At 63.8% G+C, this 113,700-nt stretch carries 104 protein-coding genes and 1 pseudogene (2 of these 105 running past the window's edge); 51 read left to right on the forward strand and 54 right to left on the reverse strand.

What is annotated here, in order from left to right:
• Positions 1-1,646, forward strand: partial view of a flotillin family protein gene (locus tag MUY37_RS01170; protein WP_499195097.1) — the 3' portion only. Its footprint begins 85 nt before the window's first position; only the last 1,646 of its 1,731 coding nucleotides appear in the window; its start codon lies beyond the left edge, outside the window; the stop codon is at positions 1,644-1,646.
• A gap of 50 nt (positions 1,647-1,696) precedes the next feature.
• On the opposite strand, the gene galU is transcribed toward MUY37_RS01170, so the two are convergent.
• Entirely contained in the window at positions 1,697-2,587 is an 891-nt protein-coding gene (galU, locus tag MUY37_RS01175) for a UTP--glucose-1-phosphate uridylyltransferase GalU (RefSeq protein WP_499193656.1), read from the reverse strand.
• Between the two features lie 126 nt (positions 2,588-2,713).
• Here galU and murA point away from each other — a divergent pair, with 126 nt between their 5' ends.
• Both murA and MUY37_RS01185 read left to right on the forward strand, forming a co-directional pair.
• Entirely contained in the window at positions 2,714-3,997 is a 1,284-nt protein-coding gene (murA, locus tag MUY37_RS01180; RefSeq protein ID WP_499193657.1) for a UDP-N-acetylglucosamine 1-carboxyvinyltransferase, read from the forward strand.
• A gap of 63 nt (positions 3,998-4,060) precedes the next feature.
• Positions 4,061-4,285, forward strand: coding sequence for a hypothetical protein (locus MUY37_RS01185; protein WP_417322054.1), 225 nt, complete (start codon positions 4,061-4,063; stop codon positions 4,283-4,285).
• Positions 4,286-4,305: 20 nt separating this feature from the next.
• Here MUY37_RS01185 and MUY37_RS01190 read toward each other — a convergent pair whose 3' ends face one another.
• The 3 genes from MUY37_RS01190 to MUY37_RS01200 form a co-directional block, all read right to left on the reverse strand.
• Positions 4,306-4,575, reverse strand: coding sequence for a ribbon-helix-helix domain-containing protein (locus MUY37_RS01190; protein ID WP_499193658.1), 270 nt, complete (start codon positions 4,573-4,575; stop codon positions 4,306-4,308).
• Positions 4,576-4,640: 65 nt separating this feature from the next.
• Positions 4,641-5,366, reverse strand: coding sequence for an acetoacetyl-CoA reductase (phbB, locus tag MUY37_RS01195; RefSeq protein ID WP_499193659.1), 726 nt, complete (start codon positions 5,364-5,366; stop codon positions 4,641-4,643).
• A 115-nt stretch (positions 5,367-5,481) separates the two neighbouring features.
• Positions 5,482-6,198, reverse strand: coding sequence for a hypothetical protein (locus MUY37_RS01200; RefSeq protein ID WP_499193660.1), 717 nt, complete (start codon positions 6,196-6,198; stop codon positions 5,482-5,484).
• 384 nt (positions 6,199-6,582) lie between these two features.
• Here MUY37_RS01200 and MUY37_RS01205 point away from each other — a divergent pair, with 384 nt between their 5' ends.
• From MUY37_RS01205 to holA, 4 genes are all read left to right on the forward strand, one after another.
• Entirely contained in the window at positions 6,583-7,029 is a 447-nt protein-coding gene (locus tag MUY37_RS01205) for a DUF3576 domain-containing protein (RefSeq protein ID WP_499193661.1), read from the forward strand.
• A gap of 62 nt (positions 7,030-7,091) precedes the next feature.
• Positions 7,092-9,608, forward strand: coding sequence for a leucine--tRNA ligase (leuS, locus tag MUY37_RS01210; RefSeq protein ID WP_499193662.1), 2,517 nt, complete (start codon positions 7,092-7,094; stop codon positions 9,606-9,608).
• Entirely contained in the window at positions 9,608-10,096 is a 489-nt protein-coding gene (gene lptE / locus MUY37_RS01215; RefSeq protein WP_499193663.1) for an LPS assembly lipoprotein LptE, read from the forward strand. The genes leuS and lptE overlap by 1 nt, the downstream gene beginning before the upstream one ends.
• On the forward strand, positions 10,093-11,139 hold the full coding sequence (gene holA, locus MUY37_RS01220; RefSeq protein WP_499193664.1) for a DNA polymerase III subunit delta: 1,047 nt from the start codon (positions 10,093-10,095) through the stop codon (positions 11,137-11,139). Before lptE ends, holA begins: the two co-directional genes overlap by 4 nt.
• Before the next feature lie 7 nt (positions 11,140-11,146).
• On the opposite strand, the gene MUY37_RS01225 is transcribed toward holA, so the two are convergent.
• The 3 genes from MUY37_RS01225 to MUY37_RS01235 are packed head-to-tail and all read right to left on the reverse strand — an operon-like array spanning position 11,147 to position 13,005.
• Positions 11,147-11,695, reverse strand: a complete 549-nt coding sequence (locus MUY37_RS01225) for an LptA/OstA family protein (protein WP_499193665.1) — start codon at positions 11,693-11,695, stop codon at positions 11,147-11,149.
• Positions 11,695-12,363, reverse strand: a complete 669-nt coding sequence (gene lptC, locus MUY37_RS01230; protein ID WP_499193666.1) for an LPS export ABC transporter periplasmic protein LptC — start codon at positions 12,361-12,363, stop codon at positions 11,695-11,697. Before lptC ends, MUY37_RS01225 begins: the two co-directional genes overlap by 1 nt.
• A gap of 24 nt (positions 12,364-12,387) precedes the next feature.
• Positions 12,388-13,005 (reverse strand): ribonuclease D, encoded by a 618-nt coding sequence (locus tag MUY37_RS01235; RefSeq protein WP_499193667.1) that lies wholly within the window; start codon positions 13,003-13,005, stop codon positions 12,388-12,390.
• A gap of 78 nt (positions 13,006-13,083) precedes the next feature.
• Here MUY37_RS01235 and ung point away from each other — a divergent pair, with 78 nt between their 5' ends.
• Both ung and MUY37_RS01245 read left to right on the forward strand, forming a co-directional pair.
• Positions 13,084-13,764 (forward strand): uracil-DNA glycosylase, encoded by a 681-nt coding sequence (ung, locus tag MUY37_RS01240; RefSeq protein ID WP_499193668.1) that lies wholly within the window; start codon positions 13,084-13,086, stop codon positions 13,762-13,764.
• Positions 13,765-13,892: 128 nt separating this feature from the next.
• Positions 13,893-15,374 carry a serine hydrolase domain-containing protein gene (locus MUY37_RS01245; protein WP_499193669.1) on the forward strand — a complete coding sequence of 494 codons (1,482 nt, stop codon included), beginning with the start codon at positions 13,893-13,895 and terminating at the stop codon, positions 15,372-15,374.
• A 37-nt stretch (positions 15,375-15,411) separates the two neighbouring features.
• Here the strand turns inward: MUY37_RS01245 and MUY37_RS01250 are convergent, their stop codons facing one another.
• The 5 genes from MUY37_RS01250 to MUY37_RS01270 form a co-directional block, all read right to left on the reverse strand.
• Complete coding sequence (locus tag MUY37_RS01250; protein WP_499193670.1) at positions 15,412-15,921, reverse strand: AAA family ATPase; 510 nt, start codon at positions 15,919-15,921, stop codon at positions 15,412-15,414.
• A 7-nt stretch (positions 15,922-15,928) separates the two neighbouring features.
• Positions 15,929-17,365: a glutamate synthase subunit beta gene (locus MUY37_RS01255; RefSeq protein WP_499193671.1), complete on the reverse strand. Its 1,437-nt coding sequence runs from the start codon at positions 17,363-17,365 to the stop codon at positions 15,929-15,931.
• Between the two features lie 126 nt (positions 17,366-17,491).
• Positions 17,492-22,147 (reverse strand): glutamate synthase large subunit, encoded by a 4,656-nt coding sequence (gltB, locus tag MUY37_RS01260; RefSeq protein ID WP_499193672.1) that lies wholly within the window; start codon positions 22,145-22,147, stop codon positions 17,492-17,494.
• A gap of 232 nt (positions 22,148-22,379) precedes the next feature.
• On the reverse strand, positions 22,380-23,366 hold the full coding sequence (locus MUY37_RS01265; RefSeq protein ID WP_499193673.1) for a hypothetical protein: 987 nt from the start codon (positions 23,364-23,366) through the stop codon (positions 22,380-22,382).
• 11 nt (positions 23,367-23,377) lie between these two features.
• Positions 23,378-24,613 carry a TIGR04063 family PEP-CTERM/XrtA system glycosyltransferase gene (locus tag MUY37_RS01270; RefSeq protein WP_499193674.1) on the reverse strand — a complete coding sequence of 412 codons (1,236 nt, stop codon included), beginning with the start codon at positions 24,611-24,613 and terminating at the stop codon, positions 23,378-23,380.
• Positions 24,614-24,694: 81 nt separating this feature from the next.
• On the opposite strand from MUY37_RS01270, the gene MUY37_RS01275 reads away from it, so the two are divergent.
• Together MUY37_RS01275 and MUY37_RS01280 are read left to right on the forward strand one after the other, a co-directional pair.
• Complete coding sequence (locus MUY37_RS01275; protein ID WP_115415398.1) at positions 24,695-24,877, forward strand: hypothetical protein; 183 nt, start codon at positions 24,695-24,697, stop codon at positions 24,875-24,877.
• Positions 24,870-26,276, forward strand: a complete 1,407-nt coding sequence (locus MUY37_RS01280; protein WP_499193675.1) for a DUF5935 domain-containing protein — start codon at positions 24,870-24,872, stop codon at positions 26,274-26,276. The genes MUY37_RS01275 and MUY37_RS01280 overlap by 8 nt, the downstream gene beginning before the upstream one ends.
• A gap of 284 nt (positions 26,277-26,560) precedes the next feature.
• Here the strand turns inward: MUY37_RS01280 and MUY37_RS01285 are convergent.
• A pseudogene (locus tag MUY37_RS01285) lies at positions 26,561-28,144 on the reverse strand (sulfatase-like hydrolase/transferase); the annotation flags it as partial.
• Positions 28,145-28,369: 225 nt separating this feature from the next.
• Here MUY37_RS01285 and MUY37_RS01290 point away from each other — a divergent pair.
• The 3 genes from MUY37_RS01290 (at position 28,370) to MUY37_RS01300 (ending at position 31,046) form a co-directional block, all read left to right on the forward strand.
• On the forward strand, positions 28,370-28,819 hold the full coding sequence (locus tag MUY37_RS01290) for a MaoC family dehydratase (protein WP_499193676.1): 450 nt from the start codon (positions 28,370-28,372) through the stop codon (positions 28,817-28,819).
• A 71-nt stretch (positions 28,820-28,890) separates the two neighbouring features.
• Positions 28,891-30,069, forward strand: a complete 1,179-nt coding sequence (locus MUY37_RS01295; protein ID WP_499193677.1) for an acetyl-CoA C-acyltransferase — start codon at positions 28,891-28,893, stop codon at positions 30,067-30,069.
• 17 nt (positions 30,070-30,086) lie between these two features.
• The gene (locus tag MUY37_RS01300; protein ID WP_499193678.1) at positions 30,087-31,046 is read left to right on the forward strand and encodes a DUF5996 family protein; all 960 of its coding nucleotides are present in this window, start codon (positions 30,087-30,089) and stop codon (positions 31,044-31,046) included.
• A gap of 228 nt (positions 31,047-31,274) precedes the next feature.
• Here the strand turns inward: MUY37_RS01300 and MUY37_RS01305 are convergent, their stop codons facing one another.
• On the reverse strand, positions 31,275-32,513 hold the full coding sequence (locus tag MUY37_RS01305; protein WP_499193679.1) for a polyhydroxyalkanoate depolymerase: 1,239 nt from the start codon (positions 32,511-32,513) through the stop codon (positions 31,275-31,277).
• Positions 32,514-32,779: 266 nt separating this feature from the next.
• On the opposite strand from MUY37_RS01305, the gene MUY37_RS01310 reads away from it, so the two are divergent.
• From MUY37_RS01310 to MUY37_RS01325, 4 genes are all read left to right on the forward strand, one after another.
• Positions 32,780-34,507, forward strand: a complete 1,728-nt coding sequence (locus tag MUY37_RS01310) for an ABC transporter transmembrane domain-containing protein (RefSeq protein ID WP_499195098.1) — start codon at positions 32,780-32,782, stop codon at positions 34,505-34,507.
• Between the two features lie 42 nt (positions 34,508-34,549).
• Positions 34,550-35,365: an undecaprenyl-diphosphate phosphatase gene (locus MUY37_RS01315; RefSeq protein ID WP_499193680.1), complete on the forward strand. Its 816-nt coding sequence runs from the start codon at positions 34,550-34,552 to the stop codon at positions 35,363-35,365.
• Positions 35,366-35,472: 107 nt separating this feature from the next.
• The gene (locus MUY37_RS01320; RefSeq protein ID WP_115415391.1) at positions 35,473-35,727 is read left to right on the forward strand and encodes a GlsB/YeaQ/YmgE family stress response membrane protein; all 255 of its coding nucleotides are present in this window, start codon (positions 35,473-35,475) and stop codon (positions 35,725-35,727) included.
• Between the two features lie 79 nt (positions 35,728-35,806).
• The gene (locus MUY37_RS01325; RefSeq protein ID WP_499193681.1) at positions 35,807-36,064 is read left to right on the forward strand and encodes a hypothetical protein; all 258 of its coding nucleotides are present in this window, start codon (positions 35,807-35,809) and stop codon (positions 36,062-36,064) included.
• A gap of 57 nt (positions 36,065-36,121) precedes the next feature.
• On the opposite strand, the gene phhA is transcribed toward MUY37_RS01325, so the two are convergent.
• Positions 36,122-37,063, reverse strand: a complete 942-nt coding sequence (gene phhA / locus MUY37_RS01330; protein ID WP_499193682.1) for a phenylalanine 4-monooxygenase — start codon at positions 37,061-37,063, stop codon at positions 36,122-36,124.
• A gap of 54 nt (positions 37,064-37,117) precedes the next feature.
• Between phhA and ppk2 the strand changes: the two genes are divergently transcribed.
• Entirely contained in the window at positions 37,118-37,891 is a 774-nt protein-coding gene (gene ppk2 / locus MUY37_RS01335) for a polyphosphate kinase 2 (protein WP_499193683.1), read from the forward strand.
• Here ppk2 and MUY37_RS01340 read toward each other — a convergent pair.
• The 6 genes from MUY37_RS01340 to MUY37_RS01365 all read right to left on the reverse strand — a co-directional run bounded on the left by MUY37_RS01340 (position 37,888) and on the right by MUY37_RS01365 (position 43,202).
• On the reverse strand, positions 37,888-38,742 hold the full coding sequence (locus MUY37_RS01340; protein ID WP_499193684.1) for an HTD2 family dehydratase: 855 nt from the start codon (positions 38,740-38,742) through the stop codon (positions 37,888-37,890). The two genes, ppk2 and MUY37_RS01340, sit on opposite strands and share 4 nt — an antisense overlap.
• Positions 38,742-39,974 (reverse strand): acetyl-CoA C-acetyltransferase, encoded by a 1,233-nt coding sequence (locus MUY37_RS01345; protein WP_499193685.1) that lies wholly within the window; start codon positions 39,972-39,974, stop codon positions 38,742-38,744. Before MUY37_RS01345 ends, MUY37_RS01340 begins: the two co-directional genes overlap by 1 nt.
• Before the next feature lie 3 nt (positions 39,975-39,977).
• A complete protein-coding gene (locus MUY37_RS01350) occupies positions 39,978-41,216 on the reverse strand; it encodes a CoA transferase (RefSeq protein WP_499193686.1) in 1,239 nt (412 codons plus the stop codon).
• A 148-nt stretch (positions 41,217-41,364) separates the two neighbouring features.
• A complete protein-coding gene (locus tag MUY37_RS01355) occupies positions 41,365-42,549 on the reverse strand; it encodes an acyl-CoA dehydrogenase family protein (RefSeq protein ID WP_499193687.1) in 1,185 nt (394 codons plus the stop codon).
• The gene (locus MUY37_RS01360; protein WP_499193688.1) at positions 42,546-42,815 is read right to left on the reverse strand and encodes a hypothetical protein; all 270 of its coding nucleotides are present in this window, start codon (positions 42,813-42,815) and stop codon (positions 42,546-42,548) included. Before MUY37_RS01360 ends, MUY37_RS01355 begins: the two co-directional genes overlap by 4 nt.
• Positions 42,816-42,905: 90 nt before the next feature.
• Positions 42,906-43,202: a hypothetical protein gene (locus MUY37_RS01365; protein WP_499193689.1), complete on the reverse strand. Its 297-nt coding sequence runs from the start codon at positions 43,200-43,202 to the stop codon at positions 42,906-42,908.
• Positions 43,203-43,321: 119 nt separating this feature from the next.
• Between MUY37_RS01365 and recQ the strand changes: the two genes are divergently transcribed.
• The 8 genes from recQ to asd all read left to right on the forward strand — a co-directional run bounded on the left by recQ (position 43,322) and on the right by asd (position 49,744).
• Positions 43,322-45,091, forward strand: a complete 1,770-nt coding sequence (gene recQ / locus MUY37_RS01370; RefSeq protein WP_499193690.1) for a DNA helicase RecQ — start codon at positions 43,322-43,324, stop codon at positions 45,089-45,091.
• An 80-nt stretch (positions 45,092-45,171) separates the two neighbouring features.
• Entirely contained in the window at positions 45,172-46,062 is an 891-nt protein-coding gene (locus MUY37_RS01375; RefSeq protein ID WP_499193691.1) for an SPFH domain-containing protein, read from the forward strand.
• Between the two features lie 30 nt (positions 46,063-46,092).
• On the forward strand, positions 46,093-46,287 hold the full coding sequence (locus MUY37_RS01380; RefSeq protein ID WP_499193692.1) for a type II toxin-antitoxin system antitoxin: 195 nt from the start codon (positions 46,093-46,095) through the stop codon (positions 46,285-46,287).
• 1 nt (position 46,288) lies between these two features.
• Positions 46,289-47,260 carry an alpha/beta hydrolase gene (locus tag MUY37_RS01385; protein WP_499193693.1) on the forward strand — a complete coding sequence of 324 codons (972 nt, stop codon included), beginning with the start codon at positions 46,289-46,291 and terminating at the stop codon, positions 47,258-47,260.
• The gene (locus MUY37_RS01390; RefSeq protein WP_499193694.1) at positions 47,257-47,520 is read left to right on the forward strand and encodes a hypothetical protein; all 264 of its coding nucleotides are present in this window, start codon (positions 47,257-47,259) and stop codon (positions 47,518-47,520) included. Before MUY37_RS01385 ends, MUY37_RS01390 begins: the two co-directional genes overlap by 4 nt.
• 61 nt (positions 47,521-47,581) lie before the next feature.
• Positions 47,582-48,568 carry a right-handed parallel beta-helix repeat-containing protein gene (locus tag MUY37_RS01395; protein ID WP_499193695.1) on the forward strand — a complete coding sequence of 329 codons (987 nt, stop codon included), beginning with the start codon at positions 47,582-47,584 and terminating at the stop codon, positions 48,566-48,568.
• 46 nt (positions 48,569-48,614) lie between these two features.
• Positions 48,615-48,878 carry a DksA/TraR family C4-type zinc finger protein gene (locus tag MUY37_RS01400; protein ID WP_115415378.1) on the forward strand — a complete coding sequence of 88 codons (264 nt, stop codon included), beginning with the start codon at positions 48,615-48,617 and terminating at the stop codon, positions 48,876-48,878.
• A gap of 26 nt (positions 48,879-48,904) precedes the next feature.
• A complete protein-coding gene (asd, locus tag MUY37_RS01405) occupies positions 48,905-49,744 on the forward strand; it encodes an archaetidylserine decarboxylase (RefSeq protein ID WP_499193696.1) in 840 nt (279 codons plus the stop codon).
• An 8-nt stretch (positions 49,745-49,752) separates the two neighbouring features.
• Here asd and MUY37_RS01410 read toward each other — a convergent pair whose 3' ends face one another.
• From MUY37_RS01410 to xth, 3 genes are read right to left on the reverse strand one after another with little or no spacing between them, the layout of a single operon-like run.
• Positions 49,753-50,253, reverse strand: coding sequence for a GNAT family N-acetyltransferase (locus MUY37_RS01410; protein WP_499193697.1), 501 nt, complete (start codon positions 50,251-50,253; stop codon positions 49,753-49,755).
• A complete protein-coding gene (gene ribA, locus MUY37_RS01415; protein WP_499195099.1) occupies positions 50,250-51,368 on the reverse strand; it encodes a GTP cyclohydrolase II in 1,119 nt (372 codons plus the stop codon). Before ribA ends, MUY37_RS01410 begins: the two co-directional genes overlap by 4 nt.
• On the reverse strand, positions 51,317-52,108 hold the full coding sequence (xth, locus tag MUY37_RS01420; RefSeq protein ID WP_499193698.1) for an exodeoxyribonuclease III: 792 nt from the start codon (positions 52,106-52,108) through the stop codon (positions 51,317-51,319). Before xth ends, ribA begins: the two co-directional genes overlap by 52 nt.
• Positions 52,109-52,398: 290 nt before the next feature.
• Here xth and MUY37_RS01425 point away from each other — a divergent pair, with 290 nt between their 5' ends.
• Positions 52,399-53,793 (forward strand): alkaline phosphatase, encoded by a 1,395-nt coding sequence (locus tag MUY37_RS01425; RefSeq protein WP_499193699.1) that lies wholly within the window; start codon positions 52,399-52,401, stop codon positions 53,791-53,793.
• A 384-nt stretch (positions 53,794-54,177) separates the two neighbouring features.
• Here MUY37_RS01425 and MUY37_RS01430 read toward each other — a convergent pair whose 3' ends face one another.
• The 5 genes from MUY37_RS01430 to pabB all read right to left on the reverse strand — a co-directional run bounded on the left by MUY37_RS01430 (position 54,178) and on the right by pabB (position 58,290).
• Positions 54,178-54,840 (reverse strand): LolA family protein, encoded by a 663-nt coding sequence (locus MUY37_RS01430; RefSeq protein ID WP_499193700.1) that lies wholly within the window; start codon positions 54,838-54,840, stop codon positions 54,178-54,180.
• A 75-nt stretch (positions 54,841-54,915) separates the two neighbouring features.
• Complete coding sequence (rpmG, locus tag MUY37_RS01435; protein WP_067692617.1) at positions 54,916-55,083, reverse strand: 50S ribosomal protein L33; 168 nt, start codon at positions 55,081-55,083, stop codon at positions 54,916-54,918.
• A gap of 345 nt (positions 55,084-55,428) precedes the next feature.
• Positions 55,429-55,833, reverse strand: a complete 405-nt coding sequence (gene arfB / locus MUY37_RS01440) for an alternative ribosome rescue aminoacyl-tRNA hydrolase ArfB (RefSeq protein ID WP_499193701.1) — start codon at positions 55,831-55,833, stop codon at positions 55,429-55,431.
• Positions 55,826-56,482: an RluA family pseudouridine synthase gene (locus MUY37_RS01445; RefSeq protein WP_499193702.1), complete on the reverse strand. Its 657-nt coding sequence runs from the start codon at positions 56,480-56,482 to the stop codon at positions 55,826-55,828. The genes arfB and MUY37_RS01445 overlap by 8 nt, the downstream gene beginning before the upstream one ends.
• Positions 56,479-58,290, reverse strand: a complete 1,812-nt coding sequence (gene pabB / locus MUY37_RS01450) for an aminodeoxychorismate synthase component I (RefSeq protein WP_499193703.1) — start codon at positions 58,288-58,290, stop codon at positions 56,479-56,481. The genes MUY37_RS01445 and pabB overlap by 4 nt, the downstream gene beginning before the upstream one ends.
• A 109-nt stretch (positions 58,291-58,399) precedes the next feature.
• Here pabB and MUY37_RS01455 point away from each other — a divergent pair, with 109 nt between their 5' ends.
• Positions 58,400-59,926: a helicase HerA-like domain-containing protein gene (locus MUY37_RS01455; RefSeq protein WP_499193704.1), complete on the forward strand. Its 1,527-nt coding sequence runs from the start codon at positions 58,400-58,402 to the stop codon at positions 59,924-59,926.
• Here MUY37_RS01455 and MUY37_RS01460 read toward each other — a convergent pair.
• The 5 genes from MUY37_RS01460 to MUY37_RS01480 form a co-directional block, all read right to left on the reverse strand.
• Positions 59,923-61,332, reverse strand: a complete 1,410-nt coding sequence (locus MUY37_RS01460) for an ATP-binding protein (RefSeq protein WP_499193705.1) — start codon at positions 61,330-61,332, stop codon at positions 59,923-59,925. The two genes, MUY37_RS01455 and MUY37_RS01460, sit on opposite strands and share 4 nt — an antisense overlap.
• Entirely contained in the window at positions 61,332-62,069 is a 738-nt protein-coding gene (locus tag MUY37_RS01465) for a response regulator (RefSeq protein ID WP_499193706.1), read from the reverse strand. Before MUY37_RS01465 ends, MUY37_RS01460 begins: the two co-directional genes overlap by 1 nt.
• Before the next feature lie 49 nt (positions 62,070-62,118).
• Positions 62,119-62,805, reverse strand: coding sequence for an EF-hand domain-containing protein (locus MUY37_RS01470; protein ID WP_499193707.1), 687 nt, complete (start codon positions 62,803-62,805; stop codon positions 62,119-62,121).
• Between the two features lie 208 nt (positions 62,806-63,013).
• Positions 63,014-63,406: a VOC family protein gene (locus MUY37_RS01475; protein ID WP_499193708.1), complete on the reverse strand. Its 393-nt coding sequence runs from the start codon at positions 63,404-63,406 to the stop codon at positions 63,014-63,016.
• 74 nt (positions 63,407-63,480) lie between these two features.
• Positions 63,481-65,283: an aminopeptidase P family protein gene (locus MUY37_RS01480; RefSeq protein WP_499193709.1), complete on the reverse strand. Its 1,803-nt coding sequence runs from the start codon at positions 65,281-65,283 to the stop codon at positions 63,481-63,483.
• 141 nt (positions 65,284-65,424) lie between these two features.
• Here MUY37_RS01480 and MUY37_RS01485 point away from each other — a divergent pair, with 141 nt between their 5' ends.
• Both MUY37_RS01485 and MUY37_RS01490 read left to right on the forward strand, forming a co-directional pair.
• Positions 65,425-67,575: a S9 family peptidase gene (locus MUY37_RS01485; RefSeq protein WP_499193710.1), complete on the forward strand. Its 2,151-nt coding sequence runs from the start codon at positions 65,425-65,427 to the stop codon at positions 67,573-67,575.
• Positions 67,572-67,970 (forward strand): acyl-CoA thioesterase, encoded by a 399-nt coding sequence (locus MUY37_RS01490; RefSeq protein WP_499193711.1) that lies wholly within the window; start codon positions 67,572-67,574, stop codon positions 67,968-67,970. Before MUY37_RS01485 ends, MUY37_RS01490 begins: the two co-directional genes overlap by 4 nt.
• 35 nt (positions 67,971-68,005) lie before the next feature.
• Here the strand turns inward: MUY37_RS01490 and MUY37_RS01495 are convergent, their stop codons facing one another.
• The 5 genes from MUY37_RS01495 to MUY37_RS01515 form a co-directional block, all read right to left on the reverse strand.
• Complete coding sequence (locus MUY37_RS01495; protein WP_499193712.1) at positions 68,006-69,763, reverse strand: sensor domain-containing diguanylate cyclase; 1,758 nt, start codon at positions 69,761-69,763, stop codon at positions 68,006-68,008.
• A gap of 55 nt (positions 69,764-69,818) precedes the next feature.
• Positions 69,819-70,934 (reverse strand): alanine dehydrogenase, encoded by a 1,116-nt coding sequence (gene ald / locus MUY37_RS01500; protein ID WP_499193713.1) that lies wholly within the window; start codon positions 70,932-70,934, stop codon positions 69,819-69,821.
• A gap of 77 nt (positions 70,935-71,011) precedes the next feature.
• Complete coding sequence (locus MUY37_RS01505) at positions 71,012-72,589, reverse strand: DUF389 domain-containing protein (protein WP_499193714.1); 1,578 nt, start codon at positions 72,587-72,589, stop codon at positions 71,012-71,014.
• An 82-nt stretch (positions 72,590-72,671) separates the two neighbouring features.
• Entirely contained in the window at positions 72,672-75,008 is a 2,337-nt protein-coding gene (locus MUY37_RS01510; RefSeq protein WP_499193715.1) for a DNA translocase FtsK, read from the reverse strand.
• 114 nt (positions 75,009-75,122) lie between these two features.
• Positions 75,123-75,689, reverse strand: a complete 567-nt coding sequence (locus MUY37_RS01515) for a thiamine phosphate synthase (RefSeq protein ID WP_499193716.1) — start codon at positions 75,687-75,689, stop codon at positions 75,123-75,125.
• Between the two features lie 22 nt (positions 75,690-75,711).
• On the opposite strand from MUY37_RS01515, the gene MUY37_RS01520 reads away from it, so the two are divergent.
• Positions 75,712-76,383: a YggS family pyridoxal phosphate-dependent enzyme gene (locus MUY37_RS01520; RefSeq protein ID WP_499193717.1), complete on the forward strand. Its 672-nt coding sequence runs from the start codon at positions 75,712-75,714 to the stop codon at positions 76,381-76,383.
• Between the two features lie 75 nt (positions 76,384-76,458).
• Here the strand turns inward: MUY37_RS01520 and MUY37_RS01525 are convergent, their stop codons facing one another.
• Both MUY37_RS01525 and MUY37_RS01530 read right to left on the reverse strand, forming a co-directional pair.
• Positions 76,459-79,218, reverse strand: a complete 2,760-nt coding sequence (locus MUY37_RS01525) for a [protein-PII] uridylyltransferase (protein WP_499193718.1) — start codon at positions 79,216-79,218, stop codon at positions 76,459-76,461.
• The gene (locus MUY37_RS01530; protein ID WP_499193719.1) at positions 79,215-80,909 is read right to left on the reverse strand and encodes a class I adenylate-forming enzyme family protein; all 1,695 of its coding nucleotides are present in this window, start codon (positions 80,907-80,909) and stop codon (positions 79,215-79,217) included. Before MUY37_RS01530 ends, MUY37_RS01525 begins: the two co-directional genes overlap by 4 nt.
• 165 nt (positions 80,910-81,074) lie before the next feature.
• On the opposite strand from MUY37_RS01530, the gene lgt reads away from it, so the two are divergent.
• On the forward strand, positions 81,075-81,950 hold the full coding sequence (gene lgt, locus MUY37_RS01535) for a prolipoprotein diacylglyceryl transferase (RefSeq protein WP_499193720.1): 876 nt from the start codon (positions 81,075-81,077) through the stop codon (positions 81,948-81,950).
• The gene (locus MUY37_RS01540) at positions 81,947-83,041 is read left to right on the forward strand and encodes a class I SAM-dependent methyltransferase (RefSeq protein ID WP_499193721.1); all 1,095 of its coding nucleotides are present in this window, start codon (positions 81,947-81,949) and stop codon (positions 83,039-83,041) included. Before lgt ends, MUY37_RS01540 begins: the two co-directional genes overlap by 4 nt.
• A 152-nt stretch (positions 83,042-83,193) precedes the next feature.
• On the opposite strand, the gene MUY37_RS01545 is transcribed toward MUY37_RS01540, so the two are convergent.
• From MUY37_RS01545 to MUY37_RS01560, 4 genes are all read right to left on the reverse strand, one after another.
• Entirely contained in the window at positions 83,194-84,729 is a 1,536-nt protein-coding gene (locus MUY37_RS01545; protein WP_499193722.1) for an ABC transporter permease/substrate-binding protein, read from the reverse strand.
• Positions 84,726-85,493 (reverse strand): ATP-binding cassette domain-containing protein, encoded by a 768-nt coding sequence (locus MUY37_RS01550; RefSeq protein ID WP_499193723.1) that lies wholly within the window; start codon positions 85,491-85,493, stop codon positions 84,726-84,728. The genes MUY37_RS01545 and MUY37_RS01550 overlap by 4 nt, the downstream gene beginning before the upstream one ends.
• A complete protein-coding gene (locus MUY37_RS01555; protein ID WP_499193724.1) occupies positions 85,490-85,906 on the reverse strand; it encodes a hypothetical protein in 417 nt (138 codons plus the stop codon). The genes MUY37_RS01550 and MUY37_RS01555 overlap by 4 nt, the downstream gene beginning before the upstream one ends.
• Before the next feature lie 100 nt (positions 85,907-86,006).
• Positions 86,007-87,533 (reverse strand): GAF domain-containing protein, encoded by a 1,527-nt coding sequence (locus MUY37_RS01560; RefSeq protein ID WP_499193725.1) that lies wholly within the window; start codon positions 87,531-87,533, stop codon positions 86,007-86,009.
• A 154-nt stretch (positions 87,534-87,687) separates the two neighbouring features.
• Here MUY37_RS01560 and MUY37_RS01565 point away from each other — a divergent pair, with 154 nt between their 5' ends.
• The 6 genes from MUY37_RS01565 to MUY37_RS01590 all read left to right on the forward strand — a co-directional run bounded on the left by MUY37_RS01565 (position 87,688) and on the right by MUY37_RS01590 (position 92,979).
• Positions 87,688-88,857: an isovaleryl-CoA dehydrogenase gene (locus MUY37_RS01565; protein ID WP_499193726.1), complete on the forward strand. Its 1,170-nt coding sequence runs from the start codon at positions 87,688-87,690 to the stop codon at positions 88,855-88,857.
• Positions 88,854-89,159 carry an alkylphosphonate utilization protein gene (locus MUY37_RS01570; protein ID WP_499193727.1) on the forward strand — a complete coding sequence of 102 codons (306 nt, stop codon included), beginning with the start codon at positions 88,854-88,856 and terminating at the stop codon, positions 89,157-89,159. Before MUY37_RS01565 ends, MUY37_RS01570 begins: the two co-directional genes overlap by 4 nt.
• Positions 89,160-89,168: 9 nt before the next feature.
• A complete protein-coding gene (locus tag MUY37_RS01575) occupies positions 89,169-90,779 on the forward strand; it encodes a carboxyl transferase domain-containing protein (protein ID WP_499193728.1) in 1,611 nt (536 codons plus the stop codon).
• Between the two features lie 73 nt (positions 90,780-90,852).
• Positions 90,853-91,479: a 1-acyl-sn-glycerol-3-phosphate acyltransferase gene (locus MUY37_RS01580; RefSeq protein ID WP_499193729.1), complete on the forward strand. Its 627-nt coding sequence runs from the start codon at positions 90,853-90,855 to the stop codon at positions 91,477-91,479.
• Positions 91,476-92,279, forward strand: a complete 804-nt coding sequence (locus MUY37_RS01585; RefSeq protein WP_499193730.1) for a DUF1295 domain-containing protein — start codon at positions 91,476-91,478, stop codon at positions 92,277-92,279. Before MUY37_RS01580 ends, MUY37_RS01585 begins: the two co-directional genes overlap by 4 nt.
• 73 nt (positions 92,280-92,352) lie before the next feature.
• The gene (locus MUY37_RS01590) at positions 92,353-92,979 is read left to right on the forward strand and encodes a hypothetical protein (protein ID WP_499193731.1); all 627 of its coding nucleotides are present in this window, start codon (positions 92,353-92,355) and stop codon (positions 92,977-92,979) included.
• Here the strand turns inward: MUY37_RS01590 and MUY37_RS01595 are convergent, their stop codons facing one another.
• The gene (locus MUY37_RS01595) at positions 92,980-94,071 is read right to left on the reverse strand and encodes an AI-2E family transporter (protein ID WP_499193732.1); all 1,092 of its coding nucleotides are present in this window, start codon (positions 94,069-94,071) and stop codon (positions 92,980-92,982) included.
• Positions 94,072-94,075: 4 nt separating this feature from the next.
• On the reverse strand, positions 94,076-96,598 hold the full coding sequence (gene gyrB / locus MUY37_RS01600) for a DNA topoisomerase (ATP-hydrolyzing) subunit B (protein ID WP_499193733.1): 2,523 nt from the start codon (positions 96,596-96,598) through the stop codon (positions 94,076-94,078).
• A 128-nt stretch (positions 96,599-96,726) separates the two neighbouring features.
• Between gyrB and MUY37_RS01605 the strand changes: the two genes are divergently transcribed.
• The 4 genes from MUY37_RS01605 to MUY37_RS01620 all read left to right on the forward strand — a co-directional run bounded on the left by MUY37_RS01605 (position 96,727) and on the right by MUY37_RS01620 (position 101,374).
• Complete coding sequence (locus MUY37_RS01605; RefSeq protein WP_499193734.1) at positions 96,727-98,109, forward strand: L-serine ammonia-lyase; 1,383 nt, start codon at positions 96,727-96,729, stop codon at positions 98,107-98,109.
• Positions 98,103-98,810: a ZIP family metal transporter gene (locus MUY37_RS01610; protein WP_499193735.1), complete on the forward strand. Its 708-nt coding sequence runs from the start codon at positions 98,103-98,105 to the stop codon at positions 98,808-98,810. The genes MUY37_RS01605 and MUY37_RS01610 overlap by 7 nt, the downstream gene beginning before the upstream one ends.
• 40 nt (positions 98,811-98,850) lie before the next feature.
• The gene (locus tag MUY37_RS01615; protein ID WP_499193736.1) at positions 98,851-100,404 is read left to right on the forward strand and encodes a class I adenylate-forming enzyme family protein; all 1,554 of its coding nucleotides are present in this window, start codon (positions 98,851-98,853) and stop codon (positions 100,402-100,404) included.
• 100 nt (positions 100,405-100,504) lie between these two features.
• Complete coding sequence (locus MUY37_RS01620) at positions 100,505-101,374, forward strand: hypothetical protein (protein ID WP_499193737.1); 870 nt, start codon at positions 100,505-100,507, stop codon at positions 101,372-101,374.
• 84 nt (positions 101,375-101,458) lie between these two features.
• On the opposite strand, the gene MUY37_RS01625 is transcribed toward MUY37_RS01620, so the two are convergent.
• Positions 101,459-101,743 carry a UrcA family protein gene (locus MUY37_RS01625; protein ID WP_499193738.1) on the reverse strand — a complete coding sequence of 95 codons (285 nt, stop codon included), beginning with the start codon at positions 101,741-101,743 and terminating at the stop codon, positions 101,459-101,461.
• Between the two features lie 676 nt (positions 101,744-102,419).
• Here MUY37_RS01625 and guaA point away from each other — a divergent pair.
• The 5 genes from guaA (at position 102,420) to MUY37_RS01650 (ending at position 107,088) form a co-directional block, all read left to right on the forward strand.
• Positions 102,420-103,994: a glutamine-hydrolyzing GMP synthase gene (gene guaA, locus MUY37_RS01630; protein ID WP_499193739.1), complete on the forward strand. Its 1,575-nt coding sequence runs from the start codon at positions 102,420-102,422 to the stop codon at positions 103,992-103,994.
• 144 nt (positions 103,995-104,138) lie between these two features.
• The gene (locus tag MUY37_RS01635) at positions 104,139-104,339 is read left to right on the forward strand and encodes a hypothetical protein (RefSeq protein ID WP_115415342.1); all 201 of its coding nucleotides are present in this window, start codon (positions 104,139-104,141) and stop codon (positions 104,337-104,339) included.
• A 19-nt stretch (positions 104,340-104,358) separates the two neighbouring features.
• Complete coding sequence (locus MUY37_RS01640) at positions 104,359-105,099, forward strand: endonuclease III domain-containing protein (RefSeq protein WP_499193740.1); 741 nt, start codon at positions 104,359-104,361, stop codon at positions 105,097-105,099.
• A 37-nt stretch (positions 105,100-105,136) separates the two neighbouring features.
• Positions 105,137-106,429 carry an NRAMP family divalent metal transporter gene (locus MUY37_RS01645; protein ID WP_499193741.1) on the forward strand — a complete coding sequence of 431 codons (1,293 nt, stop codon included), beginning with the start codon at positions 105,137-105,139 and terminating at the stop codon, positions 106,427-106,429.
• A complete protein-coding gene (locus tag MUY37_RS01650) occupies positions 106,426-107,088 on the forward strand; it encodes an endonuclease III domain-containing protein (protein ID WP_499193742.1) in 663 nt (220 codons plus the stop codon). Before MUY37_RS01645 ends, MUY37_RS01650 begins: the two co-directional genes overlap by 4 nt.
• Before the next feature lie 63 nt (positions 107,089-107,151).
• Here the strand turns inward: MUY37_RS01650 and MUY37_RS01655 are convergent, their stop codons facing one another.
• The 3 genes from MUY37_RS01655 to MUY37_RS01665 are packed head-to-tail and all read right to left on the reverse strand — an operon-like array spanning position 107,152 to position 109,355.
• On the reverse strand, positions 107,152-107,562 hold the full coding sequence (locus MUY37_RS01655; protein WP_499193743.1) for a hypothetical protein: 411 nt from the start codon (positions 107,560-107,562) through the stop codon (positions 107,152-107,154).
• A gap of 58 nt (positions 107,563-107,620) precedes the next feature.
• Positions 107,621-109,042 (reverse strand): metalloprotease TldD, encoded by a 1,422-nt coding sequence (gene tldD / locus MUY37_RS01660; protein ID WP_499193744.1) that lies wholly within the window; start codon positions 109,040-109,042, stop codon positions 107,621-107,623.
• 52 nt (positions 109,043-109,094) lie between these two features.
• Complete coding sequence (locus tag MUY37_RS01665; RefSeq protein WP_499193745.1) at positions 109,095-109,355, reverse strand: zinc-finger domain-containing protein; 261 nt, start codon at positions 109,353-109,355, stop codon at positions 109,095-109,097.
• 54 nt (positions 109,356-109,409) lie between these two features.
• Here MUY37_RS01665 and MUY37_RS01670 point away from each other — a divergent pair, with 54 nt between their 5' ends.
• Positions 109,410-110,348, forward strand: coding sequence for an ABC transporter ATP-binding protein (locus MUY37_RS01670; protein ID WP_499193746.1), 939 nt, complete (start codon positions 109,410-109,412; stop codon positions 110,346-110,348).
• A 4-nt stretch (positions 110,349-110,352) separates the two neighbouring features.
• Here MUY37_RS01670 and MUY37_RS01675 read toward each other — a convergent pair whose 3' ends face one another.
• Positions 110,353-110,871 carry a hypothetical protein gene (locus MUY37_RS01675; RefSeq protein WP_499193747.1) on the reverse strand — a complete coding sequence of 173 codons (519 nt, stop codon included), beginning with the start codon at positions 110,869-110,871 and terminating at the stop codon, positions 110,353-110,355.
• 382 nt (positions 110,872-111,253) lie between these two features.
• Between MUY37_RS01675 and nadB the strand changes: the two genes are divergently transcribed.
• Complete coding sequence (gene nadB, locus MUY37_RS01680; RefSeq protein WP_499193748.1) at positions 111,254-112,852, forward strand: L-aspartate oxidase; 1,599 nt, start codon at positions 111,254-111,256, stop codon at positions 112,850-112,852.
• A 43-nt stretch (positions 112,853-112,895) separates the two neighbouring features.
• On the opposite strand, the gene MUY37_RS01685 is transcribed toward nadB, so the two are convergent.
• Both MUY37_RS01685 and MUY37_RS01690 read right to left on the reverse strand, forming a co-directional pair.
• Positions 112,896-113,258, reverse strand: coding sequence for a PilZ domain-containing protein (locus MUY37_RS01685; protein ID WP_499193749.1), 363 nt, complete (start codon positions 113,256-113,258; stop codon positions 112,896-112,898).
• 121 nt (positions 113,259-113,379) lie between these two features.
• Positions 113,380-113,700 carry the 3' portion of a PilZ domain-containing protein gene (locus tag MUY37_RS01690; RefSeq protein ID WP_499193750.1) on the reverse strand. It continues 15 nt past the right edge of the window, so only the last 321 of its 336 coding nucleotides appear in the window; the start codon falls outside the window, past its right edge; its stop codon occupies positions 113,380-113,382.

Below are 113,700 nucleotides of genomic sequence, written 5' to 3' on the forward strand. Positions count from 1 at the left end.
TCGTGCGGACCGGCGTGGGCGGCGAGAAGGTGGTGATGAACGGTGGCGCGCTGGTGCTGCCGGTCTTCCACGAAACCATGCCGGTCAATATGAACACGCTGGTGCTCTCGGTCGTCCGCCGCGATGGCGAGGCGCTGATCACGCTCGACCGCCTGCGGATCGACGTGAAGGCCGAATTCTATGTCCGCGTGAAACCCGATAGCGAAGCCATCGCCATGGCTGCGCAGACGCTGGGTCAACGCACGATGCAGCCGGAAATGCTGAAAGACCTCGTCGAGGGCAAATTCGTCGACGCGCTGCGCAGCGTGGCTGCGGGCATGACGATGAATGAGCTGCACGAACAGCGTGCGGACTTCGTCCAGAAAGTGCAGCAGGTCTCCTCCAACGACCTCGCCATGAACGGCCTGGAACTGGAATCGGTCTCGCTGACCGGTCTCGACCAGACCAGCATCGAGCACTTCAACGCCAACAACGCCTTCGACGCCGAGGGTCTGACCAAGCTGACCGAGCAGATCGAGGCGCGTAAGAAACTGCGCAACGACATCGAGCAGGACACGCGCGTGCAGATGGAGACGAAGAACCTCGAGGCCGATGCCCGCAGCTTCGAAATCTCGCGCGACAAGGAATACGCCCGCCTCCAGCAGGAGCGCGAGGTCGAAATCCGCCGCGCCGCTCAGGCTTCGGAAATCGCCCGCGAACAGGCCGAACGCAGCCGTGAGGCCGATGCTGCCCGGATCGAAGCGAAGAAGCAGGTCGATGCGCAGCAGATCGAAGCCGACCGGCTCGTCGAAGAGGCGCGGATCGACCAGCAGCGTGCGCTCGAGATCGCCCGGCAGGAGCAGCAGATCGCGGTCCAGAACAAGAGCCGCGAGGAAAGCCAGGCCAAGGCCGAAGCCGACGCGGCCCGCGCCAAGGCGGTGGCCGCCGAAGAGCAGGTCTCGACCAGCCGCGAAACCGAGGTCGCCGAGCGCCAGAAGCGCATCGAACTGATCGAGGCGTCGAAGCAGGCGGAACGCGACGCGATCAAGATCCGCGTCGATGCCGAAGCCGAGAAGGATGCGGCGTCGAACCGCGCCGAAGCGGCACGGCTCGAGGCGCAGGGTGAGGCCGAGGCCGAAAAGCTGCGTGCGGAAGCCGCGCGCGTGCGCTTCGAAGTCGAGGCAGCCGGTCAGAAGGCGATCAACGAGGCGGCCAATATCCTGTCCTCGGACCAGATCAGCCTGCAGACCAAGATGGCGTTGCTCAAGGTTCTGCCCGAAGTCATCCGCGAGAGCGCCAAACCGATGGAAGCGATCGACAGCATCAAGATCGTCCAGGTCGACGGTCTCACCAATGGCGGCGGCAAGGCTGCCGCGAATGGCAACGCGGCTGCCGGTGGCGGCTCAGGCAACCTCGCCACCGATGCGGTCAGCGCGGCCCTGGCCTATCGCGCGCAGGCGCCGGTGCTGGACGGGCTGATGAAAGAGCTGGGCCTCGACGGCTCCTCGCTTGACAGCCTGGTCAAGGGACCGGCCGCAGCCGAAGCCGCTCCGCGCCTCGCCGAAGTCCTCGACGACATTGCCGAGCAGGTCGAGCAAGTGGAGGCGAAAGGTAGCGCCAAGCGTGCGGACACGACCGCCGAGCCGGAAGGTGCCGATGCGGAGTAACCCGCCACAGTCGTAAGAACGGACAAGGGGGCGCTTCGGCGTCCCCTTTTTTATTCGGCCAACAACCGCTCCGCCATCGCGCGCACTTCGGTGCCCATATCCTCGCGCTCCAGCGCCAGGGCCAGCGTGGCTTCGACGAAGCCGGTCTTGCTGCCGCAGTCGAAGCGGCGCCCGGAGAAGGTGACCGCGTGGAAGGCCTGGTTGCCGATCATCTTGGCCATGGCGTCGGTTAGCTGAATTTCGCCGCCCGCGCCCTTTTCCTGATCTTCCAGCACGCGCATGACTTCGGGCTGGAGGATGTAGCGGCCCGAGATGATCTTGTTCGACGGGGCCTGGGCCACGGGCGGTTTTTCGACCAGGCCGGTCACTTCGGTCAGCGTGTCGCTCTTCACTTCGCCCGGGGCGATAACGCCATAGCTCGACACGGCTTCCTGCGGCACTTCGAGCACCGAGATGAGATTGCCGCCCACTTCCTCATAGGCCTCGACCATCTGTTTCATGCAGCCGGTGCCGCCGCCTTTGGCCGCCACCATCAGTTCGTCGGGCAGCAGGATCGCGAAAGGCTCGTCGCCCACGATCGCGCGGGCGCACCAGATCGCGTGACCCAGGCCCAGCGGCACCTGCTGGCGCACGGTGATGACGTCACCCGGCGTCGCGCGCGTGGGTTCGAGCACGCTCAGATCCTTGCCCCGTTCGCTCATCGTATGTTCGAGCTCGTAGGCGACATCGAAATGTTCGACGATCGCCGTCTTGCCGCGCCCGGTGACGAAGATGATCTGCTCGATGCCCGCCTCGCGCGCTTCGTCCACCGCATACTGGATCAGCGGTCGATCGACGATCGGCAGCAATTCCTTGGGAATCGCTTTGGTGGCAGGCAGGAAGCGGGTGCCCAGCCCGGCTACGGGAAACACGGCCTTCTTGATGGGTTTGTGATGGCTCATGGCCTCTCGCCTATGCGTGCGCCTGGAACAGGTCAATCGCCCGGGCATTGAGGGAGCGCATGGAGGGGCAATGCGACAGGCGTGCGACGCTTGCCAGCAGCCTGGCTCACGGTAAAGGACGGGCGCATGGACAAACTCATCATTCGCGGTGGCAACCGCCTTTCGGGCACGATCCCCATTTCGGGCGCGAAGAATGCCGCGCTCACGCTTATTCCCTGCGCGCTGCTGACCGAAGAACCGCTGACGCTGCGCAATCTGCCGCGCCTGGCCGACATTGACGGGTTCCAGCACCTGATGGGCCAGTTCGGCGTCGCGCATACGATCCAGGGCCAACGCCCCGAGGATTTTGGCCGCGTGGTGACGCTGGAGGCGACCCGGCTGACCAATACGGTCGCGCCTTACGACCTCGTGCGCAAGATGCGCGCCTCGATCCTCGTCCTCGGCCCGATGCTCGCGCGGATGGGCGAGGCGACCGTGTCGCTGCCCGGCGGCTGCGCGATCGGCAACCGCCCGATCGACCTGCATTTGAAGGCGCTGGAGGCCTTCGGCGCGCATATCGAGCTGGCGCAGGGCTATGTGAAGGCGAGCGCGCCCGATGGCGGCCTTCCCGGCGGCGACTACGATTTCCCGGTGGTCTCGGTCGGTGCAACCGAGAATGCCCTGATGGCAGCCGTGTTGTGCACGGGCACCAGCACGCTGATCAACGCCGCGCGCGAGCCGGAGATCGTCGATCTGTGCAATCTGCTGGTCGCGATGGGGGCGGAAATCGAGGGTATCGGCACCTCCGAACTGACGATCCACGGGGTCAGGAAACTCCACGGCGCGACCTATCGTGTGATGCCCGACCGCATCGAGGCGGGCTCCTATGCCTGCGCGGCTGCCATCACCGGCGGCGAGGTGCGGCTCGAAGGGGCCGAAGCAGGCGACATGGGCTCCACCATCCATGCTCTGCGTAATATCGGCGTCGAGATCGACAGCGACAAGAAGGGGATCACGGTGTCCGCCAAGGGTCCGCTGAAGGCGCATAACCTCACCACAGCGCCCTTCCCCGGCCTCGCGACCGACATGCAGGCGCAATTGATGAGCCTGCTGACCCGCGCCGAGGGCACCAGCGTGCTCAAGGAAACCATTTTCGAGAATCGCTTCATGCATGTGCCCGAGCTGGCGCGCATGGGGGCCGACATCGAAACCGAAGGGCGCACCGCCATCGTGCGCGGCCCGGTCGAACTGACCGGAGCCGAGGTCATGGCGACCGATCTGCGTGCTTCGATGAGCCTGGTGATCGCCGGATTGGCGGCCCGCGGCGAGACAACCGTGCGCCGTCTCTATCATCTGGATCGCGGTTACGAACGGCTGGAGGAGAAGCTCCAACTGGTCGGCGCCGATATCGAACGGGTCGGAGACGATTGAAGCCGCGAGACGGCACTTTTCCCACCCCTATGCGTTGGTCGGGAAAAGAAGGAGTTCACTGACATGCTTTTGAAGCTCTTGGCGCTCGGCGGCCTCGGATATGCCGGATATCGCTATTATGAAAAGAACCGCGTGGATCGCAACGGCGTAGCCTTCGCCGATGGCGAGCCGGAAGGTCCGTTCCGCAATGCGGGCTCGGAAGCGACCACGTCGCACGAACCGATGAGCGCGACCGACGAGGCGCTCGACGAGACCTATCCGGCGAGCGATGCCACCGCGAAATACTGAATTCGCGGATCTGGCTCAGATCAGATCGGACGCGGGGCGGCTGGAGTGATCCAGCCGCTCTTTTCGTGTGTGACCAGCCAGATACGGATCGCCCCGGCCAGGCCCGGCGGGGTTTCCGACCGGATGCGTTCGGCATCGATCTGGGCAACCAGCGCGTTGATCGATTGTCCTCTGGTGGCGGCCGCCGAGCACAACTTCTCCCAGAACACGGGCTCCAGGCTGATCGAGGTACGGTGCCCGTCTATGCGGACGGAGTATTTTTTCGGCGGATGATAGGGAGGCATTTCCATTTCGCGCGCTCCTAAACAGGCGCGCGTCGCTCGGGAAGCCCCCTAATCCTACCACACCCCGGTTCCTAGTACATGTGCTGGCCACCATTGATGCTCATAGTTGAGCCGGTGACGAATTCGGCATGTTCGGAGCACAAGAAGCTGACGCCCCGGGCGATCTCGCTCGCCTTGCCGAGCCGGCCGACCGGAATCTTGGCGACGATTTTTTCCAGCACGGGTTCGGGCACGGCCGCGACCATGTCGGTATCTATGTAACCGGGTGCGATCGCATTGACGGTGATCCCGAAACGCGCACCCTCCTGCGCCAGCGCTTTTGTGAACCCGTGAATACCGGATTTTGCGGCGGCGTAATTCACTTGGCCGTACTGCCCGGCCTGGCCGTTGATCGATCCGATATTGACGATCCGGCCCCAGCCGCGCTCTTTCATTCCCGCGAAGGTTGCCTTGGCCATGTTGAAGCATCCGCCAAGATTGGTGCGCATCACGGCGTCCCAATCCTCATAGCTCATTTTCAGCAGCGTACCATCGCGTGTGATACCGGCATTGTTGACGACCACATCGACCGATCCGTGTTCCGCCGCGACCTTCTGGCAGGCGTCCTGTACAGCGTCGTAATCGCCGACGTCGAATTTGATCGTGGGAATGCCGGTTTCCTCGGTGAATTTCTTCGCCGCATCGTCATTGCCCGCATAATTGGCGACGACTGTGAAGCCGCGTTCGTCGCGCAGCCTTTCGCAAATCGCGCGGCCAATTCCGCGGGTGCCCCCGGTTACGATGGCAACTCGTGACATAATCTCTTCTCCCAGCTTTCCGTAGCGTCTCCACGGATTTAAGCGAGGGATGCAGCGCGCGCCAAGTCAATTCGCCGGGATAGGCGTCTATGCGTGCGAATTCTCGACCAATGTCTTAGAAGCTGACGCGCGTGCCGACGTAAACGGCCTGATCGTCCTCGACCCCATCGGTAAGAGGGGCCAGGCGATTGTTGTCCTTCGACAGGCGGACGCCCGCGGTCAGATTGAGGTTGCCGACCACCCGATAGGAGGTGCTGATATCGACGCTCTGATTGCCTGCACCTTCGAAAGTGCGCGGCGAGCGCCCGGCATTGTCCTGCTTCTCCAGCGCGAGGCGTGAATTGAAGCGGCTGGGCTTTTCGACCTTCTCGCCCTTGTCCGGTGCATAGGTCGAAAGATCGGGCATGCCCATGTCGCGCAGGCCGACCGAGACGGTGGTCGGCTTGGCGGGCTGGGCGAAGCTCTGATAGCCGCGCGCCACGCCCAGATTGAAACTGGTCTGGCTGATCGCGAGAACGCGTTGATCGCGTTCGCCATCGCCAACCGAATCGATTGCGCTGCGAACCGAAATCGCACGTGCCGTTGCATCGTCCACGCGCACGGCCACGGTCACCGTGCGATCCTGTGCCAGCAGCGGCTTGCTTGCGGGAGTGAAGCGGAGCCCGTCTTCGCCCATCACTGCGGCGACGCGCGCGGCAAGCTGCGGGTCGACCCTAGCCGGCGTGAACGGCAGGTAAGAAACTGTTTCGGGAAGAGCGGCCTTCGCATCGCCTTGCACCACGGCGAGGCCGGTCGCGGGAATCATGAGCGCCAGACCGGCAACAGCCAGCATCGCAGGTGCGCGTCGCGCTCTGCCCTGACTTTTTACCGATTCCGCCATTTTCAATACGCTTCCCTCTTCTACCGGACTATCAAGCCAGAAATCTCTTGAATGGTTCCTGACTCCGGCACCGTTGATGCCGATTCCTTTTGTGTTCCGAAGCGAGACTAGCATTCCTTTGTGCCATGGCCAGCTTTTCCACAGACCATCTCGGCAATTGGGAAAAAGTGTTGCCGAGTTTCCACAAGCACTTGTCGTCGGCTCGCCCGAGCGAAACGGGATTAAGGCCGCATTCACGCGTATGGGGGTGAGTGTCGCTGCGAACAGCCCTATGCCTTGCTCCGATGCGAGCAGGCTTTATAGAGCCTTGAAACCCGCAGGATACCAAGGACCGACATGAGCGCTTTCGCAACCTTCCGCCGCCCCGCTACCATCGCGATCGCGGTCGCGGCCACAATCGGTCTCGCGGCCTGCGGCGGGCGCGAACGGCCCCAGGCGGATCTTGCCGCGGCGCAGGTCACCACGATCGGCGTCAATTCCTATCTCTGGCGCGCCGCCCTGGACGCGGTCAGTTTTGCCCCGCTGCTCCAGGCGGACAGCAATGGCGGCGTGATCGTGACCGACTGGTATGCCAATCCGAGCAATCCGGGCGAGCGGATCAAGATGACGATCACCATCCTCGATTCGGATTTGCGCGCGGACGCTCTTCGCGTTGCCGCCAGTCGCCAGATCAATCAGGGTGGAAGCTGGGTCGATGCACCGATCCAGGCGGCCACCGTCCAGAAGCTGGAAGACATCATTCTCACCAAGGCGCGCGAACTGCGCCGCCAGGCCGTCAGCTAATTGCGCGAAGGCGCCGCGAAAGCGCCTTCCCATAGCTTGCAAAATCCGTAAACGCGGCTCGCATGAGCAGCGATACCCGTTTCGATCCGGCCAGCGCCGACGCGCGCTGGCAAAATGCGTGGGACAAGGCGCAGACCTTCCGCGCCGACAGCAAGTCCGAGAAGCCCAAGAGCTACGTGCTCGAGATGTTTCCCTATCCTTCGGGACGGATTCATATCGGGCATGTCCGCAACTATACGATGGGCGATGTGCTGGCGCGCTACAAGAAGGCGACCGGGCACGAAGTGCTGCACCCGATGGGCTGGGACGCTTTCGGCATGCCGGCGGAAAACGCGGCGATGGAAAAGGGCGTGCATCCCGGCGGCTGGACCCGCGACAACATTGAGCACATGAAGGCGCAGTTGAAGCGCCTCGGCTTCGCGCTCGACTGGAGCCGCGAGCTCGCGACCTGCGAGCCCGACTATTACGGTCACGAGCAGGCGCTGTTCATCGATCTGTACGAAGCGGGCCTCGTCTATCGCAAGGAATCAGAGGTCAATTGGGACCCGGTCGACATGACCGTGCTCGCCAACGAGCAGGTGATCGACGGCAAGGGCTGGCGTTCGGGCGCGGAAGTCGAGAAGCGTAAGCTCAACCAGTGGTTCCTCAAGATCACCGATTTCGCCGAGGAATTGCTCGAAGGATTGGGCAGCCTCGACAATTGGCCCGACAAGGTTCGGCTGATGCAGGAAAACTGGATCGGCAAGTCGAAGGGGCTGGAATTCAGCTTCGATCTCTCGAGTGGCGAGAGGCTGCCGGTCTATACCACGCGCCCCGACACGATTTTCGGCGCTAGCTTCGTCGCAGTTGCCGCCGACCATCCGGTGGCGCAGTCGCTCGACAGCGAAGAAGCCAAGGCCTTCATTGCGGAATGCAAGAAGGGCGGCACGACCGCTGCCGAGCTGGAGACGGCGGAGAAGCTCGGCTTCGATACCGGTATCACCGCGAAGCATCCGTTCACCGGCGCGGACCTGCCCGTCTTCATCGCCAATTTCGTGCTGATGGATTACGGGACCGGCGCGATCATGGCCGTGCCGGGCCACGACCAGCGCGACTTCGAATTCGCGACCAAATACGGCCTGCCGATCCCGCGTGTAGTTGCGCCCAGCGTGGATGACGCGGACAAGCCTTTCGACGGCGAAGCCGAGGCGGGGGAAGGCGTGATCGTCAACTCCGATTTCCTCGATGGAATGGACGTCGAGGACGCCAAGCGCGAGATCATTCGCCGGATCGAGGATCAGGGACGCGGCACGGGCAAGACCGTGTGGCGCCTGCGCGACTGGGGCGTGTCGCGCCAGCGCTATTGGGGGACGCCGATCCCCTTCATCCATTGCGAGACCTGCGGCGTGGTGCCTGCGCCCAAGGAGAGCCTGCCGATCACCCTGCCCGAGGATGTCGATTTCCAGACACCGGGCAATCCGCTGCTGCGCCATCCGAGCTGGAAGCATGTCGATTGCCCCCAATGCGGCGGCAAGGCAGAGCGCGAGACCGACACGCTCGACACCTTCATCAACTCTTCGTGGTATTTCCTGCGCTTCGCCAGCCAGCCTGCGGACAAGCCCTTCGATGCGGAGGAAGTCGCCAAGTGGATGCCCGTCGAACAGTATATCGGCGGCATCGAGCATGCGATCCTGCACCTGCTCTACGCCCGCTTCTGGACCCGCGCCTTGGCGCATATGGGCCAGATCGAGGTGAAGGAACCCTTCGCTTCGCTGTTCACGCAAGGGATGGTCACGCACGAGACCTACAGCCGCAAGGAAGGCGGCAAGACGGTCTATTACGCCCCCGACGAGATCAGCCGCGAGGCCGAGCAGGCGCTGCTGACGGCAGATGGCGGCGAAGTCGAGATCGGCCGCGTCATCAAGATGTCGAAGTCGAAGAAGAACGTCGTCGATCCCGACACGATTATCGACACCTACGGCGCGGATGCGGTGCGCTGGTTCATGTTGTCCGACAGCCCGCCCGAACGCGATCTACCATGGTCCGAAGCGGGGATCGAAGGCTGCTCGCGCTTCGTGCACCGCCTGTGGCGCTTGTTCGCTGCTTACGACGCAGGAGCCGAAGGCGAGGACAAGGCGCTCGCCAGCAAGGCCCACCAGACCATTGCCGCCGTTGCCGAGGACATCGAAGCGCTGGGCTTCAACAAGGCGGTCGCGCGCATTTACGAGCTGACCGGCGCGGTCGAGAAGGCAAAGCCCTCTTCCAGCCGCAGCCATGCCATCCGTAGCCTCGTCCAGCTCGTCGCGCCGATGATGCCGCATCTGGCCGAAGAGGCATGGGCAACGCTCGGCGAGAGCGGCATGGTTGCCGATGCCGTCTGGCCGCAAGTCGATCCCGCGCTGCTGGTCGAGGACGAGGTGACCATCGCCGTCCAGCACAAGGGCAAGCTGCGCGATACGCTCACCGCGCCCAAGGGAGCCTCGAAGGAGGTTCTCGAAGCCATGGCGCTCGCCAGTGAGAAGGTGCAGCGTTCCATCGACGGGGCTGAGATACGCAAGATCATTGTCGTTCCCGACAGATTGGTGAATATCGTCACCTGATGCGTATCCTCCTCGCCAGCTTCGCTTCTGTTCTGCTTGCCGCCTGCAGCCTGTCGCCCATGTATGGCGGGGGCGGTAGCGGTGTGGTCGCGCAGTCGCTGGCGGCGATCGATGTGGCGCCGATCGAAGGGCGTGCGGGCTGGCTGGTACGCAGCGCCCTGGAAGAGCGGTTCGGTGCCGCTGGGCAGGCGAGCCCGCGATACCGGCTCGAAGTGCGGCTCGACGATCAACTCGAAGGCCTGGCCGTGCTGCGCGACGATACGATCAGCCGCGAACGGCGCATTTTGCGCGCGCGGTACCAATTGGTGGATCTCGCGACCGGCGATATCGTGCTCGATGCCACCGACGGATCGGATGCGGGGATCGACGTGGTGTCTTCCGAATATGCGACGATTGCAGCGGAACGCTCCGCGCTCGAAAACCTTTCACGGGACCTCGCCCAGCGGATCGTCACCCGCGTTGCGCTGGTGCTGCGCGACGACCGGTGAAACTCACCAACCGCGATTTCGCGGCCAAGGGGCGCGCGGCGGCGCAGAGCTGCTCGATCTTTTTCTTCTGCGGGCAGGACGAAGCGGGCGCCAATGCGGCTGCGAACGATCTTGTCTCCTGGCTGCCCGATCCGGGCGAGCGAGTGGAGCTGTCCGGCGCCGAGCTGCGCGGCGATCCCGCGAAACTGGGCGACGAGGCGCGTAGCTCATCGCTGTTCGGCGATCGGCGGCACATCTGGGTCCGCGCTAGCGGCGAGGAAGCTCTCGAAGCGCTCAAAGTGCTGATCGAGACCGGCGAGGCGGGTGCCGGCGAAGCTTGCCCGGTGATTGTCATTGCCACCTCCGCCACCGACAAGTCGCGCAGCGCCAAACTGCTAGACAAACGCAAGGATGCGCTGGTGGCGATGTTCTATCCGCCCGACCTGCAATCCGTCACACGCGCTGTGCGTGCACTGGCGGACGGGGCGGGCGTGCGGCTCGGCGGAGACCTGGCCGAACGCATCGCGCGGGCGGCCAATCTCGACGTCCGGCTGGCGCGGAGCGAGGTCGAGAAGCTCGCTCTCTATCTCGATGCCAGCGCGCAGAGCCCGCAGACCGCGACGCCTGAAGACCTCGATGCGATCGGCGCTGCGAGCGAGGACGATGGTTTCGCGCCGCTGGTCAATGCGGTGATGGGCGGGCAGGCGGCCAAGGTGGGGGTCGAGCTGGCGCGTATGAAGCAGCTTGGCCTCAACCCGGTCGGCGTACTGCTTGCCTTCGAACGGCGCGCGGCGCAGCTTGCACGGATTGCGGCGGCGCTCGGCTCGCGTCCCTTCGGCGATCTCAATCGGGCCGAAGAAGCGCGGCTTGGCATCTTCTTCAAAGAGAAGCGCGAGATCGGCCAGCAATTCGCGCTGTGGCGGCACGGCGACAAGCTCGACCGGCTGACGCAGCGCCTCGTCGGCCTGCACCGCGATCTGCTCACGAACAGCCAGGCGGCCGAATTGCTGCTGGCGCAAGGTCTTGCCGATATTGCGAGAGTCGCGGGCGCCCGGGCTCGCTAGGCGCCGCTCAGTTCTCGGGAACCGAGAATGTCCCTGTCACGCGACCTCCCGATTCGCCCTGGCCTGTAACCGAGGAGGAACCGCTGGCGCGCCCATCGACGCTCGATACGCCGCTCGCCAGATCGATCACCAGCCGTCCGCCGTTGAGTGTATCGCCGCCGCGGTTGAGGCGGACATTGCCCGCCATGGTGATGATCCGGCGATTGAAGTCATAAACTGCCGTGTCACCGCGCGCGCGCTCGTTGCCGCGTGACACGGTCACCCCGCCGGTCGCCATGATCCGCTGGATGGAAAGACTGCCCGCATCGGAATAGTTCACGATCGTGCGCGCAGCGCTGAGATTGAGCCCCGCCTGCGTGATCTGGACATTGCCCGAAAGCACCACGCGGTTCTGCCGGTCCTGCAGTTCGATCCGGTCGGCGGCATAGGAGACCGGCGCGTTCGAATTGTGCCCGGCGATCGCCTGGGCGGAAAGCTGGATGCCCGCGAATGCGGTCGCCGTGACGGCGAACGCGCCGAGGCCCCAGCGGGCGATGGTGGGGAGCAGGTGCTTCATCAGGGCATCCTCAGCTTGCCGGGCTCCATGCGCAGCCGCGCATTGCCCGTCAGGGTTATGGTGCGTGCCGAAAGATCGGCGGTCAGGCGATCGGCGCGAAAGGTCCCGGCAGGAATAGCTCCATCGACACCGCCCGCGCCGACGAGCTGCTTGTTGGCCAGATCGACCGAAACGTCGCGCGCCACCATGCGATAGCCATCGGCGGCCTGCATGCGCATCGGACCGATGATCGAGACGACCTCCTCGTCGATATCGTATTGCCCGGCCCGGGCGCTGACCCGCGCGGGTCCGTCGTCGAGCAACAGCCGCGCGACGAGATCGTTCATCCGTACGATACCCTCGGCGCTCGATCGCTGGACTGCCTCGCCCGCAGTCAGGGAAAAGGGCCGTCCCTTATCGTCCGCGCCGCGATACAGCGCATTGTCGACCCGCAGGCGCTCATCGATGATCGCCACCTTGTTGCGATCTAGCAGGAAGCTCACTTCGCCGCGCGGGCTCAGCGGCGTTATCACCATCAGCGCGGCGATCACCCCGACGCCCATCGGCAGCGCGCGAGCAAGAAAGCTGACCAAGCGGTCGTGCGTCCCGCCTGGCTCGGCCCAGTGCTGGCGTTCATGCCGCCGCTCCTTCGCCTGAGCTGTTTCGATCCTGCGATGCCGGATTGCCATGGTGTCGCCCTGCGCGTTCGATCCTTACATGTGGCTGAAGATATCGTGATCGGCCCAGCCGGCCACGTCGAGCCGCGCGCGGGTGGGCAGGAAGTCGAAGCACGCCTGCGCCAACCCGGTGCGGCCTTCGCGTTCGAGGCGCTTGTCGAGTTCGTCCTTCATGCGGTGAAGGAAGCGCACATCGCTCGCGGCATAGTCGCGCTGGGCCTCGTTCAGATCCGGCCCGCCCCAGTCGCTCGACTGCTGCGCTTTCGAAATGCTTTCGCCGAGCAGCTCTTCCACCAGCATCTTGAGGCCGTGACGGTCGGTATAGGTGCGGGTCAGCTTGCTGGCGATCTTGGTGCAATAGCAGGGCGTGGCCATTACGCCGAGGTAATGCTCGATCGCGGCGAGGTCGAAACGCGCGAAATGGAACAGTTTCAGCCGCTCGGGATCGGCCAGAACCGCCTTGAGATTGGGCGCGTCATAGCTGCTGTCGGGGCCGAAGCGCACGAGATGCTCGTCGCCCTTGCCATCGCTGATCTGCACGACGCACAGCCGGTCGCGGATCGTGACGAGACCCATGGTTTCGGTATCAACGGCCACCGGGCCATCGGCGAGGACGCCTTCGGGAAGGTCTTCTTCGTGGAAATGCACTGCCATGGGCCAGCGCCTTAGGCCGATTGGGGATTGTAGGGAAGGGGTGCTGGTCCGCCGCGCCACCCCGGCTACAATCGCGCCATGACCGACACCATCCCCGATAGCTGGCAGCCCGTGCTCGATCCGGTCCTGGCAACCCCGCAGGCGCGGCAGCTGGGCGGCTTTCTGGTGGTCGAAGAACAGGCGGGCAAGGCGATCTACCCGCCGCGCGGTCGCCGATTGAAGGCCCTCGAACTGACTCCGCTCGACGCGGTGAAGGTGGTGATCCTCGGGCAGGACCCCTATCACGGGCCGGGGCAGGCGATGGGGCTGTGCTTCGCGGTGCCCGAGGGCGTGAGGGTCCCGCCGAGTCTGGTCAATATCTACAAGGAACTCGAGGCCGATCTCGGGGTGCCACGGCCCGATCATGGCGACCTGAGCAAATGGGCGAGGCAGGGTGTGCTCCTGCTCAACAACACGCTGACGGTCGAGGCGGGGCAGGCTGGCAGCCATGCGGGGCGCGGTTGGGATGCGATCACCGACGCTTGCGTGGCGGCGGTGGCGGCGAGGCCGGAGCCCAGCGTCTTTATCCTGTGGGGCAGCCATGCGCAGGCCAAGGCAAAACGGATCGAGGGCCTTCGCAGCGGGCGGCACTGTGTGATCGAAAGCCCGCATCCCAGCCCGCTTTCGGCGCATCGCGGTTTCTTTGGATCGAAGCCGTTCAGCCGGGCCAACGCCTTTCTTGCCGAAAACGGACGCGGCGCGATCGACTGGCAGCTATGACATCCATGCTCGGCGCGTAAGCGTTGCCACAAAACGCTTCCTGCCTCGGGTGTGCGGCCGGTGGCGAAGCGGCTTTTCAGCCTTGCTCCCATGTGCCAGTCTCGCGGGGGAGAGAGGGAGGGTTTCCTATGAAGGCGATTTTCAGGGCGGGCGCGGCGTTGGCGGTGATGGGCATGATGGTTCCGGCCCATGCCGGTAACGAAAGCGCACATTCAGAGCAGCGTACCGAGGGGGAGGAGGCGAAACAGGCCGCATTGGCCGAGGCGATGCGGGCGGCCGATCTCTGGATCGAGGGGCAGCGGCAGTATCGTAAGATCCCGGCGGTCTCGGCAGCGGTGGCGCGCGGGGACGAAACCGTCTGGGCGCAGGGCTTCGGGACGACCGACCGCACACAGACCATGCCTGCCACGCCCGATACGATCTATTCGATCTGCTCGATATCCAAGCTTTTCACGGCGGTTGCGCTGATGCAGCAATGGGAAGCGGGCCGGGTCGCGCTCGACACCCCCGTGGCGGACTATCTCCCTTGGGCGCAGCTTGCCGACGATCCGCGCGAGAGCGTGCCGGTGACGCTGCGCGGGCTGTTGACCCACTCGGCGGGTCTCCCGCGTGAATCGGACTTTTCCTATTGGACCGGACCCGATTTCCCCTTTCCTACGCGGGATCAGATCCGGGCGAAGGTGCCCAAACAATCGCCGCTCTATCCGGCTGCAACCACCTGGCAATATTCGAATCTCGGCCTTACCCTTGTGGGCAAAACGGTCGAAGCGGTGAGCGGGGAACCCTTCGCCGACTATGTGACCACCCATATTCTCGATCCCCTCGGTCTGGAAAACACAAGGCCCGGCATCCCCGCCGAACTCCATGGCCAGCAGCTCGCAGTGGGCTGGGGGGCGCTCGAGGCGGACGGAACGCGCCCGGATGTCAAACTGTTCGATCCGGCCGGGATCACTCCGGCGGCAGGGTTCAGCGCCAGCGTGGCCGATCTGGCGAAATTCGCCCGCTGGACCATGCGGCTGGCGAAAAGCGGCGAGCGCGAGGTGCTGCGCGCCTCGACCCTGCGCGAAATGCAGCGGGTGCATTACATTTCGCCCGATTGGGAAACGAGTTGGGGACTGGGTTTTTCGGTCAGGCAGGAAAACGGCACGACGGTGGTCGGCCATGGCGGAAGCTGTCCGGGCTATCGCAGCGCGCTGATGATAGCGCCCAAGGAAGAAATGGGCGTTGCGGTCGCTATGAATGCGATGGACGATCCCGGCTTGCTGGCGCGTGGCATTGCGGCGCTGGTCAAGGCGCGTGGCGAAGCCAAGCCGTTCGATCCGGTCGCTGGCGTGGAGCTTGGCGATTATGCGGGCGTCTATAGCGGGCAGCCGTGGGATTCGGATTACATGCTGATCCCCTGGGCGGGCGGGCTGACTTGGCTCGATCCCGATTCCGGCGAGCCGACCAGGCGCATGTGGCGGCTCAAACCGCTGGGCGGCGACCGTTTTCGCGTGGTGACCGACAAGGGCGAGGAACGCGATGAGGTGCTGTTCGAGCGCGATCGCGCTGGCAAGGTCCGCGCAGTCCGGCAACATTCGAACACCAGCCGTCGCCTGCGCGGGCTATAGGGTCCGGCAAGGGCTCGATGCCGCAGGCTGCCGAATATCAGATGCCGAGGGCGTTCAGCACGAAAGCGGCGCGCTCGGCCACCGATGTTCGGGGAAGTTCGACCGGCCGGTAGCCCAATGCGGGCAGCAGCTTTGCCAAGTGGCGATATTCCTCGACCGCCTCGTCGAATGTATGGCGCCTATCGGTGTCGCTCGCGTAGATTTCGGGCCAGGGCGGGGCAATGAAGACGAGGCTTTCATAGGGCCGCCCACCGCCCAACATATCCGGAACGCTTCCCGCACCCAGCCGCTCGAGACCCGCCAGTGCATCGATCAGCCCGCGATCGTAGAACACCGGTTCGCGTGTCGAGCGATGGATCTCCAAGTCCGCCCGGGCCGTGTCCGCCGCCGCCAGGAGGAAGCCGTGCAGATCGCTCCACGGTGCGATGCCGCGCGCGATCAGGCGGCGGCCCGGTTCCGCCACGGTGCGTAATCCGCGATCCGCCAGTTCGGCTATCAGCGTCGATTTTCCGCCACCCGAACAGCCAGTGATCAGGTAATCCGCCAAGCGAGCCTCAGCGTGGCAGGGCGCTTTCGCCCATCAGTGCCTTGTCGACGGCATGAGCGCATTGGCGCCCCTCGCGGATCGCCCAGACTACCAGGCTCTGCCCGCGCCGCATGTCGCCGCAGGAAAACACGTTCGCCTCGCTCGTGAGATACCAGTCGGTATCCGCCGCGACATTGCCGCGCGTGTCGAGGTCGACGCCCGCGCGGTCGAGCAGGCCGCGCCGCTTGGGGCCGGTGAAGCCCATCGCCAGGAGGATGAGGTCGGCCTTGAGCGTGAACTCGCTGCCTTCGATCTCCTGCATGCGGCCATCTTTCCATTCGACCCGCACGCATTCGAGACCCGCGACATCGCCGTTTTCCTCGACCACGCGCTTGGTCAGAACGGCCCAGTCGCGCTCGACGCCCTCCTCGTGGCTGGACGATGTGCGCAGTTTCAGCGGCCAGTCGGGCCAGGTCAGCGCCTTGTCTTCCTTTTCGGGCGGCTTGGGCATGATTTCGAGCTGGGTGACGCTGGCAGCGCCCTGGCGGTTGGACGTGCCGACACAGTCGCTACCGGTATCGCCGCCGCCGATCACGATCACATGCTTGCCCGTAGCCGTCAGGCTGCCGCGCGGCGCGGCGCGGACTTCGTCATCGCCCGCATTGCGCTTGTTCTGCTGGGTGAGGAATTCCATCGCCAGCCGCACACCATCGAGCTCCGAACCAGGAATGTCGAGCATGCGCGCTTCTTCCGCGCCGCCGGCCAGGACCACGGCATCGAAATTCTCCTGCAGGGCCTGAAAGCTGACCTCGACGCCGACTTCGCTCGATGTGCGGAACTGGACGCCTTCGGCCTCCATCTGCACCGCGCGGCGGTTGATCAGGTGCTTTTCCATCTTGAAGTCGGGAATGCCGTAGCGAAGCAGCCCGCCGATCCGGTCGGCCTTCTCGAACACGGTCACGGCATGGCCCGCCCGCGCAAGTTGCTGGGCGCAGGCGAGGCCCGCCGGGCCGCTGCCTATCACCGCGACCGATTTGCCGGTGTGCTTTTCGGGAAGCTGCGGCTTGACCCAGCCTTCCTTGAAGCCACGGTCGATGATCGCGCACTCGATCGACTTGATCGTCACCGGGCTGTCGATCAGGTTCAGCGTGCAGGCCGCCTCGCACGGGGCGGGGCACACGCGGCCGGTGAACTCGGGGAAATTGTTGGTCGAATGCAGCACTTTGAGCGCATTCTTCCAGTCGTCTTCATAGACGAGATGATTCCAGTCCGGGATGATATTGTTCACCGGGCAACCGGTGTGACAATATGGAATGCCGCAATTCATGCACCGGGACGCCTGCGTCCGCAGTTGGTCGTCCGACAAGGGAACCACGAACTCATTATAATGCGTCAGCCGCTCTTCGGGATCGCGATAGGTGCGATCTTTGCGCTCATATTCGAGAAAGCCGGTTTCCTTGCCCACGGGGTCAAATCTCCGATTTGGCCGAAGCCCCCGCGCAGGCGGGAGTCCCGCCAGGCTTTGCGGGAAAGTTGAAAATAGATACGGGATTCCCGCCTTCGCGGGAAGAACGGGGTAGGTTGATGTTGCTCATTCCGCCGCTTCCATCGCCGCCTGTTCGCGTTCGTCTTCGAGTGCCTTCAGTGCGCGGGCGTAGTCGCGCGGCATCACCTTGCGGAAGTTCTTGAGCTCGTTCGTCCAGTCGTCCAGCAGCGCCTTGGCCTGGGCCGATCCGGTATGGAGCAGGTGCCGTTCGACAAGAACCCTGAGCCGTTCGGCATCGTGGTACAGCGGATCGCCCATGCCGTTATTCTCGACCGAGACGGGCCGCTGCTGCGGTGTGCCCCAGCTCTTTTCGGCGCCCTCGCCATCGCCCGGTTGAACATCGATCACATCGACTTGCGCATGGTTGCACAGCTTTTCAAAGCGCCGCTCGGGGTCGTAGACATAGGCGACCCCGCCGCTCATCCCGGCAGCGAAGTTGCGGCCCGTCGCGCCGAGCACGCAGACCACACCGCCGGTCATATATTCGCAGCCATGGTCGCCCGTTCCTTCGACCACGGCGACGGCGCCCGAATTGCGCACGGCGAAGCGTTCGCCCGCAACGCCGTGGAAATAGGCCTCGCCCGCGATCGCACCATACAGCACGGTGTTGCCGACGATGATATTGTCGCCCGGCGCGCGCGGAGCCGCGTCCGGCTGGCGCACGATGATCCGGCCGCCCGACAGGCCCTTGCCGACATAATCGTTGGCATCGCCGGTCAGGCTGATTGTCACCCCGTGCGCGAGCCACGCGCCGAAGCTTTGTCCGGCAACCCCGGTGAAATCGATCCGGATGGTGTCGGGGGCGAGCCCGCTATGCCCGTGCGCCTCGGCGATCCGGCCCGACAACATGGTGCCGACGGTGCGGTTCACGTTGCGGATAGTCCGGGTGAGCTGGACCGCCTGGCCGCTTTCGATCGCGGGCTTGCAGGCTTCGATCAGCTCGACATCCAGCGCCGCCGCCAGTCCGTGGTCTTGCGTATCGGTGTGGAACAGCGCCTTGCCTTCCTCGATCGGAACGGCATGGAGGATGCGCTTCAGATCGACGCCATGCGCCTTCCAGTGGCGTTCCACGCGGCGCATGTCGATCCGGTCGACCCGGCCGACCATTTCCTCGACCGTGCGGAAGCCCATTTCGGCCATGATCTGGCGCAGCTCTTCGGCGACGAAGAAGAAGTAGTTGATCACATGCTCGGGCGCCCCGGTGAAACGCTTGCGCAGCACCGGGTCCTGCGTCGCTACACCTACCGGGCAGGTGTTGAGATGGCACTTGCGCATCATGATGCAGCCTGCCGCGATCAGCGGAGCGGTGGCGAAGCCGAATTCGTCCGCGCCCAGCAGCGCGCCGATGGCGACGTCGCGCCCGGTGCGCAGGCCGCCATCGACCTGGACCGCGATGCGGCTGCGCAGATCGTTGAGCAGTAGCGTCTGCTGCGTTTCGGCGAGGCCGATTTCCCACGGGGAGCCGGCATGGGTGAGGCTGGTCAGCGGGCTCGCGCCCGTACCGCCTTCATAGCCGGAGATCGTTACGTGGTCGGCCTTGCACTTGGATACGCCCGCAGCGACCGTGCCAACGCCGACCTCGGACACCAGCTTTACCGAAATGCGCGCCTCGGGCTGCACGTTCTTCAGGTCGTGAATGAGCTGGGCGAGATCTTCGATCGAATAGATATCGTGGTGCGGCGGCGGGCTGATGAGGCCCACACCCGGGGTCGAATGCCGCACCTTGCCGATACGCTTGTCGACCTTGTGGCCGGGAAGTTGGCCGCCTTCTCCGGGCTTCGCGCCCTGCGCCATCTTGATCTGGATATCGTCCGAATTGACCAGATATTCGGTGGTCACGCCGAACCGGCCGCTGGCGACCTGTTTGATCCGGCTACGCATCGAATCGCCATTGTCGAGCGGCCGGAAGCGTTCGGGCTCTTCCCCGCCTTCGCCCGTGTTCGAGCGGCCGCCCAGGCGGTTCATCGCGATGGCCAGCGTCGAATGCGCCTCGTGACTGATCGAGCCGAAGCTCATGGCGCCGGTGCTGAAGCGTTTGACGATCTCGACCGCCGGTTCGACCTCGTCGAGGCTCAGCGGCTGATCGGCCGGTTGCAGTTCCATCAACCCGCGAATCGTCAACAGGCGCTCCGACTGCTCGTTCACGCTAGCCGCGAATTCGGCGTAGTTCTTCGCATCGTTGCCGCGCACCGCATGTTGCAATTGCGCGACCGATTGCGGGGTCCAGGCATGGGCTTCGCCGCGCAGGCGGTACTGGTAAATCCCGCCCGCATCCAGCATGCCTTCGTATAGCGGATTGTCGCCATAGGCCTGCGCGTGACGCAGCACCGCTTCCTGCGCCACTTCCTTGAGGCCAATGCCCTCGATCGTGGTCGCCGTGCCGGCGAAATAGGCGTCGATGAATTCGGAATTGAGGCCGACCGCATCGAAGATCTGCGCGCCGCAATAAGATTGGTAGGTCGAAATACCCATCTTGGACATCACCTTGAGGATGCCCTTGCCCACCGCCTTGACGTAATTGTGTGCGACGTCGCCGGGAGCGAGATCGGGAAAGCGGTCGGCGCGCAGATGCTCGAGCGTTTCGAACGCAACATAGGGGTTGATGCCTTCCGCCCCGTATCCGGCCAGCGCGCAGAAATGGTGCACCTCGCGTGCTTCGCCGGTTTCGATGACGAGGCCGGTCTGCATGCGCAGGCCCTGGCGTACCAGCTGGTGGTGGACGGCGCTGGTGGCCAGCAGTGCGGGCATGGGGATGCGGTCGGGGCCTTGGCCCCGGTCGGACAGGATCAGGATGTTGGCATCACCCAGCACCGCCTCGGTCGCGGCCCAGCACATCTCCTTCAGAGCCATGGCGAGACCGTCAGCCCCGGTGCTTGCATCCCAGGTGATGTCGATGGTGGCGGTGCGGAAGGCGCCATCCAGCGCGACTTCGACCGAACGGATCTTGGCCAGATCCTCGTTGGTGAGAATTGGCTGCGAAACTTCGAGGCGCTTGTGCGTGCCGCCATCGCGGCCGAGCAGATTCGGACGCGGTCCGATCATCGACAGCAGGCTCATCACCAGCTCTTCGCGGATCGGGTCGATCGGCGGGTTGGTCACTTGCGCGAAATTCTGCTTGAAATAATCGTAGAGCAGGCGGCTGCGGTCCGACAGCACGGCGATCGGCGTATCGGTGCCCATCGATCCGATCGGGTCCTCGCCGCCGCGCGCCATCGGTTCGAGAAAGCGCGCAATGTCTTCCTGCGTGTAGCCGAAGGCCTGCTGGCGTTCGAGCAGCGAGGTGTCGGCAACCGGAATGGCCGACAGCTCGGGTTCGATGTGATCGAGGTCCTCAAGCTTGTATTGCGCCTTCGCCAGCCACGCCTCGTAAGGCTCGGCGGCGGCGAGATCGGCCTTGAGCTCCTCGTCCTCGACGATGCGCCCCTGTTCGAGGTCGATCAGCAGCATGCGGCCCGGCTGGAGCCGCCATTTGCGCGTGATGTCGGAATCGTCGAACGGCAAGACACCGCTTTCCGAGGCGAGCACGACGAGATCGTCCTTGGTGGTGCACCAGCGGGCAGGGCGCAATCCGTTACGGTCGAGGCAGGCGCCGATCTGGCGGCCATCGGTGAAGCATACCGCCGCCGGGCCGTCCCACGGCTCCATCAGCGCGGCATGATATTCGTAGAAGGCGCGGCGCTCCGGGCTCATCAGCGGGTTTTTCGCCCATGCCTCGGGCATCAGCATCATCATCGCATGCGCGAGGCTGTAGCCGCCGGTGAGCAGCAGTTCGAGCGCATTGTCGAGGCAGGCGGTGTCCGACTGCCCATGCGGGATCAGCGGCCACATCTTGTCGAGGTCCGAGCCGAGCAGCTCGCTTTCCATCGTCCGGCGGCGCGCTTCCATCCAGTTTACATTGCCGCGCACCGTGTTGATTTCGCCATTATGCGCCATGAAGCGATAGGGGTGGGCGAGGCGCCAACTGGGGAAGGTGTTGGTACTGAAACGCTGATGGACGAGGCCGAGCGCCGAAACGCAATCGGGATCGCGCAGATCGTCGTAGAAACTGCCGACCTGGTTGGCGAGCAGCAGGCCCTTATAGACTACCGTGCGGCTGGAAAAGCTCGGGATATAGGCCTGGCTGAGCCCTTCGATGCCATGCTTGGCCTCGAGTGCTTTCAGCGGGTTGAGAGTCTGCTTGCGGATGACGACTAGCTTGCGCTCGAAGGCATCGTTGTCGAGGCAGTTCGTCCCGCGGGCGATGACGCATTGGCGAATGACCGGCATCGAATCGACCACCGCCTTGCCCAGCCCGTCCAGCGTGGTCGGGACATCGCGCCAGCCGATGACGCGCTGGCCTTCCTTCTCGGCGAACCGTTCGAGCTGCCGTTCGACAAATTCGCGGGCTTCCTCCTGCTGCGGGAGAAAACACATCGCCACGGCATAATCGCCCGACTGCGGCAAATCGTGGCCGCAACCGTCTGCCCATTTTCGGATGAGCGGATCGGGAATCTGCAAAAGGATTCCCGCCCCGTCGCCCAGCAGCGGATCGGCGCCGACCGCGCCGCGGTGGTCCAGATTGGCGAGAATTTCGAGCGCCTGGGTGACGATGGCATGGTTTTTCGCACCCTTGATATGCGCGACCATGCCGACACCGCAGGCATCGTGTTCGTTCTGCGGATCGTAGAGACCCGTGATAGTGTGGGGCGGCGTGCGTCCCATGGGCGAAGCGTCCTCCTTCGTGCCCACCAACCGGCCTCGCTTTATGCGGGGCGGCCGGGAGCAGGGTCGATCGGCGCCGAACACGGCGCCTGCAAAATTGCGCGAAGGCCCGTCATGCCGACAGGAAAGGTTTTTTGCAACTGCGAGAAGCGTAGCAAAATTTCACGGACATCAAGATTTACGCTTTTCGGTACGATTCCGTAGCGGAAATCCGACCCCTTCGGCGCGAGCCTTATTCGGGCTTGCCCACCCGGCTGAGTTTGTCGAGCGCGCTGCGCAGTTCAGCCTGCGGATCGCTCGGGCTTTGGGCTGGAACCGGACCGGGCGCCTCGCGCTCGGCTTCGCGGTGCAGGGAAGCGCTAACGGGATCGCCCTCGTTCGTGGCGGCCTGGGCAGGCGGCCCCGCCTTCAGCGCGGCGAGCGCGGCGCCGAGCCGTTCGGTCAGCGCATCGAGAGGAAGATCGCCAATTGCGGCGGGCATCACAGTGTCGTTTCCCGGCGTATCCGAATCTTCGGGGTGCTCTTCGGAACCGACCGCGTCTGCGATCGCTGCGGTGTCCCGAGCTTCGGGCAACGGAGCGTCCGAAGGCGCCTCTGCCGCCATGCCGGGCGATTCCCGTGATTCGTCCCAGGCAGGCGCGATACCCGTTTCGGGGAGCAGCTCTTCCCAGTCCTCGGAAATAAACCGGTCCTCGGCCCTGCCATCGATCTGGTCGATTCCAGGCGCGTGCCCGCTTTCGGTGGGGGCTGCCTGCTCCGCAGGGCTTTCGTCCTCGATCTGCTTGTCGGCCATGCCAATCCCTTCCTCGGCGATGTCCTCGCGCGGATTGAAGGGGCGGCGCGGGGCACCTGCCTCAAGCGGGGCAGGCCCGGTCTCGATGCCCTGTTCGTCTTCGCGATCCTGCAACCAGATCCCGGCGCTGTCCGTTTCGGCGTCGTCGTCATCCGCCCGCGAAGCCTCGTTGATCGCCGCCACGCGGATTGCAAGCACAAGACCGATGAACAGGCCGAGCGCCGCAGCGATCAGCGACAATGCCGCGCGGATCGCGGTGCTATCGCTCAGAATACCGGCGATGCCGATGCGTTCGGCCAGCACTGCGTGGATGGCCGGCGGCATGACGAAGAGGCCAAGGCCGAGCAGTAAGGCGAACCACGCGGCCACGCCCCATTTGAAAGCGGGGTGGCTGCTGATCGGCGCAGTGCGTTTGGCGGCAGTCATCGCTTACCCAATCACCCGTTCAATGCGGCTCCTGCGGCCGCGGCAGATTCGTTTCCTAGCAGAGCTTGGTAAACGGCCCGATAACGATCGATGTTCCGCGCCCAGTCATGGTTTTCGGCGACATGGAGCCGTCCGGCCTCTCGCATGCCCGGCCAGCGATACTTCTCGTCGATGAAGCGCGCCAGCGCTGTGGCAATCCCGGGCGGATCGTCGGGCGGAAACAGCAGTCCGGTCACGCCGTCTTCGATCAGCTCGCGATGTCCGCCGACATCGCTCGCCGCGACGATCCGCTGCTGCGCCATCGCCTCCAGCGGTTTCAGCGGAGTCACCAGATCGGTCAGACGCGATTTTTTGCGCGGATAGGCAAGCACGTCGACGAGCGAATAATACCGCTCGACTTCGGAATGCGGGACGCGCCCGGTGAACACGATTGCCTCCCCGGCTGAAGACGCGGCAGCCTGCGCCCGCAGCGCTTCGTCCATCGGTCCGCCACCCACTAACAACAATTGGGCAGCCGGGTGGTGCTCGCGCAGCAGCGGCATGGCAGCGATCAGATCGTCGAGCCCCTCATAGTCGTAGAAGCTGCCGATGAAGCCGATCACCGGTCCCCCGCCAATACCGATTGCTTCGGCCAGTGCGCCATCGCGCGGCGGGGCATCGCCGAACAGAGTGAGATCGACGCCATTGGGCGAAAGGCCGATCTTGGCGCCATCATGGCCGCGCGCTACCAGGTCGTCGCGCAGGCCTGCGCAAATGGTGAAGACTGCATCGGCCCCGGCCACCACCCGGTTCTCGAGTGACCGGGTGAGGCGGTATTTGAGCGATCCTTCGCGTCCCGTCCCGTTGCCGACAGCGGCATCTTCCCAGAACGCACGGATTTCGTAAACGAAGGGCAAATCCAGTTGGCGCGCGGCCCGCAGTCCCGCCATGCCGCACAGTGCGGGCGAATGGGCGTGCAGAATGTCGGGGCGCCAATCGGCGGCCACTCTCTCGATACCTTTTCGCAGCGATTCGATTTCGCGCCATTCGCGCAGACCCGGAGGGCCGGAGGGAATATCGCCAACCCGGTGGAAGGTAAGCCCCTCGACCTGTTCGATCGCCGGACCGCCTCCCGAATGGCGCGCGCCGGTAATCCCGCGAACCTCCATGCCCGCTGCGCGCAGGCTTTTCAGGATAGCGCGCGTACGAAAGGTGTAGCCACTGTGCAGCGGCAGCGAATGGTCGAGGACATGCAGAATGCGGGTCATGGGATCGCCGATGTGACACAGTACACTTAACGCCGCGTCAACCCCGGTGCATTAGGGGTTCATGCGAGAAAGCACCCCATAGTGATCGATTACCTCGCCCTCGGACTGACTCACGCGCTGATCCTCATCGGGATATTGCGCGTGATTGCGCGCGATGAACTCGATCGCGAGGATCCGCCCGGTGCCGAAATTGCAGAGGGCAAGCCCAAAGAACGCGCGGCTCGCCGTGCACGCCGCGAGCGGGGCCAAGCCTCCGATGCTTGACCTGGCACTGTTCCTGTTTGTGATGGCGCTCTTCGCGCTCGGCCTCAGACGCCCGTTTGTCTGGGTCCTGGCTTATCTCTACATCGACATCCTCGCCCCGCAGAAGATCGGCTGGACGCTGACCCCGCTGCTCCCGATTTCCCTCATCGCCTTCGTCCTGGCCTTTGTCGGCTGGGCCGTGACCGACACGAAATCGCAGATCCGTTTTACACTGCGTCAGGGTATCATGGTCGCGTTTCTCGGCTGGTGTTTCCTGACGCTGCAATGGGCCGATTTCCCCGTGGAGGCAGCCACCAAATGGGAATGGGTCTGGCGTGCGCTGGTCTTCGCGATCTTCCTGCCTTTCACCCTGGTCACCCGGCTCAGGATCGAACTTGCGACGCTGGTGGTGACGCTGACCGCGGGGGCGATCATCATTTCCGCCAGCCTCAAGACCGTGCTGGGCGGCGGAGGGTACGGCAATCTCTATTTCTTCGTGAACGACAATTCGAACATTTATGAAAGTTCGACGCTGTCCACCGTCGCGGTCGGGCTCATCCCGATCATCTGGTGGTTCATGCACCATGGGAAAGTGTTTCCGCCAGACTGGCGGGTGAAGCTGTTCGGCTGGGCCTTCATCTTCGCCTGCCTGCTGATCCCGGTCGGCACCGAGGCCCGTACCGGCCTCGTCTGTATCGGCGTACTTGCGCTGTTGCTGCTGCGCGACGTCAAGCGGCGGCTGACCTTCGTCGCTGCCGGTGCGGCGATGGTCCTGATGGCCGCGCCGTTCCTGCCCCAAAGCTATTACGAGCGTATGGGGCTTATTGCCGGCCACGAAGAGGACCAGTCCGCCTCGACCCGCCTCGCAGTGTGGCAGTGGACCTACGATTACGCGCTCGAGAACCCGATGGGTGGAGGCTTCGATTCCTATCGCGGAAACCGGTTCGAATACCGCCTGCCGCAGGTCGAGGAGAACGCGAACACGACCATGGTCGAGTATCGGGATGTGGTCGACGAGGCGCGCGCTTTCCATTCGTCGATCTTCGAAGTGCTCGGCGAACAGGGCTGGGTGGGCCTGTTCCTGTGGCTGTGGCTGCATGCCAGCGGGCTGTGGCAGATGGAAAGGATCCGCCGACGCTGGCGGGGGCGCGAAGGCGCGAGCTGGCAGGCGCCGCTCGCCAGCGCCCTGCAGATGGCGCAGATCATCTACTTGGTCGGATCGCTCTTCCAGGGGATCGCCTATCAGCCGGTGATCCTGATCCTGATTGGCCTGCAATGCGGGCTGTGGGCCTATCTCAAGCGCTGCGACGAGGCCGCTACGGGCCGTACCTCCCGCCGCCGCGCGGCCCAGCGCTCGGACCCCCAGCGCGCAACCAGCCGATCGAATGCTTCGCGCTCGGCCCCCTCGAGCGAGGCGTAATTCCGGCATCGGCCTTGCGAAGTCACGCAGGCCGCGCCGCTGTCGAGCCTCAGCGAGATGACGCCTAATTGCCGGTCGGCCATGCCGATGGCGGTCGGCGATTCAAGCGGGCCGATATGCAGGAAGGGCTCGAAAATCGGTCCCTCCGGCACCTCGGCCCCGAGCATCCGCAGAATGATCCGCCGGTAATCGCTCAGGGAAATGGGCGCGGAAACGCCAGCCAGCGGTCGATTGCTGGCGAAAAAGGTCGCGTTCTGGCGATCGTTGATGATGTGGCCATGCCCCAGGAACCCTTCTTCGAACAGCGCCTCTCCATGGTCGCCGGTGACCACCAGGACCGTATCGTCCCATACGCCCATAGACTGGAGGCGATCGATGAGGCGCCCGAGTGCGGCATCGCTGTAGGCCACCGCGTTCCAATAGGTTCTCTGGAGCGCGTCCCGGTTCTCCGCGCTGATCTGGCCGCGTTCCAGCGGCGGGCGCGCGAAGCGTTCGGGCACCCCCTTATGGTGATAGGGGAAATGCGGGGTCTGGAAGTTGAGGTAGACGAATTGCGGCGTCGCCCAGATGGCGGGATCGCCCAGCAGGTCATCGAACCGGTCCAGCACGATGTTCTCGTCGATCAGCAATGAGCCTTGCGCGGCGAAGCTGAAAGCACGCTGCTCCTTGAGCAGTTCTGCATCGACGAAATGATCGGCCGCCTCGCGCATTCCGACCGCTTCCGAAATACCGCCGAAATCTTCCGGCTGGCCCGAGAACACGCCGATTTCGTAGCCGCTCCGGTCGAGTTCGCGGAACAGGCTCGGCGAGCCCGGAGGAACGACCAGACTACCGGCGAATAGCGATTTGAGCGAGGCAGTGGTGAAGCCGACATGGCTGTAGGCGGGGGCGATGGCGCCGCCCTGCGCGGCCACCCGGGCAAGATTCGGGGCGACCATTTGCCCGTCGATCTGTTTTCCCAGCACGTCCGCCCGGGTGCTTTCGAGCACTACGATGACGAGATGCGGTTTTTCGCCGCTCAACGGCGTTTCGGGAAGAATGCCGGGAACGGGGACGAGCGCGAGGTCGCCGCCATACCCATCCTCGTCGATGCCATTGCCGGGCACGTCCAGCGCAAGCGGATGGCGCGCTTCGTCGAAGGGGTGCGGGTCGATCACGCGCCCCGCCAGCCCATAGCCGTCGCCATCGAAATCGCTCGCCAGCGAGAGCAGGTCGCCCAGCGCCTGCCAGGCCATGATGCGCTCCAGCCCGCGTGCCCCATCCCCGCCGATCCGCGGAATGACGAGCAGCCCCCCTATAAGCAAAAGCCATATGGCAGCGACCTTATGCCATCCGGGCCTGGTGGCCTCGAACGCGGGCTGCGGCCCGGTCAGCCGATGCAGCAACCGGGCCGCGACCCACCATGCGAAGAGGAAGGCGGCGAGGGCTACCAGCCCCAGCATGATTTCGTTTTTGGCGAAGAGCAGCGCGTCGGTGGCACTTCCCCCTCCCAACTGCTTGAGCAGGGCGAAGCTGACCGCATCGCTGAAATAGGAGTGCAATTGGTACTGGAGGCTCAGGATCAGCAGACTGATCCCGCCATAAAGAAAGGCGAAATGCAGAACCGCCGCCTGTGCGCCCGAGGATCTCGCGAGCCTCGCCGCGATTTTCCATGCCAGCAGTGCGATGGCGAGCTGGGCGAGCACGAAGCCCAGAGCGAAGAGGGCGATCTCGCCAGGGGTGTCGACTGCACTCGACTGCCCGAAGCCGCCGGTGAAGACACCGAACTTGCGGTTCGCGACAAGGAGCTCGGCGAGCGCGACAATCGCCGCTACCAGCGGAACCCCGATTGCGGGGCGAAGCAATCCAGTAACCATTCGTCCCGCCATGATCCTCCCGTTCCGCGGCGGCTCATGCCCCCTGATGCGACCATAGCGGTCGTGCGAATCGGCTCAATATGCACGGGCGCTTTCTCAACGGCAGCAGAGGCTCGCCATGCCGTAGCGGCACATGCGATGCGGTTGCGCACCCTCTTTCCATGCGCCATGACTCGCCTCGCATCGCGTGGCCGGAGTCGCGCGAAACCCACGTTTTTGGATAAAGGAGAGGCGCGCATGAGCCCGCAGGATCTGGCCGAGAAAGTCGGCGAAACCATCGGCACCAGCGAATGGGTCGAGATGAGCCAGGAACGGATCAACCAGTTCGCCGAGGCCACCGGCGATCACCAGTTCATCCATATCGACGAAGAAAAGGCCAAGATGACGCCCTTCGGCGGCACCATCGCGCATGGCTTTCTCACGCTGTCGATGATCCCCTATCTCGGCGCCAATTCGGACATGCCCAGGCTCGACGGCGTGAAGATGGGCGTGAATTACGGCGGCAACAAAACCCGTTTCATCAGCCCCGTCCGCAGCGGCAAGCGCATTCGCGGCCACTGGAAGCTGATCGAAATGAACGAAAAGCGCCCCGGCCAGTGGCAGCAGACCTGCGAGATCACTATGGAGATCGAAGGCGAGGAGAAACCCGCTTTGATCACCGAATGGATCACCCAAATTTTCGTCTGATTTCCCCCTCCTCCCCCCAAGATTCTTTAGGGGCGAGGATCGGACAATTTTAGCAATTCGAGGAAATATTCATGCGTGACGCAGTTATCGTCTCCACCGCCCGCACAGCCATCGGCCGCGCGTATAAGGGCGGGTTCAACGACACCAAGGGGCCGACGCTCGGCTCCTATTCTCTGAAGCCAGCCATCGAGCGCGCCGGTATCGAGGCCGGCGAGGTCGACGACGTGTTGTGGGGTGCCGCACTCCAGCAGGGAACACAGGCCGGCAATCTGGCCCGTCAGGTTGCCTTGCGGGCCGGCTGTCCCGTGTCGGTAGGCGGCATGACCATCGACCGTCAGTGCTCTTCAGGCCTGATGAGCATCGCCACGGCTGCCAAGCAGATTATCACCGATCGCATGGATGTTGTTGCCGCGGGCGGCCAGGAATCGATCAGCCTCGTGCAGACCAAGGAAATGCGCGTGATGCCCGATCCCGAGCTGATCGCCATGCACGGGGCGATCTACATGCCGATGCTCCAGACCGCCGAAACGGTCGCCCAGCGCTATGGCATCAGCCGCGAGGCGCAGGACGAATATGCCCTGTCCAGCCAGCAGCGCACCGCCGCCGCGCAGGAAGCGGGCAAGTTCGACGACGAAATCGTACCCGTCAGCACCACGCACAAAGTGCAGAACAAGGAAACCGGCGAGATTTCGGATGTCGAGATCACCATCGCCAAGGACGAAGGCAACCGCCCTTCCACCACGCTCGAAGGCCTTCAGGGCCTCCAGCCGGTCATGGGTCCCGGCACCTCGATCACGGCGGGTAACGCCTCGCAGCTTTCGGATGGGTCTTCGGCCTCGATCCTGATGGAAGCCAAGGTCGCCGAACAGAAGGGCCTTCAGCCGCTGGGCCGCTATGTCGGCATGGCGGTAGCGGGTACCGAGCCCGATGAAATGGGCATCGGTCCGGTCTTCGCAATCCCCAAGCTGCTGAAGCGCTTCGACCTCAAGGTCGACGACATCGGCCTGTGGGAACTGAACGAAGCCTTCGCCGTGCAGGTGCTCTATTGCCGCGACAAGCTGGGCATCGACAACGACAAGCTCAACGTCAATGGCGGCTCGATCTCGATCGGTCATCCCTATGGCATGACCGGCGCACGCTGCGTCGGCCATACGCTGATCGAAGGCAAGCGCCGCGGCGCCAAATACGGCGTAGTCACCATGTGTGTCGGCGGCGGCATGGGCGCAGCCGGCCTGTTCGAGATTTTCTAACAGCGGGAGTTCTTTCGATGACCGAGCGGTGGCCCAAACTCGATTTCGAGGCCGACCGCCCGGTCATCGAAAGCCTGCATGCCTATCTCCAGGTCGTGGGCAAACTGCCCACTCGCGCGCTGCCGTGGTGCAACCACAGTTGGCATCTGGCGCTACGCGTTGTGCCACGCGGTTTCCGCAGCTATCCGGTGTTCTTTCCGCGCGGAGAGGCGGAAGTTCTCTTCGACTGCCTGGGCTCGACCGTCGCGGTCGAAACCTCGACCGGGTTCGCCGACGGATTCGAAGTGGCCGGTCAGACCGTCGCGCGCTTTCACGAACAGCTCGCCGAATTGCTGAAGCGCGCGGGAATACAGACCGATATTTCCGGTGCTCCGAACGAAGTCGAAGAGGCGGTTCCCTTCTCCCAGGATATGCGCGAGCGGGAATGGGACATCTCCGTCCTGGGGCGTATCCACCGTGCCTTTTCCGACGCAAACCGGGTGTTCGAAACATTCCGCACTGGCTTCGTCGGTAAGTCCAGCCCCAGCCATCTGTTCTGGGGCAGCTTCGATCTCGCGGTTACGCGGTTCTCGGGGCGAGAGGCGCCGCTTCATCCCGGCGGATTTCCCAACCTTCCCGATCGCGTGACGCGCGAGGCCTATAGTCACGAAGTCGCGAGTGCGGGGTTCTGGCTGGGTGGCGGGGGCGTCGATGAGGCGGCTTTTTACGCCTATGGCTACCCCACGCCTGACGGGTATTGCGATGCCGAGGTCGAACCGGAGGGAGCCTATTGGCACACCGAACTGCGCGAATGGGTGCTTCCCTATGCCAGTGTACGTGAGGCGAGCGATCCCCAAGCGGCGCTGCTGGAGTTCCTCCATACAAGCTATCGGGCAGTGGCGGACCGTTCGGGGTGGGACCGTGCAGCGCTGGAAATTCCGGCGAGCGCTCTTGGGCGACCCTATGATGTCAAGGCGAAGCGTGCAGGCGCTGCCTGACCGGGCGAGGTATTCGCGCCGTAGGATGCGACCACTACCGCTGCATTCCCGCTGCAAGATTCGGTCTGCTGAGCGGTAAACGGTGTTTTCCGACCTATCGAGAACAGCATCGACATAAGTCAGGCGGGTCGGCGCCTGGCCGATATCTCCCGAACCGTTGGTGGCGCGCCGCGTGATCGGACAGCTCTTCGGTCGGCGCAAGGACCCGCCGCGGGGCTGAGCGCCCGCCTAGCCGTGCGCGGTGATGAATTCCTCGACCACCGGAGCGATACGGTTGCGCCATTTGCTGCCATTGAAGATGCCATAATGGCCCGCGCCCTCGGCCATGTAATAGCGCTTTTTCTCGTCGGACAGCTTCGGGGTGAGGTCGAGCGCGGCCTTGGTCTGGCCCAGCCCGGAAATGTCATCGCGCTCGCCCTCGATGGCCAGTAGCGCGGTTTGGGTGATGTCGCCCAAATCGATGCGCTTGCCGCGATGGACGAAGGTGCCATTTGGCAGGGCGTGGGTCTGGAAGACCTCTTCCACCGTCTGCAGGTAGAATTCGGCCGTCATGTCGCACACGCTGCGGTATTCGTCGTAAAAATCCTTGGTCGCCTGCGCGCTATCCTGATCGCCGATGGTGAGGTGTTTGAACATCTCGTAATGGCTCATCATATGATTGCCTAGGTTCATACTCATGAAGCCGGCAAGCTGCATGAAGCCGGGATAGACCGACCGTCCGCCGCCGCGATACTGCATCGGCACCGTGGCGATGACATTGTGGCGAAACCACTCGATCGGCCGGTCCATGGCAAGATCGTTGACGCTGGTGGGGGAACAGCGTGTGTCGATCGGGCCGCCCATCATGGTCAGCGTTTTCGGTGTGCAGGGATGCGCGTCGCGGTTCATGATCGCGGTCGCGGCGAAGACCGGGACCGAAGGCTGGCATACCGCCATCACATGCGCGCCTTCGCCAATGTGTTCGAGATAGGCGATCACGTAATCCATATAGTCGTCGAGATCGAAGCTGCCCTCGTGGAGCGGCACGGTCTTGGCGTCGGCCCAGTCGGTCACGAAGACGCGGTAATTCTCGAGCATCCTTCTCACCGTGCCACGCAGCAGCGTGGCATAATGGCCGCTCATCGGGGCGACCACCAGCAGGCGGGGCGCATCGTCGGGCAGATTCTCCCGGTAGAACTCTTTAAGATCGCCGAACGGTTTGTTCAGAACCGTCGCCTCGACCACGGGATCGGGTTTTCCGTCCACCTCGACCGCCTCGATCCCCCAGGCCGGCTTGCCATAGGTGGCAGTGGCGTGGGCGAACACTTCGAGCGCGCTTGCCGCCATAGGCCCGATATTCATATAGCCCATCGGGCCGATATAGTTCACCGGGTTCGCCGGATTGTTGAGCATCTCCACCCCGATCGAGGCGAAGGCGCTGGCCGAATTTAGCCAGCTGCGCTGCAGTTCATAGGCGTGGTAAAGCAATGCATATCCCCTGCTGGCCCGGCCTATTGTCTTCTGTTCCGCCGGGCGAAAGACGGGCATCCTGCCGCTGGATCGTGTATTGTGCAATGCACAAATGCGCTATTTGTGCCTTCGCGTGTGCAGCGCTGTGGATTTTCCAGGCGCGTGGACCTAGTGGGATCGTCATGTCAGCCAAGGACAACACCGAAATCGAAGGGCGCGGACGGTTTGCGCGCAAGCGTGCGGCAAAAGATGCGCCGAAGCAGCGTTCGCTGCGCCCGCTCAGGATGGTATGGCAGGCGGGAAAGAACTATCCCGGCCATGTGGCGCTGGCATTGCTCGCCCTGTGCATCACCGCTGCCGCCACTCTGGCCATTCCGGCCGGTTTCAAGCTGGTCATCGATCGCGGTTTCGCCGCAGGGGCCGACCCGGCCGATATGGGGCGGTGGTTCCGTTACCTTTTGCTGATCGTCGCGGTGCTCGCAGCGGGCACCGCCATGCGCTTCTATTTCGTCAGCTGGCTGGGCGAGCGGGTGGTTGCCGATATCCGCCTGCGGGTACAGGAAAACCTGTTGCGGCTGGCGCCTGGCTTCTACGAGGAAAACAGCCCCAAGGAAATTTCCAGCCGCATGACCAGCGATACCGCGCTGATCGAACAGGTCGTGGGCACGACCGTTTCGGTAGCGCTGCGCAATCTGCTGATGACGATCGGCGGAACCGCCTATCTTTTCTGGCTGGTGCCGAGCCTGACACTCGGCCTGTTCCTGATCATTCCGGCGATCGTCATACCGATCACGCTGTTCGGACGGCGGTTGCGCAAGGTTTCGCGCACCAGCCAGGACCGGGTGGCCGATATCGGCGCAATGGTGACCGAAGTGCTTTCCGCGATGAAGATCGTCCAGGGCTTCAACCAGGAATCGCGCGAACACGGGCGCTTTCGCGAAGCGGTGGAGCGGACCTTCGCTGTGGCGAAACGACGTGTCATGCTTCGCGCGGCGATGACGGCGGTGGTTATCCTGCTGGTCTTCGGCGGGATAACCATGCTGGTCTGGCGCGGTGCGCAAGCGGTCAGCGAAGGCGTAATCTCGGGCGGGACCATCGCGGCATTCGTTCTCACCGCAGGACTGGTGGCCGGGGCGATCGGGGCGCTGACCGAAGTCTATGGCGATTTGCTGCGCGGGGCCGGCGCGGCCAGCCGGTTGTCCGAATTGCTGGATGAGAGGCCGACAATCAAGGCGCCCGATCGGCCGCAGGTCCTGCCTGTACCGCCGCGCGGCAGCCTGTCGTTCCGCAACGTGACTTTCCGCTATCCGACGCGGTTGGAAGCCCCCGCGATCACCGATTTCAGTCTCGAGGTCGAGCCGGGCGAGACCGTGGCCATCGTCGGTCCTTCGGGGGCGGGCAAATCGACCATTTTCCAACTCGCCGAGCGGTTTTACGACCCTCAGGCCGGTTCCATCCGCCTGGATGGCATCCCGCTGACGAGCGCCGACCCCGCCGAAGTGCGCCGCCGCATGGCCTATGTCCCGCAGGAAGGCGTGCTGTTCAGCGCCAATGCGCGCGACAATCTGCGCTATGGGAATTGGGGCGCGGGCGACGACGAGATCTGGGCCGCCGCACGTGCTGCCAATGCCGCCGAATTCCTCGAGAAACTGCCCCAGGGCCTCGATAGCTATCTCGGCGAAAGCGGCACGCAATTGTCGGGTGGTCAGCGCCAGCGGATTGCCATTGCCCGCGCTTTGCTGCTCGATGCACCGATTCTGCTGCTGGACGAAGCGACCAGCGCGCTCGACGCCGAAAGCGAACGGCTGGTGCAGGAAGCGCTTGAACATCTGATGGAGGATCGCACCACTCTGGTCATCGCGCACCGCCTGTCGACCGTGCGCGCGGCCGATCGCATCGTGGTGATGGAAGACGGACGCATTGTCGAACAGGGGACGCACGAACAGCTTTCGGCTAATGGCGGGCTCTATGCGCATCTCGCATCGCTGCAGTTCGGCCTTGAAAACGCCTGATTGCTTGACACCTTTCGCGCAACTGTCTTGAGCCCACCGCCAATGAACGATTTTCTCACCGCGATCTTTCTCGGCATCGTCGAGGGTCTGACCGAATTCATCCCCGTCTCTTCGACCGGGCACCTGATCCTCGCCACCGAACTGTCGGGCGCGGATCCCGACGAATGGGCGATGTTCAACGTCGTTATCCAGCTCGGCGCGATCCTCGCTGTGGTGTACCAATATTGGGGCACCTTCTGGTCGGCGGGTATGGGCGTGCTGAAGGGTGAGCGCGAGGGCTTGATGTTCGCGCGCAACATCCTGCTCGGCTTCCTGCCCAGCGCGGTCATAGGCTTTGCACTTTACGAAAATTTCGAAGCCATGCTCGGCAATCCGGGAATTGTGCCTTGGGCGCTGATTGCAGGCGGGATCGCGATCATCGTGATCGAGCGCGTGGCCAAGCCGCGCGACGAAGGGCGGGGCGTGGCCGAGCTGCCGCTCAACAAAGTGCTCGCCGTGGGTTTCGCCCAATGCCTGGCCATGGTCCCCGGCGTCAGCCGGTCGGGCGCGACGATCATGGGAGCGCTGGCCATGGGCGTCAATCGCAAGACCGCGGCCGAATTCTCCTTCTTCCTCGCCGTGCCCACGATGATCGGCGCAAGCACGCTGGAGATTTTCACCAAATATGACGAGATGATGAGCGGTGCGACACGGGTCGGCTGGGACGAAATCGCGGTGGGCTTTATCGTCAGCTTCATCGTCGCTCTGGTTGTAATCCGGGCTTTCGTCGCCTTTGTCAGTCGCAGCGGTTTCACGCCTTTCGCGTGGTACCGCATTGTGGCGGGCTCGGCGGCACTGGCCTGGCTGACCTTCGCCTGACCTTGGCCTGAATTCCGACACAGTCCGGCCATAATTCTTTCAGCTTCGCGGAACCATTGTTTAGGCGCTGCTTTATCCCCTTGAGTGAAACGCGAAGGTGGAGACCAATGGGTTTGCTGATCTTGATCGTAGTGGGCGCCCTTCTCGGGTGGCTGGCCACGATTATCCTGCGTATTGAGGATGGCCGGAATATCCTGGCCAATGCTCTGGTGGGTGTACTCGGCTCGCTGGTGACCGGCCTGATTGCAGGCAATGGCGCCATCTTCGGGACGGTCAGCGGTATCGCCCTGCTATGGGCGGTGCTTGGCTCGGTGGTGTCGATCGGTCTGTTTAACGTTGTACGGCAACGCGCCTATCGTTAAGCGCGCTTCACAATCATCCGCAATTCTTTACAAACGGGCGCGGGATGGATTCGCGTCTCGAATACCAAGGGGAACGACTATGAACTTCAACAAGCTTACCATTATCGCTTCGGCTGCTGCTCTGAGCCTCGGCGTTGCCGCCTGCGACAGCCCGGCTGAAGAAGCCGCCGAAGAACAGGCCGAAGCCATGGAAGATACCGCTGACGCCATGGAAGACGCCGGTGAAATCACCGACGAGCAGGCCGATGCCATGGAAGCTCAGGCTGACGACATCGAAGATGCTGCCGAAGGCGACACCGACGCGATGACCGAAGGCATGGAAGAAGCCGTCAACTAAGACGCTTCCCATCGGGAATAAGGATGCGGCCCGGGAGCGATCCCGGGCCGTTTTCCGTTATACGGGCTTCGCGCCGCTTCCGCGGCCACCGCGCAGCGTATATTCCAGCGTTCCGCGGTTGACCACGTAATCGACGTCGATCACCGCCGTATTGGCATAGGTAAAGCCGGGGCCGAGATCGCGATAGAGCTTGTCGAAATCGCGCTCCACCGTCTGGCGATACAGGTCCTGGAAGCTTTCGATCACGAAATAGGTCGGCTGCAAATCGCTGATGACGTAATCGGTCCGCATCACGCGATCGACATTGAGCATGATGCGGTTGGGGCTTTTCGCTTCCACCGAATAGACCACCTCGGTCGGGCCGGAGAGAATACCTGCACCATAGGCGCGGATGTCGCCGGGCGCTTCCTGGATCAGTCCGAATTCGACCGTGTACCAATACAGCGCACCCAACGCCTTCAGGCGATTGTACCGCATCGCCTTCCACCCGGCGCGGCCGTATTCCTGCATGTAATCGGCATAGACCGGATCGGTCAGCATCGGCACATGGCCGAAGACGTCATGGAAGACGTCGGGTTCCTGAATGTAATCGAAGGTTTCGCGCGTGCGGATGAAATTGCCTGCCGGAAACCGCCGGTTGGCGAGGTGCCAGAAGAACACGTGATCGGGGATCAGCATCGGCACGGGCACCACGCTCCAGCCCGTCAACTTGTCCAGCTCTTCCGACAGCTTGCCGAATTCGGGCACGCCGCCGCGGCCGAGGTCGAGCTTCTCGGTGCCTTCCATGAAAGCGGTGGCCGCGCGACCGGGCAATACGCTCATCTGGCGGGCGAACAGATCGTTCCAGATCGCGTCGTCTTCGCTGTCATATTCGGTCTGGCTGGGTTCCAGCCAGTCGTCGCCGACATGCTCGGGCTTTCTCAGCGGAGCGGTAAAGACGTCTTCCGGAAGGTCGGGCAGACGCGTAAAATCCTGTTCGGGTTCTGCAAGTGTAGCCATATCGTTGCCGATGATACTACTAATGTGGCCACCATACAAATGTCGGGCGGAGGAATGATGAAAAAAGACGTTTACGAGAGTGCGCTCGAGCCCATGCAAAAGGAGCTGGTTGGCATGGCCCGCTGGGCGCGCACCACCGGGCAGCGGATCGTCGTGTTGTTCGAAGGGCGCGATACTGCCGGTAAAGGCGGCGCGATCAAGGCCGTGCGCGACAGGCTCAATCCGCGCCAGTGCCGCATCGTCGCCCTGGCCAAGCCTACCGAGGCGGAGCGGAGCCAGTGGTACTTCCAGCGCTACGTCCACCATCTGCCCTGCGCGGGCGAGATCGTGCTGTTCGACCGCAGTTGGTACAACCGCGCGGGTGTGGAGAAGGTCATGGGCTATGCTGACGATCGCGAGGTTGCACAATTCCTGCGGCAGGCACCGACCTTCGAGAAGATGCTTGTCGACGATGGCATCCTGCTGTTCAAATACTGGCTCGCCACCGATCAGGAAAAGCAGGAAGAGCGCTTGCGCGAACGGCTCGACGATCCGCTCAAGCGCTGGAAACTCTCGCCGATCGACCTTGCCGCGCGCGACAAATACGATGCCTATACCGACGCGCGAGAGGCGATGCTGGCAGCGACGCATACCGCATGGGCGCCGTGGACGCTGGTCGATTTCAACGACCAGAAGCGCGGCCGACTGACGCTGGTGCGCGACCTGCTCGACCGGCTGCCCGACATGGAGGTCGCTCCGCCGGAGATCGACTTTGCCGAACTGGGACGCGAACCCAAGGAAGAACGCTATACCGTGATCGAGCCGATTGCCGATTATCCGCTCGACTAAGCGAATGTCGCGCTGGCCTTCACCACCTGGCGCCCATCAGAGGCGAAGGCGCCCAATTCGATGTCCTGCCCGGTGCCGCGTAAGACCAGATGGAGCGGCTCGCCGACGATGGCCGGGCTCAGGCCGCGAAAGGCAAACCGGGTCAGGCGGTTTTCGCCATAGTGCTCGGCGGCGAGTTGCAGCAGCAGGCTGGCGGTGAGCGGGCCGTGGACAACGAGGCCGCGATAGCGCTCGATCTCGCGCGCATAGGGCGTGTCGTAATGGATGCGGTGTGTGTTGAAGGTCAGCGCCGAGTAACGGAACAGCAGCCGCTCGTCCGGCACCAGCATCCGGTGCGCGTCCCACGCCGACGCATCGAAGCTCTCGCCGGTCGCTTCGGGCGGCGAGAGCGGTGCGTCGGGCGCGAGCCCTTCGAGATAGACGATGCTTTGCCGCTCGCTCACCATCAGCGTCCCGTCGGCACGGGTTTCGTGATCGACCTCGACGAAAACCATGTCCCCGCGTCCGCCGGACTTGGCCTCTACCGATGCGATCCGGCTGATTCGTTCGATACGCGCACCGATCGCGATCGGCCCATGAAATTGCATTGCGCTCGATGCCCACATGCGGCGGGGCAGGGGGATGGGCGGCAGGAAGCTTGCCGGGCTGTCGTCGCGCAGGGGATGACCGTCCTCCCCGAGCCGGTCCGTGGGCGCTTCGGGCGTGCACAGACACAGATGGATGCCTTGCGGCATGGCCTCATCAGGCGGCGCATCGCGGTCGAACGTGGCGCACCAACGCGCGGCAAGCGCGGGGTCGAGCCGGTCGGCAGCGCGCATCTCGCGCCCGATCCAATCCGACCACTCGCCCATCAGGCGGCGCGCTCGAATACAGCGGCTATGCCCTGCCCGCCGCCGATGCACATGGTCTCGAGCCCATAACGCACTTCGCGGCGGTGCATTTCATGCGCCATGTCGGCAAGGATGCGGATGCCGGTCGCGCCGATCGGATGGCCGAGCGATATGCCCGAGCCGTTGACGTTAACGAGTTCGCGGCGGCTGTCGTCTTCGGCAAAGCCCCAGCCCTTCAGCACGGCAAGCGCCTGCGGAGCGAAGGCTTCGTTCAGTTCGATCAGGCCGATATCGTCCCAGCCCATGCCATTGCGGGCGAAGAGCCGCTCGACTGCCGGGACCGGGCCGATACCCATCCGGCTGGGATCGCAGCCCGCCGCGCTCCACGAATGGAACCACAGAATCGGTTCGAGACCGAGTTCCTCGACCTTGTCCTCGGCCACGACGAGACAGGCCGCCGCCGCGTCGTTCTGCTGGCTCGCATTGCCCGCCGTCACGATGGCGTCAGGGTCACGCTTGAGGTCGATGGCACGCAACTTGCCGAGCGTTTCCATACTGGCATCGGGGCGGAAGCCTTCATCCTTGTCGAACACAACCGGATCACCGCGCCGCTGCGGGATCTCGACGGGGACGAGCTGCTCGTCGAACTTGCCTTCGTCCCAGGCACATGCCGCGTTCTGATGGCTGCGCACGGCGAAGGCATCGGCCTCCTCGCGGCCGATGCCGTAATCCTTGGCAAGGTTTTCAGCCGTCTCGATCATGCCGGTGATGACGCCATAACGCTCGATCGGCTGGCTCATTAGGCGGCCGCGCGTCAGGCGATCCCACAGCTTCATGTCGCCCATGCGGACACCGCCACGAACGGCAGTCGTGTAATGTTCGACATTCGACATGCTTTCGACCCCACCGGCGAGCACGCAATCGGCTACACCGGTCTGCACCATCATCGCCGCAGTCGCGACCGCCTGCAGACCCGAGCCGCAGCGCCGGTCGAGCTGGAAGCCGGGCACCTCTTCGGGATAGCCGGCAGCGAGCCAGCTCCAGTGGCCGATCGCGGGCGCCTCGCCGCTGCCATAGCCCTGGCTGAAGACGACATCGTCGACGCGCGCGGGATCGATTCCGCTCCGCTCCACCAGCGCCTTGATGATGATGGCGCCAAGCTGTCCCGCCTCCAGCGGGGCGAGGCTGCCGAGATAGCGCCCGACAGGCGTTCTCAGGGGCTTGCAAATGGCTACGCGGCGTGTCGACGTCATAGGTCAATCCTTGTCCGAAAGGCGGGCGATCCCCCGATCGACGAGCGCGTGGATCGTGCCCGAAGCGAGGCCGAGACGGTCCGCCAGGACCTCCTCGGTATGCTGCCCGAGATAGGGGGCGGGCGCGGGATCGCCCGCTTCATGGCTGGGGATATTGGCGAAGCTGCGCGTCGCAGGATACTCGAATTCGCTCGGATTTGCGGGTGATGGGCCAAACAGCGGATTGTTCGCGACGAGCTGTGCGTCATTGGCCGCTTCGTGCATTGTGCGGTAGCGCTCGAAAGTCGCGCCGTTTTCGGCAAGGCGTGCGGAGAGGTCGCCCCAGTCCATCCTATCGGCACGTTTCTGGAATAGGTCGAACAGGCGATGGCGATTTTCGAAGCGGGGGCGATCGCCGTCGGCGAAGCGCACACCCAGTTCGGTTTCGAGCGCCGCGATCTCTTCCGCGAGACCGAAGGCGGCGACCAGCCCGTCCCATTGTTTCGGCGTCAATGCGGCAACCATGAAGCGCACCCCGTCACGGCTGCGGAAATCGCGCCCGAACGCACCCCAGATGGCATTGCCCAGCCGCTCGCGATCGCCGCCGCGATAGAGCATTTCGGCCATTGCACCGCTGTTGGCCATGGTGCCGATGGCGACATTACCGAGGGGGACGCGGATTTCGCTGCCTGCGCCGGTGGTATCGCGGTGGCGAAGCCCGGCCAGCATGGCGAAACCGCAATAGGCGCCGGTGATGAAATCCCATGCCGGAAGCACCTGATTGACCGGCGGCGCTGTCTCGAGATCCCACTCTTCCGGGCCGCACATCAGCGGGTATCCGCTGGCGGCGTTGACGGTGAAGTCCATCGCCTGCCTGCCGTCGTGCCAGCCCATGATCCGCACGCTGACGAGGTCGGGCGCGCCTCCGGGCTGCCTCGCCGCAATGGCGTCATGCGACAGAAAACTCTTTTCGGGCAGGTTGGTGATGAGGTTGCCGGTTCTCGCCGCAAGTTCGACCAGCAGCTCGCGGCCCTCGCCACTGCGCAGGTCAAGCGCGACCGATTTCTTCGCCCGGTTGAGGTTTTCCCAGCTTAGCGAGCGCCCGTCTTTTGTTAGCATATAGCGGTCGTAATCGAGCCCGCCCGCCTTGTGGTCGACGCGGATCACCTCCGCACCCATCTGCGCGCAGTACAGGCCTGCGGTAGGTGAGGCGACGAAGCTCGAGGCTTCGATGATCGAGAGGCCGGTGAGAAGCTCGTACATCAGAGAGTCCTTGTCGGGTGCGGGTTGGACCTCCGTCCAACCCTTGCTGTTCCGTCCCACTCCCCCTCCCAGCCAGCCACGGCACTATCCTGATTGGGTGGCCGGGAGGGGGAGTGGGACGGAACAGCCGAGCCGTCAGGCGAGCAAATCATACCGTGTTCGCGTATTCACGCAGCATATGCTTGGCGATCTGGAGCTGGAGGATCTGCGTCGTGCCTTCGTAGATGCGATAAATCCGCGCATCGCGGAAGAAGCGCTCGGCATCGTATTCGGCGAGATAGCCCGCGCCGCCATATATCTGCACCACCCGGTCGACCACGCGGCCGCACATTTCGGAGGCGAAAACCTTGAAAGCGGCGGCGTGCTTGACCGTATTCTCGCCGCGATCGACCCGCGCGGTGACATCGGCCATCATTGCCTCGGCGGCGTAGATTTCGGTCCAGCTTTCGCTGAGCATCTGCTGGATCAGCTGGAAATTGGCGATCGGTTCGCCGAAGGCCTGCCGCTCGTTCGCATATTTGATCGCCGAATCGAGCGCGCGGCGGGCATAGCCGGTGCTGGCCGCGCCGACCGAAATGCGTCCATTGTCGAGGCTCATCATGGCGAAACGGAAGCCCTTGCCGGTCTCGCCGCCCAGCAGCGCTTCGCCCGGCACATGCACATCGTCGAGCATGATGTCGGAGATATGGCTGCCCGACTGGCCCATTTTCTCGTCCGGGCTGCCGGTGGAGACGCCCGGCGTGTCCATCGGTACGATGAAGGCGCTGACATGCGCGTTCTTGGGCAGCGCGTCCTTTTCGGTGCGTGCCATGATCAGGCCGACCTCGGCATGCGGCGCGTTGGTGATGTAGCGCTTGGTCCCGTTGAGGATCCAGCCATTACCATCCGGATCGGGCCTGGCGGTGGTCGCCATGGCGGCGCTGTCACTACCCGAACCGGGCTCGGTCAGGCCGAAACAGGCGATCGCGCCTGCCGCGATCCGCGGCCACCATTCGGCCTTCTGCGCATCGGTGCCGCCGTTCTTGATGGCCGAATTGAACATGCCGACATTGATCGAGAAAATCGAACGATAGGCGGGCGCCGCATAGGCCATCGTCTTCACGACCTTGGCATATTGCGTTGTGTTCAGCCCCGCGCCGCCGAAATCCTCCGGAACCGTCAGGCCGAACAGGCCCATCTCCTTCATCTCGGCGACGATCTCGTCAGGGATCTTGTCATCGGCGATAACTCGCTTTTCCGCCGGGATCAGTCGTTCGCGGACATAGCGTTCGAGCTGTTCGAGGAACTGGTCGAAGGTTTCGGCGTCCATGCCGGGGTTTGCGAGTTCGCTCATCGGGGAAGCTCCATTCGAGCCGGCCCGCCCGATTCGCGCGGCGCCGGGAGGGTCTGCCCGGTGTCCGCGCGGGACTCGCCCGCGCCGTCGTCGCCTTCGGGCCGCAAGACGTCGTCGGGCAGGCGACGCTGTTCGATCATCTCGGCTGCATCGTCGAGCGCCTTGGCCTCACTGGGCGAAATGGCTTCGACAGGTTCCTCCTCCTCGTAACCGGAGCAGGCGGACAGCGCGGAAAGCGCGACGATACAGAGCGTGAATCGGATCATGCGGTGAAAGCTAGGCGCTCTCGAGCAGCGTGCAAAGGACGCTACGGCGGCGCGAGGGTGCGAGCGGGCCGAAGCCCGCCCGCCCTTCGATCAGTTGCCGGTGTCTTCGGCCATGGCATCCATGGCGGCGGCAGCCGTGTCGGCGGCATTATCGCCAGCTTCCTGGATCTGCGCCTCTTCGCTGGGCGACATGTCTTCGCGGGTCGGCGCAGCCTCATCGACATTGGCCGCGGGATCTTCGACCGGCTGTTCATCGATGTCGGCCAGGGCTTCGTCCGCGGCGATTTCGACGGTGTCGGCTTCCGCTTCGGTGGATGCGTCTTCGGTGCTGCCGCAGGCGGCGAGCGCGACGGTGGCGGCAGCGGTCAGGGCAAATCGGAACTTCATGGGCTTCTCTCCAAGCTGAATTGACGGTGCGGGGGTAAAGCGTAAGCGCGGGCCACTCGGCAAGGGGAAAATCGCCCGGCTATGGTTGCGCGGGCGCGGCTGTCTGGCATCAGGCGTGCATGAGCGGAAATGCAGGCATACTCCAGGCCCTCAAGGACACTTTCGGTTTCGATGCCTTTCGCGGGCGTCAGGAAGAGGTTGTCGCACGGGTGCTGGCGGGCGAATCGACGCTGGCGGTGATGCCGACAGGTGCCGGCAAGTCGCTCACCTACCAATTGCCGGCCGTCCTGCTGGAGGGGACGTGCGTGGTGATAAGCCCGCTGATCGCCCTGATGCACGACCAGCTCAGAAGCGCACGGGCAAACGGCATTCGCGCGGCAACGCTGACCAGCGCCGATGCCGATTGGCGCGAAACGCAGGATGCCTTCCGTGCTGGCAAGCTCGACCTGCTCTATGTCGCGCCCGAGCGAGCCAGCCAACCAGCTTTTCGCGAATTCCTGGCGGCTTCGCCCCTGTGTCTGTTCGCCATCGACGAGGCGCATTGCGTATCCGAATGGGGGCATGATTTTCGTCCCGACTACCGCATGCTGCGGGGGCTGATGGACGCTTTCCCGCAAGTGCCTCGCCTCGCGCTGACCGCGACCGCAGACAATCAGACGCGCGCCGATGTGATGGCGCAGCTGGGCATTGCAGATACCGGGCTGGTGCTGGCCGGATTCGACCGGCCAAATATCCGCTACGCGATTCGTCATCGCGACAATCCGGTGCGCCAACTGACCGAGCTGATGGCGAACGAGCCGGGTCCGGGGATCGTTTATGCGCAAACACGGCGCAAGGTGGAGGACCTCGCCCACAAGCTCGCCGATGCAACCGGGCGTCTCGTACTACCCTATCATGCCGGGCTCGATGCGCAGGTACGGGCGGACAACCAGGCGGCCTTCGTCGCCAGCGAGGATGTGGTGATCGTCGCCACGGTCGCGTTCGGCATGGGGATCGACAAACCCGACGTGCGGTTCGTGGCGCATGTCGGCGTGCCCAAGTCGATCGAGGCCTATTACCAGGAAACCGGGCGCGCCGGGCGCGACGGCGATCCTTCGCAGGCGGTCATGTTCTGGGGCGCGGGCGATTTCGCGACTGCGCGGCAGCGGCTGGCGGAGGTGGACGAGGCGCGGCGCAATGCCGAACGCGCCCGGCTTGATGCACTGGCCGGACTGGTCGAAACTGCCGAATGCCGCCGTGCGGTGCTATTGAGGCATTTCGGTGAAGACCCGCCCTCGCGCTGCGCCAATTGCGACAATTGTCTCGAACCCGCGAGCGTCACCGACGTTACGCAGCTTGCGCGCAAACTGCTCTCCGCGGTTTACCGGACCGGACAGAGCTTCGGCATGGGACACTTGCAGAAGGTGCTCACCGGCAACGAAGACGAGCGCGTGCGCCAACGCGGGCACGACCGGCTGAGCGTGTTCGGCATCGTCGAGCGCGAGGAGGCACGCCTGCTCCAGCCGCTGTCGCGGGCCTTGCAGGCGCGCGGCGATCTTGTCGCGACCGAACATGGCGGGCTGGCGTTGGGCGGTGCGGCCCGTGCGATCCTCAAGGGCGATAGTCCGGTGGAGATCGTGGTCCCCCCCAGGAGGGCGCGCAGACGAAGGGCCGACGCGACACCCAATCCGGTTGGGGACCCGCTGTTCGAAGCGCTGCGGGCCTTGCGCAAGGAGCTGGCCGAGGAAGCCCAGGTCCCGCCCTATGTCGTCTTCCACGATTCCACTCTGCGCGAGATGACCTCCGCGCGTCCCGAAACGCTGGCGCAACTGGGCCGGTTGCCCGGCATTGGGGCCAAGAAACTCGAAGCATATGGAGAGCAGTTTCTGCGTGCCATCCAGGACCATTGACTCGTTTCGCCACTCGATATAAATATGATATCATAATTATATCGGAAGGAGCGTTGCCCATGTCGGTGGAAATGAAGGGAATGAAGACCAGTACCGAACGAACCGGATCGAGTTTCAGCGGGTATCCCATACTCGCGCTGATCCTGGTCCTGCTGGTGCTGGTGACGTGGAACCTGTCCGGCAATCTGCCGCCGGATGGTGCGACCAAGGGGGAGAAACTGGCTTTCATCGGCCTGCTCGTCACGCCGCTCATCGTCCTCGGCTTTCTGGCCGCCGGGTTTTTCATGATCCAGCCCAACCAGGCGGCGGTGATCACGCTGTTCGGCGAATATCGCGGGACCGAACGGCGCGAAGGGCTGCGCTGGGTGTGGCCGTGGATGGGCAAAAACAAGATTTCGGTGCGCGCGCACAATATCCATTCCGAACGGGTGAAGATCAACGATCTGCGCGGCAATCCAATCGAAATTGCCTGCAACGTGGTGTGGCGCGTAGCCGATACCGCCCAGGCGAGCTTCGATGTCGACGACTACAAGGAGTTCGTGAACATCCAGATCGAAGCCGGACTGCGCACCGTCGGTTCGCGCCATCCCTATGACGATTTCGAGGGCGAGGAGGTCACGCTGCGCGGCGGTGCGGATGTCATCAATCGCGAATTGCTCGAGGAACTCAACGACCGGCTCAAGGTTGCGGGTATCGTGGTCGACGAAGCGGGCCTCACACATCTGGCCTATGCCAGCGAGATCGCCAGCGCCATGCTCAAGCGCCAGCAGGCCGATGCGATCATCGCGGCGCGCGCGAAAATCGTTCTCGGCGCGGTGGGCATGGTGGAAGATGCGCTGACCAAGCTCGCTCAGGACAATATCGTGGAGCTCGACGACGAGCGCCGTGCAGCAATGGTTTCCAACCTGATGGTCGTGCTGTGCGGCGAGAAAGACGCGCATCCGGTGGTCAATGCCGGATCGCTCTACTAGGCGCTGGTTGCGACGGGATATTGACGCGAGATGTCACGGAAAAAGGCCTTTGCCCTGCGTTTGGATCCGGCAGTCCATGCCGCGATCGAGCGCCTGGCTGCGGCCGAATTGCGCAGCGCCAATGCGCAGATCGAGATGTTGCTGCGCGAGGCGCTGAACGAACGCGGGATTACAGTACCCATATCGAAGCCGCCCGCACGCGGCCGACCGAGGAAGGAGCCGTAATATGCGCTTTTCCATACTACTCGCCGCAGTCGGCCTTGTGACAGCCGCACCGCTCATGGCTGTCCCTGAACCGGTTTCCCTGACCGCAGAGGGACCGCGAGGCGATCTCGCCGGCACGCTGATTGCACCTGCCGAGGGGCGGCCTGTGGTCCTCATCCTTCCCGGATCAGGACCCACCGATCGCGATGGCAACAATCCGATGGGCGTCACCGCCGCCCCCTACCGCCTGCTCGCAGAAGCGTTGGCCGGGCGCGGCATCGGCACGGTCCGTATCGACAAGCGCGGCATGTTTGCCAGCAAGGCGGCAGTCACCGATGCCAATGCGGTCACGGTGTCCGACTATGTCGCCGATACCCGAAACTGGGTGGACGCGGCCCGCACCGCCAGCGGGACAGACTGCATCTGGCTTTTGGGTCATAGCGAGGGCGGCCTGGTGGCGCTTGCCGCAGCCAAGCGGGTTGACCATCTGTGCGGCCTTATACTGGTGGCAACGCCTGGGCGGCCGCTAGGCAGCATCTTGCGCGAGCAATTGAGCGCCAATCCGGCCAACGCGCCGATCCTCGATCAGGCGGAAACCGCCATCACCGCGCTTGAAGCGGGCGAGCGGGTCGACGTCGCGAAATTCCATCCCGCTTTGCAGGGGCTGTTCGCACCGGCGGTGCAGGGGTTCATGATCGATCTGATGGCACAGGACCCGGCAGCTATGGCCGATACGATCGAGCTTCCGATGCTCATCGTCCAGGGCGGCACCGATCTTCAGGTGGGTACAGAGGACGCCAATGCCCTGGTCGCCGCAGCCCCCGCCGCCGAGTATCTGGCAATTCCCGCAATGAATCACGTGTTGAAAGATATCGCTGATGGCGACGCTGCGGCCAATCGAGCCAGCTATGCCGATCCATCGCTTCCGGTGTCGCCAGCGCTGGTCGATGGTATCGAAGCATTCACAACCGAGTTCAGGAAAGCGATTCGATGACCGAGAGGAAAGACGACGTCTGGTTCGAACCCAAACGGTACGGTTACGGAGCGGGCATGCCGGTGTCGTGGCAAGGCTGGGTTCTGATTATCGGCTACGTGCTTCTCATCGTTTTCGGCGTCCTCTTGGCGCCGTGGGAAGAGGATGTATGGCTTACCGTTTTCCTGATCCTCATCGTTCCCGTGACTGCGGTGCTGCTCTATATTTCCGCCATCAAGACACGCGGCGGCTGGCGCTGGCGCTGGGGTGAAGACGATTGACGTGGTCGGCCACAGGGCCAAGGTTATTCAGTTGTTAACCATAAGGGGCTAGGCAACGATTATGGTTTCGCCCTTCGCCTCCTCCGCTTCGCGCATGCCCCGCTGGCTCTTCGCTGCCGTCGCAGCCGTGGCGATAAGCGCGATTCCGCTCGCCGCCGTGCTGGCGCAAGGCCCATCGACGGCCAGCTTCACCGTTGCCGAAACGGGCCGCGGCTATGCGTCGCTGCAGGCCGCGGTCGATGCCATCGGCAGTGGCGAGGGAACTGTGGTGATCGCCCCGGGCAACTGGCGCGAATGCGCAGTGCAGCGCGAAGGCGTGGTGCATTTCCGCGCCGCGCAGCCGGGCAGCGCGCTGTTGGGCGGCAAGGCCTGCGAAGGAAAGGCGGCGCTGGTCCTGCGCGGACGTGGTGCCAGCGTCGACGGAATCGTTTTCGCCGATCTCGCCGTCGAGGATGGTAACGGGGCGGGCATCCGTCTCGAAAAAGGCCCCTTGCGCGTATCGCAAAGCTGGTTCCGCGACAGCCAGCAGGGCATTCTGACGACCAATGGTGAGAACAGCGAGCTGGTGGTCGACAAGTCTACATTCACGCGCCTGGGCACTTGCGAATATTCGGGCGGTTGCGCGCATTCGATCTACGCCGGAGATTACGGGCGCGTCGTTGTTACCCGTAGCCGTTTCGAGCAGGGCACGGGCGGGCATTATCTCAAGTCGCGCGCCGCGCACAATGTGATAGAGGATTCGAGCTTTGACGATGCCAATGGCCGCAGCACCAATTATCTGATCGATCTGCCAAATGGCGGTACAGGCAGTATTCGCGGTAACTGGTTCGTTCAGGGACGCGATAAGGAAAACTGGTCGACAATGATCGCCATCGGCGCCGAGGGCGCCCATTACAGTTCCGATGGCCTGGTGATTGCGGACAATGAGGCGCGTTTGGTCCCCGGCCTGTCTCGCAGCCCGGCCTTCGTGGCCGACTGGACCGGCGATGCGCTGGTTATGCAGAACAACACGCTCGGCTCCGGCATCCGGCGGTTGGAGTTGCGCTGAGGAAACATGCCGTCCCTCACCCGTTTATCGGGCGAAGGAGCAGGCAATGGCAGGCGGTTGGGCACGCGACGGGGCGGTTCAGGATCAGATCGACGATTCGGTGAATGACGCGGTCAGCGCGGCGCGTTCGCGCCTTCCGCGCGGCGAAAGCGCCGAATATTGCGACGAATGCGGAGAGCCCATCCCGGAAAAACGCCGTGTGGCGCTACCCGGCGTGCGGACCTGTGTCGAATGCCAGTCCGCACGCGACGGCGCGGTGCGCCATTCCGCCATCAATCGTCGCGGAAGCAAGGACAGCCAGTTGCGCTGACGCGCGATCGCGTCCACGCATCGGCCATGACATCCCCTTTCATCTGGCTCCAGCATCTCCTGCCTCACCATGCGGTTTCGCGCATGGCAGGTAAACTCGCCTCGAGCGAAGTTCCATGGCTGCGCGACCGACTGATCCGCCGCTTTATCGTCGCCTATGATGTCGACATGAGCGAGGCGGCGCGCGGTGTGGGCGAGTTCACAAGTTTCAACGATTTCTTCACGCGCGAACTCAAGCCGGGCGCCCGTCCGCTGGCCGACGCAAGCCAATATGTCCTGAGCCCAGCCGACGGCGCGGTCAGCCAGATCGGGCGGATCGAGGAAGGGCGCATCTTCCAGGCCAAGGGCCGTCACTTCACCGCTGCGCAGCTTCTTGGCGGCGACAAGCAGGCGGCGGCGCGGTTCGACGGCGGCCAATTCGCCACGATCTATCTGAGCCCACGCGATTACCACCGCGTGCACATGCCCGCAGCCGGAACGCTGAAATCCGCAACCTACGTCCCGGGCGAGCTGTTTTCGGTGAATCAGGTGACGGCCGAGAACGTCGATGGTCTTTTCGCCCGCAACGAGCGACTCGCCTGCCAGTTCGCAGGGCCGGACGGGCTCTTCGCCAGCGTCATGGTGGGGGCGATGATCGTGGCGGGGATCGAGACCGTATGGTCGGGCCTTGTCGAAACGCACGCCGCGAAGCGGGTGCGCGAGGAGTTCGGCGATGAACATACCTTCGCGGCGGGCGACGAGATGGGGCGCTTCATTCTCGGATCGACCGTGGTGTTGCTGTTCGAACCGGGTAAGGTCGAATGGGACGCGCGGCTGAAGGCGGGCGCGGCCGTGCGCATGGGGCAGGCCATCGGGCGGCGGCTCTGAGGGGAGGCTCAGCCGAAGGCGGGCGCGTAGCGCACATCCCCGCTCGGTGCATCGCCATCGACCACAAGCCGCTGAAAGTATCTGGGGGGAGGCCCGGGATATCGCAGGGCTGGATCGTGTTCGAAACCGAAGCGCGAATAATATGCAGGATCGCCCAGCAGCACGATGCCCCGCGCGCCCCGCATGCGCATGTCCGCGATCGCGCGCTGCATCAGCCGCGAACCGATCCCGCGGCGCTGCAGCGACGGCAATATCGCGATCGGGCCGAGACCGTACCAGTCGGGTGAGCCATCGGAAATCTGCACTGGCGAAACGGCAACATGACCAACGATCCGCTCGCCATCCTCGGCTACCAAGGAGAGCGTCAGATCGCCGTCCAATCTGAGCCGCTCGATGATACGCACTTCGCTGCCGTCGCTATGCGGCGCATCTGCAAACGCCGCCTGTGCGACCACGCCGATTTCCGCATGGTCGCGCGGCTCTTCGGGGCGGATCGTGATTGCGCTCACAGCAAATGCCCCGACCTGTCGCGTTTGGTAGCGAGGTATCGGCTATTATGCGGATTATCGGGCAGTGCATGCGGGACCCGTTCGGCAATGCGCACGCCCTGTGCGGCGAGCGCATCGACCTTGGCCGGATTGTTGGTCATCAACCGGATCGCCTTCACCCCGAGCAGGTCGAGCATTCGCGCCGCGGTGGGAAAATCGCGCGCCTCGTCGGGCAGGCCGAGACGGGTGTTGGCATCGACGGTGTCGAAACCCTGGTCCTGCAGGCGATAGGCGCGCAATTTGTTGACGAGGCCGATGCCGCGCCCTTCCTGCCGCATGTAGAGCAGCACGCCCCAGCCGCCCTTCTTCGCCTCGTGCGCCATCGCGTGGAGCGCGGCATCGAGCTGCGGGCCGCAATCGCATTTGAGGCTGCCGAGGATATCGCCGGTAAGGCATTCGGAATGCAGTCGCACCAGCGGCGCGCTCTCGGCTGTCTGTTCGCCGATAATGAGCGCGACGTGCTCGCGCGTATCGTCGGGGCTGCGGAAGGCGACGATACGCGCATCCTCTGCCGCTGCGACAGGCAACCTTGCGCGCGAGGCGATCTGCAGGCGCGTGGCATCGGCAAAGGCGGCGACGTCGGTCGCGCTGAGCGGGACGGCCTCAGCCGCTCCTTGCGGGTCGACGAGAAATGCGGGCAACACCCCGGCCATCCGCGCCAGTTCGAGCGCGGCGCGCGCCTGGTCCTCCCAGTCGAGAGGCAGCGCCTTGAACGGCCCTTTGAGCGGGTTGGCCATGTCCAGCGCGGGATCGGCCACGGCGAGGGCGGCGGACAGGTCGAAGGGGTCGGCGGCACGCATCAGTACCGGCTGGCGCGGCGCGGCGGCCTCGATCTGGTTGATAAGCTTGAGCGTGGCCGCTCGCGTGGCGGAAATGAGCATCGCCTCGCCCGACACATCGCCGAAAGCCGTCTCGACCGGTTGCAATAGGGGTGCGCCTTCAATGGCGAGCGGCCACCCATGACGCAGCGCATCGACTGCCTGCGCGGCGCGGCGGGAGGGGCTTGGAGGGGAGGCGAACTCGCTCAGAGCGTGAACTCCGTCACCAGCGGCACATGGTCGGATGGTTTTTCCCAGTCGCGTGCATATTCATGGACCGAATGGCGCTGCGCCTGTTTCGCAAGGTCCTCGCTCGCCCACATATGGTCGAGCCGGCGCCCGCGATCGTTGGCCTTCCAATCCTTCGCGCGATAGCTCCACCAGCTATAATAGCGCTCGGGTGCCTTGATGTGCTCGCGCCCGATATCGGCCCAGCCATGCGCATCCATGAAGCGCTGGAGGCTCTCGACCTCGATTGGCGTGTGGCTGACGACCTTGAGGAGCTGTTTGTGGCTCCACACGTCGCTTTCGAGCGGGGCGATGTTGAAATCGCCGACGATCAGCGTCGGGCGATCGATCGCATCGGCCCAGCGGGTCATGCGCTCGAGGAAGTCGAGCTTCTGCCCAAATTTGGGATTGACCTCGCGATCGGGTTCGTCGCCGCCGGCGGGCACATAGACGTTCTCGACGATCATCCCTTGGTGATCGGTCAGCTCGACGCCGACATGGCGCGCCTCGCCATTGTCCTGCCAGTCATGGCGGCTGAATTCCCTTATCGGTGTTTTCGCGATCGTCGCGACACCGTGATAGCCCTTCTGCCCGTGCACCGCGAAATGCTCGTAGCCGAGTTCGCGGAACGCCTCGTAGGGGAACTGGTGCTCCTGGCACTTGATTTCCTGCAGGCACAGAACGTCGGGCGACTGCTCCTTTATGAAGCGTTCGACGATCGGCATGCGCAGGCGGACGGAATTGATATTCCAGGTAGCGATAGAAACCATCAGGGCGGGTTAGGCGAGGGCCATCGTTGCTGCAAGCGTCGGAGATCGGTCATGCGGGAGTCGTTAGTTTCGTGCGCCTTCGCCATCCGCCGAAGGCTTGCGGCTGTTCCGTCCCGCTCCCCCGCCCGGCCACCCACGGCACGATACTGGTTGGGTGGCCGGGCGGGGGAGCGGGACGGAACAGCCACGGGAAGCGCGGATGCGCTTCACGCACGCCACTGGAGACCGTCGCGCTTTCGTCATGCCAAGCGGTGATATAGAGCGCGCGTTCAAGATCACGGAGTTTTGAAATGACCATTCGTCCGCTTTTCCTTGCCACCGCAGCTGCGCTCGTACTGGGAGGGTGCACGACCACCGCCGCGCAGGAGGCGCCGCAGTTTGCGGCTGAAGCTCCAGCCGAAAAGCGGGCCAAGAACGTCATCCTCTTCATCGGCGACGGGATGGGGGTTTCGACCGTCACCGCCGCGCGCATCTATGCCGGCCAGAAGCTCGGCCAGACCGGCGAGGAATATGTTCTGCCGTTTGAGACCTTCGATAATGTGGCCTTGGTGAAGACCTACAATATCAATGCACAGGTCCCCGACAGCGCGGGCACGGCCAGCGCGATGCATACAGGTGTGAAAACCGACATCGGCGTGCTCGGCTACGGCCCCGGCGTGACGGAGGGCGATTGCGCTTCGGGAGCGGGGCATGCGGCGCCCATGCTCGGCGAAGAGGTCAAGGCGAGGGGGCTTGCGCTGGGTATCGTCAGCACCGCGCGGCTGACGCACGCTACGCCTGCATCGGTCTATGCGCGCAGCGTGACGCGCGACTGGGAGGCCGATTCCTGGGTCCCCGAAGACCAGCGCGGGCAGGGCTGTATCGATATCGCGCGGCAGCTGGTTGAGGCGCCTTTCGATGTCGCGCTGGGCGGCGGCACCGTCGCCTTCTACGGCAAGGACAAAGGCGGGCGCAGGCTGGACGATGCCGCCGACCTCCCGGGCGAATGGGCGGCTGCGACCGGCGGTACCTACGCGACCACGCTCCAGGATATGGCCGCGGCTCCGGACGACAAGCCCCTGCTCGGCCTCTTTTCCCTCAGCCATATGAGCTACATGGTCGATCGCGAGGTCGACAGCAGCGAACCCACGCTCACCTCGATGACCGCCACGGCGATCCAGCGCCTGTCGAGCGATCCGCAGGGCTACTACCTGATGGTTGAAAGCGGGCGGATCGATCACGGCCACCACGAGGGGCGCGCGGGCTATGCGCTGGAAGAAGCGGTCGAATTCGCGCGCGCGATCCAGTGGGCGATCGACAACACCGATCCCGAAGAGACTCTGATCCTCGTCACCGCCGACCACAGTCACGTTTTCACGATCGCGGGCTATCCCAAACGCGGCAATCCGATCCTCGGCCTCGTGTCGAACCCTCGCGATGAAGGTCCCTCGCTGGCCGAGGACGGCAAGCCCTACACCACGCTCGGCTATGCCAACGGAATGGGCGCTTTCGAGGGCGAACGACCGATGCCCGAAACCGGCGTGAACGCCCGCCAGCAGGCTGCGATCCCTACCAAATCCGAAACTCACGCTGGCGAGGATGTGGCGCTCTATGCCCAGGGACCCGGCGCCGAGAACGTGCGCGGGGTGATGGAACAGAACCTGATCTATAATGTGATCAGGAAGGCCTTCGGCTGGGAAGAGTAAGCGGAGTCCTTGCTGCGTGCAGGAAGCGCATCCGCGCTTCCCTTGCGGCACCTGCCCACTCCCCCACCCGGCCACCCACGGCACGGTATTTTATGGGTGGCCGGGTGGGGGAGTGGGCAGGTGCGGCCGCAAGCCTTCGACGGAGGTCGAAGGCGCACCCGAACAATAACACAAAAAACCCCCGTGCCGGGGGCATTGGCACGGGGGTTTCCTGTGAGCGTTCGTCACGCTTGGAACGAGATGAACCAGGTCGAGGGGGTCAACAGGGGGGAAACCCGCCTCGTGTCGTCTCGTGATTTGGAGATTATGCCCGGGGCGATTGCTGTTCAATGAACGGTCCGAAGCGGGATATCCCGTAGGGCGCACCGCTCACCGCCAAGGCGTTCATCCCGGGCGACGGGACGATCGCCGCGGATCGCGAAAGGTAAAGGCGCTGTCGGCAACTGCCACGCCATAATGCTGGTTCGCCAGCCTTACAGTGGTCCGGTGATTCTGCGAATCGAGCGCCACCCAATGGGTCAGGCGCAGACCGCCAGGGGCCGAAGCGTCGCGGGCGAAAATCAGGGTTATGACCCCGAATTCGGGGCGCTTGGTATCGCGCACTTCCACGCTGACGACATCGGGGTGGTTGGTGGGGACCAGTTTGCCGTATCGCTTCACGTCGCGGCTGGGATCGAGCAGCGCGCCCAATGGCGAATTCTTGATCGGCCAGCGCTGGACCTGATTGACCTCGTAGTCGACCATATACATCGACTTGCCGTTCGAGACGACGAGCATCGGCACGCCCTTCTCGTACTGGAAGCGGATCTTGCCGGGGCGTTTCAGCGTCATCACGCCGCGCACGGTCTGCCCGCTGCGGTCGGTCTGGACGAAGTCCGCCTTCATGGTGGAAATACCGCGCAGCGCGGCGACTGCCCGGTCGAGGTCGCCCTCGGCGGCGACCACCGGGGCGGGCGCGAGGATGGCGGAAACGGGAAGCGCCGCAGCCAGCGATAAAGCCAGCGCGGCGCGGATCGGTTTGTTCGATTTCGAAGACAAGGTGCTCATGCTCCTGCGATTAGGGTCGGAGCATTGAACCATCACTGAACCCGGCTCGTTCCCGCGGTTCAGCTTGGCAGAGCATTACTTGATCTTGGCTTCCTTGAACTCGACATGCTTGCGCACGACGGGATCGTACTTGCGGAAGGTGAACTTTTCCGTGTGGTTACGCGGATTCTTCTTGGTCACGTAATAGAAGCCCGTGTCTGCGGTCGAGACGAGCTTGATCTTGACGGTTGCGGGCTTCGCCATGGCGTGTTCCTAAAGATCTTTCTGGATGGCCATTGAGGCCGAAAAAATAAGGGCGGCGTGTTCCTTGCGCTTGGTCAGACCGGTTCCGCCCCACTCCCCCTCCCGGCCACCCATCAGCATACCCTAGTGGGTGGCCGGGAGGGGGAGTGGGCTGGTGCCGAAATCGTTTCCCAGAAACGAAAAGAACGGCTGCACCGCCGTCCGGCGCGCCCTTTGTGTGATTCACGGGGAAAAGTCAAGCGCCGCGGAGCAGGCAGGTGTCTCGACTTCGCTCGACACGAACGGGCCGGTTTTTCGTTTCCCGCTCGTATCGAGCGGAGGCCCATGCCGTAGTCGAGATACGTTCTACCAGTCCACCTTACCGCGCTTCGCCTTGACCTCGCCGCGCACCTTCTTGGCTTTCAACCGCTTGACCTTGCCGACGCGGTTGACGCGGCTCTTCTTGCGTTTTTTCGGCGGGGTCAGCGCTTCGCCCAGCAAGGCGACCAATCGTTCGCGTGCGGCCTCGCGATTCTGGTCCTGCGTGCGGTATTCGTTCGCGGTCAGCACGATCTCGCCGCCCTTGGTCAGCTTGCTGCCCGCAATTTCCTTCAGCCGCTCGAACGCTTCCGGCGGCATGCCGAGCTGGAACACATCGACGCGCAACTGGACTGCCGTGGCGACCTTGTTGACGTTTTGCCCGCCGGGGCCGGAAGAGGCGATGAACTTCTCCTCCGCGATTTCGAGAGCCTTGTCGGCTATTCTACCCATCACCGAAGCCGAGAGCGGTGAAATCCTGCGGCATGGGGGCAGTGGCTTCGATGGGCGCCTTGCCTTCGCGCGGAACGGAAAGCGCGGCGGCGTGCAGCATGGTGCGCGCCGCGCCCTTCCCGTTCCCATAGACGGGATCGCCCAACAAGGGCATGCCCAGCCCTGCCTGGCAATGCACGCGGATCTGATGCGTACGGCCCGTCTCGGGGCGGAATTCGAGCAGTGCTTTGCCTCCGATTTCGGCAATCACGCGCCAGTGGGTGACCGAAGGTTTGCCCTTCTTGGCCGCGATCATCCGCCAGCCCTTCTCGGCGCTGCTGATTTTAGAGAGCGAGAGTTCGATCGTGCCCTCGGCCTGTTCAGGCACGCCAGCCAGCACGCCGAGATAGCGCTTTTCCACCAGCCGTTCCTCGAACGCCCTGGCGAAGCGCTTCAGCGCCTTGGGATTGCGCGCCAGCAACAGGCAGCCGCTGGTATCGGTGTCGATCCGGTGGACGGGCACGGGTGCGCGCTGGAAACCCAGCTTCAGCTCCTCGAAATGGTCTTCGAGCGCGGGGCCGCCGCGGCGCGGGCGTTCGATCGGCAGGCCTGCTGGCTTGTCGATCACCAGCGCTTCGCCGTCTTCGAACAGGATCGGGATCTGGGTCATGTCTTGAGTTTCGCGTCCATCATCAGGCGCAGCGCATTGCCGAGAAAGAAGCCGTTTTCCAAGTCTTCGATGCGCAATTCGGCTTCGCGCGCCTTGCCTTCGTCGAGGAGGGACCGGCGGAACACGCCGGGCAGCAATCCGAGGCTGGCAGGCGGGGTCAGCAATACGCCGTCTTCGCCGCGTACGAAGATATTGGTGACGCAGCCTTCGGTGAGCAAGCCGTCCTCGCGCACGAACAGCGCTTCGTGCGCGTCATGCTGCCGGGCGATGCGCTGTGCGTCCTCGTAAAAGCCGCGATCGGTGGTCTTGTGCCGCAGCCGCCAGTCGCCCGGATCGACGGGGAGCGGCAGAACGATGCAGCGGACAGGTTCCGGCCAGGCTTCGGGTACATCCTGTGCCTCGAGCGCGATTTCGCCGGAACGGGAGGCGAGCAGTCGGACTCGGCTGGGCTTGTCGAGCACGAAACACAGCGCATGAAGCTGGTTGCGCGCCTCGTGCCGGTCGAAGGCAAAGCCAAGTTCGCTCGCGCTCGTCTTTATTCGCAGGAGATGGTTTTCGAGATGCGTGATGCCCGTTTCCGGCGAAAAGCGCATCGTTTCTATCAGGTCGAATTGCGCCGCACGGTGATGGGGCGAAGAGGTCCGGATAAAGGCCCCCTTGAGCAGCGCTTCACGCCATTCGGACGCCGGTTCGCTGTCGGCGACGATCGCTCCGCCCACACCGAGTACCGCCTTTCCTCGCCCGTTTTCGACTTCGGTCAGGCGCAGCGTTCGGATCGCGACATTGAACGCCGCATCGCCATCCCTGCCGATCCGCCCGATCGCGCCGCAATAGGGGCCGCGCGGATCGCGCTCGACCGCATCGATCAGTTCCATCGCACGGATCTTGGGCGCGCCGGTGATCGATCCGCAGGGGAACAGCGCGCGCACCAGATCGATCGCGCCTTCATCCGGTTTCAGCCGCGCGCGTACCGCGCTGACCATCTGGTGGACCGTGGGGTAGCTTTCGATCGCGAAAGGATCGTCTACCCGCACGCTCCCGGGTTCGGCGACGCGCGAGAGATCGTTGCGCAGCAGGTCGACGATCATCAGGTTCTCGGCCTTGTCCTTGACCGATCCGGCAAGCTCTTCGGCCATCGCGCGATCCGAAGCCTCGTCATGGCCGCGTGGGCGTGTGCCCTTCATCGGCTTGGCCTTGGCCTCGACGCCTTTCAGCGAAACGAAAAGCTCGGGGCTGAGGCTGAGCAGCCAATGCGATCCGTCGAAAACAACCCCGCCATATCCCGCCTGCGCAGTGGGGCGCAGTGCCGCATAGAGGCCCAGCGGGTCGCCGGTGAAGCTGCCCGCGAGGGGAAAGGTCAGATTGGCCTGGTAGATATCGCCCGCGCGGATCGCCTCTTGCAACGCCGCGAAGGCTTGCGTGTATCCCCCTGGCGAAATCTGCGGCTCGAGCGGGCCGACACTGCCGCCGCCCGGCGCGTTTTTCGTCAGCCAGTCGGGCATGTCCTCTGCGGCGATCCGCTGCGGCGTGTCGAACGCGCCAAGCCAGACGAGCGGCCCCGCACCGCCGCTGCGGGCATCGGTCAGCGGGCGCAATCTGGCCTCCAGCGCCAGCCCGGCCTCGTAGGCGATGTATCCCGCCAGTTCCCCGCCCTTACGGCGAGCCTGTTCGGCAGCGGCGAGCACGGTCTCGATTTCGTCGGGACGGCGCGCAACGAAGAGTTCGCGTGGGTTTTCGAACAGCAGGGCGTCGGCCGCGCCGCTATCGCGCGCATCGTCGAGCAGGACAAAGGGATGCCGTTCCGCCATCAGTGCCAGCCTTTACCGCTTGGTGAGCGCCTGTCGAGGGATTGCTTGACCGCGCCCACAAGCCTGCGCCACACCCCCGCGACTTGCGAGCAGCGGGAGCGGATTGCGGATGAGTGAAATTTTCCTCGGCCTGGGGGCCAATGGCGAGCGCCAGCACCTCAGGCTCGGTCAGGCCAATCGCCATGGATTGATCGCCGGCGCCACCGGGACGGGCAAGACGGTGACGCTGCAGGGGCTCGCGGAAAGTTTCTCCGCTCAGGGCGTCCCGGTTTTCGTTGCCGACGTGAAGGGCGATCTGGCCGGAATTTCGATGGCAGGATCGCCGCAGTTCAAACATGCCGACAAGCTTGAGGGGCGCGCCAAGGAGCTGGGCATGGAGGACTATGCCTACGCCGACAATGCTGCGGTCTTCTGGGATCTCTATGGCGAAAAGGGCTTCCCGATCCGGACGACGATCTCGGAAATGGGGCCTTTGCTGCTGGCGCGGCTGCTCGATCTCAACGACACGCAGGAAGGCGTGCTCAATATCGTGTTTCGTCATGCTGACGAGAACGGCCTGCTGCTGCTCGATCTCGGCGATCTGCAAGCGATGCTCGCCTATGCCTATGACAATGCGAAGGCGCTGTCGGGCACCTATGGCAATGTCTCGAAACCGAGCGTCGGGGCTATCCAGCGCCAGCTCTTGAGCTTCGAAAGCCAGGGCGCGGACATGTTCTTCGGCGAGCCTGCGCTGGAAATCGACGATTTCGTCAGCCTCGACGGGCAGGGGCGCGGCGTGATCAATGTGCTCGCCGCCGACAGGCTGATGCGCAGTCCCAAGCTCTACGCCACCTTCCTCCTGTGGCTGCTTGCCGAACTGTTCGAAAGCCTGCCCGAAGTCGGCGATCCGGAAAAGCCGAAGCTGGTGTTCTTCTTCGATGAGGCGCATTTGCTGTTCGACGATGCGCCCGAAGCGCTGGAAGATAAGGTCGAACAGGTCGTGCGGCTGATCCGCTCGAAGGGGGTGGGCGTCTATTTCGTCACCCAGAACCCGATCGACATTCCGGAAAAGATCGCCGGGCAGTTGGGCAATCGTGTGCAGCATGCGCTACGGGCCTTCACCCCGCGCGACCAGCGCGCGATAAAAGCGGCAGCGGAGACGTTCCGCATCAATCCCGATCTCGATGTCGAACAGGCGATCACGGAATTGAAAGTGGGCGAGGCGCTGGTCTCGACGCTCGATGAGGACGGCGCGCCCACCGTGGTTCAGCGCACGCTGATCAAGCCCCCCCGTTCGCGCCTCGGCCCGGTGACCGAGAAGGAGCGCGAGATCGTCAACTCGGTCAGCGATCTGGACGGAAAATACGGTGAGGCGGTGGATCGCGAAAGCGCGGAGGAAGTGCTCGCCGCCAAGACCGCCGATGCCGCCGAGACCGCGAAAGAGGTCGAGGAGAAGGGCGAGGCCGAAGTGCGCAAACGCTCTCGCAAGCACAGCTCGATGTGGACGAAAGCGGGCAAGGCCGCAGCCAAGGCGGCGGCCGGATCGCTGACCTCGATCGCGGTGGCAACGGTCATGGGCAAGAAATCGCGCGCCGACCCGCTGCGCACCGGCGCGACCGCCTTCGTACGCAATATCATCGGTGGGCTGATGCGCTAGGTCGGGAGGCGGATTTCCGCCCGGAGGCCCCCTTCCGCGCGATTTGCGAGGCTGAGCGTGCCGCCATGCTGTTCGGCCACCGCGCGGGCCAGCGTGAGGCCCAGGCCCGCGCCACCTGTCTCGCGGTTGCGGCTCGCTTCCCCGCGTGTGAACGGTTCGAGCATCTCCGCCAGCCGTTCCTCCGGAATTCCGGGACCGTCATCATCTATACGGAGCACGGCGTGACCGTCTTCCCGAAGAATGGATAGGTGTGCCGATCCGGCATAGCGCAGCGCATTGGTGACCAGATTGCGCAGGCCGCGCTTGAGCCAGGTCAGGTGTACGGGCGCCGCGATGCGTCCCTGCGTCTCCAGCGTGACGGGCCTGCCCATATCCTCGAACTCCTCGACCACCGATGCGGCGAGTGCGCCGAGCTCGGTCATCTCTGGCTCGGTGTCGCTACGGCCGATACGCGCGAGTGAAAGGATCTCGTCGAGGGTCTCGGTGATATCTTCGATCGTCGCGGCCATCTTGTCGCGCGCGGCCGCGTCCTCGACGCTCTCGATCCGCACGCGCAGTGCCGCAAGCGGCGTCTTGAGATCGTGGCCGATCGCGCCCAGCATGACATCCTTTTCATCGAGCATGGAGCCGATCCGCGCCTGCATCGCGTTATGCGCCTCGATCAGCCGTCTCACATCGTCGGGTCCGCTCGCTTCCAGTGGCTCTTCGGGCGTGCCGACGCTGCCGAACCGCCGGGTTCGTTCGGCCAGCGTATAGAGCGGCCGGGTGATCCGGCGCAGCACGAAATAGAGCAGGCCGACCAGCACGAAGAACAAAATCATCGTTTGTATCACCAGCGTGCGGGGGATGCCGCGATCGAGCGGCGGGACGGGGAGGCGTGCGACTTGCCACACCGCGCTGCCCTCCTGCTTCAAGGCGACCACCATCACCTCGTGCGGGACGGTTTCGACCAGAGCCCGCATGCGGGGAAAGTCACGCGCCGCCTCACGCAAGACCGGGTCATCGAGAAAGGGCCGCACGGATATGGCGATTTCCCCGACGGAAATGCCTTGCGAACGCAGTAGCCGTGCCAGTTCCGCTTCGCGCTGTTGGTCGCGGGGAGCATCCGCCGCCAAGGGCGTGCGGGTGGTTTCGGAGTAACGCAGGCTGCGCGGCAGGCGGATCCTGGGCATCCCGTCCCGGCGCGGCGACATCATATGCGGTGGACGAACCATGTGGGCCTTGCGGGCATCGCGATGGCGAGGACCGCCGAGCAGTTGGAAGGCTGCAGCATGCATGAAAGCCATTTCGCGCCGTTCGGTGGCCGCGCGGTAAAGCATGGTTGCCGAAATCGCCTGGGCAATCAGCAGCGCGGCCGCCATGGCCAACATGACCTGACCCAGCAGGCTTCGCGGAAGCAGGCGCATCAGCCGTGCGCGCCGCGTTCGAGGCGCGCGACATCGGCAGCGAAGCGGTAGCCATCGCCGCGTACCGTCTGGATGAAATGCGGATTGCGGCTGTCGGCCTCGATCTTGCGGCGCAGGCGGCTGACCTGATTGTCGACCGCGCGGTCGAACAGGTGGGCCTCGCGCCCCTGTACCAGATCGAGCAGGCGATCGCGGTCGAGCACCTGGCGCGGATGCTCGCAAAACGCGCGTAGCATCCGGAATTCGGCAGTGGAAAGGGGCACGAGCGCGCCTTCGGGATCGGTCAGGCGGCGTTTGAGAGGGTCGAGCTGCCAGCCTTCGAAAACAAAAACCGGCTCTTCCGTCGGCGCTGGCGTGGCGCGGTCGGCGCGGCGCAGGACCGAACGGATGCGCGCGACCAGCTCGCGCGGCTCGAACGGCTTGGTGACATAGTCGTCGGCGCCGATTTCGAGCCCGACGATCCGGTCCATGGCTTCGCCCTTGGCGGTGAGAAGAATGGTGGGAAGGCCGCGGGTCTCGACGAGATGGCGACATAGCGACAGGCCGTCCTCCCCCGGCATCATGATGTCGAGCAAGACGATATCGGGCACATTCTGCGCCAGCATGGTGCGTGCGGCTGCGGCGCTTTCCGCCTCACGCACTTCGAACCCCTGGCGGACGAGATATTCTGCCAGGGGTTCGCGAAGGCTGCGTTCGTCGTCGACGAGCAGGATGGCGATGGGCGTGGGATCGGTCATGATCTGTCCTGTCCGCGCCTACCGCCGGGCGATGCGCGCGATCAAGCGCTTACTGGCCGCGACGATCGCCGCGCTTGGCCCTGCGTTCGGCACGCATGGCTTCGCGTGCAGTCTGGCGTTCGGCCTTGGTGATCTGGCCGTTGCCATCGGCATCGGCCTTGGCGAAACGGGCCGCTATCGCCGCGTCGAATTCAGCACGGGTGATGGTCTTGTCGCCATCGGTATCGGCCATGCGGAGCATGTGGCGCGGGCCATGGCCGCCACGGCCACCCCGCATGCCTTGACGCTGGCCACGGCGTTCCGAGCGCGCCTCTTGCATCGCTTTCAGTTCGTCCTGAGAGAGGCCACCCGAATTGTCGGTGTCCATCTGAGCGAAACGCGTGGTCATCCGTTCCTCGCGGCGCTCCATGCGCTTGGCGCGGCGTTCTTCCCGGCGTTCCATGCGTGCCTGATGCATGGCTTTCATTTCGGCCTGCGAAAGCTCGCCATCGCCATCGGCGTCCGCTTGGGCGAACATCGCCTCGCGGCGCGCTTGACGGTCTTCGGCATCGATCACGCCGTCGCCATTGGCGTCCATCCTGGCAAAGGCCTGATTGCCGTGGGTACGCATCTCGTCGAGCGTTACCAGCCCGTCGCCATTGGCATCGGGATTGTACTTGCCGTGATGATTGGCGAGCGCAGCCGTACCGGTCAGCGCCAGCGCGGCGGCGGAAAGAGTGAGGACGGTCTTGTTCATTGCAATTCTCCAAAGGTCTGGAGAGCTGCGACGGACCAGAGGTCTGAGGGGGAGGGACTTGAGAAGCCTGCCGCAGCTCGTGTCCCTGTATCTAGAGCCGCAATGTCGCAGTTCTATCCCGAACCTGGGCTGAATTGTAACGCTTTGCATCATTCAGCCCGGTTCGTTCAGCGCCGCGAAAGGCGTGCGACGGCTCAGACCTTGTCCATCACGCCTTGTCCATCAAGAAGGCGTTGAGCTTGTTGCCGTCGGGGTCGCGGAAATAGGCGGCGTAAAACACCATACCGTTTTCGTCCGGCTCCCCGCGCGGTCCCGGTTCGCCTTCATCGCTACCGCCATTGGCGAGCGCGATGTCGTAAAGCCGCTTGACCTGGTCGCGGTCCTTGGCCTGCAGCGCGACCATGGTGCCATTACCGACGCTGGCTTCCTTCCCGTCGAACGGCTTGGTCGCTGCGATCCCGGCGCCGCCGTCCGCTTGGCCCCAAGCGATGAAGGTGTCGAACTCCATCATTCGCCCAACGCCCATTTCGGCGGCGATGGGATCGTAGAACTTCGCGGCGCGCTCGAGGTCGTTGGTCCCGAGGGTGACGTATCCGATCATGGCAGTGCTCCTTAACTCAAGCGATTTGCGACCGCTTTGTGATTCGACGGAACATTACGGGAACAAACGGTATCCTACAAGGGCGCACATTCCGCTTTGAGCCAGGCGAGATCCTCGCCATCGAGCTGAGGAGAGAGGATGGCGAAGGTCTTGGCGTGATAGTCGTTCCACCAGCCGATCTCGGCGGGAGTGAGCAGGTTCTTGTCGACCAGTCGGCGGTCGAGCGGCACGAAGGTCAGCGTTTCGAAGCCGAGATATTCTCCTTCGCTTGCGATCCCGGCGGGCACTACCAGCACAAGATTCTCGATCCGGATGCCATAGGCGCCCGCCTTGTAGTAGCCGGGCTCGTTCGACAGGATCATGCCTTCGCGCAAGGGCGTTTCGGTGCCGGGGAAGGCGCCGCCGGGTTTGGAAATGCGCTGCGGGCCTTCGTGGACCGAGAGGTAGCTGCCGACGCCGTGCCCGGTGCCGTGGCCGTAATCGACCCCGCCATTCCAAAGATGCATCCGCGCGAGCGCATCGAGCGCGCCGCCCGTGGTGCGGTCGGGGAATTTCTGCATGTCGAGCTGGATGTGGCCCTTGAGGACGCGGGTGTTGCGCTCGATCATTTCCGCCGTCGGCTCGCCCGGGCCGACCCACACGGTGCGGGTGATGTCGGTGGTGCCGTCGAGATACTGGCCGCCCGAATCGCACAGGTAGATCGAGGAAGGCGGGATCGGGATATTGCTGTCCTCGTCCACCTTGTAATGCGGCAGCGCGGCATGCGGACCGGCGGCGCTGATCGTGTCGAAGCTCGCATCCTTCAGCACGCCGCCTGCCTCGCGGAATTCGCGCAGCTTGGCCGCTGCAGTCAGCTCGTCTATTTCGCCCGAGGGCGCATTGATCGAGATCCAGCGCAGAAAACGCGACACTGCCGCCCCGTCGCGCGCCTGCGCGTCGCGGTGGCCCTGCTGTTCGGCGGGGTTCTTGATCGCCTTGGGCAGGACGGTGGGATCGTCGGTGCGGACGACAGTGGCGCCGCCTTCCGCGAGAGCATAGAAGATGCCCGCAACCGCATGGTTCGGATCGACCGCCACGGTCTTGCCTTGCAGCGCTTTGAGCGCGGGCACGAAGTCCGCCCGGTCGCGCACCGTCACTGCATTGCCGAGATGCTTGGTCAGTTCGGGCGTGACCTTCTCGGGGGCGATGAACAGCTCCGCCGTGCCGTCCGCATGCGCGAGGACATAGGACAGCGCCACGGGTGTGTTGTCGACGTCCTTCCCGCGCATGTTGAGCAGCCAGGCGACCGAGTCGAGCGCGCTGATGACCGTCGAATCGTAGCCCTCGGCCTTGAGCCAGTCGGCCACCTCGGCGCGCTTGTCCGCGCTCGAACGGCCCGCGTGTTCGTCATCATGCGGCACTGCTGGCACGAGCGAGGCCTCTGGCCGGTCGTCCCAGATCGCATCGATCGGATTGCCCTCGACGGGAACCAGCTCGATGCTCTTTTTTGCGAACAGCTTGTGCGCTTCCTCGGCCCAGCCGATCCCGTGGAGCCAGGCATCGTAGCCGATCCTGGCGCCCTCGGGCGCGTGCTCGGCGATCCACTTGGCGGGGCTGGTGGCGGGCACATCCTCGTAATCGTAGAGGGAGCCGTCGACCTGTTCGCGCACCTGCACGGTGTAGCGGCCGTCGGTGAACATCGCGGCCTTGTCGTTGAGCACTGCGGCGCTGCCGGCACTGCCGCCGAACCCGGTCAGCCAGTGGAGGCGCTGCGCATAGGCGCCGACATATTCGCTCATATGTTCGTCGGAGATCGGGATCACGAAGCCGTCGAGACCGCGCTTGGCGAGTTCGCGGCGCAATCCTTCGAGACGGGCTTCATAGGTCTGCATCAACACGGCGAAATCCTTTCATCGAGGCCAGTCGCAGCTTGCGCGACTGGACGCTTGCGGGCCACGGCGTGGCCGCATAATCACTCCCCCGTCATAGTCATCCGCGGCGCCGCTTTCCAGCTTTGCGCCGCGCCGGGAGGACCGATCATGCCTTACACCCGATACGCCGCATTCCTATCTGCCGCAGCACTGGCGCTTGGCGCGCCGCTCCACGCCCAGACTTCCGAAGGGACCCAAGTGACACAGCCGACTTCGCCGCCGACTGCCGAAAAACGCGACCACAGCTATTCGCATCACGGAATCACCATTGCCGATCCCTATCACTGGCTCAAAGACCAGTCCTACCCGACAGTCGACGACGAGGACGTGCTCGAGCATCTGAAGGCGGAAAACGCCTGGTTCGAAGCGCGGATGGAGCCGCACCAGCCGCTGGTCGACGAGCTGTTCGAGGAGATGAAGGCACGGATCAAGGAAGACGATTCCACCGTGCCGCAGCGCCGCGGCGACTATCTCTACTGGTCCGAATTCGAAGAGGGTGCGGAGTATCGCAAATATTACCGCAAGCCTGTGGCCGGAGGCGATCCTGTGCTGATCCTCGACGAGAACGAACTGGCCAAGGATGTCGAATACTTCCGCCTGGGCGCTTTCTCGGTGTCGCAGAACGGGCGCTATCTCGCCTATTCGGCCGATACCAACGGGTCCGAACGCTTCACCGCGCGGATCAAGGATATGCAGACCGGCGATCTGCTGCCCGACGAAATTCCCGGCACGCTTTCGGGGCTGGTCTGGGTCAAGAACGACACCGCGCTGGTCTATGGCACCGCCGACGACAACTGGCGCGTCCACGATGCCACCATGCATGTCCTGGGCACGCCGGTCAGCGAGGATGTCGAGCTCTATCGCGAGACGCTGGACGAGGGCTTCCGCGTGGGCAGCGGCCTTTCCGCGCAGGAAGACTGGCTGATCATTTCGACCGGCGACAACGAGACGAGCGAGGTCCGCCTTGTCCCCGCAGGCGATCCGACTGCCGAGCCGATCCTGGTGAAACCGCGCGCCAAGGGCGTCGAATACGATGTCGACGTGCGCGACGGCACGCTGTGGGTCCACACAAATGACGACCACGTCAATTTCCGGCTGGCCACGGCCTCGCTCGATGCACCGGGTGACTGGACCACGCTGATCGCGGGCTCGGACGAGTTTTACCTGACCGATTTCGACCTGTTCAAGGACTTCTACGTCACCGAAGGGCGGCTGCGCGGGCTCGATCAGATCCAGCTGCGCTCCTATGCCGATCCCGCTCTGGTCAAGCCGGTCGCCTTTGCCGAGGCGAGCTTCAGCGCCGGGCTCGATAACAATCCCGAATACGATCAGGACAGGCTGCGCATTTCCTACGAGAGCATGGTCACCCCGGATTCGGTCTATGACTACCATGTCGCCAGCGGCGAGCTCGAACTGCTCAAGCAGCAGGAGATACCGAGCGGCTACGACGCCGATCTCTATACGACCGAGCGGGTCGAGATCGCGGCGCGCGACGGCACCATGGTCCCGGTCAGCGTGGTCATGCGCAAGGACCGTGAGCCGGGCGGACCGCTGCATCTCTATGCTTACGGCGCCTATGGCTATGCCGTGCCGCCGGGCTTTTCGACCAGCCGCCTCAGCCTGATCGATCGCGGTTTCGCCTATGCCATCGCGCATATTCGCGGTGGCGACGATCTGGGGCGTAAGTGGTACCTGCAAGGCAAGCTCAACGAGCGGACCAACACCTTCAACGATTTCGTCGATGTGGCGAAGGGGCTGGTGGCCAAGGGGTATACCGAGAAAGGCAAAATCAGCATTTCGGGCGGATCCGCCGGGGGCGAGCTGATGGGTGTCGTCGCCAATACCGATCCCGATCTGTGGGGCGCGGTGGTGGCGCATGTCCCCTTCGTCGATGTCCTCAACACCATGCTCGATGCGGAATTGCCGCTCACGCCGGGCGAATGGCCTGAATGGGGCAATCCGATCGAAAGCAAGCAGGCCTTCGCTTATATCCTCAGCTACAGCCCCTACGATCAGGTGGTGGCGCAGGACTATCCGCCGATGCTGGTGACAGCCGGGCTAAACGATCCGCGCGTGACCTATTGGGAACCCGCAAAATGGGTCGCCAAGCTGCGCGAGCTGAAGACCGACGATAACGAGCTGCTTCTGAAGACCAATATGGGCGCCGGGCACGGCGGCAAGTCGGGTCGCTTCCAGTCCATTCGCGAGACCGCCGAGGAGGTTGGCTTTATCCTGTGGCAGATGGAAATGACCGAGTGACGGCCAACTTCACCCGCACCTTCACCGCCGGGGCCGAGCACATCGACGAGCTCGGCCACGTCAACAATGCAGTGTGGGTGCAGTGGATTCAGGACATGTCCACCGCGCATTGGGACGCGGCGGCCCGGGCAGAGGATCGCGCGGCGTTCTTCTGGGTCGTGACGCGTCACGAGATCGACTATCGCGGCAATATCGATGCAGGCGAAAGCGTTACCGGCGAAACCTGGATCGAGGGGCCTGCGCGGGGCGCGACCTCGCTGCGCCGCGTCGATTTTCGCAACGCGGCGGGCAAGGTCATTGTCAGCGCGGCGACCACCTGGGCGATGCTCGATCGCGCGTCGGGCCGGCTGGTCCGCGTCCGGCCCGAAGTGCTTGCCGGGTTCCTATCGGGATGATCGATTCGAAGACTCCCGGCCTGTAAGAGCAGCCCTCAGGCGGTGACGGCGGTCGGGCCTTCCGGAACGAACAATGAGAGTCGTTCCATCACTACTCGGTCACGGCCAGCGCATTTCGCATCGTAAAGCAGCTTGTCGGCGCGCGAATAGAGACTGGAGAAGTCGACTTCCGATTCGTTCGCGAGGGCCGAGAAATCGACCAGCCCCATGCTGGCCGTTACGGGATTGTCGAGCTCTTCCATCTCGGACAGGAGATGTGTGGTGATTGCGCGACGGCGCTCCTCCGCATTGCTTCCGGCATCAGCGCCACGCAGAAGCAGCAGAAATTCTTCCCCGCCGATGCGAAATGCCGCAATATCCTCCTCGTTCTCGCTTTCGCCCAACACCGACGCAACGCGTTGCAGGACTTCGTCCCCGACTGGGTGACCATGCATGTCGTTGATCGACTTGAAGAAATCTATGTCGATAAGAGCCATCGTATTGAACCCATCGGCAACCATGGTTTCGAACCGTGCCGAAAGCGCGCGCCTGTTCGCCATGCCAGTCAACTGGTCGCGCTCGCTCAGTGCCTCAAGCATCTTGGCCTCGTTCACGGCATGATCGCGCTGGCGCCGGATGATCATGAAGCGATCAGCCACTGCCACCGTCGTGGCGATGACCTCGATCAGCAGCAAAGAGCTGTGAAGCACCGCATTTTCGACGAGTACCATAGAGTCGAAAACAAGGAGCGAGAATATCTGCAGGGGCAGGAAGGAGGCAAAAGGAGCGAGGCCTAGGACGAGGTATTTCGCAGTATTGCTGCCTCGTCGCCACGCGACCGCCAGAACATAGAAATAGGATCCGAAACCGATCAGGGCGAACAAAAGATAGATGATCTCGAACAAGAAAATGCTTTGCTCAAGTAGCTCGAGAGCGCTCAATCCGACATTAATCGCGGCCAGAGCGAGAGCGATACGCAGAATTGTGCGATGCTTCGGATCGATATATTCCGGCTTCACGAAACTGTTTGCGAACATGATGATCGTCAGCAGCATGAAATCGATGCTGAGATAGTCGATCATCAGCTCAGTCTGTAGCGGGACGAGGCCGGTGAGTGCTGTCAAGCCGGAGGTAGTCGCACTGTGTGCCACAGCGGTGAGGCAGAACAGGGCATGGTAGAGCGGGAAAGGCTGGCGCAGGACGCGATAGTAGATGAGATCGAATATGATCGGCGCGAACAGTATCGCGCAGATCATCGCGGCGACTATATGTACCCAGCCCGCCACCAAAACGACCGATGGTCGATCGTTCAACGAGGCCTCGACAAAGGCGTAAGGATAATCGCTACCATCGACCGTCACCACAACGGCTTCGAGCGGCGCGGAAGAATCAGGCAATTGGGCTATCGAGCGCGAGCTGGATATGCCGAGCTGCAAGTCCCTTTGAGCCAGGCTTTGCGATACCGCACTGCCATCACGCCCGATGGCGGAGATCGAAAGGGTCTCGAACGCGTTTCGCTCGAATTCGAAGTAGCGAGGGTTTGCTTGTGCGGAAGGACGATCGGTCAAGTCCAGGCGGATGATATGGCGTTCGGCATCAAGATCCATATCGCCATCGCTGCAGTCCCAACCTCCGGGATCGCCGACCAGATCGGCATAGGATACCGTTTTCGGCCCGGAAATGTGGCAGATCGATCCCCGCGCAAAACCGGATTGTGCCACCACCACGCTAGGCAGACCAACCGCTACCGCGAAGAATGCGGCTAAGAAGAGCTGCCGGGCCTGCAGCCAGACGACGCGAGGGATGCGTTTCACGCACCCACGCTAAAGCCAAAGCGTTAACGCCGACTTATTTCATCGTAACCATGAATTACCGGGTGAGCTCCGCCACCGGCCGATAGTCGTAGCCAAGCTCGCTGGCGACCGCTTCATAGGTCACTTCGCCCTTGTGTACATTGAGGCCTTCGGCAAGGTGCGGATCGGCAGCCAGCGCTTCCTTCCAGCCCATCCGCGCGATACGCAGCGCATGCGGCAGGGTGACGTTGTTGAGCGCATAGGTGCTGGTGCGCGCCACCGCGCCGGGCATGTTGGCGACGCAGTAATGGACGATGTCGTCGACCACATAGGTCGGGTCGGCATGGGTGGTGGGTTTCGACGTTTCGAAGCAGCCGCCCTGGTCGATCGCCACATCGACCAGCACCGCGCCCTTTTGCATGTCCTTGAGCATGGCGCGCGTTACCAGCTTGGGCGCCGCCGCACCGGGGATCAGCACCGCGCCGATGACGAGATCCGCATTGCACACGGCGTCATAGAGATTGGCGGCGTTGGAAAAGCGCGTGCTCGCGCGTGCTTCGAAATGGGTGCCGACTTTTTCCAGCACTTCCGGATCGCGGTCGAGGATGGTGACGTCCGCACCGAGGCCGACGGCCATCTGCGCGGCATTAAAGCCGACAACACCGCCGCCGATCACCACGACCTTGCCCGGCATCACGCCCGGTACGCCGCCCAGCAGGACGCCGCGCCCGCCATGCGCCTTTTCGAGCGCGGTCGCGCCCGCCTGCACGCTCATCCGCCCGGCGACCTGGCTCATCGGCTTCAAGAGCGGAAGCTGGCCGCGCGGACCGGTGACGGTCTCGTAAGCGATGGCGGTGACGCCGCTGTCGACGAGGTCCTTCGTCTGCTCGGGATCGGGTGCAAGGTGGAGATAGGTATAGAGGATCTGGCCCTCGCGCAGCTTCTTACGCTCGACCGCCTGCGGTTCCTTGACCTTCACCACCATCTCGCACTCGGCGAAGATCGCGTCTGGCCCGTCGACAATCTTCGCGCCGGCAGCGATGTATTGTTCGTCAGTAGCATCGATTCCGCAGCCCGCTTCGGTCTCGATCCAGACCTCGTGCCCCTGCATGACGAGCTCTTTCGCACTCTCGGGCGTCAAGCCGACGCGGTATTCGTGATTCTTGATTTCCTTGGGGCTGCCGATGAGCATGGGGAGGACTCCTTATGTGCGCCCGCCCGTTACAACTGCAACCAGGCGCGGGCAAGCCCGCCGCTATCCCTGTCGGTTCAACGGGCGGTCGTGGTCGACCAGGCGGCGGTCACCACATTACCCTGGCCCTGGCTGCGCGTGTCGACGAAGCGAACGTCCTCGCCCAGCCCCGCATTCAGCGCGCGGAGCGCCTCTGCGCTGCCCGAAAGGGTAATGCGCAAGCCGGTGCGCTTCGCTGCCCAGCCGATCAGCGCCAGCCGTGTTGCATTCTCGGCATCGAGGCCATCGTCGCCCACCGTGACTTCGGGCAAGGCGGCAAGGGGAGGCCGCAATTCGACCGTCCAGCCGGGCACCGTGCGTTCGAGCCGGCGCTCCAGTTCACGATAGCCCGCCAGGGTCAGCCCTTCGAGCGGTTGCGCGGCCGCCTGGGCGCGCTTGTTCTCGCGGTCGAGCAGGACATCCTTGCGCTCGACCCCCGCGACTAAAGCCAGGCTGCGCGCCAGGGCGGCGATCTGACGTTCGCTGGCCTCGGCGGCTTCGCGCGCGCGGGCGCGGGCCAGTGCCGCCTGTTCCGCCGCGCCAGGATCGGTTCCGACCTGGAACTGGTCGATAGTGACGGCGACGGCGCGCCCCAGCCTTTGCTCCAGTCGGCGTGCGACTTCGGCATCGGCATCGGCGTTGAATTCGGGTGTGAATACGCTGGCCGATACCGTCACCGGATCGGTATCCCAGTTGACGACCGGCTGTTCCACCCGCGCGCGATTGGTGAAGGCTTCGGAAACCTCGTGGTTTACAATTCGCTGGCCATTTGCCTCCCAGGCGATCGTTCGTAACGAAAAACCGAGCGGTATGGCCATGGCGACGAACACCGTCAGGATGATGATCGATGCCAACCGTCCCTGACGGTTCGTCACGCCCGACTGGAAGCCATAAAGGCGCGCCATGACCGCAGCGGTCAGCCCGATCGTCACGAGGTTGGTAATGAACAGGCCCAATGCGCCGGCGAACACCGTCCAGTTGAACGTTGCCAGGCCGAAGCCGACCACGGCCAGCGGCGGCATCAAGGCGGTGGCAATGGCCACGCCGACAATCGTACCTTCGCGCCCGCGGATCACTGCATAGGAGCCTGCCAGCGCCGAAAACAGTGCTACCAGCAGATCGAACAGGTTGGGGCGGGTGCGCGACGCAATCTCCTCGGTCACGGTTTGCAACGGAGAGAGGAAGACGATCAGGGCGCAGAACAGGATTGCGAAAAGCGAGCCTGCGGCCAGTGCCTTGCCGCAGCGCCTCAGCCAATTGGCATCGCCCGTCGCCAGCGAAAATCCGGTGCCGATGATCGGGCTCATCAGCGGCGAGAGCAGCATCGCGCCGATGACCACTGCGGGCGAGGACAGCAGCAGGCCGAGTATGGCGATTCCGGCGCTCATCGCGGTCATGAAGATATAGCGGCTGGTGAGCAGCGATTCGCCGCGCACCCGTTCGATGGTGGCGACATGGTCGAGATCGGCGATCACCCCGTCGCGCCACCAGATGCGTATCTCGGCCAGCGCGCGCAGGATCGTCCACCGGCTGATAGGACGACGCTTGGCCTGGCCGTCACCGTCCGTGTCTTTCGGGGGCGGGGCGCTGGCAGCAGTGTCTGTCGCGGTAGCCATGACCGCGCCGCTTAGCGGGATAAAGCGCGGAAGTCGTGCCAAATTTGCGGTGCCCGCCGATCGCTGGCGCCGCAGCTAAGGGCTAAATCGGATTGCCGTCCTGATCGCGGAAGATTTCGCGGCGACCGACATGGTTGGCGGGGCCGACCAGCCCCTCGGCTTCCATTCGCTCGATCCATTTGGCCGCTGTGTTGTATCCGACGCCCATTTGGCGTTGCAGCCAAGAGCCGGAAGCCTTCTGGTTCTCGATCACGATCTGGCAGGCCTGGCGGTATTTGCGCTCGTCGGGATTGTCCGAAGCCGTGAATTCGTCCTCGAAATTGAAGCCGCCGTCTTCGGGCTCTTCGGTCACTGCGTCGACATAATCCGGTTTGCCCTGGGCGCGCCAGTGATCGGCCACCCGTTCGACTTCTTCGTCCGACACGAACGGCCCGTGCACGCGGATCATCGCGCCGGTATTGGGCTTGTAGAGCATGTCGCCCTTGCCCAGTAGCTGCTCCGCGCCCTGTTCGCCCAGGATCGTGCGGCTGTCGATCCGGCTGGTCACCTTGAAGCTGATACGGGTGGGCAGGTTGGCCTTGATGACGCCGGTGATGACATCGACCGAAGGGCGCTGTGTTGCCATGATGAGGTGGATGCCTGCGGCGCGCGATTTCTGCGACAGGCGCTGGATCAGAACCTCGATCTCCTTGCCGACAGTAACCATCAAATCGGCCAGTTCGTCGACGATCAGCACGATCAGCGGCAGCGGTTCGTAATCGAGCTGCTCTTCCTCGTAGAGCTCCTCGCCGGTCTCGGGATCGAAGCCGGTCTGCACCCGGCGGCCGAGCGGCTTGCCCTTCTCGATCGCCTTCTTCACTTTCTCGTTGAAGCCCGCGATGTTCCGCGAGTTCACCGAAGACATCATGCGATAGCGTTTCTCCATCTCCTCCACCGCCCATTTGAGCGCGCGCACCGATTTGTGCGGTTCGGTCACCACCGGGCTGAGGAGATGCGGAATATCGTCGTAGCTCTTCAATTCGAGCACTTTGGGATCGATCAGGATCAACCGGCACTCGTCGGGCGTGAAGCGATAGAGCAGCGATAGCAGGATCGCGTTGAGGCCGACCGATTTACCAGAACCCGTCGTACCCGCGACCAGCAAATGGGGCATAGCGGCAAGGTCGGCGACGATCGGCTCGCCCGCAATATCCTTGCCGAGGATCATCGGCAGGCTGCCCCGGCTATCGACGAAGGCGGCCGAATTGGCGAGCTGCTTGTAGCTGACCATCTGGCGGTCGGCATTGGGCAGTTCGATCCCGATCACGGTCTTGCCTGGAATGGGCGAGACGCGCGCGGAGATCGCGGACATGTTGCGCGCGATATCTTCGGCCAGACCGACGACGCGGCTGGCCTTGATGCCGGGCGCGGGCTCAAGTTCGTACATGGTCACGACCGGCCCCGCTCGGACGGCGGTGATCTCGCCCTTGACGTTGAAATCGTCGAGCACGTTTTCGAGCAGGCGCGCATTGCGTTCGAGCGCCATCTTGTCGAGCTTGGGCGCGCCGCTGTCCGGCGCATCGTCGAGCAGGTCGTGGCTCGGCAATTGGTAGTTGGCGAACATATCGCGCTGCTTCGACTTGGCCGGCTTGGGCTGCGCCGGAGTTGGGGCGGGATCGGCGATCTCGGGCGCCCGGCGCGGCTCGCGCATGGCGACCGGTTCGGGATCCTCGTCGTCTACCAATGGCTGCCTGGCGGGCTTTTGTTTCTTCGGCCCCAGTGGCAGGTCGAGCTCGGGCAGGCGCGCCTTGCGTTTGACGAAATCGGGCAGGGTGAGGAACTGCGCCCAGTCGATCGCGAAGACGCGGGTGACCAGCGCGATCCCGCCGCCCAGCGCCACCAGTGCGAGCGCCAGCACGATCCAACCGGCGAAATCGCCGCCGAAGCGTTCGGCCACCGCCTCGATCGACAAGCCCCCGAGCTGGCCGAACAGGCCGCCTACCCCGGCGGGCAGGCTGCCGGTCGCCGGATCGACCATCAGCGCGAGCACCGTGCCGAGCAGCACGATGGCGGCCAGCAGCATGGCGAAAGGCCCCCACCAGCGACCCGGTGTCTCTTCCTCGTCCTCCTGCTCGACCCCGGACCACAGCCTGCGGGCGGAGATGTATAACAGGGGTAGCAGCAGCACTGCCGGAAGGCCGAGGAAATTGAGCGCGCGTTCGCTGGCCCAGGCGCCGCTGGCGCCCATCCAGTTGCGGATGTCCTCGCCGCTGGCAGCCGTCGAGGGACTGGGGTCGGTCTGCGTGTAGCTTGCCAGTGACAGCGTCAGAAAGACGAGCAGCATGAACAGCAGCCCCGCGCCGGCCATATGCGTGGCGCGGCGGAAGGAGCGGCGGAAGGCCGCGCGCCAATCGGGTGCTGCGCTTGCGCGCGAAGCCATGTGGGTTCCCCTGATCCGTCGAGAGCGCACAGTATGAATCCTCGGGGACTCCGAGGTCAAGCGGCGTCTGTTTCGGTTCGCCTCAAGCGCCGACGTTCGCATCCGCTCACTTGGCTATCCTCGCTCCTTGCAGTCGCTGCGGGCGGGCGATCGCTCCTGCCCCCCTTCGGTCGGAGATGAACCGAGTCCATCGATCGCGCCCCAGCGTGCGATGCCGTAGGTTTCAGCCCGCTCGCGCGTCATGCCGCCGAGCGCGATGACCGGCACTGGCGATTGCTGGGCGAGGACCGAGAAACCGTGCGGGCCAAGAGTATCGCTTCCCGGATGCGAGGCGGTCGGAAAGACGGGGGACAGGAAGATGCCGTCCGCCCGCGCGGAGATGGCGCGCTGCAGTTCCTCCCCGTCATGTGCGGTCGCCAGGTAGAGACCCGGTCCGCGAGCGCCGTAATGCCCGTCCGCGCCCCAGTCCTCCTGACCGGACAGGAAGACGAGGTGTCCGGCTTCGTGAGCGAGCGCTGCCAGCTCGTCGAAACGCGCACGCCGGGCCACCGGATCGAGGTGATAGTGGCGGAATACGAAGCCGGATCCTCTCGGCAATGCGCGCAGCGCGCGCTCCAGCCCCGCATCGTTGCGCCGGTCGCTAAGCAACCACAATAGGGGGAGGGACTGGTTTCGTGTCACGCACACGGTATAGCGCGGCGTGATGGAAAAGGCAGAGACTCCGCTTCAACAAGTGCAGGCGAATATCGTCAAGGCCTGCAAGATCGCCCGCCGCGAACCCGCGGAGGTCACGCTGATCGCGGTCAGTAAGACGCATCCCGCAGAGGCGATCGAACCGCTGCTGCGCGAAGGCCAGCGCCATTTCGGCGAGAATCGGGTGCAGGAAGCGCAGGGCAAATGGCCCGCGCTGCGCGAGGCGCATCCCGCGGCGCAATTGCACCTCATCGGCCAATTGCAATCGAACAAGGCGGAGGACGCCGTGGCATTGTTCGATGTGATCCACTCACTCGATCGACCAAGCCTGGTTAAAGCGCTCGCCAAGGCGATGGACAAGCTCGGCAAACGCGTGCCGTGTTTCGTGCAGGTCGATGTCGGCGAGGAAGACCAGAAGGGCGGCTGCCCGGTGGCGGACCTGCCTGCATTGCTCGAACAGGCGCAAGGCGCCGACATCCCGGTGGCAGGCCTGATGTGCATTCCGCCCTTCGATATCGAGCCCGCGCCCTTCTTCGCTTTCCTCGACAAGCTCGCCCGCGATCATGGCCTGGACGGCCTCAGCATGGGCATGAGCGGGGATTACGAAACCGCGATCAGGCTAGGCGCGACGCATGTGCGCGTGGGCACGGCCCTGTTCGGCGAGCGCAGCAAACCCGCCTAGCCCCATCCCCAAGCAGCGACGCGGTAGGGGGAGGAAGATCCCCGCCCTCAAGTAGCGAAGCGGTAGGGCGATAAATTACGCGTTTTCCAGCCGGTCCTGCGTGGCGTCGCTGGCGGCTTCGATCAGGCGCGCCTCGATGCGGTTCATCCGTTCGCCCGGCTCCAGCTTTCCTCCGGTCAGGTCGGTCACGTAGAACGTGTCGGCCGCGCGCTCGCCATAATTGGTGATATGGGCGGAATGGACCACCAGCCGGCTTTCGAACAGCGCTCGCGCCAGCCGGTTCAGCAGCGCCGGGCGATCGCGGGCATTCACTTCGATCACCGTGAAGCGGTTCGAGGCCTTGTTGTCGAACAGCACGCGCGGTGCGACATCGAAGGCGCGCGCGCGGCTGTGCGCCAGCGGGCGCTGCGCCAGGCGCGGGGCGAGATCGACCTTGTTGGCCAGCGCATCGGCGATGCTGGTCTTGAGCCGTTCGAGCTGCCCCTCTTCGGCAAAGGGATCGCCATGCGGGTCCTGAACGAGGAAATTGTCTAGTGCCCAGCCGGTGCGCGTGGTGTGGATGCGTGCATCGATGATGTTCCCGCCCGCCAGATGGATACCTCCGGCGATGCGATAGAAAAGGCCGGGGTGGTCCGCAGCGATCACCGTCACCAGTGTCGCGCCGCGTGCCTCGTAATATTCGCAGTGGATCGACAGCTCGTGTTCCTGCTCGCGCGCGGCGGAATAGTGAACGAGATTGAGCGCGATGATGTCGGGCGGCTCTGCGATCCAGTAAGCATCCCCCATCGTATCGGCCAGATTCTCGACCAGTCCGGCCTTAGTGCCCAGCAGTTCAACCACTTCGGCCTGCTTGTGGGCGATTGTCTGCTCGCGGCCATGACGCATATGGCCGAGGCGAAGCCGCTCGCTCGATATATCGTAAAGTTCACCCAGAAGCTGGCCCTTCCAGCTATTCCAGGTGCCCGGACCCACCGCGCGGATATCGACTGCCGTCAGAATGGCGAGATGGCGCAGCCGCTCGGCGCTCTGTACCTGCGCCACGAAATCCTCGATCGTCTTGGGATCGGTCAGGTCGCGCTTCTGCGCGGTGTGGCTCATCAGCAGGTGATTGAGCACCAGCCAGGCGACCAATTCCGTTTCGCTCTCGCTCAGGCCGAAGCGCGGGCAGAGTTCCCTTGCCACTTCCGCGCCCAGCACCGAATGGTCGCCCCCGCGCCCCTTGGCGATATCGTGCAGTAGTACGGCGACATAGGCGACGCGGCGCGAGCCGACCTTGTGGATCAGCCGCGTGGCGCGCGGGTGGTCGTCGGCCAGTTCACCCTTCTCGATCTTGTTGAGCAGGCCGATCGCGCGGATAGTGTGTTCGTCCACCGTGTAATGATGGTACATGTCGAACTGCATCTGCGCGTTGACCTTGCCGAAATCGGGCACGAATTTTCCGAACACGCCCGCTTCGTTCATCCAGCGCAGCACTGTTTCGGGATCATTCCGGCCGCATAGCAGATCGAGGAACAACGCGTTGGCGCGCTCGTCTTCGCGGATCGCGTTGTCGATCAAGCCGCTGTCGCGGTTCGCCTGCCGCATGGTTTCGGGATGTATCTCCAGCCCTTCCGCTTCTGCGAGCTGGAAGATTTCGATCAGCCGCACCGGGTTGCGCTTGAACCAGTCGTCCGATGGCGCGCCGATCTTGCCGCCATGGACCCGGTAACCCTTGACCTGCCGCGATCTGGCCTTCCAACCGGCGAAAAAGCCGGCCCGCGCGGTCTTGGCTTCGAACTGCTCGTCGATATGCGCCAGGAACACGCCGGTGAGCGAGCCGACGCGCTTAGCCTGCAAAAAATAGAACTGCATGAAGCGCTCGACCGCGCTTTTGCCGGGACGCTCGGCAAAATTCATCCGCTCGGCGATGCGGCGCTGGAGGTCGAAAGTGAGACGATCTTCTGCCCGCCCGGTAATCACATGCATATGGCCGCGCACGGCGAGGAGAAAGTTCTCTGCCCTGCGAAAACTGCGATATTCCGCGCGGGTGAACAGCCCCACATCGACCAGTTCCGACGCGGTGCGCACGCGGTGGATGAACTTGCCGATCCAATAGAGCGTGTGCAGGTCGCGCAAGCCCCCCTTGCCGTCCTTCACATTGGGTTCGACGACATAGCGGCTGTCGCCCATGCGTTTGTGGCGCGCGTTGCGCTCGGCGAGCTTCTCGGTGACGAACAGGCGTTCGTTGCCGCGCACCACCTCCATGGTGAATCGCCGCGATCCCTCATCGTACAGCTCCTGGTCGCCCCAGACATAGCGCCCCTCGAGCAACGCTGTCCGAATGGTCAGATCGGTCTTCGACAGCCGTATCGCATCATCGAGCGTGCGCGTGGAATGGCCGACCTTCAGGCCCAGGTCCCATAGGAGGTAGAGCATCGCCTCGACCACCTGTTCGCACCAGGCGGTCTTCCGGCCGCCTACCAGAAAGGCGATGTCGACATCCGAATGCGGTGACATTTCCGAGCGTCCATACCCACCCACCGCCATGACCGCGAGCCGCTCGGCCTGCGAACGATTGGCGCTGGGGTACAGGTGGGTCGTCGCGTGGTCGTGGATGACCCGGATCAGCTGGTCTATCAGAAACGCAAACCCGCCCGCGTTTTCGTGCCCCGCCGACGGTTTTTCTTCCAGGCGGCGGGCAAGCTCGGCGCGCCCGTCGTCGAGCGCTCCCTTGAGCAGTTTCACGACGTGCGGGCGCGCCTTGCCACCGTGCTCCCCGACGAGGGCTTCGATCGCGGAGGCAAGTCGGCGCCTGTCGATGATCGCGCGCTGTCGGGGGACACGGTCCGGGCTCAAGCGGCGAGATGCTCCTTGGCAAAGGTCGCCTTGACTGTGCGCTTGTCGACCTTTTGGGTGCCCAGGCGCGGCAATTGTTCCTCGCTGCGCCACATGATCGTCGGAACCTTGAAAGCGGCAATGTGCTCATGCAGGAATTCCTGCAGATCCTCGGGCGTCAGGTCCCTGCCTTCATGCGTGTGATAGACGGCTGCCGGGATTTCGCCGAAGCGTTCGTCGGGCAGGCCGAAGACCGAGCACTCCGCCACGGCAGGATGTGCGTAGATCGCCTCTTCCACCTCGAGACAGGAAATATTCTCGCCGCCGCGAATGATGATGTCCTTCTTGCGGTCGACGATGAACAGGTAATTGTCTTCGTCGAGATAGCCGAGATCGCCGGTACGGAAATAGGCATCGTCCGAATAGGCGGCCCTGGTCGCGTCCTCGTCCTTCCAATAGCCGAGGAAGTTGCACACCGAACGGATCGAAACCTCGCCGATCACACCCTGTTCCAGCGGTGTACCGTCATCATCGAGGATCGCCATATCGACCAGCGGGAGCGAGGGCATGCCTGTGCTGCTGGGCTTGGCGAGATAGTTCTCGTTGAGATTGCCCGCGCCCACGCCGTTGGTTTCGGTCAGGCCGTAACCCAAAACCGGATAGCCGTCCTGAAAGGCGTCCTTGATCTTCTTGACGTGTTCGATGGGGCGCGCCGCGCCGCCGCCGGCAAAGGTCTTGCATTGCGACAGGTCGTATTTCTCGCGCTCGGGATGGACCGCGATTTCGTAGCTCATCAGTGGAACGCCGACGAAATAGGTGATCTGTTCCTCGGCCAGCAGGCGCAGTGCTTCGGTCGCATCCCACTTGGGCATGAGCACCAGCTTGCGGCCCATGGCGAAACTCTGAAGGAACAGCGGGACCTCGCCGGTCACATGGAACAGCGGCACTGCAACCAGAGCGGATGGCTGGACCGTGGGAGCCTCGCCCCGTTCGGTCAGTAATTGCAGCATCATCGCGGTCTGGCAGACGTAGTTCATCGTGCCCGAAACGACCCCAAGATGATCCGAATAGGCCCCCTTGGGGTGGCCGGTCGATCCCGACGTGTAGAGGATGGTGGCCAAATCGTCAGGCCCGATCTGGCCGAGCATCTTCATCGCCGTGTCGCCTGCGGCCCATACCGAAGCCAGGCCTTGGGACGGAACGCCATGGTCGAACACGATGACCTTGGCCGGGTGGTCTTCGTCCTCGAGCCGTGCGGCACGCTGCGGATCGGCCAGCACCAGCTTGCATTCGCACAGCTTGATTCCATAAGCGAGTTCCTCGCCCGTCCACCAGCCGTTGAGCAGCGTTGCGCAGCCGCCGGCCATCAGAATGCCCATATAGGCGACGATCCAGTTGGACGAATTGCGCGCGGCGATGCCGACACGGTCGCCCTTCTCGATGCCATGCTCGGTGGCCAGGCTGTGGGCCACATGCGTGGCGGCATGCCAGACCTCGCCAAAGGTCATCCGCTGGTCGCCTTCGACAAGGAAGGTCTCGTCCTTCTTCTCGTTGCAGAAATGCGCGAAGTAATGGACGACGCTGGGCGGGGCGTTCTTGAAGGCGGGCATGGTCACGCCGCGGCGGGTGACTTCGGTGAGCTCGAACATCTGGCCGGGCGCGGTCACGGCCTTCGTGATCCGGTCGATATCCTGGTCGAGTTGTGTCGGCATGGGTTGTTTCGTGTCCTCTCCAATACGGCGCACGGCCTCATGTTCGAGGCTCGCGCATAAATAGCGGCTCGACGCAGGCTTTCCCCAAAACCCCTGCTATGCCAAAAGCCGCTCCCGATGGGTCGCCGGTTGCGGCCTTGAACATACCTCTAAGGGGAATACGACTTGCTGTCACTACTGGCTGCATCGGGCGCGGCGGAACCGATCTACTGGGAAAATCTCGGGCTCAGGCCCTATCTTTTCGAGATCGGCGGTTTCCAGCTGCGCTTCTATTCGCTCGCCTATCTGGTCGGCATATTGCTGGCCTATTGGCACCTGTCGAAGATGATCAAGGCGCCTGGTGCCCCGATGGCGCAGCGCCATGCCGACGACCTGTTCTTCTACTGCACGCTGGGCGTCATCCTGGGCGGTCGGCTCGGTTATGCGGCTTTCTACAAGCCCGAACTGTTCGGCGGGGTGGAACTGTTCAAGCTGTGGGAAGGCGGGATGAGCTTCCATGGCGGGGTGATCGGCGTGCTCGTGGCGATCAGCTGGGTCGCCTGGCGCGGCGGCCTGAACTGGCTGCGCATCTGCGATTATATCGCGGTTAACGTGCCGTTCGCCTACATGCTCGGACGCTTGGCCAACTTCATCAATGGCGAACTTTACGGCCGGCCGGTGGAAGGCGATTTTCCTCTGGCGATGGTCTTCCCGACCGATCCCGACCAGCTCGCGCGCCATCCCAGCCAGCTCTATCAGGCCGGGTTCGAGGGGTTGCTGCTCGGCTTGCTGCTCTTCGCGCTCTTCTGGAAAACGCGTGCGCGCTACCGTGCAGGCCTGCTGGTCGGTCTGTTCACCGCCGGCATGGGGCTCGGCCGGTTCCTGATGGAATTCTTTCGCGAACCCGATGCGCACCTCGCCTATGTCGTGGTCGAAACCGGCCTCTCGCGCGGGCAATGGCTGAGCCTGCCGATGATCGGAATCGGCCTGGTGGTCATGGTGTATGCGCTGGTCAAACCTCCCGTCGGGGGGGCTGCCGGGGCAAGACCGCAGGCCGCATGAGCGCAGGCACTACCGAGCTTGCGGGCATCTTCCGCCGCCTGATCGAAAGCCACGGGCCGATGCCGGTTTCGCGCTATATGGGCGAAAGCAACGCGCGCTATTACACCACCCGCGACCCGCTGGGGGCGCCACGCGAATCGGGCGGGGGCGATTTCACCACCGCGCCCGAAATCAGCCAGATGTTCGGCGAAATGGCCGGACTGTGGCTGGCCGATATCTGGGTGCGCGCAGGCCGCCACAGCGATGCCATATATGTCGAATTGGGGCCGGGCCGCGGAACGCTGGCCAGGGATGCGCTGCGCGCCATGGCCAGCCAGGGTCTGCGGCCCGAGGTGCATCTGGTCGAGGGATCGGAAGCGCTGCGCAAGATCCAGGGCGGCACTCTGGCCGGAGCGCAGTTTCACGATTCGATCGATACGCTGCCGGAGAATCGCCCGCTTTTGCTGCTCGCCAATGAATTCCTCGACGCGCTCCCGATTCGCCAATTGGTGATGACCGCCCAGGGCTGGCGCGAGCGCATGGTCGGGCTGGAGGGGCGCGCGTTCGCCTTTGTGTCCGGCCCCAGCCCGATGACCGAGGCCGTTCCCGAAGATCTGCGCGCCGCGCAGCCGGATACGGTGATCGAAACCTGTCCCGCTGCGGCGGCATTGATCGAGGCGCTGGCCCGGAGGCTCGATGTGCAGGGCGGGGCGGCGCTGTTTATCGATTATGGCCATCTCGCGCTGCGGACCGGGTCGACGCTGCAGGCGGTCAAGGCGCATGAAAAGGTCGATGTGTTCGACGCACCGGGCGAGATGGATCTGACCGCGCATGTCGATTTCGCCACGCTCGATGCGATCGCGCGCCGGGAAGGTGTGGCGAGCTCGCTCACGACGCAGGGTGCATGGCTCGCCGCGATGGGCATCGGCCTGCGCGCGCAGTCTCTGGCGAAGGCATCGCCCGCCCGCGCCGAGGAAATCGGGCTGGCACACGACCGGCTCGTCCAGCCCGACGCGATGGGCGAGTTGTTCAAATGCATGGCGCTGACCGCGCGCGACTGGCCGCGCGGAGCGGGTTTTCCCGAAGGTCAGCGGAGGAAACCTGACGGATGAAGCGCTTGATTGCGCTCCCCGCCCTCTCGCTCCTAGCAACCTGCCGACCGCAGCCGAACCGATCGAGGAGCGCTGGGTAACCGCGGAGAGGGATGCCGTCGGCCAGATCGGCGCCAGCGGGCGGACGCAGCTATGGTGCAGGGCGCGCTAGGTCACAGACCGATGCGTTCCGCCAGCCTGCGTGCGGCCTCCTCGAAGGTGAGCTTGTCTTCGCCGCGATCGACCGAGAGATTGGCCTCGCGCATCGCCGCAACGTCGATCGCGCCCACCAGCGGTGAGAGGGCTACGACGATGCCCTCGTCCTCGCTCGCTTCCGGGCTGAGCAGGATAATTGCATCATAGTTCGGAAAGGCGCGTTCGGGATCGTCGAGAAAGACGAGATCGTCGGCGGCGATCCGCCCGTCTGATGTATAGGCTCCGATCACGTCCGCCTCGCCGGATTTGAGCGCGTTATACATGAAGGTAGGCGAGAAATTGCGCTGGGCAGCAAAGCGCAGCCCATAGGCATTGCGCACGGCCTCCCACTCGGGCCGCTCGAAGAACTCGGGATCGCCGCCGATGGTCATGGCCTGCCCGCGCGCGGCCAGGTCGCCGATGTCGTTGAACATGCCGAAATGTGCCACTTCGCGCTGCATCGCTAGGCCATAGGCATTCTCGAAGCCCAACCGGCCGAGGACATGGGTGCCGCTTGTGCGCGCTTCCCACTCGGCGATCTCGGCCAGCATCGTGTCGCGATCGGGATTGTCGCTGCGCCCCATTTCGTTGGTCCAGATCGTGCCGGTGTAATCGACCAGAATGTCGATCGCCCCGGTCGCCACCGCCCGGTGCGCCACCGCCGAGCCGAGGCCGTCGCGGTAGTCGACGGCGTAACCTTCCGTCTCGAGCCGCTGCCCGATGAGGCGGGCGAGGATGTACTGCTCGGAGAAACCTTTCGCGCCGATCACAATGCGCTCGTCCTTCCCGCCGCCGAACTGGACGAAAAGAGCGGCCAGGATGCCGATCAGTACAGCGCCGAGCGCGCCGAAGGTCAGCCTGCGGCGGCGCGAGGCCAGGCCTTTCTCAATAGTGCCAAGCAGCGCGTCGGTCACCAGCGCCAGTCCCGCGCTGGCAAGGCATCCGGCCAGCACCAGCACCCAGTTCTGCGTCTGCAAGCCGGCGAAGATCGGATCCCCCAGGCTTGGCTGGCCGATGGTGGTCGACAGCGTCGCTGCGCCGATGGTCCACACCGCAGCGGTACGGATACCGGCCATGATATAGGGCGCGGACAGCGGCGCCTCGACCAGCCGCAGGCGCTGCCAGAAGGTCATGCCCACGCCGTCGGCAGCCTCGATCACGCCCGGATCGAGATTGGTCTGCGCAGTCACCGCATTGCGCAGGATCGGCAGCAGGGCATAGAGCGACAGGGCGAGCAGCGCGGGCAAAAAGCCGAGCGTCGGCAGCCCTTCGCCGAATACGGCGCGCAAGCTGAGCAGGATCGGGAAGAACAACGCCAAGAGGGCGAGGGCAGGAATCGTCTGGACGAGGCTGGCGAAGCCCAGCGTCGCGCGCGCCACGGCTGGCGAGCGGCTGGCCCAGATGGCGAGCGGCAGGGCAACGGCAATGCCCAGTGCGATGGCGGCGGCCGACAGGAGCACATGCGCTGCCAGCTTGTCGCCCAGGCCAAGCAGTATGGTCCCGATGTCGCTCACCGGGCCAGCTCCGCGAGCCGATTTGCCTGCGCGCGCGGAACGGCGACAAGCCCCTGAGCGATTGCGCCCCCCGCACCGCCGAGCAGAGCGCGCGGGACTTCGTCGGCGACGATTTCGCCATCCTCCATCACCAGCACCCGATCGGCCAGCAGCAGCGCCTCGGCCATGTCGTGTGTGACCATCACGCTCGTGAGGCCGAGTTTCTCGTGGAGCGCGCGGACGCGATTGCCCAGCGCGTCGCGGGTAACCGGGTCGAGCGCGCCGAAAGGCTCGTCCATCAGCAGGACTTGCGGCTCGTTCGCCAGCGCGCGTGCCACGCCGATCCGCTGGCGCTGTCCGCCGGACAGTTCGTCGGGCATGCGGGCGCCCATGGCGGGATCGAGATCGACGAGCTCGAGGAGTTCTTCGACCCGCCTGGCGGCCAGCTTTTCGCCGACCAGACGCGGGCCGATCGCGATATTTTCGCTCACGGTCATATGGGGAAACAGGCCGATCGACTGGAACACATAGCCAATTCGGTGTCGGAGCGCGGCCAGGGGCAGGTTCGCGATGGGTTCGCCATCGAAGCGCACGGTGCCCGATGTCGGCTCGACCAGTCGGTTGACGGTCTTCAGGAGTGTCGACTTGCCTGATCCCGAAGCGCCCACCAGCGCGACGAACTCGCCGCGGGCAATGGCGAGCGAAACTCCGGACACCGCATCGGTCGTCTCATAGCTCTTGCGCAGGTCGCATAGCTCGAGCAGCGGCCCGGGCGCCTCGGTCATGTCGGCTCTTCGTCGACCTCGGGGGGCAGGCTGTATTCCACGCGCTCGAGTTCGATCGAAATCCCGGTTTCGCTTTCCGCGCGCATGGCGCCGTCGCTCATCCGGCCCGGCTCCCAGCAGCGCTCCACGCCATTGTCGTGATCGGGCGTGAAACACAGAAGCCGACCTCGCGGGCTGTCGGCATGGGTCCATTTGCCGGTCTGCCAGGGATCGCCATTGCGCAAATCGCGATAGGTGCCATCGGCGTCGAGATATGTGGTGTAGCGCGCGCCATCGGCAGCCAGAGCGCGCCAGGCGGTCGCGGAGAATGCGTCGGGAGCCGGCTCGTCCGAAGGTGTGACAGCGGTTTGCGGGGCGGGCGCTGTCTCATTGTTTTCCTCCGCTCCGGGCGAGCAAGCCGCGAGTGTCGCCATGGCTATGGCCAGGACCGGCAAACGGCGCCTGTATTCCCCTTTGCTTCGCATGGTGTCAGCGAAAGCACAGGCGGGCGACCGGTTCAAGGCCGGTGCGGGGTCAGCTATCGACCGCGGAGCGGGGGAAGCCGATGCGCACGTCCAGTCCATCCTCCGAATAGGTGCGTTCGAAGGTCCCGCCAAGCTGGCCTTCCACCGCCATGCGCAGCAGACGCGAACCGAAGCCCTCGCGATCCGATTCGCCGGGTAGGCCGCAGCTTCGCGCATTTTCCCGCCAGGTGACGCAGATATTGCCCGTGTCGCTGCAATCGTCCTCCACGGCGACCGTCACGGTTCCTTCGGGGCAGGACAGCGCGCCATATTTGGCGGAATTGGTCGCCAGTTCGTGGAATATCAGCGCCAGCGGCGTGGCCGCGCGCGGACCGATCGCGATTCCCGGACCGCTTACGCTGAACCGTTCCTCGCCGGGTGTTTCGTAGGGCGCGAGCAGGTCTGCCAGCAGGCCGGAGAGCGTGTTCGCCGTTGGCCCGTGATCGGGGCGGACGTAACTGTGCGCCGTATTCAGGTCGCGAATCACCTGATTGAGTTCCGCCGCGAATTCCGCAACCTCCGGTTTCCCGCGCGAACGGATCGCGACGAGGCCAGAGACGACTGCGAAGATGTTCTTGATCCGGTGCGATAGCTCGTTTGCCAACAGATCGCGCGCGTCGGAAAGGCGGTGCTGGTGGTCGATATCGATCACCGTTCCGAACCAGCGATTGGCATCCTCGCCCATCGGCATCCGGACAGCGCGAGACAGCATCCAGCGGTATTCGCCGTCAGACATCTTGAGGCGCCATTCGCGTTCGTAGGGTCGGCCACTTTCGAGCGAGGTACGAAATTCGGTCGCTGCGGCGTCCCAGTCTTCGGGGTGGATCGCGGCGCGCCAGTCTTCGACCGTATTGGGTTTTGGCAGTCCTGTCAGCCCTTCCCACTGCGCATTGACCTGGTCGAAACGCCCGGATGAGTCGGCCGACCAGGCGATTCCCGGAACGCTGTCGATCATCCGCTGGAGATAGTCATCGCGAGCGGCGACCGCTTCCTGCGCGGTTTCCCCCAACCGCCGTTGCGAGATGCGCCGCATGACGGCCCGTGCCAGGGTGGCCAGGCTTTCGCTCTGGAAGGGAGTGAGCCCCGCGTTGCGCGGCTCGGTATCGATCACGCACAAGGCACCGAGCGGGGCGCCCTCCGACGAAATTAACGGGTGGCCGGCGTAGAAGCGAATGTGCGGGGGGCCGGTGACCAGCGCGTTCTTGGCAAAGCGCTCGTCCTTTTGCGCATCGCTCACTTCCATCGCCTCTCCGCCGAGCATCGCGTGCGCGCAGAAGCTTGTGGACCGGGGCGTTTCGCGCGCCTCGATCCCGGCACGCGTGAGGAATAGCTGCCGACCTTCCTCCACCATGGTGACCATCGCCATGGGCGCTCCGCACAGCTTGGCAACCAGTTCGACCAGTTCCTGCAATTCGGGGTCGTCGACCAGGCCGTCTACACCATGCGCTGCGAGGATCGCGAGGCGCTTGTCCTCGTCGCAATGGGCATCCGAAGGTGTTTTTCCTTCGGGCCACGGGATGGGACTCTTCCGCAACATGCCGATGCTCATGCGCCTAGGAGCAAGCATCTATGGCGTAAAGCATTTAGCATCGTGCCTGGCCTTGCCCGCCTATTCGGTTTGCTCCGTGCCGCCCGCTCCGCTACGGGCTCGCTCCGCATACGAATTTTCGCGAGGCGTTTGAGGAGAGACCATGCGCGCGACCCCCGATTTCGATTTCCAGCTCGGCGAAAGCGCCGAGATGATCCGCGAGAGCGTGTCTCGCTTCGCCGACGAGCAGATCGCTCCGCTGGCAGAAAAGGTCGATCGCGAAGATTACTTCCCGAAGGCCGAGCTGTGGCAGCAGATGGGCGAGCTGGGCCTGCACGGCATCACTGTGAGCGAACAGGATGGCGGGCTCGGTCTCGGCTATCTGGAACATGTCATCGCGGTGGAGGAAGTCAGCCGTGCAAGCGCGAGCGTGGGCCTCAGCTATGGGGCGCATTCCAACCTCTGCGTCAACCAGATTGCGCGCTGGGGTAACGCGGAACAAAAGGCCAAATATCTTCCGAAGCTCATCAGCGGCGAACATGTGGGCAGCCTGGCGATGAGCGAGGCAGGCGCCGGTTCGGACGTCGTCTCGATGAAGGCGAAGGCCGAGAAGGTCGATGGCGGTTATGTGCTCAACGGCACGAAGTTCTGGATCACCAACGCGCCTTACGCCGATACGCTGGTGGTCTATGCCAAGACGTCGCCTGACGCCGCCAGCCGCGGCATCACGACCTTCCTGATCGAAAAAGATTTCGACGGCTTCTCGATCGGCCAGAAGATCGAGAAGGTCGGCATGCGCGGCTCGCCCACGGCCGAGCTGGTGTTCGACGATTGCTTCGTGCCCGAAGAGAACGTCATGGGACCCGAAAACGGCGGCGTCGGCGTGCTGATGAGCGGGCTCGATTATGAGCGCGTGGTGCTTGCCGGATTGCAGCTCGGCGTGATGCAGGCCTGCCTCGACACGGTCATCCCCTACCTTCGCGAGCGCAAGCAGTTCGGCAAGCCCATCGGCAGTTTCCAGCTTATGCAGGCCAAGGTGGCGGATATGTATGTCGCGCTGCAATCGGCGCGTGCCTACACCTATGCCGTGGCCAAGAGCTGCGATGCGGAGAAGACCACCCGCTTCGATGCGGCAGGCGCGATTCTGCTGGCATCGGAAAACGCCTTCCGCGTGGCCGCCGAAAGCGTCCAGGCACTGGGCGGTGCGGGCTACACGCTCGACTGGCCGGTGGAACGGTACATGCGCGATGCGAAGCTGCTCGACATCGGCGCTGGCACCAACGAGATCAGGCGAATGCTGATCGGGCGCGAACTGATCGGGGCGGCGGGGTGAGCGCAGACGAGGACTACGTCTACGACGAGGAAAGTGGCGAGTGGATGCCCGCTTCGGAGTTGGCCGCAAAGCAGGCAACGACCGAAAGTGTCGAGGTTCGAGACGCGGTTGGCAACCTGCTTCAGGATGGCGATCAGGTCACACTGGTCAAGGATCTCAATGTGAAGGGAGCGGGCCAAACACTGAAACAAGGCACGCTCATCAAATCGATCCGGCTGACCGGTGATGCGCAGGAAATCGACTGTAGATATCCTGGCATCAAGGGCCTCGTTCTGCGTGCCGAATTCGTGAAAAAGCGTTAGGGCCAATCAATGACCGCACCCGTTCTCACATCCACGCTCGACCGCGAGGCTCCTGACGCCAAGGCGCGCTTTGAGCACAACACATCACTTGCGGCAGACCTGCGCTCCACCGTTGCTGCCGCCGCACTGGGTGGCTCCGAAGGCAGCCGCGAGCGGCATGTCGGGCGCGGCAAGCTGCTTCCGCGCGAACGGGTCGAGCGACTGCTCGATCCGGGCAGCCCTTTCCTCGAAATCGGCCAGCTTGCCGCCAACGGCATGTATGGCAAGGACGAGATCAACGGCGCGGGGATGATCGCCGGGATCGGGCGCGTCTCGGGGCGGCAGGTGATGATCGTGTGCAACGATGCCACCGTGAAAGGCGGCACCTATTACCCGATGACGGTCAAGAAGCACCTGCGCGCGCAGGAGATCGCGCAGGAAAACCGGCTGCCGTGCATCTACCTCGTCGATAGCGGTGGGGCGAACCTGCCGCATCAGGCCGAGGTCTTCCCCGACCGCGATCATTTCGGGCGCATCTTCTTCAACCAGGCCAATATGTCCGCACAAGGCATCCCGCAGATCGCCTGTGTGATGGGGAGCTGCACGGCGGGCGGGGCTTACGTGCCCGCCATGTCCGACGAGACGGTGATCGTGCGCAATCAGGGAACGATCTTCCTCGCCGGGCCGCCGCTGGTGAAGGCGGCAACGGGCGAGGAAATCAGCGCCGAGGATCTGGGCGGCGGCGATCTCCACGCCAAAAAATCGGGCGTGGTCGATCACCTCGCCGAGAATGACGAGCACGCGCTGACCATTGTGCGCGATATCGTGTCGCATCTCGGCGATAATTATGCCGGGGCTAAGAACATCGAGCTGCGCGATCCGCGCCCACCGAAATTCGATGCCGACGATCTCTATGCGTTGATCCCCGACGATGTGCGCGCGCCCTACGATGTGCACGAGGTCATCGCCCGCCTCGTCGACGGCAGCGAGTTCCACGAGTTCAAGCAGCATTACGGCAGCACGCTGGTCTGCGGTTTCGCGCATATCTGGGGCATGCCGGTTGCGATCCTCGCCAATAATGGCGTGCTGTTTTCCGAAAGCGCGCAGAAGGGTGCGCATTTCATCGAGCTGGCCTGCCAGCGCCGCATCCCGCTGCTGTTCCTCCAGAACATCTCCGGCTTCATGGTCGGGGGGAAATACGAGGCGGAAGGCATCGCCAAGCATGGCGCCAAGCTGGTCACTGCCGTGGCCACCGCGACCGTCCCCAAGGTCACCGTGGTCATCGGCGGCAGCTTCGGTGCGGGCAATTACGGCATGTGCGGCCGTGCCTATAGCCCGCGCTTCCTGTTCACCTGGCCCAATGCGCGCATTTCCGTGATGGGCGGCGAACAGGCCGCGTCGGTCCTCGCCACCGTTCACCGCGACGCCGATAGCTGGACCGACGAACAGGCCGAGGAGTTCAAAGCCCCGATCCGCCAGAAATACGAGGATGAGGGCAATCCCTATTATGCCACCGCCCGCCTGTGGGACGATGGCGTGATCGACCCGGCGCAGACCCGCGATGTGCTGGGACTAGCGTTTGCCGCGACGCTCGAGGCCCCGCTGCCGGAGAAGCCGCAATTCGGCGTCTTCAGGATGTAACCGGCGGGAAACCGCTGCATCCCTATCGCTTTCCCCAACGTAACTGCTACGTCTACGTCCGAGGGAGAGTAAATTGCCGTCCAACGGGCCTCGCCGCAAGCGATCGATCCTGTCGCGCATCGTGCGGCGTATCATCATGGCGATTTACCACTGGAAGGGTTGGAAGCTCGACGGACATCTGCCAGACATTCCGAAATACGTAATCGCCGGGGCGCCGCATTCATCGAATTGGGACTTCGTGTTCTTCATTGGTGCAACCGCGGAAGAGGGCGTCGAGCCGAACTTCATGGGCAAGCACACGCTGTTCCAGGGTATCTTGAAAAACTTCATGCTGGATATGGGCGGAATTCCCATCGACCGGAACAAGCAGACCAATATGGTCGAGCAGATCGCCGCCGAATTCGACCGGCGCGAACGGCTGGCGCTGGTGATTGCCGCGGAAGGTACGCGCAGCTCGAAGGGCGAATGGAAATCGGGCTTCTACAACATCGCCCGTGCCGCCAACGTGCCGATCGTTCCGGTATGGGTATGTAACGAGCGCAGACTTCTCGGCTTCGGTCCGGCGATCGAACCCACGGGAAGTTATGCGCAAACCCTGCTGGAGATCGCCCGCTTCATGCGCTCCAAACTGCCCGATTACGCGCGGTTCAAGGTGCTGGAACAACAGGCTATGCGCCTGATCGAGGAGGACAGAGGATGATCGTCGAAGCGCTATTGGCCAATGCCGCGATTTTGCTGGGACTGGCGCTGATGCTGTGGGTGATTTCCCTGCAGATCGACGATGTGAGTTTTGTCGATGCCTATTGGGGCGGGGGGATGGCGCTGATGGCGCTGGTAAGCTGGCTCAGGCTCTACGATCCCGGACCGCTGGCGACCTTGCTGATGGCGATGACAGTCATCTGGGGCGCGCGGCTGTGCCTGTACCTTCTCATTCGCTGGCGGCGCGAGGGTGAGGACAAGCGGTACAAGCGCATACTCAGGACGGATCGCGAAAAGGGGCGCTTCGCGCTGGCCGCGCTTACCAAGGTCTTTCTCGGCCAGTCGGTTCTGCTTTTCCTGGTCTCCAGCCCAGCGCAATACGGAATTCTGGAAGCCAGCGCGTTGACGCCGATCAGCGGGCTGGCACTGGTCGGATTCACGCTATGGGTGGTGGGTATAGTCTTCGAATGGGTCGGCGACTGGCAGCTCGCCCGCTTCAAGGCGAATGCGGCGAATGACGGCAAAGTGATGGACAAGGGGCTGTGGCGCTATACCCGCCACCCCAACTATTTCGGCGATGCGTGCGTGTGGTGGGGCATATGGCTTGCCGCGGCCTCGGCGGGCTGGTGGGTCGCCGCCGCGACCGTTATCGGGCCGCTTTTCCTCACATTCACGCTGACCCGATGGTCGGGCGCGCCCCTGCTCGAAGGCGGGATGAAGAAATCGCGGCCCGGATACGCGGAATATCGGGCGCGGACGTCGGCCTTCGTCCCGCTCCCGCCGAAGAAATCCTTGAGCTGAATCAAGCGGGGGGTTTAACCGGCGCGCGCGCGTCCCTAATTTCCGACAGGAGCCGATTTGGGAGCGTGCCGACGTGAGCGGGAAGGACATCGACGATTTGCGCAGCCGCTTCGCGCGTGAGGCGATGGCGCTGCTGGAGCGCACCGGCGAGGAAGTCACCCGGACGCGGCTCGCAGCCGAGCTGGGGGTTGCGCGAAGCCGGGTGGAAACGGTCTTTCCCGAAGATGGCGACCTTTTCGACGCCATCACCGCCGAATGGTTCGCGCCCAAGCTGGCGGTGATGGACGAGGTCATGGCCTCCAATTTGCCGCCACGGCGCAAGATGTACGAGTTTTTCGCCCGCCGCTTTCGTCTGTTGCGGCAGAACTTTCGCGACGATCCGGCCACCTTCAACCTCTATGTCGAGATGGGCGAACGCTATTTCGAATATGCGCGCAGCTATATCGATCTGGGAGACCACTATCTGTGCGAACTGATCGCGGAGGCGCAGGCCGAAGGATTCCTCGAGGGGCTCGATGTCGATACGGCCATGTCGCTGATCAACCAGATGGTGCTGTGCTATATCCAACCCTACATGATCGCCCTGCTCAATGATCGGCTGAGCGAAGAGAAGCTTGCCCTGATTGTGGCGGCGATTTTCGATGGGCTGGACGCAAAGGATGGCGGTGCGCGCGGCACGCAGGACATCCGCGCCGCCTGATCAACCCGGCGATTCTGCGGCTTGCGACGCGGTCGGAGCGCGCTGTTCGGCGAAAATGCTCCACCCTGCCAGGAAAAGCCCGCAAACCAGCGGGCCGACGACGATGCCCGACAGGCCCATCATGGCGATCCCGCCCAGCGTGGTGACGAGAATGAGCCAGTCGGGTATGCCCGTGTCCCGACCGACGAGGATCGGACGCAGGACGTTGTCGGCCATGCCGATCAGCGCAACGCCGGACACGATGACGGCGACCCCTTCCCAGATCGCCCCGGTCGCCAGCAAATAGATCGCGGCCGGTACCCAGACGATCGCCGGGCCGAGCGCCGGCAGCAGCGAGGCGATCGCCATGATCACGCCAAGCAGCAGGACCGAGGGCACCCCCACGATCCAGAAGGTCAGCGCCCCCAGCGCCCCCTGTACCAGGCCGACCACGACCGAACCCTTGATCGTGGCGCGTACGATGGTGAGGAACCGCTCCGCCAGCCGGTCGGCAACCCCGCGTTCCATCGGCAGCGCTGCGAGCACGGCATCGCCAACCATGCGCCCGTCGCGTAATAGGAAAAAGCCGACATAGAGCGCGATTCCAAAGCTGAGAACGAAACCGAACACGCTGCCGCCGATGGCGAGCGCTTGCTGCGCGATCAGCCCGAGGCTGGCCTGGACAAAGGCCGTCACGCGCTCCTGCACGGCGCTTAGCTCGCCGAAACCGGCACTTGCCAGCGATGTCTGTATATTGGCGGGAAGAGCGCTGAAGACCTGCTCGAAATATATCGCGACATCGATATCGCCTTCGCTGAACGCCAAGAAGAGCCCTGCGGCCTCGTCGACCACGGCACTGCCGATCCACAAAGACGGCAAAACCACGGCGAAAAGGATCACCACCATGCTGGCCAGCGCCGACTGGCTTTCCTTCCCGGGGCGCCGGAGAAGGAACCAGCGGTAGAGCGGCTGAAAGACGATCGCGCCCATCGCCGCCCAGAGCAGCGGGCGGGCGAAGGGAAGGACCACCATCAGCAACGCGAAGGTGACAAGACCCAAGAAGAGCAGAAAACCCCGCTGTTCGACCGGCTCGGTTGTCCGCTCTGCGCTCATCCGGTCAAATGTCCAGATTGGCGACGTTGAGCGCGTTGTCCTGAATGAACTCGCGACGCGGTTCGACCACATCGCCCATCAGACGGGTGAAGATCTCGTCGGTCACATCCGCATCTTCGACCTTGACCTGCAACAGCGCGCGGTTGTCGGGATCGAGCGTGGTCTCCCACAACTGCTCGGCGTTCATTTCGCCCAGCCCCTTATAGCGCTGGATCTTCTGGCCCTTGCGTCCTGCGGCCATAACGGCGTCGAGCAGCTGCGTCGGCAGCGTGATCGCATCGTCCGCGAGGGTGACGGCATCTTCTTCCGCGTCGCTTGCATCGACCTCTTCAGGCGCCGCCGTGGTGCCACCGCGGACCAATCGCAGGGGCGAGGAATAGACGTCGGCGAAATCCTGCGCGATCCGGTCGAGCTTGCGCGCTTCGGCACTGTCGAGGAACGCCGGATCGATTTCGTGAACGTCGGTTACGCCGCGCCACACCCGATTGAGCCGGACCTTGCCGTCCTCGCCGATCTCCGCGCTCCAGCGCGCTTCGGGATCGCCCATCTGAAGATGTCTCGCAGCGCGGTCGAGCGCTGCCGAGCGGTCACTCGCGGGAGCAAGGGCACCCGCAATCGCCATCGCCTCGATCAGGTCGGTCTTGTATTTGCGCGGCACGAAACCGAGCAGATTGCGCATCCGTAATCCGTGCTCGACGAGCGCCTCGAGCTCGCCCCCGCCGCGGGCGGCGCCGCCCTGCGCCTCGAGCACGCGCCCCTCCAGCCCCTGCGCGATCAAATAGCGATCATAGGCCGCCTGGTCCTTGAGATAGACCTCGCTCTTGCCGCGCGTGACTTTGTAGAGCGGCGGCTGCGCGATGAAGAGGTGCCCGGCCTTGACGATTTCGGGCATCTGGCGGTGGAAGAAGGTGAGCAGCAGCGTGCGGATATGCGCGCCGTCGACGTCTGCGTCGGTCATGATCACGATCTTGTGATAGCGCAGCTTTTCCAAGTTGAATTCGTCGCGCAGGCCCGTGCCCATCGCCTGGATCAGCGTGCCGACTTCCTTCGAACCGATGATCCGGTCGAAACGCGCACGCTCGACATTGAGGATCTTGCCCTTGAGCGGAAGGATCGCCTGCGTCTTGCGGTCGCGGCCCTGCTTGGCCGATCCGCCCGCCGAATCGCCCTCGACCAGGAAGAGTTCGCAATTCGCCGGATTGCGATCCTGGCAATCGGCCAGCTTGCCCGGGAGGCTGGCGATGCTCATCGCGCCCTTCCGGCTCATTTCGCGCGCGCGCCGCGCGGCCTCGCGTGCGGCTGCCGCATCGATCACCTTCTGGATGATCTGCTTGGCGTCATTGGGGTTTTCTTCGAGCCACTCGGTCATCTTCTCGCCCATAAGCGATTCCAGCGGCTGGCGGACTTCCGAACTGACCAGCTTGTCCTTCGTCTGCGAACCGAACTTGGGATCGGGCAGCTTGACCGAGACGATGGCGGTCAGGCCTTCGCGCATGTCTTCGCCCGACAGGCTGACCTTTTCTTTCTTCATCAAGCCGCTGGCGCTGGCGTAATTGTTAAGCGTGCGGGTCAGTGCGGTGCGGAAGGCGGCGAGGTGGGTGCCGCCGTCGCGCTGGGGGATGTTGTTGGTGAAACACAGCACGTTTTCGTAATAACTGTCGTTCCATTCCAGCGCGACATCGATGCCGATGCCGTCCTTCTCCGCGCTCACCGAAATCGGCTCGGCGACCAGCGCCTGCTTGTTACGGTCGAGATACTTCACGAAAGCCGCGATGCCGCCTTCGTAAAATAGGTCGTGCTCCTTCACTTCTTCGTGACGCTTGTCGCGTAGCAGGATGCGCACGCCTGAATTGAGGAAGGCGAGCTCGCGATAACGGTGCTCGAGCTTCTCGAAATCGAACTCGGTGACGTTCTTGAAGGTGTCTTCCGAGGCCTTGAACGTGACGCGTGTGCCCTTCTTGAACCCGTTTTCGTCCGGGTTCTGCTCGACCTTCGGTGCATCGCCCACGACGCGCAGGGATTCCACGGCATCGCCGTGCTCGAATCGCATCCAGTGTTCCTTGCCGTCGCGCCAGATGGTCAGCTCGAGCCATTCGGACAGCGCGTTGACGACCGAAACGCCCACGCCGTGCAGGCCGCCCGAAACCTTGTAGGCATTGTCCTCGCTGGTGTTCTCGAACTTACCGCCCGCATGCAGCTGGGTCATGATGACCTCCGCCGCCGACACGCCTTCTTCCTTGTGCATGTCGACGGGAATACCGCGGCCATTGTCTTCCACGCTGACGGAACCGTCGGGATTCAATTCGATCAAGACGAGATCGCAATGCCCCGCCAGCGCCTCGTCGATGGCGTTGTCCGACACCTCGAACACCATGTGGTGCAGGCCCGATCCGTCGTCGGTATCGCCGATATACATGCCGGGGCGTTTGCGCACCGCGTCGAGGCCTTTGAGGACCTTGATCGAGTCCGCGCCGTAACCGTTCTTTTTCGGCGCTTCCGCGCCCGTGTTTTCAGGGGTATCGTCCATGCCGATCATATAGGCTTTCGGCGGCGGAAATCCAAAGTTTTGCAGCCGATTTTACCCACAGATTGACGTCTCGCCGGTTTCAGCTGCAACCGGTTGATTTCGGCATGCGAAAAGCGCATCCAGACCGCATGCTTTCGGTGCTTGATATATTCCGGATCGGGATCGGCCCCTCGTCCTCTCACACGGTCGGGCCGATGCGGATCGCGCGGACATTCGTACAGGGTCTGGCGAAGTCGGGACGGCTTGAGCGTACCGCGCGTGTCGCGGTCGAACTGCAGGGCTCGCTCGCGCTGACCGGCGTGGGGCACGGCACGGTCGATGCCTCGATCCTCGGCCTCATGGGCTTCGCTCCCGATACGACCTGCCCCGACGAGGCGGCGGACGCGCTGGATCGGGTGCGGAACGAGAAATCGCTCGCGCTTGGCGGGAAGAGGAATATCGGTTTCGACCCGGCAGCCGATATCGATCTTGCCGGGCATATCATTCCGGATTTGCACCCCAACGGCATGACGTTGACGGCCTACGATGACGACGGCGCGCAACTTTCGCAGCGAACCTATTACTCGACCGGTGGGGGCTTCGTTGCTTCCGAAGCGCAATTGAAGCGCAAGCCGAAGGACGACCGGATCAATACCGGCACGCAGGTGCCACACGATTTCGGCTCGGCCGAGGAATTGCTGGCTGCCTGCGCAAGCACGGGCCTGCCCATCGCACATCTGGTACTTGCCAACGAAGACGCATTCCGTCCGCGCGAAAAGACACTTGCGGGCATCGACCGTGTCGCAGCGGCGATGGACCAGTGTATCGATCGCGGGCTGTCGCAGCGGGGCCTTCTGCCTGGTGGATTGAAGGTCGTACGGCGCGCGCCCGATCTGTGGGACAAGCTCTCCGCCAATCCGCAGTCGAACGAGCGCGAGCAATTGTTCGACTGGCTCAACTGCTACGCCATGGCGGTGAACGAAGAAAATGCCGCCGGGGGGCGCGTGGTCACTGCACCCACCAACGGTGCGGCAGGCATCATCCCGGCGGTGATCCGCTTCTATTGCGAGGAGGAAGGCGCGCGTTGCAGCGAGAAGCGCCGTGTTTTCCTGCTTACCGCCGGAGCGATCGGCCTGCTTTACAAGCAGCGTGCCAGCATTTCCGGTGCCGAGATGGGCTGCCAGGGCGAGGTCGGCGTTGCCTGTTCGATGGCGGCCGGCGGGCTCGCCGCGCTGTGGAGCGGTACACCGCAGCAGGTCGCGAGCGCGGCGGAGATCGGCATGGAGCACAATCTAGGCCTGACCTGCGATCCCGTGGGCGGGCTGGTCCAGGTGCCGTGTATCGAACGCAACGCCATCGGCGCGGTAAAGGCGGTCAATGCCGCACGCCTCGCGCTCCATCGGACGGGCGCCGAAAGCTGCGTCAGTCTGGACCAGGTGATCGAAACGATGCGCCAGACCGGGATCGACATGTCGAGCAAGTACAAGGAAACGAGCCAGGGCGGACTGGCGGTCAACGTCATCGAATGCTGACGCTGTTCGCAGTGGTGGGCGCGGTGTCGGGAGCGCTGGTCCTGGGCGCTGTCTGGGGCCTTTACGGGACCTTCCGCGCGCGTGTGGAAGGCGTGGTGGTCGCCATTGCGGGCGGAGCGCTGTTGCTTTCGCTGGTGCTCGACCTCGTGCAGCCCGCAATCGAGAAGAGTTCGATGATAACCGCGCTGCTGGGGGTTTTGGCGGGCGCGGGGATCTTCGCGGTGGTCGATTATTGGATCGACGAGAAATGGGGCTCGCAAGGTGGCGGCGGAATGCTCGCCGCGGTCACGCTCGATGGTATTCCCGAAAACCTCGCGCTTGGTGTGGCCCTGATCGGTGCGGGAGCGCACGAAGCTGCGGCGCTGGCGGGATCGATCCTGATCTCCAACCTGCCCGAAGCGGCCAGCGGGGCACGGTCGATGCGCGAAGAGCAGGCGTTCTCCAAGGGGCACATACTCGCGATATGGGCGAGAACCGCGGCAATCCTGTCGCTGGCGGCGCTTCTGGGGAACACGCTGTTTGCCGCGCTCAATCAAGATCTTCTGGCGTTCACAAGCTGTGTCGCGGCAGGCGCGGTCGCGGCAAGCCTGACGACCGAAATCATGCCCAAGGCGCACGAACAGGCGCGCCATTGGGCAGGCTTTGCGACGGCTGTGGGATTGCTGCTGGCCCTGGTCCTGCATTCGCTGGGCGGCGGATAGCCTATCGACAGCGCGGCGATTGGCCCTAGTGTAAAACAATATGGGAGAAAAACAGATAGCCGCGCTGGCCGAACCCTTCGGCAGCTTTCCACACATCATCGCCGACAATGCCGCCACCTTGGGCGGGCAAGTCGCCATACGCGACGACGAGGCCGAGCTAAGCTGGGCCGAGCTGGGCGACAGAGTCGAACGGATCGCCGCCCGGCTGGTCGAGGATGGGCTCGAGCGTGGCCAGTCGGTCGCGATCCTGGGCTATTCGTCGATTCCCTATGCGCTCGTGTTTCTCGCCGCCATTCGCGCCGGGGGCGTGGCTGCGCCCCTGACCACCAGCGCCAGCCCCGGCCAGCTTGCCGGGATGGCGCGCGATTCGGGCGCGCGTCACATCTTCGTCGATCGCGCGAAGCTGGCCGAACTGGGCGAGGATTGCTTCGCGGGCATGACGCGAATCGTGCTCGACGAGGAACTCGACGGTTGGATGGCTGCGGAAGGGACCATGGCGCCAGCTTACGATCCCCAGCCGGGCGATCCGTTCAACATCATCTACTCCAGCGGGACGACAGGCACGCCCAAGGGCATAGTGCATTCGCATCTCATGCGCTGGCGACAATTCGCGTCGACTGCGGCAAGCTGGCTCGAAAGCGGCCTGCCGGTCCGCACGCTGGCATCCACGCCGCTCTATTCGAATACCACCATGGTCGCCTTCCTGCCGCCGCTTCTGGCGGGCGGGGCGGTGCGGGTGATGCGCAAATTCGATTGTTTGCGCTGGCTCGAGTGGGCGCAGGAAGACCGGACGAGCGCGACCATGCTGGTGCCGGTGCAATATCGCCGCCTGATGCAGGAACCGCGCTTCGACGAATTCGACCTTTCGGCGCTGCAGCTCAAATACTGCACCTCGGCGCCTTTCCCCGCCGAACTCAAGCGCGAAGTGCTCGCGCGAATGCCCGGCGCGCTGATCGAAATCTACTCGATGACCGAAGGCGGGGTCGTTTGCCTGCTCGAAGCGCACAAGTTTCCCGACAAGCTGCACACGGTCGGGCGTCCCGCCCCGGGAAGCGAACTGAAAGTGCTTGATGACGAGGATATTCCGGTGGCGCCGGGCGAGGCGGGCAACCTGATCGGGCGCAGCCAGACGATGATGGAAGGCTACAAGAACCAGCCCGATAAAACGCGCGAGGGATACTGGACCGATCCCGATACGGGCGAGGTCTGGCAGCGGATGGGGGATATCGGCCGCGTCGATGCAGAGGGGTTCGTCGAACTGGTCGGACGCGCGAAAGACATGATTATTTCGGGAGGGTTCAATATCTTTCCGGTCGACCTGGAAGACGAACTCGTCCGTGAGGACGACGTGGTCGAGGCAGCGGTGATCGGTGTACCGAGTGAGCGCTGGGGCGAAACCCCGGTCGGGTTCGTGACCGTGCGGGATGGCGCTCGCGACTGCGAGGCGATTCTTGCAGGCGTCAACGCAAGGCTGGGCAAGACGCAGCGCCTCGCCCAACTCCACGCGATCGACGAAATGCCGCGCAGCCATATCGGCAAGCTGCTCAAGACAGACCTCCGCGAGGAAGCGGAGCGGCGCGGCCTGCCCGAATAGGGCACGCCCAGGCCTTGCGCCGGATTATCTTTTAATATTATGTATATCCTTCGATTTTCATCGAAGGGTCGCATTCTTCCATCATTGTGAGGGGGCAAGAATGCAGTTCAGTCGTGTCACTGTCGTGGCCGTGATGTCCATGGCGCTATGCGCCTGCGGCAAGTCTTTCGACGGACCGGACGAGGGGGATCTCGGAGACTTCCTCGAAATGGAACTCGACGAGGGCATCGAAGCCGAGGACATCGAAATCATCGCTGCGCAGAATGTCGGCGACGAGATCGAGCCGATCTACCGGACGCGTGCCAATCTCGACCTCGTGCTCGAGGAAGACTTCGTCGAACGCGTCGACGAGATCGGCGATCGTCCGGTGGTCAAGGTGGTCGCCGAAGAAGGTACCGAATATCCAGCGGTCCTGTTCACCCGCTCGGAGCCGATCGGCGAAGACTGGACGGTCCGCATCGAAAAGCTTCAGGTGCGCAACCGCAAGGGCCGCCCGCTGTCGAGCTTCTCCGATTACATCATCGAAGGATCCGACGAGGAGAAGCAGGCGCTCGAGGCCCAGAAGCGCGAGGATGCCGAAGCCGAAAAGCAGGCGGCCGAGCGGCTCGCCGCGGCCCGGCGGGGCTTCGCGGCGACGTGGACCGCCAGCCAGCCGCTCAAACGGCGCGGCTCGGTCTATTCGCGGAGGGGCCAGCAGATCGGAGTGAGCTTCGACCTCAAGCCCGGCGAAGACGGATTCGGCCGCGGCACCGGCAGGGTCTACGATTTCGCCGATCCATCGGTCTTCGCGCAGTCCGATGTGACCTATACGGTCGACGACAGCGGCGATTTCGCTACGGTGACTTTCCTCGCGCGCGCGCAGCATGACGAGCTGGGCTTCTATGTGACCGAAGGTACCAACTTCAAGCTGACCGACGACGGCAAGGCCGATATCGGCAATGGCCGCTGGTCGATCGCGATGAAGAAATAGCCAGCAAAAACGGGCCGAAACCTTCGGCCCGTTCGGCGTAGCGGGGCGGTTTCGCTGCGGAACCACCCCGTATCGTTTGCAGGATCAGTCGCGGCTGGCGAGGGCGAGCGTCTGACGTGCTTTCAGCGTGCGCTTGGCTTTCTTGTAGCTGCGGCTTACGCAGTTGCGATTGGCCCAGCTGGCATTGTCGCAGGCTTTTTTCGCGGCGCTCAGCAGGCGCTTGTCGAGCGTGCGCATGTGCTCGGGATTCGACAGGTCGAGTTCGCCATAATCGACCGCAGCGGTGTTCTCGGTCAGATCCTGCGCGATCGCGGGAACGCTGGCCGAGGCGGCGATTGCGGCGATGGTGGTAAGAATGATGCGACGCATGGGAAGTCTCCTTGGGAGGTGATTCGAACGGTCGCCTTCGTCGTGCATCCTGTTTGTATTATCGCCGTCATGGTGCGCCGCATCATGAAATGCTGCAAGTGCGAAAGGCGCACTGGAAGGTGCACGCGGCTCATCAAAGCGTTTCGAGACGCGGCGCCGACTTCTTGGGGGGAGGGAGAGGAATGTCGGCGGCCGCGTCTCTACTCGCTGCCATATCGCCTCGCCGGTGCGGGGGCCGATAGCCTGCCGCAGGTGGCGAGGAAGGCCAGAAACGTGGCTGCTTGGGGGGCCAGCGCTTCTGTAACTCGTCCGGGACGGGAGGGTCAGGGTTCACCGTCCGGCTGTGAGGGAGAAATAATCTTTCATGCCCGCGTACAAAAGTGAGAAAAGATCGAAAGATGTTGCGTTTTGCGCAAGGGCGAAGGAGCGCCTTTCTGGCGACGAAACCCGACCTCTCCCGATTGCCTGGGTCTAAGTAGGCGATTTGGCTGTCGAATTGCGTGGCGGCAAGCCGCCGCCGCGGAAGAGTGTGCGGCACGCATCGGTAAGCTCAAGCGCAAAACACAGCGCCGGGTCGCGCAATCGTTGTGCCCTTGCGGATAATTTCCCGGCATCGCTCGCCACTCGCCTGCGAGTCGCTGGACAGGTACGGCATGCTGGCCTTAACGGGATGGCCATGCAGGCAGAACATCTTCCCGATTCCATTCTCATCGTCGACTTCGGCAGCCAGGTCACCCAGCTCATCGCACGTCGTGTGCGCGAAGCAGGCGTATACTCCGAGATCGCACCTTTCACACAGGCGGAGGAGGCGTTCCATCGCCTGCGGCCCAAGGGCATCATCCTGTCCGGTTCGCCTGCCAGCGTGTGCGAAGAGGGCAGCCCGCGTGCCCCGCAGGTGCTGTTCGACAGCGGATTGCCGATCCTCGGCATCTGCTACGGTCAGCAGGTGATGAGCCAGCAATTGGGCGGCGAGGTTCGTCCCGGCCACGAAACGGGCGAAGGCGGCGAGTTCGGCCGCGCATACCTGACCGTCACCGAAGAGTGCGCCCTGTTCGACGGTCTGTGGAAGACCGGCGAGCGCCACCAGGTATGGATGAGCCACGGCGACAAGGTCACCCAGTTCGCGCCCGGCTTCAAGATCGTCGCCACCAGCGACGGCGCACCCTTCGCGGTGATCGCTGATGAAGAGCGCAAATATTACGGCACCCAGTTCCACCCCGAAGTGGCCCACACGCCCGATGGCGGCAAGCTGCTCGCCAATTTCGTGCGCCATGTCTGCGGCCTTGCAGGCGACTGGACCATGGCCGAATTCCGCAAGACCAAAATCGAGGAAATCCGCAGCCAGGTGGGTGACGCAAAGGTCATTTGCGGCTTGTCGGGCGGTGTCGATTCCGCCGTTGCCGCAGTCCTCATCCACGAAGCGATCGGCGACCAGCTGACCTGCGTCTTCGTCGATCACGGGCTGATGCGCATGAACGAGGCCGAACAGGTCGTGACCCTGTTCCGCGACCATTACAACATCCCGCTCGTCCATGTGAACGCGGAGGACATGTTCCTCGGCGGGCTCGAAGGCCAGACCGATCCGGAAAAGAAGCGCAAATTCATCGGCGGCGCGTTCATCGACCTGTTCGAAGCCGAAGCGAAGAAGATCGGCGGCGCGGATTTCCTTGCGCAGGGTACGCTCTATCCCGATGTGATCGAGAGTGTCAGCTTCACCGGCGGGCCAAGTGTCACGATCAAGAGCCACCACAATGTCGGGGGCCTGCCCGAACGGATGAATATGGAGCTGGTCGAACCCTTGCGCGAACTGTTCAAGGACGAGGTCCGCGAACTGGGCCGCGAACTCGGCCTGCCCGAAGTGTTTGTCGGCCGCCATCCCTTCCCCGGTCCCGGCCTCGCGATCCGGATCCCGGGCGAAGTCACGAAAGAACGCTGCGACATCTTGCGCAAGGCCGATGCGATCTATCTCGAGGAAATCCGCAATGCGGGCCTTTATGACGCAATCTGGCAGGCCTTCGCCGTGCTGCTGCCGGTCAAGACCGTGGGCGTGATGGGCGACGGGCGCACCTATGACAGCGTCTGCGGCCTGCGCGCGGTGACCAGTACCGACGGCATGACCGCCGATATCTACCCCTTCGACAGCGCTTTTCTCAGCCGTGTGGCAACGCGCATCATCAACGAGGTGCAGGGCATCAACCGCGTGGTCTACGACTATACCAGCAAGCCCCCCGGTACGATCGAGTGGGAGTGAAGCGAGGCGGGATCGTGCCCGGCGTCTGCGAGACCGTGCAGAATCTTATCTCGAGGCGGTTCATCGAAACTTGATCTGAATCAACGCCTTTCACGCGAATCGCCTGCATGATGTGACCACAACCGTACAAGCGGGAGCCACGCAATGTTCCGAATGATGCTCATCCTGTTGCCGATTGTGGCGACGTCGCTGATGGGAATGGCCGTCATCGCGGTGCTGTCGATGGATATGAATGCCGAATGGCAACCGATCGCCATCGCTGCGGCTGCGGGATTGATCGTTTCGTTTCCGATTTCCTGGTTCGTTGGCAGGCGGATAGTGGCGGTGACGGGCTGGGGCAACTGACGGTCGGCGAAGCGCTGGCTTGCTGTCCCGGCGCTTGCCGGATTATCCCGGCGCGATGCAGCTCTCTCTCGGTCCCGATCCACGTGCCGAAACGCTCCGGCGCCTTCAGCTCCTGCTGGTGCAGCGCTTCGGGCATATAGGGCGGGCCGCGGCGGAAAGGCGCAGACCCGAATGGGTGATCGTACAAGGCGTGATCGGGGCGCGGACCAAGTCTGAGGTTTCGAACGCGGCGACCGATCGGTTGCTGACACGCTATGGCAGTTGGGAAGGTGTTGCGGGGGCACCGCTCGATGCGCTTCAGCAGGAACTGGCTTCGCAGACCTACCCCAATATCGCGGCGGAGCGGCTCAAGGCATGCCTCACCGATCTGATCGAGCGACGCGGTGCGGTGGACCTGTCGCATCTGGAGCGGATGGATACCGGCGATGCGATGGAGTGGCTTGAACAGCTCCCTGGCGTCGGGCGCAAGATCGCTGCCGGGGTCATGAATGCCTCGACACTGGATCGCCGCGCGATAGTGCTCGATTCGCATCACCGGCGCATCCTCCAGCGCATGGGCCTGGTGCCCCCAAAAGCCAGCACGGCGCGCGCCTTTGATGCGATCATGCAGGCAATGCCCGAGGAATGGTCTGCCGCCGATTATGACGAGCATCACTTGCTGATGAAGAAACTCGGCCAGACATGGTGCCGCCCATCTTCGCCCGACTGCCTCGATTGTCCGGCACAGGCGCTGTGCGAGACGGGAAGGAGCCAAGGCTGATTGCAGCGCGGCGCGGCTTGCGCCACAAGGGCGCGCAATGAGGCGTATCGGCTCGATCCTGTTGTGGTCCGCAATCGCGGCGGCGTTTATCGGACCTGGCACGGTAGCGGCCGCTGCCAGCGCGGGCGCGGGAACGGGCACCGCGCTGCTCTGGGCCATTCTGTTCTCCGGCATCGCCACGTTCACTTTGCAGGAATTCGCCGGGCGGCTGGCGGTGGCTACGGATCAGGATCTCGCCACTGTTCTGCGCCGCCGCTATCCTACCGGTTTCGCGCGCGCGGCCACTCTGCTGCTGGTCGGCGGGGCGGTTCTGCTGGGATGCGCAGCCTATGAGGCAGGCAATATTCTCGGCGGCGCGGCGGGCACGATGCTGGCGCTCGACCTGCCCAGAGACGTGGTGACGGTGATACTGGCGCTTGCGGCGGGCAGCCTTCTGCTCGCCGGATCGCCGCAGGTTGTCGCCAGGCTGATGGCGATATTCGTCGCCTTGATGGGGGCAGGCTTTCTGGCGGTGGCGATCTCGCTCTCGCCTCCTCTCGGCCCTGTGCTGGCAGGGCTCGTACCACACCCGGGCTTTGCCGACGATCCTGCCGTGCTGCTGGGCGTATTGGCGTTGGTGGGCACTACCGTGGTTCCTTACAACCTCTTCCTGGGAGCGGCACTGGCGCGGGGGCAGAACCTGCGCGAAATGCGATTCGGCCTGGCCGTTTCGGTAGGAATCGGCGTGCTCATCACCTCGGCGATCTTGATAGTCGGCACCGCGCTTGCGGGCGCCTTCTCGTTCGAGGTGCTCGGCGACACGCTGGCGAGCGAGCTTGGCGCCTGGGCGCGAACCGGATTCGGCATCGGTTTGCTCGCAGCCGGGATATCCTCCGCAGTCACCGCTCCGCTCGCGGCGGCGCTGACCGCGCGCGGACTGTTCGGTGCAGCTGACGCGCCGGAATGGGGGGCGAGCGGCTGGCGGTTCCGGTCCGTCTGGTTGGCCGTTCTGGGGATCGGCCTGGTGTTCGGCCTTGCCGATATCCGGCCCGCACCGGCGATCCTAGCCGCGCAGGCCTTCAATGGCGCGCTTCTCCCACTCGTTGCGCTGTTCTTGCTCGCAGCGATGAACGACGACGCGCTGCTGGGCGAAAACGCCAACGGCCTTGCCGCCAACGGCTTCGGCCTGCTCGTAGTGGGAGTAGCGACCATGCTCGGCCTCACTGCGGTCGCCCGGGTGGCGGGTTCGATCTTCGGGTTCGAACTGCCCGACCCGGGCCTGATGCTGCCCGCCTTCGCCGTTCTCGGCGTGTTCATGGGCCGCGCCGCGACACGCCGCGCACCGCGATGACTGGCCTGCTGCCGGAGGGTCGGGTCGAAGAGGTCTACCGCCGCCTGTCGCATGCGATGCCCGGACGCACACGCGGGGCGAAGGGGCCGAAAGGTCAACCCGATGCCTTCCGGTCGTGCATCTCCTGCATGCTGTCGGCGCAATCGCTCGACAGGAACACCGCCGCTGCCACCCGTGCGCTTTTCGCACTCGCAAAGACGCCGGAGGACATGCTCGCACTCGACGAGAGCGAGATAGCGGAGGCGATCAAGCCATGCGGGCTCTATAATAGGAAAGCGCGCAATATTCGCGCGTTCTGCACAGCGTTGCTGGCGGACCATGGCGGGGTGGTGCCCGACACGCGCGGGGGACTGATGGCGATGCCCGGCATCGGGCGCAAATGCGCGGATATCGTGCTGAGCTTTACCTTCGGCAAGGATGTGATCGCGGTCGACACCCATGTGCACCGCGTATGCAACCGTATCGGCCTGACCGATGCCAGGACTGCCGATAAGACCGCTGCGCAACTCGAAGGCCGCTCACCCGAATGGGCGCGAGGCGACGGACATTTCTGGCTGATCCAGTTCGGTAAGCGCATCTGCACTGCGCGCGCGCCAAAATGCGAGACATGCCCCGTCTCGGATCTGTGTCTCTCCTACCGCGCGGGCTGGAAAGGCTGATTGCGTCGAGCCAGACTGGCGGTGCCGACAAGGCGTCGCATCGGCGCCGCAACGCCGCAGCGGTCAGCCTTCGGCATCGACCTCGGTGTAGGGTATGAAGTCGTCGAGCATAAGCACCCCGCTGAAGAACCCGCCCACGCGGTCGACCAGTTCGATCGTGTCGGTTCGGCAAAGCGAGCTGCCGCTAAACCGCTTCAGCACCATCACATCGCTATCGTCGATGCTGTCCGGATTGCGGGTATAATTGACCCAGATCGTCTTGCCATCGCGATAGACCAGCGCGGTATTGTCGATCTGCGTCAGGTTGCGGCTGCCGAATGTGTTGATGCAGCTTTGCGGCTCGCCCGCCACACGCCCTTCGAGCATTTCGGCAAGCTTCTTCTCGCCGCGTGTCATCTCTTCGGATTCTTCGGCCAGAGCGGGAGCGGCCAACAGACCGAGCGCGGCAGTTGCGAGAGCTAGAGGCTTGAGCATGGCGAATCTCCTGTTGAGCGGAGGAATGCTAAACCATGCTGGCTGAACCTGCGATGAGTTATGCGGTGCCGCCTACCGTGATGCCGTCGATCAGCAGGGTGGGCTGGCCGACGCCTGCTGGCACGCTCTGCCCGCCTTTGCCGCACATGCCGATCCCTTCATCCAGTGCCATGTCGTTGCCGATACCGCGCACCTTGGTGAGCACGGTCGGGCCGTCGCCGATCAGTGTCGCGCCCTTGATCGGGGCCACCACCTTGCCCTTTTCGACCTTGTAGGCCTCGGTGCAGGCGAAAACGAATTTGCCCGACACGATATCGACCTGCCCGCCGCCGAAACTGGTGGCATAGATGCCGTCGTCGACGCGGCTGAGCAGCTCCTCCGGATCATCATGGCCGCCCTGCATGAAAGTGTTGGTCATCCGCGGCATGGGCGCGTGTTCATAGGATTCCCGGCGACCATTGCCGGTCGCCTCGACGCCCATCAGCCGGGCGTTGAGGCGGTCCTGCATGTATCCCTTCAGGATACCGTCCTCGATCAGCACCGTCTCGCGCGTGGGTGTGCCCTCGTCGTCAATGCTCAGCGAGCCGCGACGGTTGGCGATGCTCCCATCGTCGATCACGGTGACTCCGGGCGCGGCCACGCGTTCGCCGATACGTCCGGCAAAGGCGCTGGTGCCCTTGCGGTTGAAATCGCCTTCCAGCCCATGGCCGACCGCTTCGTGCAGCAAGACGCCGGGCCAGCCGGGGCCGAGCAGCACGGTTTTTTCGCCGGCAGGCGCCTCGACGCTTTCGAGATTCACCAGCGCCTGGCGGACCGCCTCGTCGACCGCGTTCATCCAGCGGCCTTCGTCGAACAGATCGTCGTAGAGATAGCGACCGCCGAAGCCGAAGCTGCCGGTTTCGCGGCGGCCGTTGCTCTCGGCGACGATGCTTACGTTGAGGCGCACCAGCGGGCGGATGTCGCGCGCGGTGAAGCCGTCGGCGCGGATGATGTCGATCGCGCTCCAGCTTCCCGCCAGGCTTGCACTGACCTGCGCCACGCGCGGGTCCCTGGCACGCGCAATGGCGTCGATCTTCTCGAGTAGGCCGACCTTTTCGGCGAAGGGCACGAGGTCGAGCGGGCTGGCGTCGGTATAGAGATGGCGGTTGGTGCGCTCGGGCGGGGCGGCGTGCGGCGATGTGGTCGCATCGAGCAATTGCAGCGTTTCGCCTGCGCGCGCGATTGCCCTTGCGCTGATCTCGTTGGCGTGGGCGAAGCCCGTGGTTTCGCCCGATACCCCGCGCAGGCCGAAGCCCGAATCGCGGCTGTAATCGGCGGTCTTCAGCCGTCCGTCATCGAAGGCGAAACTCTCGGTCGCCATGAATTGCAGGTAAAGCTCGCCGTCGTCGCACTGTGCCAGCAGGCGCGCGGTCAGCGCCTTGGCTTCCTCGGGATCGAGCTGGCTGTAGAGCAGGGCGTGCGGGTCGGTCGCTTGCGTCATGCCCTGCTATGTAGGGGCTGGCAGGTGCGATGGCGAGGGGCCGTGGCAGCCTTTACCGATGCCCGGGGTCGCCGCCCTCGGAAATATCCATCAGGGTCGATTGGTCGACACCATCGGCGGGGCCGCCTTCGAGAACGAAGCGCCGGTCGCAATAGCCGCAATCGACATAGCCATGCTCGTCGATCTCGAGATAGATCTTCGGATGGCCGAGCGCGGCCGCGCGGTAGTTCTTACCCGTGCGGATGTCGGTCGCACCGTCGCACCACACGCGGTGGGTGGTGACCATGGACACTTCGGGAGGTGGCAGACTCATGGGTGGGCCGATAATGGGTTTGACCGAGCCGCTCAAGAGCTTAGGTCACGCGGCATGAGTATGCCTCCCGCCATCCGCATCGACAACCTCGTCAAGGAATATGCCTCGCCCGGCCCGGGCGAACCGCCAAAGCTCGCCCTGAAAGGCGTCAGCTTCGATGTGCCGCAGGGCGGGATCTTCGGACTGCTCGGCCCCAATGGCGCGGGCAAATCGACGTTGATCAATATTCTCGCAGGGCTTGTACGCAAGACCGATGGCAGCGCGGAGATCTGGGGCTTCGACATCGGCGAAAATCCGCGCAATGCGAAGCGTTCGATCGGGATCGTGCCGCAGGAAATCGTCTTCGACCCGTTCTTTACACCGTTCGAGGTGCTCGAGAACCAGGCCGGTTTCTACGGTATTCCGAAGTCGGAGCGTCGCAGCGAAGAACTGCTCAAGGCGGTGCATTTGTGGGATAAGCGCGATGCCTATGCGCGCACGCTGTCGGGCGGGATGAAGCGCCGCCTGCTGATTGCCAAGGCCATGGTCCATTCGCCCCCGATCCTCGTGCTCGACGAGCCGACGGCGGGTGTCGATGTGGAACTGCGCCGCCAGCTCTGGGAACTCGTCACCGACCTCAACCGTGAAGGCGTGACCGTGGTGCTGACCACGCATTATCTGGAAGAAGCCGAGCAGCTCTGCGACCGGATCGCGATCATCAACCATGGCGAGCTGATCGCCGACAAGCCGACTCGCGAACTTGTCGGCATGGCGCGGGAGAAGATCGTCGCGGTCACCGTGGACAAGGATCTGGGAGGCCCGATCATGGAAGAGGCCTTCACCAAGGCCGAGGTGATCGAACCGCGGCGGCTCGAAATCACCTATGATCGCGACAAGGCGAGCGCGGGTCAGGTGCTAGCGATCGTCCAGTCGCACGGCTACGCGATAGAGGATGTCACCACGCGGGAGGCCGATCTGGAAGACGTCTTCGTCCAACTGACGGGCGCGGGGTAATCCGTCAGGCGAGGCCTGCGCGTTCCAGATCGCGGCGCATCTGGCTCTTGCGGAAGCCGCGCCCCGAGAACAGCCGCGTGAAATCGGCCCAGTGGTCGAAATGCTGCAATTGGCGGTGGTAGTAATTCACATATTCCAGGGCCGCCAACAGAGCGGCTGCGAAGGCGACCCAGAAGTCGCCGCGCGACCGGGCGATGCCGGGCTCGATCAGTGCGCCGATCACACCCAGAACGGCAAGAATCGTAGCGATGAACAGCGGACGACGCCATTTGCTCAACGTCCGCAATGTGGGGCGCAGGGTGTCCTGCCCATTCAACTGGGCCAGCTTGGCGCGCCAGTAGAGCGTGCCGACCAAAAGCAGTCCGCACATCGGAACGAGGGCGAAAAGCGCAAGCGGACCCACCTCCCCGCCTGCGAGCGCGATCATTATCGCGGGCAGGATGACGACGTTCGCGCCTTCCATTTTCCAATAGCTCGACAAGCGCTTGGCGAGATCGCCCTTGCTGGCGGGACTTTCGACCATCGCCGCGTTCAAGCAAAGCGGACAGGAATAGGCAAGGGATTGCCTCGCGGAATCCGGGTTAGAGGAAACCGCGAGGCCCAAGACCTGCATCGTGCACCTGAAGCAATTGCCAATGGTACGGTTCGATTTCTTCCATCGGTGCCTTGCAATTGCGGCAGCGCCCAACCTGTTGGCCGCCAACGCGCTTCACGTTTTTCTCATCTATACGGTGCCTGCCGACAGCGCAGGCAATTCGTCCCAGTCCCATTGACGACCCTTAATTCCCGGTTTTCGTTATCCCCTGCCGATTCGGGCGGTAATGTGGCGAAGCAAAAACCTTAACCGTGCTGCGCCGGAGCGTTCCCTGCTTGCCGCGTAACGATTGCCTCGGCATGACGCGCGCATGACAGACACATCTCACGACGTCCTCGTCATCGGATCGGGCGCTGCCGGACTAACCGCGGCGCTGGCGCTGGCAGAAACCAAAAAAGTGCTGGTGCTGGCGAAGGGGCGGCTGGACAGCGGCTCGACTGCCTGGGCGCAGGGCGGGATCGCCGCCGTGCTCGATGCGGGCGATACGTTCGAGAATCACATTCGCGACACAATGGTCGCCGGCGCGGGGCTCAACGATATCGAGACGGTCGAGTTCGTGATCGAACGCGCGCCCGCCTCGATCGACCGTCTGTGCGAACTTGGCGTGCCTTTCAATCGCGAGGCCATGGATGAGGGGGGCGACCTCCACCTCACGCGCGAGGGCGGTCATTCGCATCGCCGGATCGTTCATGTGAACGACGCGACCGGCTGGGCGGTGCAGGCCGCGCTGCTCAAGGCGGCGGAGGAGAATCCGAACATTACCCTGTTGCCGGGCCAGAGCTGCATCGATCTTGTGACGGGCCGCAACCAGGCCGACTATTCGGGTTCGGGCCGGGTGTGGGGCGCTTATGCGCTGGACGAGGAAAGCGGCAAGGTTGTGACCCATCTGGCGCGCGCCACAGTGCTCGCGGCGGGCGGTGCGGGGCGCGTCTATCTTTTCAGCACTTCTCCGCGCGGCGCGACGGGCGACGGGATCGCCATGGCCTGGCGTGCGGGCGCGCGGGTGTCGAACATGGAGATGATGCAGTTCCACCCGACTTGCCTCTACAATCTCGAGGTCAAGAATTTCCTCATTACCGAGGCGGTTCGCGGCGAGGGCGGGCGGCTGTTCAATCCCGTCACGGGCGAGCGCTACATGGAGCAATACGATCCTGAGCGCATGGAGCTGGCGCCGCGCGATATCGTCGCGCGTGCGAATGACGATCAGATCAAGCGATACGGGCTGGACTATGTCCATCTCGACATCAGCCATCGATCGCCCGAATTCGTGGCCGAGCATTTCCCGACAATTCACGAGAAACTGCTCGGGCTCGGGATCGACATGACCAAAGGTCCCATTCCAGTCGTCCCCGCACAGCATTACACATGCGGCGGGGTGAAGATCGGGCTCGATGCGAAGACCGATTTGCCCGGGCTTTGGGCGGCGGGCGAATGCACCGAAAGCGGCCTCCACGGGGCCAACCGGCTGGCGTCGAACAGCCTGCTCGAATGCTTCGTCTTCGGCGAAGCGGCGGCCAAGGACATCCTCGAATGCTGGGACCAGCTCGACGATCCGCCCGAAATCCTCCCATGGGACGAAAGCCGGGTCACCGATTCCGACGAAGAGGTGGTCATCAAGCAGAACTGGACCGAGATCCGGCGGTTCATGTGGAATTACGTGGGCATCGTGCGCACGACCAAGCGGCTGGAGCGCGCAGGCAATCGGATCGAGATGCTGCGGCAGGAAGTGGAAGACTATTACGGCAGCTTCCGGGTCACCACCGATCTGATCGAGCTGCGCAATTTGCTCGAATGCGCTGCCCTGATCGTGCGAAGCGCGCTGAAGCGGCACGAAAGCCGGGGGCTGCATTTCATCATGGATTATCCGCAGACCGACCCTGTCGCGCGCGATACCGTGCTCGTCCCGTAAGGGCGGCTGGCGGCATCGCCGCCGCCGGGTACGCTCGCCCCGCTCAGTCCAGGTTCCGGTCGGGCCGCATCGGCGGCATATCGCGCCCGAATTGGTCTGCAAGGGGCTGGCTGTCGCCGCGTGCGATAGTGTCCATTTGAAAGTAGCGAACGGTCACCGTATCGAGCTTGCGATAGAATGTGACGCCGATCCTGCGGTTATCGGCCCAGATGATCTCGCCTTCGACACAAACCCTGTCGATCAGCGTGACCGTCACTTTCCGGCCTCTCGATGCGCTCTTGCTGTCGCAAGCGATCATGCAGCCGTCAGCCGAGAGGTTCAGCATCCGACCCCGCATCACGGCATCGTTCACCGCGACCAGAATTTCCTTATTCGTATTTAAGCGTTCACGCTTACGCCGTTCCATTGGTTGATGACCTTAGCGACCCGAGCATCTTGCCTCAGTATCAGGGTCCTCTGGCCAAGAGGTTTCGTATTGTAAAAATGCGTCAAATCTGGCCGGAAATGACGGATTTCCTTCATGGAACCTAACGTCTCGGCCAGGCCCATCTGCCGAAAGACCAGTCGCCGCGCGGCGACCATTGATCGGATGCGTAATGGCGGACGACATGGGCGTCGATCGGTTCGAGAAAAAAGATGCCGATGCTTTCGCCCAATTGCCAAGCGACTTGGCCCTGAGCGATGTATTCCGGCAGGAGCGCCAGTTCGACCGGCGCCCCGATCCTGGGTGTGAGATCGGGGCATTCGACCATGCAGCCGGACGGCGAGAGATTGCGCATGACGCAGCGCAGGCCGATATCGGCGATGGTGATGCGCACGAATTCCTGTGTGAGCGTGCGCCCCTCGCG

It is taken from the genome of Qipengyuania sp. ABI-127-1, assembly GCA_022953095.1.
GTDB lineage: Bacteria > Pseudomonadota > Alphaproteobacteria > Sphingomonadales > Sphingomonadaceae > Qipengyuania.

Coding starts and splice junctions, on each gene's coding strand:
- MUY37_RS01225 (WP_499193665.1), bottom strand. CDS start 11,695: ATGAAGCACCTGCTCCCCACCATCGCCCGCTGGGGCCTCGGCGCGTTC.
- MUY37_RS01190 (WP_499193658.1), bottom strand. CDS start 4,575: ATGGAAATGCCTCCCTATCATCCGCCGAAAAAATACTCCGTCCGCATA.
- pabB (WP_499193703.1), bottom strand. CDS start 58,290: ATGGCGGAACGGCATCCCTTTGTCCTGCTCGACGATGCGCGCGATAGC.
- MUY37_RS01270 (WP_499193674.1), bottom strand. CDS start 24,613: ATGACCCGCATTCTGCATGTCCTCGACCATTCGCTGCCGCTGCACAGT.
- MUY37_RS01360 (WP_499193688.1), bottom strand. CDS start 42,815: ATGATCCGATTCACGCTCTGTATCGTCGCGCTTTCCGCGCTGTCCGCC.
- MUY37_RS01350 (WP_499193686.1), bottom strand. CDS start 41,216: ATGTACGAGCTTCTCACCGGCCTCTCGATCATCGAAGCCTCGAGCTTC.
- MUY37_RS01595 (WP_499193732.1), bottom strand. CDS start 94,071: ATGAGCGCAGAGCGGACAACCGAGCCGGTCGAACAGCGGGGTTTTCTG.
- leuS (WP_499193662.1), top strand. CDS start 7,092: ATGAGCAGCGATACCCGTTTCGATCCGGCCAGCGCCGACGCGCGCTGG.
- MUY37_RS01310 (WP_499195098.1), top strand. CDS start 32,780: ATGGTATGGCAGGCGGGAAAGAACTATCCCGGCCATGTGGCGCTGGCA.
- MUY37_RS01510 (WP_499193715.1), bottom strand. CDS start 75,008: ATGGCTTCGCGCGCAAGCGCAGCACCCGATTGGCGCGCGGCCTTCCGC.
- MUY37_RS01295 (WP_499193677.1), top strand. CDS start 28,891: ATGCGTGACGCAGTTATCGTCTCCACCGCCCGCACAGCCATCGGCCGC.
- MUY37_RS01460 (WP_499193705.1), bottom strand. CDS start 61,332: ATGCGCCTGCTTCCGCGAAGCCTGCTGGGTCAGGTCATGTTGGCCATG.
- MUY37_RS01465 (WP_499193706.1), bottom strand. CDS start 62,069: ATGACCGATCCCACGCCCATCGCCATCCTGCTCGTCGACGACGAACGC.
- phbB (WP_499193659.1), bottom strand. CDS start 5,366: ATGTCACGAGTTGCCATCGTAACCGGGGGCACCCGCGGAATTGGCCGC.
- MUY37_RS01520 (WP_499193717.1), top strand. CDS start 75,712: ATGGAAAAGGCAGAGACTCCGCTTCAACAAGTGCAGGCGAATATCGTC.
- MUY37_RS01635 (WP_115415342.1), top strand. CDS start 104,139: ATGTTCCGAATGATGCTCATCCTGTTGCCGATTGTGGCGACGTCGCTG.
- MUY37_RS01615 (WP_499193736.1), top strand. CDS start 98,851: ATGGGAGAAAAACAGATAGCCGCGCTGGCCGAACCCTTCGGCAGCTTT.
- gltB (WP_499193672.1), bottom strand. CDS start 22,147: ATGGGACGCACGCCGCCCCACACTATCACGGGTCTCTACGATCCGCAG.
- MUY37_RS01385 (WP_499193693.1), top strand. CDS start 46,289: ATGCGCTTTTCCATACTACTCGCCGCAGTCGGCCTTGTGACAGCCGCA.
- MUY37_RS01445 (WP_499193702.1), bottom strand. CDS start 56,482: ATGACCCAGATCCCGATCCTGTTCGAAGACGGCGAAGCGCTGGTGATC.
- MUY37_RS01340 (WP_499193684.1), bottom strand. CDS start 38,742: ATGGGCGAGTGGTCGGATTGGATCGGGCGCGAGATGCGCGCTGCCGAC.
- MUY37_RS01485 (WP_499193710.1), top strand. CDS start 65,425: ATGCCTTACACCCGATACGCCGCATTCCTATCTGCCGCAGCACTGGCG.
- phhA (WP_499193682.1), bottom strand. CDS start 37,063: ATGGCTACACTTGCAGAACCCGAACAGGATTTTACGCGTCTGCCCGAC.
- MUY37_RS01685 (WP_499193749.1), bottom strand. CDS start 113,258: ATGGAACGGCGTAAGCGTGAACGCTTAAATACGAATAAGGAAATTCTG.
- MUY37_RS01560 (WP_499193725.1), bottom strand. CDS start 87,533: ATGTTGCGGAAGAGTCCCATCCCGTGGCCCGAAGGAAAAACACCTTCG.
- MUY37_RS01375 (WP_499193691.1), top strand. CDS start 45,172: ATGAAGACCAGTACCGAACGAACCGGATCGAGTTTCAGCGGGTATCCC.
- lptC (WP_499193666.1), bottom strand. CDS start 12,363: ATGGCAATCCGGCATCGCAGGATCGAAACAGCTCAGGCGAAGGAGCGG.
- rpmG (WP_067692617.1), bottom strand. CDS start 55,083: ATGGCGAAGCCCGCAACCGTCAAGATCAAGCTCGTCTCGACCGCAGAC.
- MUY37_RS01430 (WP_499193700.1), bottom strand. CDS start 54,840: ATGAGCACCTTGTCTTCGAAATCGAACAAACCGATCCGCGCCGCGCTG.
- MUY37_RS01650 (WP_499193742.1), top strand. CDS start 106,426: ATGACTGGCCTGCTGCCGGAGGGTCGGGTCGAAGAGGTCTACCGCCGC.
- MUY37_RS01390 (WP_499193694.1), top strand. CDS start 47,257: ATGACCGAGAGGAAAGACGACGTCTGGTTCGAACCCAAACGGTACGGT.
- murA (WP_499193657.1), top strand. CDS start 2,714: ATGGACAAACTCATCATTCGCGGTGGCAACCGCCTTTCGGGCACGATC.
- MUY37_RS01280 (WP_499193675.1), top strand. CDS start 24,870: ATGCTTGACCTGGCACTGTTCCTGTTTGTGATGGCGCTCTTCGCGCTC.
- lptE (WP_499193663.1), top strand. CDS start 9,608: ATGCGTATCCTCCTCGCCAGCTTCGCTTCTGTTCTGCTTGCCGCCTGC.
- MUY37_RS01320 (WP_115415391.1), top strand. CDS start 35,473: ATGGGTTTGCTGATCTTGATCGTAGTGGGCGCCCTTCTCGGGTGGCTG.
- xth (WP_499193698.1), bottom strand. CDS start 52,108: ATGGTTTCTATCGCTACCTGGAATATCAATTCCGTCCGCCTGCGCATG.
- MUY37_RS01365 (WP_499193689.1), bottom strand. CDS start 43,202: ATGAAGTTCCGATTTGCCCTGACCGCTGCCGCCACCGTCGCGCTCGCC.
- MUY37_RS01575 (WP_499193728.1), top strand. CDS start 89,169: ATGACCGCACCCGTTCTCACATCCACGCTCGACCGCGAGGCTCCTGAC.
- MUY37_RS01325 (WP_499193681.1), top strand. CDS start 35,807: ATGAACTTCAACAAGCTTACCATTATCGCTTCGGCTGCTGCTCTGAGC.
- MUY37_RS01400 (WP_115415378.1), top strand. CDS start 48,615: ATGGCAGGCGGTTGGGCACGCGACGGGGCGGTTCAGGATCAGATCGAC.
- MUY37_RS01245 (WP_499193669.1), top strand. CDS start 13,893: ATGAAGGCGATTTTCAGGGCGGGCGCGGCGTTGGCGGTGATGGGCATG.
- MUY37_RS01665 (WP_499193745.1), bottom strand. CDS start 109,355: ATGAGTCTGCCACCTCCCGAAGTGTCCATGGTCACCACCCACCGCGTG.
- ald (WP_499193713.1), bottom strand. CDS start 70,934: ATGCTCATCGGCAGCCCCAAGGAAATCAAGAATCACGAATACCGCGTC.
- MUY37_RS01345 (WP_499193685.1), bottom strand. CDS start 39,974: ATGACGTCGACACGCCGCGTAGCCATTTGCAAGCCCCTGAGAACGCCT.
- MUY37_RS01530 (WP_499193719.1), bottom strand. CDS start 80,909: ATGCCGACACAACTCGACCAGGATATCGACCGGATCACGAAGGCCGTG.
- MUY37_RS01315 (WP_499193680.1), top strand. CDS start 34,550: ATGAACGATTTTCTCACCGCGATCTTTCTCGGCATCGTCGAGGGTCTG.
- MUY37_RS01205 (WP_499193661.1), top strand. CDS start 6,583: ATGAGCGCTTTCGCAACCTTCCGCCGCCCCGCTACCATCGCGATCGCG.
- guaA (WP_499193739.1), top strand. CDS start 102,420: ATGCAGGCAGAACATCTTCCCGATTCCATTCTCATCGTCGACTTCGGC.
- arfB (WP_499193701.1), bottom strand. CDS start 55,833: ATGGGTAGAATAGCCGACAAGGCTCTCGAAATCGCGGAGGAGAAGTTC.
- MUY37_RS01670 (WP_499193746.1), top strand. CDS start 109,410: ATGAGTATGCCTCCCGCCATCCGCATCGACAACCTCGTCAAGGAATAT.
- MUY37_RS01290 (WP_499193676.1), top strand. CDS start 28,370: ATGAGCCCGCAGGATCTGGCCGAGAAAGTCGGCGAAACCATCGGCACC.
- ung (WP_499193668.1), top strand. CDS start 13,084: ATGACCGACACCATCCCCGATAGCTGGCAGCCCGTGCTCGATCCGGTC.
- MUY37_RS01475 (WP_499193708.1), bottom strand. CDS start 63,406: ATGATCGGATACGTCACCCTCGGGACCAACGACCTCGAGCGCGCCGCG.
- MUY37_RS01505 (WP_499193714.1), bottom strand. CDS start 72,589: ATGGCTACCGCGACAGACACTGCTGCCAGCGCCCCGCCCCCGAAAGAC.
- MUY37_RS01380 (WP_499193692.1), top strand. CDS start 46,093: ATGTCACGGAAAAAGGCCTTTGCCCTGCGTTTGGATCCGGCAGTCCAT.
- MUY37_RS01265 (WP_499193673.1), bottom strand. CDS start 23,366: ATGACTGCCGCCAAACGCACTGCGCCGATCAGCAGCCACCCCGCTTTC.
- MUY37_RS01425 (WP_499193699.1), top strand. CDS start 52,399: ATGACCATTCGTCCGCTTTTCCTTGCCACCGCAGCTGCGCTCGTACTG.
- MUY37_RS01355 (WP_499193687.1), bottom strand. CDS start 42,549: ATGAGCGAACTCGCAAACCCCGGCATGGACGCCGAAACCTTCGACCAG.
- recQ (WP_499193690.1), top strand. CDS start 43,322: ATGAGCGGAAATGCAGGCATACTCCAGGCCCTCAAGGACACTTTCGGT.
- MUY37_RS01565 (WP_499193726.1), top strand. CDS start 87,688: ATGCGCGCGACCCCCGATTTCGATTTCCAGCTCGGCGAAAGCGCCGAG.
- MUY37_RS01235 (WP_499193667.1), bottom strand. CDS start 13,005: ATGGCAGTGCATTTCCACGAAGAAGACCTTCCCGAAGGCGTCCTCGCC.
- tldD (WP_499193744.1), bottom strand. CDS start 109,042: ATGACGCAAGCGACCGACCCGCACGCCCTGCTCTACAGCCAGCTCGAT.
- MUY37_RS01200 (WP_499193660.1), bottom strand. CDS start 6,198: ATGCTGGCTGTTGCCGGTCTGGCGCTCATGATTCCCGCGACCGGCCTC.
- MUY37_RS01300 (WP_499193678.1), top strand. CDS start 30,087: ATGACCGAGCGGTGGCCCAAACTCGATTTCGAGGCCGACCGCCCGGTC.
- ppk2 (WP_499193683.1), top strand. CDS start 37,118: ATGATGAAAAAAGACGTTTACGAGAGTGCGCTCGAGCCCATGCAAAAG.
- asd (WP_499193696.1), top strand. CDS start 48,905: ATGACATCCCCTTTCATCTGGCTCCAGCATCTCCTGCCTCACCATGCG.
- MUY37_RS01470 (WP_499193707.1), bottom strand. CDS start 62,805: ATGAACAAGACCGTCCTCACTCTTTCCGCCGCCGCGCTGGCGCTGACC.
- MUY37_RS01605 (WP_499193734.1), top strand. CDS start 96,727: ATGCTTTCGGTGCTTGATATATTCCGGATCGGGATCGGCCCCTCGTCC.
- MUY37_RS01625 (WP_499193738.1), bottom strand. CDS start 101,743: ATGCGTCGCATCATTCTTACCACCATCGCCGCAATCGCCGCCTCGGCC.
- MUY37_RS01540 (WP_499193721.1), top strand. CDS start 81,947: ATGAGCGCAGGCACTACCGAGCTTGCGGGCATCTTCCGCCGCCTGATC.
- MUY37_RS01555 (WP_499193724.1), bottom strand. CDS start 85,906: ATGGCGACACTCGCGGCTTGCTCGCCCGGAGCGGAGGAAAACAATGAG.
- galU (WP_499193656.1), bottom strand. CDS start 2,587: ATGAGCCATCACAAACCCATCAAGAAGGCCGTGTTTCCCGTAGCCGGG.
- MUY37_RS01585 (WP_499193730.1), top strand. CDS start 91,476: ATGATCGTCGAAGCGCTATTGGCCAATGCCGCGATTTTGCTGGGACTG.
- gyrB (WP_499193733.1), bottom strand. CDS start 96,598: ATGGACGATACCCCTGAAAACACGGGCGCGGAAGCGCCGAAAAAGAAC.
- nadB (WP_499193748.1), top strand. CDS start 111,254: ATGACAGACACATCTCACGACGTCCTCGTCATCGGATCGGGCGCTGCC.
- MUY37_RS01550 (WP_499193723.1), bottom strand. CDS start 85,493: ATGACCGAGGCGCCCGGGCCGCTGCTCGAGCTATGCGACCTGCGCAAG.
- MUY37_RS01655 (WP_499193743.1), bottom strand. CDS start 107,562: ATGCTCAAGCCTCTAGCTCTCGCAACTGCCGCGCTCGGTCTGTTGGCC.
- MUY37_RS01620 (WP_499193737.1), top strand. CDS start 100,505: ATGCAGTTCAGTCGTGTCACTGTCGTGGCCGTGATGTCCATGGCGCTA.
- MUY37_RS01610 (WP_499193735.1), top strand. CDS start 98,103: ATGCTGACGCTGTTCGCAGTGGTGGGCGCGGTGTCGGGAGCGCTGGTC.
- MUY37_RS01455 (WP_499193704.1), top strand. CDS start 58,400: ATGAGTGAAATTTTCCTCGGCCTGGGGGCCAATGGCGAGCGCCAGCAC.
- MUY37_RS01185 (WP_417322054.1), top strand. CDS start 4,061: ATGCTTTTGAAGCTCTTGGCGCTCGGCGGCCTCGGATATGCCGGATAT.
- MUY37_RS01645 (WP_499193741.1), top strand. CDS start 105,137: ATGAGGCGTATCGGCTCGATCCTGTTGTGGTCCGCAATCGCGGCGGCG.
- MUY37_RS01395 (WP_499193695.1), top strand. CDS start 47,582: ATGGTTTCGCCCTTCGCCTCCTCCGCTTCGCGCATGCCCCGCTGGCTC.
- MUY37_RS01675 (WP_499193747.1), bottom strand. CDS start 110,871: ATGGTCGAAAGTCCCGCCAGCAAGGGCGATCTCGCCAAGCGCTTGTCG.